96 protein-coding genes, 1 pseudogene and 1 riboswitch (2 of these 98 cut by a window edge) are annotated in these 115,343 nt (G+C 71.3%); of the genes and pseudogenes, 57 read left to right on the plus strand and 40 right to left on the minus strand.

Annotation, left to right across the window (positions count from 1 at the left end):
- From lepB to ACIP6U_RS27255, 8 genes are all read left to right on the plus strand, one after another.
- Positions 1–91, plus strand: the 3' end of a protein-coding gene (gene lepB / locus ACIP6U_RS27220; RefSeq protein ID WP_401722809.1) for a signal peptidase I. It extends 689 nt beyond the left edge of the window; only the last 91 of its 780 coding nucleotides appear in the window; its start codon lies beyond the left edge, outside the window; the stop codon is at positions 89–91.
- A complete protein-coding gene (locus ACIP6U_RS27225) occupies positions 81–593 on the plus strand; it encodes an NUDIX hydrolase (RefSeq protein ID WP_401722812.1) in 513 nt (170 codons plus the stop codon). Before lepB ends, ACIP6U_RS27225 begins: the two co-directional genes overlap by 11 nt.
- Before the next feature lie 56 nt (positions 594–649).
- A complete protein-coding gene (locus ACIP6U_RS27230) occupies positions 650–958 on the plus strand; it encodes a DUF2469 domain-containing protein (protein ID WP_003965949.1) in 309 nt (102 codons plus the stop codon).
- A 107-nt stretch (positions 959–1,065) separates the two neighbouring features.
- Positions 1,066–1,428 carry a YraN family protein gene (locus ACIP6U_RS27235; protein ID WP_401722815.1) on the plus strand — a complete coding sequence of 121 codons (363 nt, stop codon included), beginning with the start codon at positions 1,066–1,068 and terminating at the stop codon, positions 1,426–1,428.
- Between the two features lies 1 nt (position 1,429).
- Complete coding sequence (locus ACIP6U_RS27240; protein WP_401722818.1) at positions 1,430–3,055, plus strand: YifB family Mg chelatase-like AAA ATPase; 1,626 nt, start codon at positions 1,430–1,432, stop codon at positions 3,053–3,055.
- Between the two features lie 83 nt (positions 3,056–3,138).
- On the plus strand, positions 3,139–4,347 hold the full coding sequence (gene dprA, locus ACIP6U_RS27245; RefSeq protein ID WP_401722821.1) for a DNA-processing protein DprA: 1,209 nt from the start codon (positions 3,139–3,141) through the stop codon (positions 4,345–4,347).
- 270 nt (positions 4,348–4,617) lie between these two features.
- On the plus strand, positions 4,618–5,460 hold the full coding sequence (whiG, locus tag ACIP6U_RS27250; RefSeq protein WP_401722824.1) for an RNA polymerase sigma factor WhiG: 843 nt from the start codon (positions 4,618–4,620) through the stop codon (positions 5,458–5,460).
- A 143-nt stretch (positions 5,461–5,603) separates the two neighbouring features.
- Positions 5,604–6,161, plus strand: coding sequence for a TetR/AcrR family transcriptional regulator (locus ACIP6U_RS27255; RefSeq protein ID WP_401723111.1), 558 nt, complete (start codon positions 5,604–5,606; stop codon positions 6,159–6,161).
- A 28-nt stretch (positions 6,162–6,189) separates the two neighbouring features.
- Here the strand turns inward: ACIP6U_RS27255 and ACIP6U_RS27260 are convergent, their stop codons facing one another.
- The gene (locus ACIP6U_RS27260; RefSeq protein WP_401722826.1) at positions 6,190–6,816 is read right to left on the minus strand and encodes a peptidoglycan DD-metalloendopeptidase family protein; all 627 of its coding nucleotides are present in this window, start codon (positions 6,814–6,816) and stop codon (positions 6,190–6,192) included.
- A 269-nt stretch (positions 6,817–7,085) separates the two neighbouring features.
- Between ACIP6U_RS27260 and rpsB the strand changes: the two genes are divergently transcribed.
- The 5 genes from rpsB (at position 7,086) to ACIP6U_RS27285 (ending at position 11,800) form a co-directional block, all read left to right on the plus strand.
- Positions 7,086–8,051, plus strand: coding sequence for a 30S ribosomal protein S2 (gene rpsB / locus ACIP6U_RS27265; protein WP_401722829.1), 966 nt, complete (start codon positions 7,086–7,088; stop codon positions 8,049–8,051).
- 138 nt (positions 8,052–8,189) lie between these two features.
- Positions 8,190–9,026 carry a translation elongation factor Ts gene (gene tsf / locus ACIP6U_RS27270; protein ID WP_401722832.1) on the plus strand — a complete coding sequence of 279 codons (837 nt, stop codon included), beginning with the start codon at positions 8,190–8,192 and terminating at the stop codon, positions 9,024–9,026.
- A 189-nt stretch (positions 9,027–9,215) separates the two neighbouring features.
- Positions 9,216–9,974: a UMP kinase gene (gene pyrH, locus ACIP6U_RS27275; protein WP_280880123.1), complete on the plus strand. Its 759-nt coding sequence runs from the start codon at positions 9,216–9,218 to the stop codon at positions 9,972–9,974.
- A 147-nt stretch (positions 9,975–10,121) separates the two neighbouring features.
- Entirely contained in the window at positions 10,122–10,679 is a 558-nt protein-coding gene (gene frr, locus ACIP6U_RS27280; protein ID WP_280880122.1) for a ribosome recycling factor, read from the plus strand.
- Entirely contained in the window at positions 10,679–11,800 is a 1,122-nt protein-coding gene (locus ACIP6U_RS27285; protein ID WP_401722835.1) for a phosphatidate cytidylyltransferase, read from the plus strand. Before frr ends, ACIP6U_RS27285 begins: the two co-directional genes overlap by 1 nt.
- Positions 11,801–11,878: 78 nt before the next feature.
- On the opposite strand, the gene ACIP6U_RS27290 is transcribed toward ACIP6U_RS27285, so the two are convergent.
- Positions 11,879–12,244, minus strand: a complete 366-nt coding sequence (locus tag ACIP6U_RS27290) for a hypothetical protein (protein WP_401722838.1) — start codon at positions 12,242–12,244, stop codon at positions 11,879–11,881.
- A 140-nt stretch (positions 12,245–12,384) separates the two neighbouring features.
- On the opposite strand from ACIP6U_RS27290, the gene rlmN reads away from it, so the two are divergent.
- From rlmN to ACIP6U_RS27315, 5 genes are all read left to right on the plus strand, one after another.
- Positions 12,385–13,491: a 23S rRNA (adenine(2503)-C(2))-methyltransferase RlmN gene (rlmN, locus tag ACIP6U_RS27295; protein WP_401722841.1), complete on the plus strand. Its 1,107-nt coding sequence runs from the start codon at positions 12,385–12,387 to the stop codon at positions 13,489–13,491.
- A 23-nt stretch (positions 13,492–13,514) separates the two neighbouring features.
- Positions 13,515–13,622: riboswitch (TPP riboswitch) on the plus strand.
- Positions 13,619–14,698, plus strand: coding sequence for a thiamine ABC transporter substrate binding subunit (locus tag ACIP6U_RS27300; RefSeq protein WP_401722843.1), 1,080 nt, complete (start codon positions 13,619–13,621; stop codon positions 14,696–14,698). (Overlaps the previous riboswitch by 4 nt.)
- Before the next feature lie 62 nt (positions 14,699–14,760).
- Positions 14,761–16,362: an ABC transporter permease gene (locus ACIP6U_RS27305; RefSeq protein WP_401722845.1), complete on the plus strand. Its 1,602-nt coding sequence runs from the start codon at positions 14,761–14,763 to the stop codon at positions 16,360–16,362.
- A 36-nt stretch (positions 16,363–16,398) separates the two neighbouring features.
- Positions 16,399–17,418, plus strand: coding sequence for an ABC transporter ATP-binding protein (locus ACIP6U_RS27310; RefSeq protein ID WP_401723114.1), 1,020 nt, complete (start codon positions 16,399–16,401; stop codon positions 17,416–17,418).
- Between the two features lie 126 nt (positions 17,419–17,544).
- Positions 17,545–18,342, plus strand: coding sequence for a maleylpyruvate isomerase family mycothiol-dependent enzyme (locus ACIP6U_RS27315; protein WP_401722847.1), 798 nt, complete (start codon positions 17,545–17,547; stop codon positions 18,340–18,342).
- Between the two features lie 115 nt (positions 18,343–18,457).
- On the opposite strand, the gene ACIP6U_RS27320 is transcribed toward ACIP6U_RS27315, so the two are convergent.
- From ACIP6U_RS27320 to ACIP6U_RS27350, 7 genes are all read right to left on the minus strand, one after another.
- Entirely contained in the window at positions 18,458–19,159 is a 702-nt protein-coding gene (locus ACIP6U_RS27320; protein WP_401722849.1) for an LAETG motif-containing sortase-dependent surface protein, read from the minus strand.
- A 160-nt stretch (positions 19,160–19,319) separates the two neighbouring features.
- On the minus strand, positions 19,320–20,441 hold the full coding sequence (locus tag ACIP6U_RS27325) for an LOG family protein (RefSeq protein ID WP_401722851.1): 1,122 nt from the start codon (positions 20,439–20,441) through the stop codon (positions 19,320–19,322).
- Between the two features lie 25 nt (positions 20,442–20,466).
- Positions 20,467–20,874, minus strand: coding sequence for a VOC family protein (locus ACIP6U_RS27330; RefSeq protein ID WP_401722853.1), 408 nt, complete (start codon positions 20,872–20,874; stop codon positions 20,467–20,469).
- Positions 20,875–20,983: 109 nt separating this feature from the next.
- Entirely contained in the window at positions 20,984–22,402 is a 1,419-nt protein-coding gene (locus ACIP6U_RS27335; RefSeq protein ID WP_401722855.1) for a hypothetical protein, read from the minus strand.
- A complete protein-coding gene (locus tag ACIP6U_RS27340; protein WP_401722857.1) occupies positions 22,384–23,124 on the minus strand; it encodes an ABC transporter ATP-binding protein in 741 nt (246 codons plus the stop codon). The genes ACIP6U_RS27335 and ACIP6U_RS27340 overlap by 19 nt, the downstream gene beginning before the upstream one ends.
- 200 nt (positions 23,125–23,324) lie before the next feature.
- On the minus strand, positions 23,325–24,707 hold the full coding sequence (locus ACIP6U_RS27345) for an aspartate aminotransferase family protein (RefSeq protein ID WP_401722859.1): 1,383 nt from the start codon (positions 24,705–24,707) through the stop codon (positions 23,325–23,327).
- Positions 24,692–25,210, minus strand: a complete 519-nt coding sequence (locus ACIP6U_RS27350; protein ID WP_401722862.1) for an Lrp/AsnC family transcriptional regulator — start codon at positions 25,208–25,210, stop codon at positions 24,692–24,694. The genes ACIP6U_RS27345 and ACIP6U_RS27350 overlap by 16 nt, the downstream gene beginning before the upstream one ends.
- Positions 25,211–25,379: 169 nt before the next feature.
- On the opposite strand from ACIP6U_RS27350, the gene ACIP6U_RS27355 reads away from it, so the two are divergent.
- On the plus strand, positions 25,380–26,819 hold the full coding sequence (locus ACIP6U_RS27355; protein WP_401722865.1) for a gamma-aminobutyraldehyde dehydrogenase: 1,440 nt from the start codon (positions 25,380–25,382) through the stop codon (positions 26,817–26,819).
- A 120-nt stretch (positions 26,820–26,939) separates the two neighbouring features.
- Here the strand turns inward: ACIP6U_RS27355 and ACIP6U_RS27360 are convergent, their stop codons facing one another.
- On the minus strand, positions 26,940–27,491 hold the full coding sequence (locus ACIP6U_RS27360; protein ID WP_401722868.1) for a hypothetical protein: 552 nt from the start codon (positions 27,489–27,491) through the stop codon (positions 26,940–26,942).
- A 121-nt stretch (positions 27,492–27,612) separates the two neighbouring features.
- On the opposite strand from ACIP6U_RS27360, the gene ACIP6U_RS27365 reads away from it, so the two are divergent.
- The 4 genes from ACIP6U_RS27365 to ACIP6U_RS27380 all read left to right on the plus strand — a co-directional run bounded on the left by ACIP6U_RS27365 (position 27,613) and on the right by ACIP6U_RS27380 (position 31,982).
- Positions 27,613–28,269 carry a response regulator transcription factor gene (locus ACIP6U_RS27365; protein WP_401722869.1) on the plus strand — a complete coding sequence of 219 codons (657 nt, stop codon included), beginning with the start codon at positions 27,613–27,615 and terminating at the stop codon, positions 28,267–28,269.
- On the plus strand, positions 28,266–29,654 hold the full coding sequence (locus ACIP6U_RS27370; protein ID WP_401722871.1) for a sensor histidine kinase: 1,389 nt from the start codon (positions 28,266–28,268) through the stop codon (positions 29,652–29,654). Before ACIP6U_RS27365 ends, ACIP6U_RS27370 begins: the two co-directional genes overlap by 4 nt.
- Positions 29,655–29,745: 91 nt before the next feature.
- Positions 29,746–30,936 (plus strand): spermidine/putrescine ABC transporter substrate-binding protein, encoded by a 1,191-nt coding sequence (locus ACIP6U_RS27375; protein ID WP_401722874.1) that lies wholly within the window; start codon positions 29,746–29,748, stop codon positions 30,934–30,936.
- Between the two features lie 122 nt (positions 30,937–31,058).
- On the plus strand, positions 31,059–31,982 hold the full coding sequence (locus ACIP6U_RS27380) for an endo-beta-N-acetylglucosaminidase H (RefSeq protein WP_401722877.1): 924 nt from the start codon (positions 31,059–31,061) through the stop codon (positions 31,980–31,982).
- Positions 31,983–32,158: 176 nt separating this feature from the next.
- Here the strand turns inward: ACIP6U_RS27380 and ACIP6U_RS27385 are convergent, their stop codons facing one another.
- Positions 32,159–33,073: a helix-turn-helix transcriptional regulator gene (locus ACIP6U_RS27385; protein WP_401722880.1), complete on the minus strand. Its 915-nt coding sequence runs from the start codon at positions 33,071–33,073 to the stop codon at positions 32,159–32,161.
- A gap of 177 nt (positions 33,074–33,250) precedes the next feature.
- On the opposite strand from ACIP6U_RS27385, the gene ACIP6U_RS27390 reads away from it, so the two are divergent.
- From ACIP6U_RS27390 to ACIP6U_RS27400, 3 genes are read left to right on the plus strand one after another with little or no spacing between them, the layout of a single operon-like run.
- The gene (locus ACIP6U_RS27390) at positions 33,251–33,658 is read left to right on the plus strand and encodes a cupin domain-containing protein (RefSeq protein ID WP_401722883.1); all 408 of its coding nucleotides are present in this window, start codon (positions 33,251–33,253) and stop codon (positions 33,656–33,658) included.
- A 33-nt stretch (positions 33,659–33,691) separates the two neighbouring features.
- Positions 33,692–34,663, plus strand: coding sequence for an aldo/keto reductase (locus ACIP6U_RS27395; RefSeq protein ID WP_401722886.1), 972 nt, complete (start codon positions 33,692–33,694; stop codon positions 34,661–34,663).
- 47 nt (positions 34,664–34,710) lie between these two features.
- A complete protein-coding gene (locus ACIP6U_RS27400; protein WP_401722889.1) occupies positions 34,711–35,481 on the plus strand; it encodes a VOC family protein in 771 nt (256 codons plus the stop codon).
- Here ACIP6U_RS27400 and ACIP6U_RS27405 read toward each other — a convergent pair.
- The 5 genes from ACIP6U_RS27405 to ACIP6U_RS27425 form a co-directional block, all read right to left on the minus strand.
- Positions 35,478–36,011, minus strand: coding sequence for an FMN-binding protein (locus ACIP6U_RS27405; RefSeq protein ID WP_401722892.1), 534 nt, complete (start codon positions 36,009–36,011; stop codon positions 35,478–35,480). The genes ACIP6U_RS27400 and ACIP6U_RS27405 overlap by 4 nt on opposite strands.
- Positions 36,012–36,042: 31 nt before the next feature.
- On the minus strand, positions 36,043–37,482 hold the full coding sequence (locus tag ACIP6U_RS27410; RefSeq protein WP_401722894.1) for a ferric reductase-like transmembrane domain-containing protein: 1,440 nt from the start codon (positions 37,480–37,482) through the stop codon (positions 36,043–36,045).
- Complete coding sequence (locus ACIP6U_RS27415; protein ID WP_401722897.1) at positions 37,479–38,360, minus strand: FAD:protein FMN transferase; 882 nt, start codon at positions 38,358–38,360, stop codon at positions 37,479–37,481. The genes ACIP6U_RS27410 and ACIP6U_RS27415 overlap by 4 nt, the downstream gene beginning before the upstream one ends.
- A 125-nt stretch (positions 38,361–38,485) precedes the next feature.
- A complete protein-coding gene (locus ACIP6U_RS27420) occupies positions 38,486–40,039 on the minus strand; it encodes a sensor histidine kinase (RefSeq protein WP_401722898.1) in 1,554 nt (517 codons plus the stop codon).
- Positions 40,036–40,788, minus strand: coding sequence for a response regulator transcription factor (locus ACIP6U_RS27425; RefSeq protein WP_401722901.1), 753 nt, complete (start codon positions 40,786–40,788; stop codon positions 40,036–40,038). Before ACIP6U_RS27425 ends, ACIP6U_RS27420 begins: the two co-directional genes overlap by 4 nt.
- A 308-nt stretch (positions 40,789–41,096) precedes the next feature.
- On the opposite strand from ACIP6U_RS27425, the gene ACIP6U_RS27430 reads away from it, so the two are divergent.
- Positions 41,097–43,085 (plus strand): ArnT family glycosyltransferase, encoded by a 1,989-nt coding sequence (locus tag ACIP6U_RS27430; RefSeq protein ID WP_401722903.1) that lies wholly within the window; start codon positions 41,097–41,099, stop codon positions 43,083–43,085.
- Between the two features lie 47 nt (positions 43,086–43,132).
- On the opposite strand, the gene ACIP6U_RS27435 is transcribed toward ACIP6U_RS27430, so the two are convergent.
- The 9 genes from ACIP6U_RS27435 to ACIP6U_RS27475 form a co-directional block, all read right to left on the minus strand.
- Positions 43,133–43,795 (minus strand): YceI family protein, encoded by a 663-nt coding sequence (locus tag ACIP6U_RS27435; protein ID WP_401722906.1) that lies wholly within the window; start codon positions 43,793–43,795, stop codon positions 43,133–43,135.
- A gap of 144 nt (positions 43,796–43,939) precedes the next feature.
- The gene (locus tag ACIP6U_RS27440; protein ID WP_401722908.1) at positions 43,940–45,601 is read right to left on the minus strand and encodes an NADase-type glycan-binding domain-containing protein; all 1,662 of its coding nucleotides are present in this window, start codon (positions 45,599–45,601) and stop codon (positions 43,940–43,942) included.
- Positions 45,598–46,164 (minus strand): phage tail protein, encoded by a 567-nt coding sequence (locus ACIP6U_RS27445; RefSeq protein WP_401722909.1) that lies wholly within the window; start codon positions 46,162–46,164, stop codon positions 45,598–45,600. Before ACIP6U_RS27445 ends, ACIP6U_RS27440 begins: the two co-directional genes overlap by 4 nt.
- Positions 46,164–48,125 carry a putative baseplate assembly protein gene (locus ACIP6U_RS27450; protein ID WP_401722912.1) on the minus strand — a complete coding sequence of 654 codons (1,962 nt, stop codon included), beginning with the start codon at positions 48,123–48,125 and terminating at the stop codon, positions 46,164–46,166. Before ACIP6U_RS27450 ends, ACIP6U_RS27445 begins: the two co-directional genes overlap by 1 nt.
- A complete protein-coding gene (locus ACIP6U_RS27455) occupies positions 48,125–48,568 on the minus strand; it encodes a GPW/gp25 family protein (protein ID WP_123997418.1) in 444 nt (147 codons plus the stop codon). The genes ACIP6U_RS27450 and ACIP6U_RS27455 overlap by 1 nt, the downstream gene beginning before the upstream one ends.
- A 31-nt stretch (positions 48,569–48,599) precedes the next feature.
- Positions 48,600–50,504 (minus strand): VgrG-related protein, encoded by a 1,905-nt coding sequence (locus ACIP6U_RS27460; protein WP_401722914.1) that lies wholly within the window; start codon positions 50,502–50,504, stop codon positions 48,600–48,602.
- Positions 50,504–51,226: a peptidase M23 gene (locus ACIP6U_RS27465; RefSeq protein ID WP_401722917.1), complete on the minus strand. Its 723-nt coding sequence runs from the start codon at positions 51,224–51,226 to the stop codon at positions 50,504–50,506. The genes ACIP6U_RS27460 and ACIP6U_RS27465 overlap by 1 nt, the downstream gene beginning before the upstream one ends.
- A gap of 15 nt (positions 51,227–51,241) precedes the next feature.
- Positions 51,242–51,664 (minus strand): phage tail protein, encoded by a 423-nt coding sequence (locus tag ACIP6U_RS27470; RefSeq protein WP_123999236.1) that lies wholly within the window; start codon positions 51,662–51,664, stop codon positions 51,242–51,244.
- A 55-nt stretch (positions 51,665–51,719) separates the two neighbouring features.
- Positions 51,720–52,562 carry a hypothetical protein gene (locus ACIP6U_RS27475; RefSeq protein ID WP_401722920.1) on the minus strand — a complete coding sequence of 281 codons (843 nt, stop codon included), beginning with the start codon at positions 52,560–52,562 and terminating at the stop codon, positions 51,720–51,722.
- A 289-nt stretch (positions 52,563–52,851) separates the two neighbouring features.
- On the opposite strand from ACIP6U_RS27475, the gene ACIP6U_RS27480 reads away from it, so the two are divergent.
- Positions 52,852–54,231, plus strand: a complete 1,380-nt coding sequence (locus tag ACIP6U_RS27480) for a hypothetical protein (protein ID WP_401722923.1) — start codon at positions 52,852–52,854, stop codon at positions 54,229–54,231.
- 788 nt (positions 54,232–55,019) lie between these two features.
- Here the strand turns inward: ACIP6U_RS27480 and ACIP6U_RS27485 are convergent.
- The 4 genes from ACIP6U_RS27485 to ACIP6U_RS27500 form a co-directional block, all read right to left on the minus strand.
- On the minus strand, positions 55,020–55,178 hold the full coding sequence (locus tag ACIP6U_RS27485; protein WP_185146030.1) for a DUF6760 family protein: 159 nt from the start codon (positions 55,176–55,178) through the stop codon (positions 55,020–55,022).
- Complete coding sequence (locus ACIP6U_RS27490; protein WP_401722925.1) at positions 55,175–55,693, minus strand: hypothetical protein; 519 nt, start codon at positions 55,691–55,693, stop codon at positions 55,175–55,177. The genes ACIP6U_RS27485 and ACIP6U_RS27490 overlap by 4 nt, the downstream gene beginning before the upstream one ends.
- Complete coding sequence (locus ACIP6U_RS27495) at positions 55,693–56,136, minus strand: phage tail protein (RefSeq protein ID WP_133047373.1); 444 nt, start codon at positions 56,134–56,136, stop codon at positions 55,693–55,695. Before ACIP6U_RS27495 ends, ACIP6U_RS27490 begins: the two co-directional genes overlap by 1 nt.
- A 68-nt stretch (positions 56,137–56,204) precedes the next feature.
- Complete coding sequence (locus ACIP6U_RS27500; protein WP_401722928.1) at positions 56,205–57,803, minus strand: phage tail sheath subtilisin-like domain-containing protein; 1,599 nt, start codon at positions 57,801–57,803, stop codon at positions 56,205–56,207.
- Between the two features lie 230 nt (positions 57,804–58,033).
- On the opposite strand from ACIP6U_RS27500, the gene ACIP6U_RS27505 reads away from it, so the two are divergent.
- The 4 genes from ACIP6U_RS27505 to ACIP6U_RS27520 all read left to right on the plus strand — a co-directional run bounded on the left by ACIP6U_RS27505 (position 58,034) and on the right by ACIP6U_RS27520 (position 63,841).
- On the plus strand, positions 58,034–59,515 hold the full coding sequence (locus ACIP6U_RS27505) for a DUF4157 domain-containing protein (RefSeq protein ID WP_401722929.1): 1,482 nt from the start codon (positions 58,034–58,036) through the stop codon (positions 59,513–59,515).
- Between the two features lie 82 nt (positions 59,516–59,597).
- Entirely contained in the window at positions 59,598–61,022 is a 1,425-nt protein-coding gene (locus ACIP6U_RS27510; RefSeq protein ID WP_401722931.1) for a hydrolase, read from the plus strand.
- 4 nt (positions 61,023–61,026) lie between these two features.
- Entirely contained in the window at positions 61,027–62,451 is a 1,425-nt protein-coding gene (locus ACIP6U_RS27515; protein WP_401722934.1) for an RICIN domain-containing protein, read from the plus strand.
- A gap of 10 nt (positions 62,452–62,461) precedes the next feature.
- Positions 62,462–63,841, plus strand: a complete 1,380-nt coding sequence (locus ACIP6U_RS27520; RefSeq protein WP_401723117.1) for a ricin-type beta-trefoil lectin domain protein — start codon at positions 62,462–62,464, stop codon at positions 63,839–63,841.
- A 57-nt stretch (positions 63,842–63,898) separates the two neighbouring features.
- On the opposite strand, the gene ACIP6U_RS27525 is transcribed toward ACIP6U_RS27520, so the two are convergent.
- The 3 genes from ACIP6U_RS27525 to ACIP6U_RS27535 form a co-directional block, all read right to left on the minus strand.
- Positions 63,899–65,977, minus strand: a complete 2,079-nt coding sequence (locus tag ACIP6U_RS27525) for an ATP-binding protein (protein WP_401723119.1) — start codon at positions 65,975–65,977, stop codon at positions 63,899–63,901.
- Between the two features lie 50 nt (positions 65,978–66,027).
- Positions 66,028–66,714, minus strand: a complete 687-nt coding sequence (locus ACIP6U_RS27530) for a DUF4255 domain-containing protein (RefSeq protein WP_401722935.1) — start codon at positions 66,712–66,714, stop codon at positions 66,028–66,030.
- Positions 66,715–66,865: 151 nt separating this feature from the next.
- Positions 66,866–67,528, minus strand: a complete 663-nt coding sequence (locus tag ACIP6U_RS27535) for a response regulator transcription factor (protein ID WP_280880068.1) — start codon at positions 67,526–67,528, stop codon at positions 66,866–66,868.
- Between the two features lie 269 nt (positions 67,529–67,797).
- Here ACIP6U_RS27535 and ACIP6U_RS27540 point away from each other — a divergent pair, with 269 nt between their 5' ends.
- The gene (locus tag ACIP6U_RS27540) at positions 67,798–70,572 is read left to right on the plus strand and encodes an AAA family ATPase (RefSeq protein WP_401722937.1); all 2,775 of its coding nucleotides are present in this window, start codon (positions 67,798–67,800) and stop codon (positions 70,570–70,572) included.
- A gap of 24 nt (positions 70,573–70,596) precedes the next feature.
- On the opposite strand, the gene ACIP6U_RS27545 is transcribed toward ACIP6U_RS27540, so the two are convergent.
- Positions 70,597–75,753, minus strand: coding sequence for a hypothetical protein (locus tag ACIP6U_RS27545; RefSeq protein ID WP_401722940.1), 5,157 nt, complete (start codon positions 75,751–75,753; stop codon positions 70,597–70,599).
- Positions 75,754–75,993: 240 nt separating this feature from the next.
- Between ACIP6U_RS27545 and ACIP6U_RS27550 the strand changes: the two genes are divergently transcribed.
- The 5 genes from ACIP6U_RS27550 to ACIP6U_RS27570 all read left to right on the plus strand — a co-directional run bounded on the left by ACIP6U_RS27550 (position 75,994) and on the right by ACIP6U_RS27570 (position 78,628).
- Complete coding sequence (locus ACIP6U_RS27550) at positions 75,994–76,347, plus strand: sortase-dependent protein (RefSeq protein ID WP_401722942.1); 354 nt, start codon at positions 75,994–75,996, stop codon at positions 76,345–76,347.
- Complete coding sequence (locus ACIP6U_RS27555) at positions 76,344–76,958, plus strand: class F sortase (protein ID WP_401722945.1); 615 nt, start codon at positions 76,344–76,346, stop codon at positions 76,956–76,958. The genes ACIP6U_RS27550 and ACIP6U_RS27555 overlap by 4 nt, the downstream gene beginning before the upstream one ends.
- A gap of 122 nt (positions 76,959–77,080) precedes the next feature.
- Positions 77,081–77,572: an RNA polymerase sigma factor gene (locus ACIP6U_RS27560; protein ID WP_123997401.1), complete on the plus strand. Its 492-nt coding sequence runs from the start codon at positions 77,081–77,083 to the stop codon at positions 77,570–77,572.
- Positions 77,556–78,053 (plus strand): hypothetical protein, encoded by a 498-nt coding sequence (locus tag ACIP6U_RS27565; protein ID WP_401722948.1) that lies wholly within the window; start codon positions 77,556–77,558, stop codon positions 78,051–78,053. Before ACIP6U_RS27560 ends, ACIP6U_RS27565 begins: the two co-directional genes overlap by 17 nt.
- Before the next feature lie 53 nt (positions 78,054–78,106).
- Complete coding sequence (locus tag ACIP6U_RS27570; protein WP_401722950.1) at positions 78,107–78,628, plus strand: hypothetical protein; 522 nt, start codon at positions 78,107–78,109, stop codon at positions 78,626–78,628.
- On the opposite strand, the pseudogene ACIP6U_RS27575 reads toward ACIP6U_RS27570, so the two are convergent.
- A pseudogene (locus ACIP6U_RS27575) lies at positions 78,621–79,786 on the minus strand (serine hydrolase domain-containing protein). The gene ACIP6U_RS27570 and the pseudogene ACIP6U_RS27575 overlap by 8 nt on opposite strands.
- A gap of 339 nt (positions 79,787–80,125) precedes the next feature.
- Here ACIP6U_RS27575 and ACIP6U_RS27580 point away from each other — a divergent pair.
- Positions 80,126–81,799 (plus strand): RNA polymerase sigma factor, encoded by a 1,674-nt coding sequence (locus ACIP6U_RS27580; protein ID WP_401722952.1) that lies wholly within the window; start codon positions 80,126–80,128, stop codon positions 81,797–81,799.
- An 18-nt stretch (positions 81,800–81,817) separates the two neighbouring features.
- Here the strand turns inward: ACIP6U_RS27580 and ACIP6U_RS27585 are convergent, their stop codons facing one another.
- Complete coding sequence (locus ACIP6U_RS27585) at positions 81,818–82,528, minus strand: glycerophosphodiester phosphodiesterase (protein WP_401722954.1); 711 nt, start codon at positions 82,526–82,528, stop codon at positions 81,818–81,820.
- Positions 82,529–82,554: 26 nt separating this feature from the next.
- Positions 82,555–83,616 carry an adenosine deaminase gene (locus ACIP6U_RS27590; protein WP_401722957.1) on the minus strand — a complete coding sequence of 354 codons (1,062 nt, stop codon included), beginning with the start codon at positions 83,614–83,616 and terminating at the stop codon, positions 82,555–82,557.
- A gap of 188 nt (positions 83,617–83,804) precedes the next feature.
- On the opposite strand from ACIP6U_RS27590, the gene ACIP6U_RS27595 reads away from it, so the two are divergent.
- Positions 83,805–84,611: a DUF4190 domain-containing protein gene (locus ACIP6U_RS27595; RefSeq protein ID WP_401722959.1), complete on the plus strand. Its 807-nt coding sequence runs from the start codon at positions 83,805–83,807 to the stop codon at positions 84,609–84,611.
- 31 nt (positions 84,612–84,642) lie between these two features.
- On the opposite strand, the gene ACIP6U_RS27600 is transcribed toward ACIP6U_RS27595, so the two are convergent.
- Positions 84,643–85,239 (minus strand): NADAR family protein, encoded by a 597-nt coding sequence (locus ACIP6U_RS27600; RefSeq protein ID WP_401722961.1) that lies wholly within the window; start codon positions 85,237–85,239, stop codon positions 84,643–84,645.
- Between the two features lie 210 nt (positions 85,240–85,449).
- On the opposite strand from ACIP6U_RS27600, the gene ACIP6U_RS27605 reads away from it, so the two are divergent.
- From ACIP6U_RS27605 to ACIP6U_RS27640, 8 genes are all read left to right on the plus strand, one after another.
- Positions 85,450–86,988, plus strand: coding sequence for a gamma-aminobutyraldehyde dehydrogenase (locus ACIP6U_RS27605; RefSeq protein ID WP_401722962.1), 1,539 nt, complete (start codon positions 85,450–85,452; stop codon positions 86,986–86,988).
- A gap of 83 nt (positions 86,989–87,071) precedes the next feature.
- Positions 87,072–88,319: a spermidine/putrescine ABC transporter substrate-binding protein gene (locus ACIP6U_RS27610; protein WP_401722963.1), complete on the plus strand. Its 1,248-nt coding sequence runs from the start codon at positions 87,072–87,074 to the stop codon at positions 88,317–88,319.
- A complete protein-coding gene (locus ACIP6U_RS27615) occupies positions 88,316–89,476 on the plus strand; it encodes an ABC transporter ATP-binding protein (RefSeq protein WP_401722965.1) in 1,161 nt (386 codons plus the stop codon). Before ACIP6U_RS27610 ends, ACIP6U_RS27615 begins: the two co-directional genes overlap by 4 nt.
- A complete protein-coding gene (locus ACIP6U_RS27620) occupies positions 89,476–90,399 on the plus strand; it encodes an ABC transporter permease (RefSeq protein ID WP_401722967.1) in 924 nt (307 codons plus the stop codon). The genes ACIP6U_RS27615 and ACIP6U_RS27620 overlap by 1 nt, the downstream gene beginning before the upstream one ends.
- Entirely contained in the window at positions 90,399–91,199 is an 801-nt protein-coding gene (locus ACIP6U_RS27625) for an ABC transporter permease (RefSeq protein WP_401722970.1), read from the plus strand. The genes ACIP6U_RS27620 and ACIP6U_RS27625 overlap by 1 nt, the downstream gene beginning before the upstream one ends.
- 29 nt (positions 91,200–91,228) lie before the next feature.
- The gene (locus ACIP6U_RS27630) at positions 91,229–92,647 is read left to right on the plus strand and encodes an NAD(P)/FAD-dependent oxidoreductase (RefSeq protein WP_401722972.1); all 1,419 of its coding nucleotides are present in this window, start codon (positions 91,229–91,231) and stop codon (positions 92,645–92,647) included.
- Positions 92,648–92,775: 128 nt separating this feature from the next.
- Positions 92,776–93,231 (plus strand): hypothetical protein, encoded by a 456-nt coding sequence (locus ACIP6U_RS27635; protein ID WP_401722975.1) that lies wholly within the window; start codon positions 92,776–92,778, stop codon positions 93,229–93,231.
- Between the two features lie 121 nt (positions 93,232–93,352).
- The gene (locus ACIP6U_RS27640; RefSeq protein WP_401722977.1) at positions 93,353–95,146 is read left to right on the plus strand and encodes a chitinase; all 1,794 of its coding nucleotides are present in this window, start codon (positions 93,353–93,355) and stop codon (positions 95,144–95,146) included.
- Here the strand turns inward: ACIP6U_RS27640 and ACIP6U_RS27645 are convergent.
- Both ACIP6U_RS27645 and gabT read right to left on the minus strand, forming a co-directional pair.
- Positions 95,085–95,714, minus strand: coding sequence for a phosphatase PAP2 family protein (locus ACIP6U_RS27645; RefSeq protein ID WP_401723122.1), 630 nt, complete (start codon positions 95,712–95,714; stop codon positions 95,085–95,087). The genes ACIP6U_RS27640 and ACIP6U_RS27645 overlap by 62 nt on opposite strands.
- Before the next feature lie 382 nt (positions 95,715–96,096).
- On the minus strand, positions 96,097–97,431 hold the full coding sequence (gene gabT, locus ACIP6U_RS27650; RefSeq protein ID WP_401722979.1) for a 4-aminobutyrate--2-oxoglutarate transaminase: 1,335 nt from the start codon (positions 97,429–97,431) through the stop codon (positions 96,097–96,099).
- A gap of 272 nt (positions 97,432–97,703) precedes the next feature.
- On the opposite strand from gabT, the gene ACIP6U_RS27655 reads away from it, so the two are divergent.
- The 3 genes from ACIP6U_RS27655 to ACIP6U_RS27665 all read left to right on the plus strand — a co-directional run bounded on the left by ACIP6U_RS27655 (position 97,704) and on the right by ACIP6U_RS27665 (position 103,238).
- Positions 97,704–99,821 carry an ATP-binding protein gene (locus ACIP6U_RS27655; RefSeq protein ID WP_401722982.1) on the plus strand — a complete coding sequence of 706 codons (2,118 nt, stop codon included), beginning with the start codon at positions 97,704–97,706 and terminating at the stop codon, positions 99,819–99,821.
- A 153-nt stretch (positions 99,822–99,974) separates the two neighbouring features.
- The gene (locus ACIP6U_RS27660; protein WP_401722985.1) at positions 99,975–101,537 is read left to right on the plus strand and encodes a PucR family transcriptional regulator; all 1,563 of its coding nucleotides are present in this window, start codon (positions 99,975–99,977) and stop codon (positions 101,535–101,537) included.
- A 255-nt stretch (positions 101,538–101,792) separates the two neighbouring features.
- On the plus strand, positions 101,793–103,238 hold the full coding sequence (locus tag ACIP6U_RS27665) for an aldehyde dehydrogenase family protein (RefSeq protein ID WP_401722988.1): 1,446 nt from the start codon (positions 101,793–101,795) through the stop codon (positions 103,236–103,238).
- Between the two features lie 111 nt (positions 103,239–103,349).
- Here the strand turns inward: ACIP6U_RS27665 and ACIP6U_RS27670 are convergent, their stop codons facing one another.
- Positions 103,350–106,184 (minus strand): glycoside hydrolase family 3 C-terminal domain-containing protein, encoded by a 2,835-nt coding sequence (locus tag ACIP6U_RS27670; RefSeq protein ID WP_401722991.1) that lies wholly within the window; start codon positions 106,182–106,184, stop codon positions 103,350–103,352.
- A gap of 299 nt (positions 106,185–106,483) precedes the next feature.
- Between ACIP6U_RS27670 and ACIP6U_RS27675 the strand changes: the two genes are divergently transcribed.
- From ACIP6U_RS27675 to ACIP6U_RS27700, 6 genes are all read left to right on the plus strand, one after another.
- Positions 106,484–108,166 (plus strand): extracellular solute-binding protein, encoded by a 1,683-nt coding sequence (locus ACIP6U_RS27675; RefSeq protein ID WP_401722994.1) that lies wholly within the window; start codon positions 106,484–106,486, stop codon positions 108,164–108,166.
- 26 nt (positions 108,167–108,192) lie between these two features.
- A complete protein-coding gene (locus ACIP6U_RS27680; protein WP_401722997.1) occupies positions 108,193–109,227 on the plus strand; it encodes an ABC transporter permease in 1,035 nt (344 codons plus the stop codon).
- Positions 109,224–110,177 carry a carbohydrate ABC transporter permease gene (locus ACIP6U_RS27685; RefSeq protein ID WP_401722999.1) on the plus strand — a complete coding sequence of 318 codons (954 nt, stop codon included), beginning with the start codon at positions 109,224–109,226 and terminating at the stop codon, positions 110,175–110,177. The genes ACIP6U_RS27680 and ACIP6U_RS27685 overlap by 4 nt, the downstream gene beginning before the upstream one ends.
- 128 nt (positions 110,178–110,305) lie before the next feature.
- Positions 110,306–112,516 carry a 1,4-beta-glucanase gene (locus tag ACIP6U_RS27690; protein WP_401723002.1) on the plus strand — a complete coding sequence of 737 codons (2,211 nt, stop codon included), beginning with the start codon at positions 110,306–110,308 and terminating at the stop codon, positions 112,514–112,516.
- Complete coding sequence (locus ACIP6U_RS27695) at positions 112,516–114,483, plus strand: beta-galactosidase (RefSeq protein ID WP_401723004.1); 1,968 nt, start codon at positions 112,516–112,518, stop codon at positions 114,481–114,483. Before ACIP6U_RS27690 ends, ACIP6U_RS27695 begins: the two co-directional genes overlap by 1 nt.
- Positions 114,480–115,343, plus strand: partial view of a glycosyl hydrolase family 95 catalytic domain-containing protein gene (locus ACIP6U_RS27700; RefSeq protein ID WP_401723007.1) — the start only. It continues 1,416 nt past the right edge of the window; the window shows 864 of its 2,280 coding nt (coding positions 1–864); the start codon lies at positions 114,480–114,482; its stop codon lies beyond the right edge, outside the window. The genes ACIP6U_RS27695 and ACIP6U_RS27700 overlap by 4 nt, the downstream gene beginning before the upstream one ends.

Genomic DNA, 115,343 nt, shown 5'->3' on the forward strand with positions numbered 1-115,343 from the left:
CGTCCTCGGCGGCGGCGCGTACGGCCCGATCGCCAAGCGGCTGGGCGGCCGCCGCGCCCGGACCCGGACGGAGCCCGTGGGTGCCCCCTGAGGCCACGGACACCTACGAGGGCGGATTGCGCAAGGTCGCCCGGGTCGTGCTCCTGGACCCCGACGACCGCATCCTGCTCCTGCACGGCCACGAACCGGACGACCCCTCCGACGACTGGTGGTTCACCCCGGGCGGCGGTGTCGAGGGCGAGGAGACCCGCGAGCAGGCCGCCGTGCGGGAACTCGCCGAGGAGACCGGCATCACCGAGGTCGAACTGGGCCCGGTGCTGTGGCGGCGGATGTGCTCCTTTCCGTTCGCCGGTCGTCGCTGGGACCAGGACGAGTGGTACTACCTGGCCCGTACGACACAGACGGCGACGCAGGCCCTGGGGCTGACCGAGCTGGAGCGGCGCAGCGTCGCCGGAGCGCGTTGGTGGACCTGTCAGGAACTGACCCGGGCACATGAGACGGTGTATCCGACCAGACTCGCCGAGCTGCTGCGCAGGCTGCTCGACGAAGGTCCCCCGCCCGGCCCGGTGACCCTTGACCCAGAAATCGTCTAGGGGCATACGGGACTGGCGCACAATGGTGGGATCGCACGGCTGAAGGGGAACATGCCATGAGCGCCGAGGACCTCGAGAAGTACGAGACCGAGATGGAGCTGAAGCTCTACCGGGAGTACCGCGATGTCGTCGGTCTGTTCAAATACGTGATCGAGACCGAGCGCCGTTTCTACCTGACCAACGACTACGAGATGCAGGTGCACTCGGTCCAGGGTGAGGTGTTCTTCGAGGTGTCGATGGCGGACGCGTGGGTCTGGGACATGTACCGCCCGGCCCGCTTCGTGAAGCAGGTCCGCGTCCTCACGTTCAAGGACGTGAATATCGAGGAGCTGAACAAGAGCGATCTGGAGCTGCCGGGCGGGTGAGATTCCCTCGTGTGGGTGGCGGGGTTTTCCACAACCGGTGAGTAGCGCACCAAGATCAACTTGATCCACCCCGGTGCGTGAGCGTTGGCGCCGGAGGTGGTGCCGACATGAACGCACGAAGCGCACTCGGCAAGTACGGAGAAGACCTCGCCGCACGGCGACTGAGCGAGTCCGGCCTGACCGTCCTGGAGCGCAACTGGCGCTGCGGACGGACGGGCGAGATCGACATCGTGGCCCGGGACGGGGATGTCCTGGTGGTCTGCGAGGTGAAGACCCGCAGGGCGGGCCCCTTCGAACATCCCATGGCCGCGGTCACGCCGACCAAGGCGGACCGGCTGCGCACCCTGGCGGAGCGCTGGGCCCAGGAACACGGGGGCGCACCGCCGGGAGGCGTCCGCATCGACCTGGTCGGCGTCCTGCTCCCCGACCGCGGCGCACCCGTGGTCGAGCACGCGCGGGGGGTGGCCTGAGATGGCGTTCGCACGCACGTGCTCGGTGGCCCTGGTGGGCGTCGAGGGAGTGGTCGTCGAGGTCCAGGCCGACCTCGAACCGGGGGTCGCGGCGTTCACGCTGGTCGGCCTGCCGGACAAGAGCCTGACGGAGAGCCGGGACCGGGTACGGGCGGCGGTGGTGAACTCCGGGGGCGAGTGGCCGCAGAAGAAACTTACGGTCGGACTCAGCCCGGCGTCGGTGCCCAAGGCGGGCAGCGGGTTCGACCTCGCTGTCGCGTGCGCGGTGCTCGGCGCCAGTGAGCGGATCGATCCGCGGGTGCTCGCCGACATCGTGATGATCGGAGAGCTGGGCCTGGACGGGCGGGTACGGCCCGTCCGGGGCATCCTGCCCGCGGTGCTGGCTGCGGCGGACGCCGGCTACGAGCAGGTGGTGGTGCCGGAGTGCGCCGCCGCCGAGGCCACGCTGGTGCCCGGGGTCTCGGTGCTGGGTGTCCGCAGCCTGCGCCAGCTCATCGCGGTACTGACGGACGAGCCGGTGCCCGAGGAGGCGCCCGACGAACTGGGCCGCCCCGATCCGCTCCTCGCGGGGCTGCGCGTACCGGGCACCGGAGCGGCCACGGGCATGCACAGCATGGGCGCCGCGCAACACGACCACGGCCATGACCTGGCCGACGTCGTGGGCCAGATGTCGGCGCGCACCGCCGTGGAGGTGTCGGCGGCGGGCGGCCACCATCTTTTCCTCGAAGGGCCGCCGGGCGCGGGCAAGACGATGCTGGCGGAACGCCTGCCGGCCGTACTGCCCCCGCTGGGCAGGGAGGAGTCCCTGGAGGTCACGGCGGTGCACTCGGTGGCAGGGCTGCTGCCCCCGGGCAAGCCTCTCGTCGACACGGCCCCCTACTGCGCCCCGCACCACTCGGCCACGATGCAGTCGCTGGTGGGCGGGGGCCCGGGCATCCCACGTCCTGGCGCGGTCTCGCTGGCTCACCGAGGCGTCCTCTTTCTCGACGAAGCGCCGGAATTCCACAGCCAGACCCTGGACGCCCTGCGGCAACCGCTGGAGGCGGGGCATGTGGTGATCGCGCGCAGCGCCGGGGTGGTGCGGTTCCCGGCCCGCTTCCTGATGGTGCTCGCGGCCAACCCATGCCCCTGCGGACGCTTCTCGCAGCTCAACTCCCTCTGCGACTGCCCGCCCTCGGCGATCCGCCGCTACCAGGCCCGGCTGTCCGGGCCCCTGCTCGACCGGGTCGACCTGCGGGTCGAGGTCGACCCGGTGACCCGCGCCCAACTGACCGCGCCGGGCGCCCGGGGCGAGTCCACCGCGACGGTCGCCGACCGGGTCAGGGCGGCGCGGGAGCGCGCGACGGAACGCTTCACGGGCACCCCGTGGCGCAGCAACAGCGAGGTGCCCGGACGCGAACTCCGCAGCCGCTGGCACGCGACGCCGGGAGCCATGGACGACGCCGAGCGCAGCCTGGAGCGGGGAGTGCTCACCGCTCGCGGTATCGACCGGGTGCTACGGGTGGCCTGGACCGTGGCGGACCTGGTCGGCCACGACCGACCCGACGCGACGGATGTGGCCCTGGCACTACAACTCCGCACGGGAGTGCCACGAGGGGTGCCGATGGCTATCGGGGCGCTGGCGTGAGGATGGGAGAGGAAGCGGGGGCTGGGCCGGCAGGTGGTGTCCCTGGGGTCGAGTCGGCGGTCGGCGGCCTTCAAGTCGAGCCGATGGGTGGTGGTTCCGAGGCCGGGTCGGCAGACGGGTGCCCCGAGGCCCAGCCCCCGGACGGCAGTCCCTCGCCTGAGTTGCTTGCCCTCGTTCACCTCACCCGGGTCATCGAGCCGGGGGACGAGACCTGTGGGCGGTGGGTTCGGGAGTTGGGGGCCGAGGAGGTGGTGGAGCGGTTGCGTGGGCGTGGGGCGCAGCTTGCCGGGGTGACCCATAAGCGGTGGGCCGGGTTGATGGCGCGGGCCGAGCGGGGCGAGCCCGAACGGGATCTTGCCGTGGCGCGGGCCGCCGGGATGCGGTTCGTGCGGCCCGGGGACGCCGAGTGGCCCGCGCAGCTCGACGACCTTGGGGACGGGCGTCCGCTCGGGCTGTGGGTGCGCGGTCCTGCGAGCCTGCGGATGTGGGCGCTCAGATCCGTCGCCGTCGTGGGCGCGCGGGCCTGCACCGAGTACGGGGCCCACATGGCCGCCACCCTCGCCGCCGGCCTTGCCGAGCGCGGCTGGGTGGTCGTGTCCGGCGGTGCCTACGGGGTCGACGCCGCCGCACACCGGGGCGCGCTCGGCGCCGGTGGTGCCACTGTCGCGGTGCTGGCCTGCGGGGTGGACCGGCCCTATCCGCGCGGACACACCGAGTTGATCGGCAGGATCGCGGAACAGGGTCTTGTCGTGGGCGAGTTGGGGCCCGGAGAGCATCCGACGGCGAGCAGATTCATCGTCCGCAACCGCGTGATCGCCGCGTTGACCCGGGGCACGGTGGTCGTCGAGGCCGCATACCGCAGCGGTTCGCTGGTCACCGCACGGGCCGCGCGGCGTTTGGGGCGCCACACGATAGGGGTGCCGGGGCCCGCGACCAGCGCGCTCTCGGCCGGTGTGCACGAACTGCTGCGCGCCGACGCCGTGCTGGTCACCGACGCCGCGGAAGTCGTCGAACTCGTCGGCGACATGGGGGAGCTGGCCCCGGAGCGGCGCGGCCCGGTGCTGCCGAGGGATCTGCTGGACCCGGCGGCCCGGCACGTCCTCGCCGCGCTGCCCGCCCGCGGCGCGGCGCCGGCCGACGGGATCGCCCGCGATGCGCGGACCACGAGGGACGACGCGATCGCGAGACTGTACGAACTCCGATCGCTCGGTTACGTCGAACGACACGGCGACGGCTGGAAGTTGACACGCCAGGCGATGTCGTCCGTCGGAGCGGATCGGGGCCGATGCTGACCGAGCGTGTTCGGCCGTCCGGGGGAGGCCGGACACCTTTGGAAATCCGGGCAGTTGGCGCTCCGTGATGATCACTTAGAGCGACTGTCGTGATGCGGTGAGTCGTCGACGGGATGCCTTCGGGCGCACCCCGGCCACTCGTCCTCGCTCACCGCGACACTCCAGTCACGCTACGCTCACCTGAATTCCGACGCAGACAGGCAACTCGACATCAGACCGACAGCTCACCCACGCAGCCCCGATTCACGGCAGAACGGCACAAGGCGACGAATGCCCCAGCACACTTCCGGGTCCGACCGGGCGGCGATCCCGCCAGCCGCCCGCGACGGTGGCAGCGTGCGACCGCCCGCTCCCTCGACGCTCGACGAGCTGTGGCGGTCGTACAAGTCAACGGGGGACGAGCGGCTGCGGGAGCAGCTGATCCTGCACTACTCGCCCTTGGTGAAGTACGTGGCGGGACGGGTCAGCGTCGGGCTGCCGCCCAACGTGGAGCAGGCCGACTTCGTCTCCTCGGGGGTGTTCGGGCTCATCGACGCGATCGAGAAGTTCGACGTCGACCGGGAGATCAAGTTCGAGACGTACGCGATCACGCGGATCCGGGGCGCGATGATCGACGAACTCCGGGCGCTGGACTGGATCCCGCGGTCCGTGCGGCAGAAGGCGCGGAACGTGGAGCGCGCGTACGCGACCCTGGAGGCGCGGCTGCGGCGGACCCCGTCGGAGGGGGAGGTCGCCTCCGAGCTGGGCATCCAGGTGGACGAACTCCACGCCGTGTTCAGCCAGTTGTCGCTGGCGAACGTGGTGGCGCTGGAGGAGCTGCTGCACGTCGGCGGTGAGGGCGGCGACCGGCTCAGCCTGATGGACACGCTGGAGGACACCACCGCGGACAACCCCGTGGAGGTGGCCGAGGACCGGGAGCTGAGACGGTTCCTGGCGCGGGCGATCAACACCCTGCCCGACCGCGAGAAGACCGTCGTCACGCTCTACTACTACGAGGGCCTCACCCTCGCCGAGATCGGGAACGTGCTCGGCGTCACCGAGAGCCGGGTCAGCCAGATCCACACCAAGTCGGTGCTGCAGCTGCGCGCGAAGCTGGCGAGTTTCGGCCGCTGAGCGGTGGGGTGCCGCCCGCTGGAGCGAGCGCGAGTGACGTCCGTCGGAAGGCGCGCGAGTGAGGTCCGTCCCGGCGGAGAGACTCCCGCCCGGGGAGGCGCGTCCGTAGAGTGGTTGACGTGCCAAGGATTCGAGCGGCCTCCGTGGCCGAGCACCGGTCGATGCAGCGAGCCGCCCTGCTGGACGCGGCGCGGTCCCTGTTGTCCGAGGGCGGGACGGAGGCGCTGACCTTCCCCGCACTCGCCGAGCGGACGGGGCTCGCGCGCTCGTCCGTGTACGAGTACTTCCGGTCGCGGGCCGCCGTGGTCGAGGAGCTGTGCGAGGTCGACTTCCCGGTCTGGGCCGCCGAGGTCGAGGCCGCCATGGAGCGCGCGGACTCACCCGAGGGCAAGGTCGAGGCGTACGTCCGCCGGCAGCTGGCCCTCGTCGGGGACCGACGCCACCGGGCCGTCGTGGCCATCTCCGCGAGCGAACTGGACGCGGGCGCCCGGGAGAAGATCCGTGCCGCGCACGGCGGCCTCGTCGCGATGATCGTCGAGGCACTGGCCGAACTGGGCCACGCCCAGCCCCGCCTCGCGGCGATGATGCTCCAGGGCGTCGTGGACGCGGCCGTCCGTCGCATCGAACTCGGCGCCGCCGAGGAGCCCTCGGTGATCACGGACGCGGCCGTCGGCATGGCCCTTCGGGGTGTGCGGGGCTGACCGGCCTTCCTGCCGACCAGGGGTGGCGTCACCCCGCGTACGAAACCGACTCCGGCGGCAGTGGTACGCCCAGGACCGGCAGCAGGCGGGACGGGCCCGTGCGCAGGAGCCATGGTGGGAGCAGGGTGAGCGGGTCCAGGTAGGCGTCCCCTCGGAGCAGGCCCCAGTGCACGCAGGTGAGAGGGCAGTGTGTGGTCGTCGGTTCCACCGTGCCCACCGTCTCGCCCGCCGCCACCTCGTCGCCCTTCTTCACCGACGCCCTTACCGGCTCGTACGTCGTCCGCAGATCCGTGCCGGTCAGTTCCACGGAGATCACGCCCCGTCCGGCCACCCGGCCCGCGAAGGAGACGTGTCCGGCGGCGACCGCGCGGACCGGGGTGCCCGGGGCCGCGGCCAGGTCCACGCCCCGGTGGCCGGGGCCGTACACCGTCGCCGGTGGCTGCCAGCCTCGTAGGACAGAGGGGCGGGTGCCCACCGGCCAGGCGCGGGCGATCGCCGGGGCCCGTTCGCCCGGGTCGGGTGGGGGCGGTGGTGGGGTGTCCGCTCGGGCCCAGGGGGCCAGGGCGGTCGACGCCGAGATCAGCAGAACCGCTCCCAGCAGGCCCGCGTAGCGCTTCCACAGCCGTACATGCCGTACAAATCGGTTGCCTCGCATGCGAGAACGGTCCCGTGATCCGGCGATCATGGCCGGGATCTGTGGACTACTCACCGGTTGTGGACAGCGGCGTCACCCGGTACCTCCAGGGTCCCGTACACTTCTTCTGGCGATCCGGGTCACCGGGTCGACTTCGCACGCCCCGACACGCGGCCGGCAACGGTCCCTGTCAGCGCCCCTCGGTCCCTCGTGGCACGGCGCATGTGGGCGTCAGGCGCGGAAGCCGTCCGGCATCCGCGGCACAACCGAGAACACCAAGGAGTACGGCCATGGCCGTCGTCACGATGCGGGAGCTGCTGGAAAGCGGCGTCCACTTCGGTCACCAGACCCGTCGTTGGAACCCGAAGATGAAGCGCTTCATCTTCACGGAGCGCAACGGCATCTACATCATCGACCTGCTCCAGTCGCTGTCGTACATCGACCGCGCCTACGAGTTCGTCAAGGAGACCGTCGCCCACGGCGGCACGGTCATGTTCGTCGGCACGAAGAAGCAGGCGCAGGAGGCGATCGCCGAGCAGGCGACCCGCGTCGGCATGCCCTACGTCAACCAGCGCTGGCTGGGCGGCATGCTCACCAACTTCTCCACCGTCTACAAGCGTCTGCAGCGCCTCAAGGAGCTCGAGCAGATCGACTTCGAGGACGTCGCCGCGTCCGGTCTCACCAAGAAGGAGCTTCTCGTGCTCTCGCGCGAGAAGGCCAAGCTGGAGAAGACCCTCGGTGGTATCCGCGAGATGTCCAAGGTTCCCAGCGCCGTCTGGATCGTGGACACCAAGAAGGAGCACATCGCGGTCGGTGAGGCCCGGAAGCTCAACATCCCGGTCGTCGCCATCCTCGACACCAACTGCGACCCCGACGAGGTCGACTACAAGATCCCGGGCAACGACGACGCGATCCGCTCCGTCACCCTGCTCACCCGTGTGATCGCGGACGCGGTCGCCGAGGGCCTCATCTCCCGCTCCGGTGTCGCCACCGAGGGCAAGGGCGACAAGGCCGCGGGCGAGCCGCTGGCCGCGTGGGAGCGCGACCTGCTCGAGGGTGAGAAGAAGGCGGACGAGGCCGAGGTGCAGACCTCTGCCGAGACCGAGAAGGTCGCCGACGCCGAGCGGGCCGAGGCTCCGGCTGCCGCCGAGGCCGCTGTCGAGGCCCCCGAGGCGCCGGCCGCCGAAGCCGCTGAGGCCCCCGCGGCCGAGGCCCCGGCTGCCGAGGCTCCGGCCGCGGACGCCGAGCAGGCCTGACCCGCCAGGGTTGATGGACGGCGGGGGACGAGGTCATTCGTGACGCCCCCGCCGTTCACCCATAGGTTCGCGATCTACATCTGCGTGTAGATCGTGGATCGGGCAGATCTTCCGACTTCGAGAAAGACTTAACGACTCATGGCGAACTACACCGCCGCCGACGTCAAGAAGCTTCGTGAGCTCACCGGCGCCGGCATGATGGACTGCAAGAAGGCCCTGGACGAGGCCGACGGCAACGTCGAGAAGGCCGTCGAGGCGCTCCGTATCAAGGGCCAGAAGGGCGTCGCCAAGCGCGAGGGCCGCTCCGCCGAGAACGGCGCCGTGGTCTCCGTCATCGCCGACGACAACTCCTCCGGCGTGCTGGTCGAGCTGAAGTGCGAGACGGACTTCGTCGCCAAGAGCGAGAAGTTCCAGGTCGTCGCCAACCAGATCGCCGAGCACGTCGCCAAGACCGCGCCGGCCGACCTGGCCGGCCTGCTCGCCTCCGAGATCGAGGCCGGCAAGACCGTCCAGGCGTTCGTGGACGAGGCCAACGCCAACCTCGGCGAGAAGATCGTCCTGGACCGCTTCGCGGCGTTCGCCGACGGCTTCGTGACCGCGTACATGCACCGCACGATGCCCGACCTGCCCCCGCAGATCGGTGTCCTCGTCGAGCTCGACAAGCCCAACGCCGAGGTCGCCCGGGGCGTCGCCCAGCACATCGCCGCCTTCGCGCCGAAGTACCTCTCCAAGGAGGACGTGCCGGCGGAGGTCGTCGAGTCCGAGCGCCGCGTCGCCGAGGAGACCACCCGCGCCGAGGGCAAGCCCGAGGCCGCGATCTCGAAGATCGTCGAGGGTCGCGTCAACGGCTTCTTCAAGGACGCGACGCTGCTCGGTCAGCCCTACGCGCTCGACCCCAAGAAGTCCGTCCAGAAGGTCCTGGACGAGGCCGGTGTCACCCTGAAGCGCTTCACGCGCATCAAGGTCGGCATCTGAGTCCGTGCCGCGATCGGCGCCCGGCCCCGATAGGGTCGGACGCAGTCGTCCGGTACGCCGTCACGCACGCGCGTGACGGACGACAGCAGATCTGACGAGGAGGCCATTGCCGAGCATGGGATGCGATCGACACCCCACCGGCAGTGGCCTTCTTTGTATGCGCACGACGTGAAAGAGGCGGGATCTCCCATGACCACCAAGCCCCAGAAGAGCGACGACGGCAAAGTACGCGGCCGGTTCATGTTGAAGCTGTCCGGAGAAGCCTTCTCCGGCGGCGGGGGCCTGGGCGTCGACCCCGACGTCGTGCACAAGATCGCGCGCGAGATCGCGGCCGTCGTGCGGGACGGCGCCCAGGTCGCCGTCGTCATCGGCGGCGGCAACTTCTTCCGCGGCGCCGAACTCCAGCAGCGCGGCATGGACCGGGCCCGCTCGGACTACATGGGCATGCTCGGCACGGTGATGAACTGCCTCGCCCTCCAGGACTTCCTGGAGAAGGAGGGCATCGACAGCCGGGTGCAGACCGCCATCACCATGGGCCAGGTCGCCGAGCCGTACATCCCGCTGCGCGCCGTGCGCCACCTGGAGAAGGGCCGCGTGGTCATCTTCGGTGCCGGTATGGGCATGCCGTACTTCTCCACCGACACCACCGCGGCCCAGCGCGCCCTGGAGATCGACGCCGAGGCGCTGCTGATGGGCAAGAACGGCGTGGACGGGGTCTACGACTCCGACCCGAAGGCCAACCCCGAGGCCGTCCGGTTCGACTCCCTCAGCTACGGCGAGGTCATCACCCGCGACCTCAAGGTCGCCGACATGACCGCCATCACGCTGTGCCGCGACAACAAGCTTCCGATCCTGGTCTTCGAGCTTCTGGCCGAGGGCAATATCGCCCGCGCCGTCAAGGGTGAGAAGATCGGCACCCTGGTGGGTGAACAGGGCGGCCGGGACTGACGGGCAACACCACCCACGGACCCTGACCGGGGGATGGACAATGTCCTGCCGGTCGGGAACCGTGCAGAAAGAAGACGCGACGCAGCCGGCCGCCGCCCCATCAAGGAACCGCAGCCGGGCCTCACTCAAGACACGCAGGAGCAAGTGGTGATCGAAGAGACCCTCCTCGAGGCCGAGGAGAAGATGGAGAAGGCCGTCGTGGTCGCCAAGGAGGACTTCGCCGCGATCCGTACCGGTCGAGCGCACCCGGCGATGTTCAACAAGATCGTGGCCGACTACTACGGTGCGCCGACGCCGATCAACCAGCTGGCTTCGTTCTCCGTGCCGGAGCCGCGCATGGCCGTGGTGACCCCGTTCGACAAGACCGCCATGCGCAACATCGAGCAGGCGATCCGCGACTCGGACCTGGGCGTCAACCCGAGCAACGACGGCAATATCATCCGGGTGGTGTTCCCCGAGCTGACCGAGGAGCGCCGCAAGGACTACATCAAGGTCGCCCGGACCAAGGCCGAGGACTCCAAGATCTCGATCCGCTCGGTCCGCCGCAAGGCCAAGGACACCATCGACAAGCTGATCAAGGACGGCGAGATCGGTGAGGACGAGGGCCGCCGTGCGGAGAAGGAGCTCGACGACACCACGCACAAGTACGTCGCCCAGGTGGACGAGCTCCTGAAGCACAAGGAAGCGGAGCTGCTCGAGGTCTGATGAACGACTCTTCCTGGGGGGCGCCGCCACAGACCGGGTACTGGGGGCCGTCCGACCAGGGGCCTGTCCAGGGGGCTGCCCCGGCGGGTCCCGCCTACGATGCGCCTGAGGCGCAGCAGACTCGCCCCATGCCCATCGTGCCCGACGGACCCGCGTACGGCGGAGACCAGGATGACGACCGGGGGGCCGCTCGCACGGGCGGTCCCTTGTTCCGCGACGAATCGCCGCAGGCGCAGCCCTACGCCGCGCCGCAGAATCCGGAGCCCATGTCCGACGCCCCGCAGCCGGCGCCCCGCCCGCAGAAGAAGAGCGCGGGACGCGACCTGGGTGCGGCCATAGGGGTCGGCGTCGGGCTCGGTGTCGTGATCGTCGCGTCCCTGTTCGTCGTCAAGGCCGCCTTCGTCGGGGTGATAGCGGTCGCCGTCGTCGTCGGCCTCTGGGAGCTGACCAGTCGGCTCCAGGAGCGCAAGGGCATCAAGGCACCCTTGGTCCCGCTGGCGCTCGGCGGCGCGGCGATGGTCGTCGCCGGGTACGTCCGGGGCGCCGAGGGCGCCTGGGTCGCCATGGCGCTCACGGCGCTCGCCGTCCTCGTATGGCGGATGACGGAACCGCCGGAGGGCTACCTCAAGGACGTCACGGCGGGCGTCTTCGCCGCCTTCTACGTGCCGTTCCTGGCCACGTTCGTCGCGATGATGCTGATGGCCGACGACGGGGCCTGGCGGGTCCTGACGTTCCTGTTGCTGACCGTGGTGAGCGACACGGGCGCGTACGCCGTCGGCTGGCGCTTCGGCCGGCACAAGCTCGCGCCGCGCATCAGTCCCGGCAAGACCCGCGAGGGGCTGTTCGGCGCGGTGAGCTTCGCCATGGTGGCGGGCGCGCTGCTCATGCAGTTCCTGATCGACGACGGCACCTGGTGGCAGGGTCTGCTGCTGGGTCTCGCGGTCGCGGCCAGCGCCACGCTGGGCGACCTCGGCGAGTCGATGATCAAGCGGGACCTCGGCATCAAGGACATGGGCACGCTGCTGCCCGGCCACGGCGGCATCATGGACCGCCTGGACTCCCTCCTGCCGACGGCTCCGGTGGTGTGGCTGCTGCTGGTGCTGTTCGTGGGGTCCGGCTGACCGGACGAAGCGCTGGAGCCCCTGCCCTGCTTGTCGGGCGGGGGCTCCAGCGCGTCCCAGGAGCAGACGTACGTCGTTCTATGAGCAGACGTTCTTGAACTTGTCGGCCGCCTTGTCGATCGCGTCGGAGTCGGGGTGCTCGCCGTCGAGAACGGCCTTGTTGTAGTCGGCGATCGCCTTGTTCAGGTCCCGCACGGCCTTCCCGACCTTGCTGTCATCGGTCCTGACCTCGATCTCGTCGAGCTTCTCGGAGTCGGGCGCCTCATGGATCGCCCTGAGGCTGTCGACGAAGTCGTCGTAGCCGCGCGCACAGTCCAGCGAGTCGTCGATGGAGTCGGGGTCGTCGGGGTCGCACCCGGTGGCGAGCCCGGCGGTCAGGGCGACGGCTGCCACGGCGGTGGCGATGGTGGTGAAACGGCGTCGGCGTCGGAGGTCGGCGGCCATGACGGTCCCCTCGTGGATGGCGTGGGTGCTGCTCTGTGGGGTCCACGATTCCGGGGCGAGGGGTGCCGGGACGATGGCGTACGTACCCGTATCCACAGTGGAGTGGGCTACACCGGGGGATCTGCGACACTGGACGGGTTATGCCTGCACCCGGAGAACTCACTTTCGTAGCCCCGCGCGGAGCCAAGAAGCCGCCGCGGCATCTCGCCGATCTCACTCCCGCCGAGCGCAAGGACGCCGTGGCCGAGGTCGGGGAGAAGCCGTTTCGTGCCAAGCAGCTCTCGCAGCACTACTTCGCGCGGTACGCGCACGACCCGGCCGAGTGGACCGACATCCCGGCCGGCTCGCGGGAGAAGCTGCGCGACGCGCTGCTGCCCGAGCTGATGACCGTCGTACGGCATCTGTCGACCGACGAGGGCACCACCCGTAAGACGCTGTGGCGGCTGTTCGACGGGACGCTCGTCGAGTCGGTGCTGATGCGGTACCCGGACCGGGTGACCATGTGCATCAGCTCGCAGGCCGGGTGCGGGATGAACTGTCCGTTCTGCGCCACCGGGCAGGCGGGGCTCGACCGGAATCTGTCCAGCGCCGAGATCGTCCACCAGATCGTGGACGGGATGCGGGCGCTGCGGGACGGGGACGTGCCGGGCGGGCCCGCGCGGCTGTCCAACATCGTCTTCATGGGGATGGGCGAGCCGCTCGCCAACTACAAGCGGGTCGTGCAGTCCATTCGCGCGCTCACCGACCCCGCCCCCGACGGGCTCGGGCTGTCGCAGCGCGGGATCACCGTGTCGACGGTCGGCCTGGTGCCCGCCATCCACCGGTTCGCCGACGAGGGCTTCAAGTGCCGGCTCGCGATCTCGCTGCACGCGCCCGACGACGAGTTGCGCGACACCCTCGTCCCCGTGAACACGCGGTGGAAGGTGCGCGAGGTCCTCGACGCCGGGTTCGAGTACGTGCAGAGGAGCGGGCGCCGGCTGTCGATCGAGTACGCGCTCATCCGGGACATCAACGACCAGGCGTGGCGCGGGGACCGGCTGGGCCGACTGCTCCGGGGCAAGCCCGTGCACGTCAACCTGATTCCGCTGAACCCGACCCCGGGCTCGAAGTGGACCGCGTCCCGGCCCGAGGACGAGAAGGCGTTCGTCGAGGCCATCGCGGCGCACGGGGTGCCGGTCACCGTCCGGGACACCCGTGGTCAGGAGATCGACGGGGCCTGTGGCCAGCTCGCGGCCACCGAGCGGTAATCTTTACTCCGTACGTACATCTTCATATCCGACAGGGGAGCGCGACAGCGCTGAGAGTGCGGCAACCGGGCCGCAGACCCTCTGAACCTCGCCCAGGTCATTCTGGGTAGGAAGTTCGGTCATCACTGTGAACACCAAGAAGTATTGGGCTGCCGTCGTCTGCCTCGGTCTCGGCACGCTCTGCGCGTGCGGGTCGTCCGACGGCGGCAGCGGCTCGTCCGCCGACTCCAAGACCGTCACGCTCGTCAGCCACGACTCGTGGGCCGTCTCCAAGAGCGTGCTCCAGGACTTCGAGAAGAAGTCCGGGTACAAGGTGCGGGTCCTCAAGGACGGCGACGCCGGGCAGGCCGTCAACAAGGCCATCCTCACCAAGGACAACCCGCAGGGCGATGTCTTCTTCGGCGTCGACAACACCCTGCTGTCCCGGGCGCTCGACAACGGGCTGTTCCAGCCGTACGAGGCCGAGGGGCTCGGCCAGGTCGACACCGCGTACCAGCTCGACGCCGGCAAGCACCGGGTCACGCCCGTCGACTACGGCGACATCTGCGTCAACTACGACAAGAAGTACTTCGCCGACCACAAGCTGGCCCCGCCCGCCTCCTTCGACGATCTGATCAAGCCCGCCTACAAGAACCTCCTCGTCACCGAGAACGCGGCGACCTCCTCGCCCGGCCTCGGCTTCCTGCTCGGGACCGCCGCGAAGTACGGCGACGACGGGTGGGAGGGCTACTGGAAGAAGCTCAAGGCCAACGGCGTGAAGGTCGTCGACGGCTGGGAGCAGGCCTACAACGAGGAGTTCTCCGGGTCCGCCGGCGGCAAGAAGGCCAAGGCCGACCGGCCGCTCGTCGTGTCGTACGCCTCCTCGCCGCCCGCCGAGGTGATCTACGCCGACCCGAAGCCGACGACCGCGCCGACCGGCGTCGCGACGGGCACCTGCTTCCGGCAGATCGAGTTCGCGGGCCTGCTCAGCAACGCGAAGAACACCGCGGGCGGCAAGGCGCTCATCGACTTCCTGGTCTCCAAGGAGTTCCAGGAGGACATGCCGCTGAACATGTTCGTCTACCCGGTGCTCAAGGGGGCGACCGTGCCCGCCGAGTTCACGAAGTACGGGCCCGCAGCCGAGGATCCCGAGACCGTGGCCCCCGACAAGATCGCCGCCGACCGCGACCAGTGGGTCAAGTCGTGGACCTCACTCGTACTGAAGTAACCGATGTAGCCGGCCCGGCGGTTCGCACGAGCCGTACAGGGAACGCGGCGCGGCTCGGGCTCATGGCCCTGCCCGTCGCGTTCTTCGGCGTCTTCTTCGCCTGGCCGGTCGCCGCGATCGTCGCGCGCGGCCTCAAGGTCGACGGGGTGTGGCACTTCGGGCGGATCGTGGACGTCCTCGGGCAGTCCGACATCCGGCACGTGCTGTGGTTCACCACCTGGCAGGCGCTCGCCTCCACCGCGCTCACGCTGGCGATCGCCCTGCCCGGCGCCTATGTCTTCGCCCGCTACGACTTCCCCGGCAGACACGTCCTGCGCGCGGTCGTCACCGTCCCCTTCGTGCTGCCGACGGTCGTCGTCGGCACGGCGTTCCTGGCGCTGGTCGGGCGCGGGGGACTCCTCGACGAGCTGTGGGGCGTACGCCTGGACACCACCGTCTGGGCCATCCTGCTCGCGCACGTCTTCTTCAACTACGCGGTCGTCGTACGGACCGTGGGCGGCCTGTGGGCGCAGCTGGACCCGCGGCAGGAGGAAGCCGCCCGGATGCTCGGCGCCTCGCCGCTGCGGGCCTGGCGCAAGGTGGTCCTGCCCGCGCTGGCGCCCGCCGTGGCCGCCGCCGCGCTGATGGTCTTCCTGTTCACCTTCACCTCCTTCGGGGTGGTGCAGATCCTCGGCGGGCCGACCTTCTCCACCCTGGAGGTGGAGATCTACCGGCAGACCTCCGAGATCTTCGACCTCTCCACGGCCGCCGTCCTCACGATCGTCCAGTTCGCCGCGGTCGGCGCGATCCTCGCCGTGCACGCCTGGACCGTACGGCGCAGGGAGGCCGCGCTGCGGCTGGTGGACGCGTCGACCACGGCGCACCGGCCGCGCGGGGCCCGGCAGTGGGCGTTGCTGGCCGGGGTCCTCGCCACCGTCCTCGTCCTCCTCGTGCTGCCGCTGGCCGTGCTGGTGCAACGGTCCCTGGACGCCCCGGACTTCGGCTACTACCGGGCCCTCACCTCCGAGGACGGCGGGACCTTCCTCGTCCCGCCGATCGAGGCGGTCGGCAACTCCCTCGAATACGCCCTCGCCGCGACCGGGATCGCCGTGCTGATCGGAGGGCTGGCCGCCGCGGCCCTCGCCCGCCGGGACGCCGGCCGGCTGGTGCGGGGCTTCGACGCGCTGCTGATGCTGCCGCTCGGGGTGTCCGCGGTGACCGTCGGGTTCGGCTTCCTGATCGCCCTGGACGAGCCGCCGCTGGACCTCAGGAGCAGTTGGATCCTGGTGCCGCTGGCGCAGGCGCTGGTGGGCGTCCCGTTCGTCGTACGGACCATGCTGCCCGTGCTGCGGGCCGTGGACGGTCGGCTCAGGGAAGCGGCGGCGGTGCTCGGGGCCTCGCCCTGGCGGGTGTGGCGCGAGGTCGATCTGCCGCTGGTGCGGCGGGCGTTGCTGGTCGCGGCCGGGTTCGCGTTCGCGGTGTCGCTGGGGGAGTTCGGGGCGACGGTGTTCATCGCGCGGCCCGACAACCCGACCCTGCCGGTCGCGGTGGCACGGCTTCTCGGGCGGCCCGGCGACCTCAACTACGGCCAGGCGATGGCCCTTTCGACGATTCTGATGGTGGTGTGCGCGGTGGCGCTGCTGGTCCTTGAGCGGCTCCGCACCGACCGGACGGGGGAGTTCTAGATGGCGCCCGACATGCCGGCCGACGTGCCGCCGAACATGCTGCTGAGCCTTGAGGACGCGACCGTGCGGTTCGGTGGGCGGGCCGTGCTCGACGCCGTCGGGCTCGATGTCGCCGAGCACGAGATCGTGTGCGTGCTCGGCCCGAGCGGCAGCGGCAAGTCGACGTTGCTGCGGGCGGTGGCCGGACTGCAACCCCTCACCGGCGGGCGGGCTCTGCTCGACGGACACGACCAGGCGGGGGTGCCGGCGCACCGGCGGGGCGTGGGCCTGATGTTCCAGGACCACCAGCTGTTCCCGCAGCGGGACGTGGGCGGCAACGTGGCCTTCGGGCTGCGCATGCACGGCGCGGCGAAGAGCGAACAGGCCGAGCGTGTAAGGGAGTTGCTCGACCTCGTCGGGCTGCCGGGTGCGGGACGCCGGGCCGTTGGCTCGCTCTCCGGCGGTGAGCAGCAGCGCGTGGCGCTCGCCCGTGCGCTGGCGCCCCGGCCGCGGCTGCTGATGCTGGACGAGCCGCTCGGGCAGCTCGACCGGTCGCTGCGGGAGCGGCTGGTCGTCGAACTCCGCGAGCTGTTCGGCCGGTTGGGCACCACCGTGCTCGCCGTGACCCACGACCAGGGCGAGGCCTTCGCGCTCGCCGACCGGGTCGTGGTGATGCGGGACGGGCGGATCGCCCAGTCCGGTACGCCCCTTGAGGTGTGGCAGCGGCCGGTGGACGAGTTCGTGGCCCGGTTCCTCGGCTTCGACAACGTGGTCGAGGGCACGGTGGCCGGGCAGGTCGCGGTCACGCCCTGGGGCAAGCTCCCCGTGCCCGAGAGCGCCCTCCAGGGGCCGCGCACGCTCCTCGTACGGCCCGCCGGCGTACGCCTGCTGCCCGCCGACGAGGGGCTGCGCTGCACGGTGACCGCGCGCACCTTCAAGGGCACCCACGTCGCCGTGCACCTCCAGCCCCAGGACGCGCCGCGCCTGGAGGCGGCCTGCGCGCTCCGGGAGGCGCCGGAGGTGGGGGACGCGGTCGGGGTGGAGTTCGACGGGGCCGAGATCGTCGTGCTCGGCTGATTCTCGTACCCGGTCGAATGCCGTGCTCGGCTGGTCCTTGTACTCGGTCAAATGCTGTCCTCGGCTGGTCCTCGTACCCGGCCAAATGTCGTGCTCGGCCGGTCGGCGTCTCCGTAGGGTGCGGGCATGACGCTGCTCGCACATGACCGCTACTGCGCCGAGATCGCCCACCAGGCCGCCGAGTTGAGAGCCGTGGTGACGTCCGGCGCCGACCTCTCCGCGACCGTACCGACCTGCCCGGACTGGTCGCTGGAACAGCTCGTACGGCATACGGGCGTAGCCCTGCGCTGGACGGAGTACCTGGTGCGCACGCGGGCCCAGGAGGCCGTACCCGGCGAACAGGTGCCCGGGATCGGCGGCCCCGAGGCTCGGGGTGACGCCGCCGCGCTGGACGCGTGGCTCGCCGAGACCGCTGAGGCGGTCGTGGAGACGCTGCGGGAGGCCGGGCCGGACACGAAGGTCTGGGGGTGGGCCGGAGTGCACGACGCGGGCTTCTGGGCCCGTCGTATGACGCACGAGATCACCGTCCACCGCGCCGACGCCACGCTCGCCGCCGGACTGCCCTACGAGGTCGCGCCGGAGGTGGCCGCGGACGCGCTCGACGAGTGGCTGGAGATCGTGACGTACATCCAGCGGACGCGACCGCACCCGGCGGCCGAGGAGTTGCGCGGACCCGGCCGCCGCAGCATCCATCTGCACGCCACCGACACCGGTCCCGGACTCGACGCCGAGTGGCTCGTCGAGCTCACCGAGGACGGGGTCACCTGGCGCCGCGGCCACGAGCGCGCGACCGTGGCCCTGCGCGGGCCGCTCACCTCCGTGCTGCTCGGCTTCTACCGCCGGCTGCCGCTGGACAGCCCGGAGTTGGAGGTGCTCGGCGAGCGCGAGCTGCTGGAGTTCTGGCTGGAGCGGGCGACGTTCTGAGGCCGCGGCCCGCTCCTGGCCTGGCATCGGGACATGCCGCGGGCACGGTGACATGCCTGTGGCCCGCCCCCTCGGTGTTCCGGGGACGGGCCACACGCGTGACCTACGGGAGGCGTCAGCGACCGCTGTTGGCTCCACGACGGCGCATGCCGAAGAAGACGGCTCCGCCACCGACGACGACGAGGGCACCGGCGACACCGGCGATCATCGGGGTGTTGGAGTTGGCACCGGTCTCGGCCAGGTTGGAGTCACCGACCGCGGGGGACGGCGCGTTGCTCGGGGTGTCGGCCGGAGCGGTGGTGCTCTCCGACGGCGACGGGGTCGGGCTCTCGGACTCCTCGGCCGGGGGAGTGGTCTCCTCCGACGGCGGCGGCGTGGTGGCCGGCGGAGTCGTCTCGTCCTTCGAGCAACCGGCGGACGGGGTCTTCAGGTTGTCCGCGATGTCCTTGTCGACGATCGGGTGTTCCTTGTCCTTCCCGGCCGTGACGTGGATGCGGTACTCCGCGTTCGGCGACCAGTCCTCGTTGAAGGTGATGGTGACACCTTCACGGGAACCGACGACGTCCTGCTCCCCGACCTGCTTGGAGTCGGCGCCGTTGCTCTCGAGGAACACGGTGATGGTCGCGGGGGTACCGGAGGCGTCCTTGTCGGTGACGGTGATGACGCCCTTGTTGCCGTCGCACTTGGCTTCGGCGGAGAACTCGTTGATGTTGCAGGCGAGCGCGTTACCGGCGACTCCCAGCGCGAGAGCGGTGGTGGCGGCGGCAACGCCCAGGACGCGCGCTGAACGGCGTGCGGTGCGGCGAGATATGGACACGTTTGCCCTTCACGGATGAGCAACTGCGGGGGGCTTGAAGGGGAAGCGAGGCGAAGTTGTGTTGAGGCTTCACGTTCCCCAGGAGGCTCACAGGTCTATAAGCGTTCCATAAGGAGTGTCAATGCATATGCACACTTGGAGCGTTGGCTTTGCCGTCTTATTAACCTCCGAGACGTTTCAAGGCCTCCGGAGCCTCCTCGATCCGGTCAACGAGGGCGATACGGGACTCCATCGACCGTTCCCGGGCGAGCGCCCGCAAGAGGGGCCACGCCGGCAGCCGCTCCGTCCAGTGCGCGCGATCGACCAGCACCATGGGCGTCGGTTCGCCGCGTGACTCGTAGTAGTTGGGCGTCGCGTTGTCGAAGATCTCCTGTACGGTCCCGGCGGCGCCCGGCAGGAAGACCACGCCCGCGTTGGAGCGGGCCAGCAGGCCGTCCTCGCGGGTGGCGTTGGCGAAGTACTTGGCGATGTGCGAGGCGAAGGGGTTCGGCGGCTCGTGGCCGTAGAACCACGTCGGGATGCCGATCGAGTGGTTGCCCTTGGGCCAGCGGGCGCGGACCTCGAAGGCGCGCCGGGCCCAGTCGGTGATCGAGGGGCTGAACGACGGGGAGGCGGCCAGCAGTTCGCACGCCTCGTCCAGCACGGCGTCCTCGTAGGGCGCCACGTACGCGCCCAGGTTCGCCGCCTCCATCGCGCCGGGGCCGCCGCCGGTCGCCACGGTGAGGCCCGCGCGGCTCAGTTCGCGCCCGAGGCGCGCGGCACCGGCGTACGCGTCCGTCCCGCGCGCCATCGCGTGGCCGCCCATCACGCCCACCACCCGCGCGCCGCGCAGGAGTTCGTCGAGGGCGTCGGAGACCGAGTCGTCGTGGACGGCGCGCAGCATCGACGCGTATATGTCGCCGTCGGCCTTGGTCCGCTGGAACCAGGTGTAGGCGAGGGCGTCCGGGGTCTGCTCGTAGCCCTTGTCGAGCGAGGCGAACAACTCGTCGGGCGTGTAGAGATGGCCGCGGTAGGGGTTGAACGGCAGGTTCGGGACCGGCGGGAAGACCATGGCGCCGTCGGCACGGACCTTCGCCGCGGCCTCCTCGCGCATCGGGCAGCCGAGGAAGACGGCGCCGGCGGTGTCGGTGGCGAGCAACTCCCGCGTACGGTCCGTCAGATCGACGGCCTGGACGCGGTGTCCGGCGAGGGTGCCGCGGGCCGAGACGGTCGCGTCGAAGTCCTCGACCGTCTCGATCTCGCGTTCGTCGTGGGGGGCCGCATGGGCCGGGCTCGTCTGCACGGGCCCATGCTAGGGACCTCGGGGGTCAGCCCTCGACCACCGCCGGATCCATCCACATGACCTCCCAGCCGTGGCCGTCGAGGTCGTTGAAGGAACGGCCGTACATGAAGCCCTGGTCCTGGACGTCGTCGTTGGCGGTGCCGCCCGCCGCGACCGCCTTGTCCACCAGTTCGTCGACCTTCTCGCGGCTCTCGGCGCTCAAACACAGCAGCACCTGGCTGGCCTTCGTCGCGTCCACGATCTCCTTGTCGGTGAAGGTGGCGTAGAACGGCTTGGTGAGCAGCATCGCGAAGATGGTGTCGCTGATCACGACGGAGGCCGCCTTCTCATCGCTGAACTGCGCGTTGAGCGTGTAGCCGAGCTCCGTGTAGAACTTCTTCGACGCGTCGAGGTCGTTCACGGGCAGGTTCACGAAGATCATCTGCTGGTACATGGCTGGAAGGCTCCCGTCGAGTGTGTGTCGTTCGGTGGGGTAGACCGGGGGTCGGCGCACAACTCATCGGTGCCCGAAGATTTTTTTGACGGGTCGGTGAGTCAGCGGATCAGCGGGTCAGCGGCAGGGCCGCCAGTTCGGCCACGACCAGAGTCAGCGGGACGAACAGTGCCAGCAGGGCGCCGGCCCGGATCGCGGCGGCGCTGCGCAGCATCGTGGCCGGGGCGCCGAGACGGACGAGCGCGGCGGTGGTCTCGGCGCGGGCGTGCTTCGCCTCGACGGCCGCGGTCAGCAGGGTGGCCACGGTGCAGCCGGTGACCAGGAGGGTGCCGAGGGTGGTCAGGGGGCCGAAGTCGGGGCCGCCGGTGTCGTAGAGCGCGGTCATGGCGTACGCGCCGGCGGCCACGGCGCAGACGATGCCGAGGGGGCGGCCGATGCGGGTGGACTCCTCCATGAGGACGCGGCCGGCGAGCAGGCGCAGGGCGCCGGGGCGGGCGGACTGGAGGAGGCGTCCGCAGAGGTGGGTGAGGCCGGGGGCGGCGAGGGCGAGGCCGAGGGCGGCGAGCGCGAAGCCGGTGAGGATGGCGGGGGTGCCGGTGGTGACTCCGCCGGGGAGGGCGAGGCGGGGGGTGGGGGTGGTGCGGCTCGCGTATGCCTCTACTGCCAGGCCGGCTGCGAGGATGGCGATGCCCCAGGGGAGGCCGGCGGTTGCGCTGCGCGGTGGGGTGGTGGGTTGGGAGGGCGTTGGGGTGTCCGGCGTTTCTGTGGTGCTGTCCGATGACGCTGTGGGGGTGGGTTCGCTCGCCCGCGCTTGCGGGGGGCCGCCTCTCTGTGGGACGGGCGCCGCCCCAGCGGCACGACTGCCCGCAGGCTCGGTTGGAGTGGGGTCAGGCTCTGTGCGCCGAAGACGGGCGCCGAAGCGGCCGTAGGCGCCGAAGGTTTCTCGGTCGTTCGGGCGGGTGTACGCCCCGAAGCGGCCGTATGCCCGGCCCAGGGCGCGGGGTTGGGGTCGGTGGAGGTCTCGGGGGCGGAGGACCAGTGCCACCGTCGCCGACGCGATCGCCGGGACCAGGGACAGCAGGGTCAGGGCCGCCGGGAGGGGCAACGGGCTGTCCGCCGCGAGGAATTGGGAGGCCGCGCCGTCGAACGGCATGCCCGTGAGGTCGCCGCGGAGGTGGAGGAAGAAGAGGAGGGCGAGCATCGAGCCGAGGACGCAGGACAGGGCCGTGGTGAGGGCCGATACGGCCATCAGGCGGGCCGGGCCCAGGCCGATCGCCGCGAGACCGGGGCGCGGCCGGGTGCCGGGGTCCGTGCGGGCCACCGCGACGGCGAAGTGGACGGTGGCCGCGAGCGGGGTCAGACACCAGGCCAGGCGCAGCAGCGAGCCACCGGCGTTGTCCGGGTGGCTCATCGCGTAGCCGAGGGTGCACAGGAGCAGGAACCCGGTGCCCGCCGAGGCCACCGCGACCAGCAGACGGCGCAGTTGTACGGCCGGGTGGGCGCCGCGGCTCAGACGGAGAGCGAGCACTCGGGCCGGCCTTCCGACTCGGTGACCGGGGGCAGGTGGACGGTGTTCACGCGCCGTCCGTCCAGCAGCGTGACCGTGCGGTCCGCCAGGGCCGCCGTGTCCGCGTCGTGGGTCGCCAGGACGACCGTGATGCCGTGCGAGCGGGCCGCCGTGGTGAGGGTGCGCAGGACCTGGGCGCGGTCGGCGCGGTGCAGCGGGGCCGTCGGCTCGTCCGCGAACAGGACCGTGGGCGCCGGGGCGAGCGCGCGGGCGATGGCCACGCGCTGGCGTTCCGACTGGCGGAGCTCGTGCGGGCGCTTGCGGGCCCGGTCGCCGATGTCGAGGCGCTCCAGCCACTCCAAGGCGGCGACCTTGGCGCGCCGGCGGCTGGTGCCGCGCAGCATCAGGGGGAGGGCGGCGTTCTCCCACACGTTCAGTTCGGGCACCAGCAGGGGCGCCGGGTCGATCCAGCCGAAGCGGTCGCGGCGCAGCCGTTCGCGGGTCATCGGGCCCATGGTGTGCACCGGCACGCTGTTGAACCACACCTCGCCGCGCTGGGCGGGCACCAGCCCCGACAGACAGCGCAGCAGTGTCGTCTTGCCGCTGCCCCGGGGGCCGCTGACGGCGAGGATCTCGCCCTGCTGGACGCCGAGCGAGACACCGCTGAGCGCGGGCGAGCCGTCCTTGTGCTGGAAGTGCAGGGCGCGTGCCCAGAGCACGTCGTTGTCCGGCGGGGCCACCATCCGCGTACACCTCGTTCAGATCCGTATTTCCCGTGCCAATCCCCCGTGCGGGGGAACGAGAAGAGGGCCGATCGGTTACCAGGCACGCTAGGGAGCCGGGGGTACGACCCCGGACAGCACACGGCCCGGGGTGCGCCCATCTCACTCGCATGGGCGCACCCCGGGCCGTATTAACGGCTGAACGGCTGAATCGCCGGAGGCTAGAGCTTCGTCCACGCCTCCGTCAGGACCTGGCGGACGATTCCCTCGATCTCGTCGAAGGTCGACTGGTCGGAGATCAGCGGCGGCGACAGCTGGATGACCGGGTCACCGCGGTCGTCGGCGCGGCAGTAGAGGCCGTACTCGAAGAGCTTCTTGGAGACGAAGCCGTAGAGCACGCGCTCCGACTCCTCGTCCGTGAAGGTCTCCTTGGTGGCCTTGTCCTTGACCAGCTCGATGCCGTAGAAGAAGCCGTTGCCGCGGACGTCGCCGACGATCGGGAGGTCGTGCAGCTTCTGCAGGGTCTGCAGGAAGTTGGCCTCGTTGTCGAGCACGTGCTGGTTGAGGCCCTCGCGCTCGAAGATGTCGAGGTTGGCGAGGCCGACCGCCGCGGAGACCGGGTGGCCGCCGAAGGTGTAGCCGTGCAGGAAGGTGTTGTCGCCCTTGTAGAACGGCTCGGCCAGGCGGTCGGAGATGATGCAGGCGCCGATCGGGGAGTAGCCCGAGGTCATGCCCTTGGCGCAGGTGATCATGTCCGGTACGTAGTCGAACTTGTCGCAGGCGAACATCGTGCCGAGGCGGCCGAAGGCGCAGATGACCTCGTCCGACACCAGCAGCACGTCGTACTGGTCGCAGATCTCGCGCACCCGCTGGAAGTAGCCGGGCGGCGGCGGGAAGCAGCCACCCGCGTTCTGCACCGGCTCCAGGAAGACCGCGGCGACCGTCTCCGGGCCCTCGAACAGGATCTGCTGCTCGATCTGGTCGGCGGCCCAGCGGCCGAAGGCCTCGGGGTCGTCGCCGAAGAGCGGGGCGCGGTAGATGTTGGTGTTCGGTACCTTGTGCGCGCCCGGGACCAGCGGCTCGAACGGGGCCTTCAGGGCCGGGAGTCCGGTGATGGACAGGGCGCCCTGAGGAGTGCCGTGGTAGGCGACCGCGCGGGAGATGACCTTGTACTTGGTCGGCTTGCCCTGGAGCTTGAAGTACTGCTTCGCCAGCTTCCAGGCGGTCTCCACGGCCTCGCCGCCACCGGTGGTGAAGAAGACCTTGTTCAGGTCGCCGGGCGCGTGGTGGGCCAGGCGCTCCGCCAGCTCGATCGCCTTCGGGTGGGCGTACGACCAGATGGGGAAGAACGCGAGCTCCTGCGCCTGCTTGGCCGCGGTCTCGGCCAGCTCGGCGCGGCCGTGGCCGGCCTGGACCACGAACAGGCCCGCGAGACCGTCGAGGTAGCGCTTGCCCTTGTCGTCGTAGATGTAGGTGCCCTCGCCGCGGACGATCGTCGGCACCGGGGCGTTCTCGTACGAGGACATGCGGGTGAAGTGCATCCACAGGTGGTCGTACGCGGTCTTGCTGAGGTCCTTCTGGCTCACGGTTATCGGGTTCCCCACATGTAGGTCTGCTTCTTCAGCTTCAGATAGACGAAGCTTTCGGTGGAGCGCACGCCGGGCAGTGACCGGATGCGTTTGTTGATGACGTCCAGCAGGTGGTCGTCGTCCTCGCAGACGATCTCGGCGAGGATGTCGAACGAGCCCGCGGTCATCACCACGTACTCGACCTCCGGCATGTCGGTCAGCGCTTCCGCTATGGACTCGACGTCGCCCGCCACGTTGACGCCCACCATCGCCTGCCGGCGGAAGCCCACGGTGAGCGGGTCCGTGACGGCGACGATCTGCATCACGCCCTGGTCGAGCAGCTTCTGGACGCGCTGGCGCACCGCCGCCTCGGACAGGCCGACGGCCTTGCCGATCGCGGCGTACGGCCGCCGGCCGTCCTCCTGGAGCTGCTCGATGATGGCGAGGGAGACGGCGTCCAGGTGCGGGCTGCTGCCGTTCCTGGACTCGCGGGAGTCCCTGTGCTCTGCGCTTCGACTGGCCACGCCCTCACTGTGCACGAGGCCTCAGCGGTTCCGCAAGGGCGGACCGATGAAATTCGTTGTTTACGTGACGGAGACCTACGGATTTCGCAGTAATGCGCGGACCAGGGGTGTTGAAAACGTGGGGCGGCGGATTAGGGTGGGTGTCTCAGTCAATGGACGGTTCGACCCTGACAGGAGGCCGGCAGTGAGCACGGAGCTGCGTCGTCTGCGCAATTACATCGACGGTGAGTTCAAGGACGCCGCCGACGGACGGACCACCGAGGTGGTCAACCCCGCGACGGGCGAGGCGTACGCGACCGCGCCGCTGTCCGGACCGGCGGACGTGGACGCGGCGATGGCCGCCGCTGCCGCCGCCTTCCCCGCCTGGCGCGACGCCACCCCGGCCGAGCGGCAGCGGGCCCTGCTGAAGATCGCGGACGCCTTCGAGGAGCGCGCCGAGGAACTGATCGCGGCCGAGGTGGAGAACACCGGCAAGCCGATCGGCCTCACGCGGTCCGAGGAGATCCCGCCGATGGTCGACCAGATCCGCTTCTTCGCGGGCGCGGCCCGGATGCTGGAGGGGCGCTCGGCCGGCGAGTACATGGACGGGATGACGTCGATCATCCGCCGCGAGCCGGTCGGCGTCTGCGCGCAGGTCGCGCCCTGGAACTACCCGATGATGATGGCCGTGTGGAAGTTCGCGCCGGCGCTCGCGGCGGGCAACACCGTCGTGCTGAAGCCGTCGGACACGACCCCGGCGTCGACGGTCCTGATCGCGGAGATCATCGGCTCGATCGTGCCCAAGGGCGTCTTCAACGTCGTCACCGGCGACCGCGACACCGGCCGCCTGATGGTCGAGCACCCCACGCCGGCGATGGCCTCCATCACCGGGTCCGTGCGGGCCGGCATCTCGGTCGCCGAGTCCGCGGCCAAGGACGTCAAGCGGGTCCACCTGGAACTGGGCGGCAAGGCGCCGGTCGTCGTCTTCGAGGACACCGACATCGCCAAGGCCGTCGAGGACATCTCCGTGGCGGGCTTCTTCAACGCCGGCCAGGACTGCACGGCGGCCACGCGGGTGCTCGTACAGGAGGGCATCCACGAGGAGTTCGTGGCGGCGCTGGCCAAGGCCGCGGCCGAGACGAAGACCGGGCAGCCGGACGACGAGGACGTGCTGTTCGGCCCGCTCAACAACCCCAACCAGCTCAAGCAGGTCTCCGGGTTCATCGAGCGGCTGCCCGCGCACGCGAAGGTGGAGGCGGGCGGTCACCGGGTCGGTGACGTCGGCTACTTCTACGCGCCGACCGTCGTCTCCGGCCTGAAGCAGGACGACGAGATCATCCAGAACGAGGTCTTCGGACCGGTCATCACCGTCCAGTCCTTCACGGACGAGGACCAGGCGGTGGAGTGGGCCAACGGCGTCGACTACGCGCTCGCCTCCTCGGTGTGGACGAAGGACCACGGGCGGGCCATGCGGATGTCCAAGCGACTGGACTTCGGGTGCGTGTGGATCAACACGCACATTCCGCTGGTCGCGGAGATGCCGCACGGCGGGTTCAAGAAGTCCGGCTACGGCAAGGACCTGTCGGGGTACGGGTTCGAGGACTACACGCGGATCAAGCACGTGATGACGTCGCTCGACGCGTAGGCCTCCGGCGGTTGTACGGGTGCGAGGCGCGGCCCCGGACGGTGAACTCCCGTCCGGGGCCGCGCCGTTCCCCCTCCGTGATGGCTGTGATGGCTGTGATGGTCGTGATGGCTGTGACGGTCAGGCGGTCCTGAAGCCGCTCTCGGTCAGCGACGGGAGTCCGTCATTCGACTTGCCCGACGTGCCGGGCTTGCCCGGGGTCGGCGGGGACGGCAGGTCGGCCGGGTCCGGGAAGGTGAGGCCGGCCTTCGCCAGGATCGGGCCGCAGGCCTTGAGCGCCTTGCGGTAGCTCTTGGACGTCGGGTCGAAGTCCCGGCTCGTGATCCCCACCTTCAGCAGGATGCCTCCGTCCTTGCCCTTGGACGCCTCGAAGTCCGGGAAGACCGACTGGCCCTGCTCCTTCATGCAGGCGGCGAAGTCGTCGTTGGCGGCGTTGACGTCGTCCGGGGCGTCGGCTGTGGGGTCGTACTTCACCGCGAGGCGGGCGCCTCGGGGCGGTTCGGTGGGCCGTTCACCGTTGCCCTTCTCCTTGCTTACGCGCACGCCCGGGGCCTTGGCCGTCGATGTGCCGGACGCCTGGGCGGCCGTTGCGCCGACCGTACCTAGTGCGGCGGCCGTCAGCACGACGATGCCGAGGGCTAGGCTCTGCGATCGGGTCGCCAGAGCGCGCATGTGGTTCCTCCTGTGATCAGGCGTTGTCGCTTGCGGAACTCAGGCAACTCCCCGGGCGGTTACAGCAGCGGAACGGCCTCCCTTATCCGTGTGTAACCCCCCGCCCGCCACACTGACGGCCATGCGTGTGCTGCTGGTCGAGGACCACGAAGAGCTAGCCGAGACGGTGGCCGCGGGGCTGCGCCGCGAGGGCATGGCGGTCGACCTCGCCTTCGACGGACCGACCGCCCTGGAGCGTGCCGAGATCAACGGGTACGACGTCGTCGTGCTCGACCGTGATCTGCCCGGTCTGCACGGCGATCAGGTGTGCCGGCGGCTGGCCGGGGGCGGCAGCCGGGCCCGGGTGCTGATGCTCACCGCGTCCGGGACGGTGGCCGACCGGGTCGCGGGCCTTGGCCTCGGCGCCGACGACTATCTCTCCAAGCCGTTCGCCTTCTCCGAACTCGTCGCGCGGATACGGGCGTTGGCGCGTCGTGCGCAGCCCGCGTTGCCGCCGGTGCTGGTCCGGGGCGAGCTCCGGCTGGACCCGGCGCGGCGGGAGGCCAGCCGTGCCGGGGGCCAACTCCCGCTCAGTCCGAAGGAGTTCGCCGTGCTCGAACTGCTCCTCGGGGCGCAGGGGGCGGTGGTGTCCACGGAGGAGTTGCTGGAGCGGGGGTGGGACGAGGCGGCGGATCCCTTCAGCCAGACCGTGAAGGTGACGGTGAGCAGACTGCGCCGGAAGCTGGGGGAGCCGCCGTTGATCGAGACGGTGGACCGGGCCGGGTACCGGATCCGGTGAACGGCCTTGTGAAGGTGCCCGGGTGGAACGGCCTGACGAGGGTGTCCGCGTGGAACGGCCTCACCAAGGTGCCCGCGTGGCGCCCGCGCAGCATCCGGTGGCGGCTGACCCTGCTCTACAGCGCCCTGTTCGTGGCGGCGGGCGCGCTGCTGCTGGGCTTCGTCTACTTCCTCGCCGCGAACAACGTGGGGGTCCACAGGACCGTCTCGTCGGTCGAGGGGCCCGGTCTGCCGGGCCGGGGCGCCGCACCCACCGCCCCGGCCACCATCAACGCCTTCGCCGAGGTCGTCCGCCAGGACCAGTTGCACGACCTGCTCGTCTACGCGGCCCTCGCCCTCGCCGCGATGGCGCTGGCCTCCGTCGCCCTGGGGTGGGTGATGGCCGGACGGGTGCTGGCACCGTTGCGGACGATGACCGCGACCGCCCGGCGGATCTCGGCCGACAATCTGCACGAACGGCTGGCCGTGGCGGGGCCGGACGACGAGTTGAAGGCGATGGCGGACACCTTCGATGACGTACTGGCCCGGTTGGCGGGGGCGTTCGAGGCGCAGCGGCAGTTCGTCGCCAATGCCTCGCACGAGCTGCGTACTCCGCTCACGCTCCAACAGGCCGTCGTGGACGTGACCTTGGCCGATCCGGATGCGTCCGAGGAGGAGTTGCGGGGCGCGCTGCGGCGGGTGCGGGCGGTGGGGCAGGAGCAGGAGCGGCTGATCGACGCGCTGTTGACGCTGGCGCGTAGTCAACGGGGGCTTGAGCGGCGGGAGTTGGTGGATCTGACGGCCATCGTGCGGGAACGGCTGCCGGTGGTGGGCGGTTGTCGGGTCGAGGCCCGGCTGGAGCCGGCGCCCGTGCTCGGGGACCCGCAGCTGATCGAGCGGCTGGTGGTCAACCTCACCGAGAACGCCGTGCGGCACAACCTCCCGGCGGGGGAGGAGGGTTGGGTGAGCGTGTGGACGGGGGTGGACGCGCAGGGCCGGCCCGGGCTGCGGATCGAGAACAGCGGGCCGGTGATTCCGGCGGACCAGGCGGCGGGGCTGTTCGAGCCGTTCCGGCGGGTGGGGCCGGAGCGTGTCGCTCCGCAGGCCTGGGCTCGCTCACGGGGTGCGCAGGGGTCCGCGATGTCGCAGGGTGCGGAGGGTTCGCGGGGGAGGGGGCGAGAGCGGGACGGGGTGGGGCTCGGTCTGTCGATCGTCGCCGCCGTCGTCGCGGCGCACGGGGGACGCGTATGGGCTCGGACCCGGCCTCGGGGCGGGCTGACGGTGGAGGTCAGTCTGCCGTGCTGGGGAACGGGAACGGGAACGGGAACGGGGGCGGGGATGGGAACGGGGGCGGAGGTGGGGGCGGCTGGGGTCGCGCCGGTGGGCCCGGCCTTGCCGCGGGCTTGACCTGTCGTATCGACAAGGTGTCGGACCTGCGCGGTGCCGCTCGACGCTGCGTCGATTGTCCGGGCACAGGCAGGGGCTGCATCCTTCGGTCATGGCGCTCTCACCGAAGACTTCCCCGCCCTCCCGTCGGACCCTGCTGCGCGCGCTCGGCGGGGCCGCGGTGCTGGGCGGTCTGGCCGGCTGCGGGGTGCCTGCCGCGTACGTGAGTCCCGGGGAGCGGGCCGGGACCGATCTCTCCGCCTCGGACCACCGGCTGACCTGGTCGAACTGGCCGCTGTACATCGACACCGATGACGACGACTCGACCAAGCGGCCCACGCTGGACGCCTTCGAGAAGCGCACCGGGATCTCCGTCGACTACATCGAGGAGATCAACGACAACGACGAGTTCTTCGGCAAGATCAGCCCCGCCCTCATGAACCACCAGCAGACCTGCCGGGACCTGATCGTCATCAGCGACTGGATGTGCGCGCGGTTCGTGCGGCTGGGCTGGGTCCAGGAGATGGACCGGGCCCGCCAGCCCAACGTGGCCGAGTACCTCGACCCCCTGCTGCGCTCGCCCGCCTTCGACCCGGGCCGCAAGTACACGGTGCCGTGGCAGTCCGGCATCACCGGCATCGCGTACGACCGCCGCAGGGTGGGCCGCGAGATCCGGCACGTGAAGGACCTCTGGGCGAGCGACCTCAAGGGGCGGGTGACCCTGCTCTCCGGCCTCGACGAGGCGTTCGCGCTGCTCATGCAGGGCAACGGCGTCGACGTCACCAAGTGGACGGCCGACGACTTCTACGCCGTCTGCGACGAGGTCGAGAAGTACGTCAAGAACGGCCAGATCCGGCGCTTCACCGGCAACGACTACACCAAGGACCTGGTCAGCGGCGACGTACTGGCCTGCCAGGCGTACTCGGGCGACGTGATCCAGCTGCAGGCCGACAACCCCGACATCCGCTTCGTCGTCCCCGAGGAGGGCGCCGAGCTGTGGTCGGACTCCCTGATGATCCCCGACCTGGCCCGCCACAAGACCAACGCCGAGCGGCTGATCGACTACTACTACGAGCCGAAGGTCGCCGCCGAACTGGCCGCCTGGGTGAACTACGTCTGTCCCGTCCCGGCCGCCCAGGACGTCCTGGCCTCTTCCAAGGACAAGGACACCGCCGCCCTCGCCGAGAACCCCCTGATCTTCCCGGACGCCACGATGCGCAAGCACCTGGCCATCGCGCGGGACATCACCTCGAAGGAACGGGTGGACTTCGCGAAGGAGTGGAACCGGATCGTGGGGTTGTGAGGGCGCGAGCGGTCCCGCATGGTTCTGGGGTTTCTGTCATGGGCACTGAAAGTTCCGGGGAGCTTTCCCGGCGCCCGTAGACAGGTCGGGCGCCGCTCCAAGCGATGGGAGACCGATCAACGATGTTCACTCCGGTGCGGAGCAGAGTACGGACCGCCGCCCTCGCGCTCTCGGCCGTCATGGCCCTCGCCTTCGGCGCGACCGCCACGACCGGCGCGGCAGCGGCACCCGCTGCCGTTCTCGCCAAACAAGGACCGACCTCGGTGGCGTACATCGAGGTGAACAACAACAGCATGCTGAACGTCGGCAAGTACACCCTCTCCAACGGCGGCGCCAACGTCTTCGACATCGCCGTGATCTTCGCGGCGAACATCAACTACAACGCAAGCACGAAGGCGGGGACCCTGTACTTCAACCCGAATGTGCAGCGCGTCCTCGACAACGCCGCCACGCAGATACGGCCGTTGCAGCAGAAGGGCATCAAGGTCGTCCTCTCGGTGCTCGGCAACCACGAGGGCTCGGGCTTCGCCAACTTCCCGTCGCAGCAGACGGCTTCGACGTTCGCGAAGCAGCTGTCGGACACCGTGACCAAGTACGGCCTCGACGGCATCGACTTCGACGACGAGTACGCCGACTACGGCAACAACGGCACCGGCCAGCCCAACGCCAGCTCGTTCGTGTACCTGGTGTCGGCACTGCGCGCCAACATGCCCGGCAAGATCATCAGCCTCTACAACATCGGACCGTCCGCGTCGCGCCTGTCCTACGGCGGCGTCGACATCTCGTCCAAGTTCGACTACGCCTGGAACCCGTACTACGGCTCCTGGCAGGTTCCCGGCATCGCACTGCCCAAGTCGAAGCTCTCGCCGGCGGCCGTCCAGATCGGCGGGACCTCGCAGAGCACCGCCGCCAGCCTCGCCCGACGCACGGTCAGTGAGGGCTACGGCGTCTTTCTGACCTACAACCTCGACGGCGCCAATCGCACCGCCGATGTCTCCGCGTTCACCAGGGAGTTGTACGGCAGTGACGCCCGCTACACGCCGTAGGCCGACTGTGCTCCCCGGCGTCCGGTGCCCCATCGGGGCGTTCCGCATCCCGTAGGTCCACGCCCCGGGCAGGCCGCGTTTTCGACAACGATGTCGGAGACGCGGCCGCCAGCCGGAGACCGACGCGGCGCGCCGGGCCCTCGACGAACAGGACGACTAGTAGGCGGCTGTCCGCTCTATCCGCTCTGTCCGCCGTCGGCGGCCGCGGTGTTCGGCTCGTCGTCCTTGTCGTCCTGATCATCCTGGTCGAGGGTGGCGGCCCAACTGGCCAGCAGTTTGAGGCTGTCGTGGGACGGGGTGCCGGGTTCGGCGCTGAGGGCGGTGAGGGTGAGGCCGGGCTCGGTGGGGATGGGCATCGCCTCGAAGGGGAGGGCGAGTTCACCGACCGCGGGGTGGTGGAAGTACTTGACTCCGGTCTGGTGCAGTCGTACGTCGTGGGCGGCCCACAGTGCGCGGAACTTCTCGCTGCGGGTGGAGAGTTCACCGACCAGATCGGTCAGGTCCCGGTTGTACGGGTCGCGGCCCGCCTCGGTGCGCAGCAGCGCCACCGCTCCGGCCGCCTGGCGTTCCAGCTGGGGCAGGAAGTCGGCGGCGCCCGGGTTGAGGAACTCGTAGCGGGCGAGGTTCACCGGCCGGGCCGGGTCGGCGAAGACCGGGTCGTACAGGGCGCGGCCCAGCCGGTTGGTGGCCAGGATGTCCAGGCGGCCGTTGCGGATGAAGGCCGGGGCCTCGGTCATCGCGTCGAGCAGGTGCTGGAGGCTGGGCCGGATCGGCTGCGGGGCCCGTCGGCGCGCCGGCCGACGGGTGGTGTTCGCCGTACGCGCGAGGTCGTCGAGGTGGGCGCGCTCGGCCTCGTCGAGCTGGAGGGCGCGGGCGAGGGAGTCGATGACGGTCTCCGAGACGCCGGAGAGGTTGCCGCGCTCCAGACGGGCGTAGTACTCGGCGCTGACGCCGGCGAGCAGCGCGACCTCTTCCCTGCGCAGCCCCTTCACCCGCCGGTTGCCGCTGTGGGCGGGCAGCCCCGCCTGCTGGGGCGTGATCCTGGCGCGACGGCTGGTCAGGAACTCGCGTACCTCGCTCCGGTTGTCCATGGTTTCGAGGCTACGTCGGCTGTCGGGTGGTGTCTCCGTGCGAAGGGTGTACTGGCAGTACACGTATCAACGAGTCCTTCTCCATGCGCGTGACCTGCGGTTTCATCGGTGGTGACGCAGGACGATCCCCCCGTTCCGGCCGCTCTGAGACGGCCGACGCAAGGAGTACGCACCACCATGGAGATCCTCAAGAAGTCCGCGACCGTGAAGCTGCCGCCCCACCTGTTCACCGGCGACGTCTGGGCGGACGTGATCCAACGGGGCGAGGAGCCCTCCCGGGTACGGGTCAACCTGGTCCGCTTCGCCCCCGGCGCCCGTACCGCCTGGCACAGCCACGGTCTGGGCCAGACCCTGCACGTCGTGTCCGGAGTCGCCCTGGTCGGCACCCGGGACGGCGTGATCATCGAGGCCCACCCGGGCGACACCATCGGCTGCCCGCCCGGCGAGGAGCACTGGCACGGCGCGAGTCCGGACCGGTTCATGGAGCACATCGCGCTGTGGGAGGGCGACGAGGTCGAGTGGCTGGAGCACGTCACCGACGCGGAGTACGGGGGCCCGCGCACCGGCACACGTGCACCCCGCTGACCACGCCCGGACCCGATGCGAAGGAGCGTCACCATGGAGTACACCCGTCTCGGCACCACCGGTCTGAAGGTGAGCCGGCTCGCTCTCGGCTGCATGAGTTACGGCGATCCGACCGTTCCCCGTGCGCACCCCTGGGCGTTGACCGAGGAGAAGGCCGCGCCGTTCTTCCGCCAGGCCGTCGAGCTCGGCATCACCTTCTGGGACACCGCCAACGTCTACCAGGCGGGCACCTCCGAGGAGTTCGTCGGCCGGGCGATCCGCGAATACTCCCGGCGCGAGGACATCGTCCTGGCCACCAAGGTGCGCGGTCCGATGCACGCGGGTCCGGGCGGCGAAGGCCTCTCCCGCAAGGCGATCCTGGAACAGGTCGACGCCTCGCTGACCCGGCTCGGCACGGACTACATCGACCTCTACCAGATCCACCGCTTCGACGACGAAGTCCCGGTCGAGGAGACGATGGAGGCGCTGCACGACATCGTCAGGGCCGGCAAGGTCCGCTACCTCGGCGCCTCGTCGATGTACGCCTGGCAGTTCGCCAAGCTCCAGCACGCGGCCGAACTCGGCGGCTGGACCCGCTTCGTGTCCATGCAGAACCAGTACAACCTCCTGCGCCGCCAGGACGAGCCCGAACTCATGGCCATGTGCGGCGACATGGGCGTGGGGCTCGTGCCCTACTCCCCGAACGGCAAGGGCCGTCTCGCCCGTCCCGTCGGTGCGCAGAGCACCCGCTCCGCCACCGACCACGTCGTGCAGGCCTTCGACAGCGTGTACGACGAGCCGGTCATCGACGCCGTGCGGCGCCTCGCCGAAGCCCGCGGCGTCCCCATGGCCCAGATCGCGCTGGCCTGGGTGCTGCGCAACCCGCTGGTGTCGGCGCCCATCGTCGGTGCCACCGAGCCCCATCACCTCCAGCAGGCCGTGGCCGCGCTCGCCCTCCACCTCTCGGACGAGGAGGCGGCGGCGCTGGAGGAGCCGTACACCAACGCCGGGCCCTCCTGGTACTGATGCCGGTCGACGGCCCCCACCGTGGGCCGGCGCATAGGATCGCCGGCATGCCACTGCGACCTGTTCAGGTGAACATCAAGGCCGTCGACAGTGCGGCGGTCGGTCGGTTCTGGGCGGAGGCGCTCGGGTGGAGTGCCTACAGCCCCGGTGTGACCACATACGTCGGACCCGGCGGCGGTCTCGTCTGGCCGGACCCGGTCGTCGTCGGGGTCGACGTCGTTCCCGTCCCGGAGCGCAAGTCGGCGACGAAGAACCGTACGCACCTCGATCTCGCCACCGACTCCCTCGCTCATCAGGCGGAGTTGGTCGCGCGGCTGACGGCTCTCGGTGCGACGCCCGTCGACGTGGGGCAGGGCGCTGTGCCGTGGACGGTACTCGCCGACCCCGAGGGCAACGAGTTCTGCGTGCTGGAGCCTCGGGAGGAGTACCGGGACACCGGGCCGATCGCCGCGGTGGTGGTCGACTGTGCGGATCCGCGGGTCGTGGGCCGGTTCTGGGGCGAGGCGTTGGACTGGACTCTGCGTGAAGTGACCGACGAGCACGCGGTGTTGCGGTCGGCCCGCGGCGGTGGACTGTATCTTGAGCTCCTCCGCGTGCCCGGTGGGAAGACCGTGCCCGATCGCGTCCATCTCGATCTGCTGCCGTATCCCGGTGACGACCAGGCGGCCGAGGTCGACCGGCTGCGAGCCCTCGGCGCGACCGACCTCGACCTCGGCCAGGGTGACGTTCCCTGGACCTGTCTGTCCGACCCGGAGGGGCATGAGTTCTGCGTTCTCGCCCCCGTAGGAGAAGCGGGAGACGGGCACCCGGTGGCCTAGCCGAAGGCCCCGTGGTCCCCGAAGCCGCCTCCGTGTCCGCGCTCCTCCGATTCCGTCGGGGCCGTGGTCGGCGCCGTCGAACCGTCTTCCGCCTTGAAGCCCGCCTTGTCCAGGGCCGATTGGAGGGACGCGGCGTAGCTCTGGCTGGTGATGGTCGCGCCGCTGACCGAGTCGATCGCGGCGCTCTGCTTGGACAGGGCGCTCTCCCGCAGGGTCGGTACGGCTCCGTTGCTGATCTGGACGGACTGCGGTTCGTTGGCGGGGAGTTGGAGCGTCTTCACGTCGGTGATCCTGCCGGCCTTGATGGTCACCTGGACCTGGGTGTTGCCGAACTGCGTGCTGATCGCGGCGCCGGTGGCGGTCGTGGTGGAGCCGCTCTTCGAGACGGTCGCGTCCTGGCTCGACGACGAGGAGGACGAGGACGAGGAGGACGACGACGCGATGGTCGGGGTGATCTCGTGGGGCTTGAACATCAGCACGCCGGTGGTGCCGATGACGGTCGTGACCAGGACGATCGGGGCTCGTCGCATGGGGTTCTCCAGGGGTGTCGGGAACGCGAGGTCAGAACGCGAAGTCCTCGTGGTGGATATGGGCGGCCGGCACCCCGGCGTCCCGGGCCGCGGTGACGATCCGGCGGGTGAACTCGTCGGGGCCGCAGACGAAGACGTCCCGGCCGGCGATGTCGGGGACCAGGGCGTGCAGGGAGGGCGCGTCCAGGCGGAGCGTGCCCCGTGGGCCGGTGAGGGTGTGCAACAGGCCCCGGCGTTTGGCCAGCAGGCGCTCGAACTCGTCGAGGTGGGCGATGTCCTCGCGGTGCCTGCCGCGCAGCAGGACGACCACGTGGGTGTCCCGGGGCAGGTCGTCGAGGAGGGCGCGGATCGGGGTCGTGCCCACACCGGCGCCGACGAGCAGGACGTTCCGGGACCGCTGTGCGTCGGCGGTGAAGACGCCGTACGGGCCCTCGAACGCCACCCTGGTGCCGGGGGTCAGACAGGACAGGGCCGTGCTGTGGTCGCCCAACTCCTTGACGGTGATGCGGAGATGACCTGCCTGGGGCGTGGCCGAGAGGGAGTAGGGATGGGCCTGCCACCACAACTCCCGGCGCAGGAACCGCCACATCATGAACTGGCCGCCGGCCGTGGGCAGTTTCTCCAGGTGCCGCCCGCTGAGGACGATCGACCAGGTGCGGGGTCCCACCGGCGCGATCTGGGCCACGCGCAGGTCGTGCCGGACGGACCGGTACAGGGGGAGACCGATCCGGAAGGTGAGTACGACGACCAGGGCACCGACCCACAGCGACGTCCACCAGGCCGTGGCCAGGGGGTGCCCCACGAACGGGGCGCCCGTGTCGATCTGGTGGATGAAGGAGAGGCCCAGGCCCAGGTAGGTGTAGAGGTGGACGGCCCACCAGGTCTCGTACCTCATCCGGCGTCGCGCCCGCCGGTAGGAGGTGACCCCGGCGACCAGCAGCAGGACGCTGCCGACGGTGGCCGACAGGATTCCGGCGTAGCTCCACAGGAGTTGGCCGATCTCCGCGAGGAGACCTGTCTTCGCGGCGCGTGCGTATCCGACGGTGATCAGTACCGCGTGGGCCAGGAGCAAGTACAGGCCCCAGGGGGCGAGTCGGCGGTGCCAGAGGATCAACCGGTCCTGGCCCAGGGCGCGTTCGAGGGGCGGGATGCGGGCCGAGAGCAGGACGATGACGACCATGGCGTAACCGCTCAGCATCCCGGTGACGCGGCCGAGCGCGGTGGCGACGCCGCCCGGCGCCTGCAACGCGCTGACGGTCTGGGAACCGATGCCCAGGGCCAGGGAGATGCCCAGGCCGAGACCCGCGGCAGCGGCCAGGGCGTCGACGACGAGCGGGCGGCGGCGGGCCGGGAACCTGCGGGGCACCCGTACGGCGCGCCGCGACGACGGAGGGACGGACGGCGGGGGCCAGTTGCGCGGGCGGACGGGCGGCTTCGGCGGGGGCTGCCGGGAGAGGTGGGGTGCGGTCATCGTGACTCCTCCACGGGGTCGGCCAGGGGGAAGCCCGGGGTGAGATGGACGCGTTCGTCGTCCGTGACCGTCATCGCCTCGTATCCGTCGAGGGCCAGCGTCCAGTCGGCGGCCCGGCGCCCCATGGCGAAGGCCGCTGTCGCGTACGCGTCCGCGGTGCCCAGGTCGGGACCGCAGACGGTGACGGACAGCAGCCCGGTGGGGGCGGCGGCCGTGTGGGGGTCGATGATGTGCTCGCCGCGTTCGTACGCCCCCGAGGTCGCCACCGCGAGGTCGCCTGCGTGCACCACGGCCGCCAACGCGCCGCGGTCCGTGGGGTGTTGGATGCCGATCCGCCAGGGCAGACCGTCCTGGCGAATCTTTTGGGCGCCCTCGCTGTCCCGACTTCCGCGACCGCCCTCGCCGCCTCGGCCGCCCCGGACTCCCCGGCTTCCCCGGCTCACGACATCGCCACCGGCCGTCAGGCAGAAGTCCGTCAGGCCCCGGGCCACCAACGCGTCCGCCGCCCGCTGCACCGACCAGCCCTTCACCAGCGCGGACGGGTCCAGCCTGCCTGCCGCCCACGCGTCGAAGTACCCGTCCGTGGCACGGCGAAGCTCCGCGCACCTGTTGAGCACCCAGGTCACCTCGGCGCCCGCGTTCTCCGGCGGCAACTCCCCGCGGTCGATACGGGAAACGGCGCTGTCCGGCTTGTACGTGCTGAACAGGGCGTCGACCTCGTGCAGCCAGCGCACCACACTGGCGACGCCGGCGGCGGCCTCCTTCGGGTCGCAGTCGCGCAGGTCGAGGGAGACCACGGTGCCCATGACGTGTTCCACGTGGACGTACCGAGCAGGCAGGTCGGTCGCAAAGGCGGCATGGCTGTCAACTCTGCTCACTGCATGGCTGTGAACGCTGCTCATGAGGCTCCTCGGGAGCGGAAGCGGTGGTCTGCCCTCACCTTCCTCAGCGGACCTCTCAGTTCCCTCTCAGACCAGGCCGGATACGGGCCCCGCGGCCTCTTTTAAAGAGGAATCTCAGGCAGCAGCACTGTGAACACCGTCGAACCCGGGACGCTCTCGAAGGTCAGCGTGCCCTCGTGGGCCGCGACGACGGCCGCCGCGATGGACAGACCGAGCCCGGCGCCCGCTCCCCGCGTCCCCGTGCCGGGGTGCCGGCGGTCGGCGCGGGTGAAGCGCTCGAAGAGCGTCTGCCGGAGCTCGGACGGAATCCCGGGCCCGTCGTCCGCGACGGACACGCGGCACCACCCCGGCCCGCCATGCCCCGGCCCGCTTCGACCCGGCTCGCCGCGTTCCGGCCCGCTCCGCGCCACGCGCACGGTCACCAGCGTGCCGGCCGGGGTGTGCAGCCGGGCGTTGGCCAGGAGGTTGGTCAGCACCTGCGCCAGCCGGTGGGCGTCGCCGGTGACGATCACCGGCGTCTCGGGCAGGTCCAGGACCCAGTCGTGGTCGGGGCTCGCCGCCCGGGCGTCGTCCGCGCAGTCGATGACCAGGCGGGTCACGTCGACCCGGTCGCGCTGGAGGGGCCGGCCCGCGTCGAGGCGGGCGAGGAGCAGCAGGTCGTCGACCATGGCACTCATCCGTGCCGCCTCGGCGGCCACCCGGTCCAGGGCCCGCTCGACCTTGGCGGGGACCGGTCCGGGGTGGCGCAGGGCGAGTTCGGCATGGCCACGGATCGAGGCGACAGGGGTACGCAGTTCATGGCTCGCGTCGGCCGCGAAGCTCCGTAGCCGCTCCTCGCTGGTGTGCCGTTTGGCCAGCGCCTCCTGGACGTGGCCGAGCATGCGGTCGAGCGCGACGGCCACCTGACCGGCCTCGCTGTGCGGGTCGCCCGCCGCTGTCGGGCCCGGCAGGGTGACCTCGCCGCTGTCCAGCTTCAACGCGGCGACGGCCGCCGCGGTGTCCGTCACTCGGCGCAGCGGGTGCAGTGAGTGTCGTACCCACAGGGCACCGGCGACCCCGGTGATCACCAGAGCCCCGCCGAAGACCAGGGAACAGACCAGGGCGAGGCGCCGGACCGTCTCCTGGAGCGGCGCCAGCGGCAGGCCGCTGACCAGGACGTCGTCGTCCTTTCCCGCGCAGGCGTACACGCGGTAGGCGCCCAGGGACGAGAACGTGACGCTGTGGGCCTTCCCGTCGCTGGAAAGGGCGTTGAGCGTCGCCGTGTCGGCCGCGTCGAGGGTGACGGCGGTGCCCCGGTTGGCCCGGACGACGGCGGCATCGGTGATCCGGCCGTCGTTGAGACGTGCGCCGAACGTGCCGATGCTCTGCCCTCGGGTGTCGGCACGCCAGCGGGCCGCGAGGTCGCCGTAGTCGACGTCCCCGTCCGACTGCTGCCGGGCGTCCGCGGACTGCCGCAGCGAGGAGGGGAACAGGCAGCCGGAGTCGGCCAGTTGGTGATCGAGCTGGTCGGTGAGGTAACTGCGCAGGGCGACGACGCTCGCCACCCCGACGGTCGCGCAGCTCAGCGCGAGCAGGACGACGAGGCCCCAGGTGAGCTTGGCCCGCAGGGTGCGGGGGCGCAGCCGGTCGAGGCGGGCCCGCGTCGCCGCGTTCATGAGGTGGGGGGCTTCAGGACATAGCCGACTCCGCGCACGGTATGGATCATGGGTGGCCGGCCGGCGTCCACCTTCTTGCGCAGATACGAGATGTACAGCTCGACCACGTGCGCGTGGTGGCCGTAGTCGTAGGACCAGATCCGCTCCAGGATCAGCGTCTTGCTGAGCACCTGGCGCGGGTGGTTCATCAGCAGCCGCAGCAGCGCGTACTCCGTGGGGGACAGGGCGATGACCTCCCCGGCCCGGGTGACCTCGTGGGCCTCCTCGTCGAGCACGAGGTCGCCGACGGTCAGCGCCGTCCCGCCCGCGCTGCGGCGCGCCATGCCGGCCCGGCGCAGCAGGCCGTGCAGCCGGGCGGTCACCTCGTCCAGGCTGAACGGCTTGGTGACGTAGTCGTCGCCGCCCGCCCGGATCCCGGCGACCCGGTCCTCGACCGCGTCCCGTGCGGTGAGGAACAGCACGCACACGGTGGGGAGTTCGGCGCGGATCTCGCGCAGCACGGTGAGCCCGTCGGCGTCGGGCAGCATCACGTCGAGGATCACCGCGTCCGGCCGGAACTCGGCCGTGGCCCGCACCGCCGTCGCCCGGTCCGCGGCGGGGCGCGCGTGGTAGCCCTCGTAGGCGAGCGCGCCGCACAGCACCTCGGTGAGATCGGGCTCGTCGTCGACCACGAGCACCCGGACACGCGAGCCGTCGGGGCGGACCAGGGGATGTGCCGGGGCGGCGGGGTCCGTAGGGCGTGAAGTCACCGTGCCATCAGACCGCCCGAATCTGAGATTCGCCTGAGATGTACGGGGCCGGGGTGCGGGTGGGGAGCCGGGCGTCCGGGTGTCGGTCCCGTGGGAGGCCCGCTGTCGTCCCTGGTCAGCGCCGCTGCACGGCTTCACGGAAGCCACGCTGAGGCACCTCGCCCCGGCCCGGAGCTGAGAGCGTGCTGAGAAGTCCGGCGTGCAGGGTGACGGCCGCGCCAAGGAGGAACTCCCACGTCCCGACGACCCCCCACAAAGGCCGCGACAAGGCCCCGCAAGGCCGCGACAAGGTCCCCGCAAGGAGAGACATGACCACGCTCAACCCCTCGGTCCTTGAGGGCCCGTTGCCACCACGAACGGCCGCGGCCACCGACCGCACCGCCACTCCGTCATGGGAACGGCCCGCCTTCTGGGCCCTGTTGGTCGTCGCGGCGATCGCCTTCCTCTGGGACCTGGGCGCGTCCGGCTACGGGAACGAGTTCTACTCGGCGGCCGTGCAGGCGGGCGGCGAGAGCTGGAAGGCCGCGTTCTTCGGGGCCTCGGACGCCGGGAACTCGATCACCGTCGACAAGCCGCCGGTCGCGCTGTGGCCCATGGACCTCTCCGTACGGCTCTTCGGAGTCGGGTCCTGGCAGATCCTCGCCCCCGAGGCGCTGATGGGCGTCGCCACCGTCGGCGTGCTGTACGCGGCGGTACGGCGACTGTACGGACCGGCCGCCGGGCTGCTGGCCGGCGCGCTGCTCGCGCTGACCCCGGTCGCGGCACTGATGTTCCGCTTCAACAACCCCGACGCGCTGCTCGCCCTGTTCGTGGTGTGCGCGCTGTACTGCTTCCAACGCGCCCTGGAAGGCCACCGGGCGGCCCGCTGGATGGTGCTCACCGGGGTCTGCTTCGGTCTCGCCTTCCTGGTCAAGACCCTCCAGGCGTGGCTGATCCTGCCGGCGCTGACCGTGGTCTACCTGGTCTGCGCGGCGCAGCCCGTCACCAGGCGGATCGGCCATGTCCTGCTGGCCGGGGCCGCGATCGTGGTCAGCGCCGGCTGGTGGGTGGCCCTGGTCGAGCTCTGGCCGGCCGACTCCCGCCCGTACGTGGGCGGTTCCACGAACAACAGCTTCCTGGACCTGACCCTCGGCTACAACGGGCTCGGGCGCATCACCGGCGACGAGGCCAAAGGGGGTGCGGGCGGGGGCGGTTCGGCGGCGAGCAGCCTGCCCGCAGGCGGCAGCGTGCCCGCCGGGGGTACAGAGGGAGGTGGCGCCGGTGGCCATGGCGGCGAGGGTGGCATCACGCGCATGTTCGACAGCGCGCTGGGCGGCCAGATCTCCTGGCTGCTGCCCGCCGCCCTGATCCTCCTGGTCGCCGCGCTGGTGGTCACCCGCCGGGCCGCCCGAACCGACGTCCACCGCGCGGGATTTCTGGCCTGGGGCGGTGCGTTGCTGTGCACCGCGGTGACGTTCAGCTTCATGTCCGGGATCTTCCACGAGTACTACACCGTCGCGCTCGCACCGTACGTCGCCGCCCTCGTCGCCATGGGTACGGTCCTGCTCCGGCGCCTGCGAGGCCACGCCATGGCGGCCGTTGTCCTGGCGGTGACGGTCGCGGCGACGGCGGCATGGGCGTTCGCGCTGCTCGGCCGCGCGGACGGCTGGACCTCCCAACTCCGCTGGCCGGTACTGGTGGTCGGGCTCCTCGCGGCAGTCGGCCTGGCGCTCACCCGTCTCCTCCCGCGCCGCCTGGCCCTCGGGGCGACGGGCCTCGCGCTGGTCGCCGTACTCGCCGGACCGGCTTCCTACACCTGGGCCACCGTCACCACGGCCCACACCGGACAGACCCCGCTCGCGGGCCCCGCCTCGGCGGCCGACGCACAGGGACACGGCGGGCCGACCGGGGGAGGCACGGGACGCGCGGCCGGCACGGGGAAGAGCGGTGCCGGCCGGCTGGGCGGGATCGACGCCGTCACGCCCCAACTGCGCGCCACGCTGGTCGAGAACGCCCAGGACTACACCTGGGTCGCCGCGACCGTCGCCTCCGACAACCAGACCTGGCTCCAACTCGCCACCGGCCGACCGGTCATGCCCAGCGGCGGGGACCCGGCACCGACACTGGCCCGGTTCAAGCAGTACGTCGCCGACGGGGAGATCCACTACTTCGTGGCCCAGGGCGGCGAAGAGGGCGGCTTCGCCCGCGAGGGCGAGGACAGCACCGGCTCGCAGATCTCGGCCTGGGTGACGGCGTCCTTCACCCCGCGGACGGTGGGCTCGACGGTGGTCTACGACCTGACCGCGCCCAGGAGTTGACGCCCAGGAGTCGACGCCCGCGCGTTGGTGTTCCGGAGTCGAGCGGTTCAGTCGTTGGGCACGGTCCGGATCGCGGCGATGTCGAACTGGAGCCGGACCTTCTCGCTCACCATCGCGCCGCCCTCCGCGAGCCGGGCGTTGTAGGCGAGGCCCCATTCGGAACGGTTGATGGTGGTCGTGCCGTCGAATCCCACCCGGTCGTATCCGAAGGGGTCGGTGACGTGTCCTATGTAGGTGAGTTCCAGGTCCACGGGACGGGTGCGGTTCTTGATGGTGAGGTCGCCGGTCATGCGGTAGACGTCGTCGCCCGCGAGCCGAACGGCCGTACTGACGAAGCGCATGCGCGGGTAGTTCCTGGCGTCCAGGAAGTCACGGCCGATCAGATGGGCGTCGCGCTGTTCCACGCCGGTGTCCACGGACGCGGTCGACAGGACGATCTCGGCGCGTGAGCGGGAGGGGTCGCGGCCGTCGAAGTGGAGCCGGCTGTGGTACTCCGTGAAGGCCCCGCGCACGGTCGTCACCAGGGCGTGGCGCACGGAGAAGCCGATACGGCTGTGCGCGGGGTCGATCAGCCAGTCCCCGGTGAGTCCCGCCAGGCCGGGGTCGGGCCGGGCGGCGGAGGCGAAGGCCGGGGGTTCGGTGGGGGATTGGGGAAATTCGGTGGGGGGTGCCGGGCGGCGCAGGGACGCAGCACGGTTGAACAGGTTCATGATCCAACTTGTTACGTCACGGCAGTGAACGCCGCAAGGGTTCCGTGGGCCCCGCGGTGGCGTGTGAACCTATCCACACGCCACCGCCACGAATCGCCCCGCAATTCGGCCGCTTGTGTCAGCCGCCCGTATGGGCCGCCCGTATCAGCCGGAGTTCGCGTTCGACGGGCCGAAGAACTCTATTTCGGCGATGGCCACCTGCTTGGTCGAGGAGATCAGGTACGCCGACTCGATGGTGAAGCGGACCTTGGTGACCTCGCCGACCCGGAAGGCCCGTCGCTGGGCGCCCGCGCCCTGGTCGAGGGTGAGTTCACGCTTGGTCGTCTTGCCGCTGGCCAGCGTGATGGTGGCCTCGATGCGGTGCGGCAGGGCCGACTGGGAGAGCTGGTCGGCGCGGGCGGAGACGCCGGGCGTGATGAGCAGGTCGAGCAGGCGGGTCGGTTCCTCGAACTTCGCCTCGATCCACTCGCCGCGGCCGGACGCCGAGACGCCCGGACCCCACCAGGTGTCGTTGAGCTTGTCGAAGGCCAGCGCCGGCTTGTGGCCCGGGTAGGACCGGGACGCGCTGACGCTGTCCGGGGCGACCTGCGCGCGCTTGGCGAAGTGGTCGCGGGTGGCCTGGACGCCCTTGGGGATGCTGAACGCCAGCCAGATCAGCAGGGCCAGTGCGACCGCGGCGGTCAGCCAGGTCAGGACGCGGTCGAAGGCACGGCGCAGTCGCGGCCGGTCGCCGGCCCACGGCGTCTCCCGGTTCCGGAAGCCCAACAGCCGCCGCCACCACGGCAGTCGACCGGGCACGGGTCCCTCGCCGGCCATCGGCATCGCGCACCGCGCGCAGTAGTGCCGCTCGGGCCGATTCCGTGTGGCGCACCAGGGACAGGGCGTCCCCCCGTCCGCCCCGAGCTCCTCACCCGGCGCCCGCACGGTCTGCGGCCGCTGCGGCGCGGGGCGCCCGGGCAGCACCGGCGCGACGGCTGGCTCGGCCGTGGGACGGGGCTGCGGGTCGTTGACCGGCACGAGCAACTGCCGGGCGCGGTGGGCCATTTCGTCGTGGTACGCGGGGTCCTCGGGGGGCGGGGCCGCCGGGAAGACGGTGGGGTTCGGAATCGCCCCCGCCGCGGCGGACACGGGTTCGTTGGGGAGGGTGTCGTCGTCCCTGGGCGGGGCGGTGGGGTAGGGGTCGGCGGGGGACTGGGTGGCGGCTTGAGAGGGGGAAGGGGACGGGGTGGGGTGAGAGGGGGAGGCTGACGGGGCGAGGGGCTGAGCGGTGGAGGGCGACGGACCCGTGGAGGCGTTCGTGGCCACCGGCGCGCCACCGGCATCGGCCGCGGTGGCCGTCGTACCGGAGGCGAGCAGTTCCTCCCGCGCACTACGGACCAGCCCCGCACTCCCGTCTGACCGGGCGAAGGCATCCCAACCGGGGTCACCGGACCCGCCGGACCCGCCGGATTCACCGGTCGAGGAACCGCCCGCCCCGGCGGAGGACGCGGACCCGGCGGAGGACGCGGCGAAGGCAGCCTCGTCCGATCCACGGCCCGAGGCGTCCCCACCCTGAACGGAGCCGTTCCCGTTACGGCCGGCCGCACCTGAACTTCCGTTGGCGGCGCCGGTGTTCCTGTCGACGGCGTCCGCATCGCCACCGAAGTCGTCCGTGCCGGCGCCGGAGCCCTCCGCACGTCCGCCGGAGGCACTCGCACCCGCCGCCACCCGGTCCGTCCAGCTCAGTACCGCCCCGCAGGCGTCGCAGAACGACTGGCCCGGTTCCGCGCGGGTGCCGCATTCGGCGCAGTTCTGGGTGGTCGTCATCTCTGCTGGGTCCTTTCGGCGGGGTCGCCTGCGGTCACCTGGACCGTGTACGGCATGTGGGCGGGGCGGGCGGCCGCCACGAGGGCGTCCAGGCGGTGGTGGTCCGCCGAGGTGGGTGAGGGCAGGCGCAGGTGGACGTGGAGACGCGGGCGCGCCTCGCCGGGGACCGGGCCCAGGGGATGCGCGCTCCAGGCCGCCGCCCCGCTCTCCGTGATCTCCGGCGTCACGCCGAAGGCGAGGCGTACGGCTTCGGTGAGGCCGCGTACCGTGCCGCGCACCCGGTGCAGATACGCGGCGGCGGCCACGGCGGTCCGCAGCAGGTCCTCCGGTTCGCTGCCGTCGGTCTCGGCGCCGACCCAACTCCCCAGCCACTGGGTGAAGTCGAGCGGCGCGAGGGACGGACGGAAGTACGTGTCGAGGCAGTCCAGCGTGTTGTGGATCGGCGCCACCACCTCGTCCAGGCCGCCGACGAAGCGCTGTGCGAGGTCGTCGTCGGCGAACACGGCGGGCAGCATCATGCCGATCGGCGCGGACGACTCCAGGCCGTCGATGGAACCTCTCATCAGTTGCCGTCCCCGATCACCCGTACGCGATGGTCGAACGAGAACACCAGTGAGGGCGCGGACAGATCGATCCGGTCCGTCGCCTCGCCGCGCTTGCCCGTCAGCGGGTCGGCCGGGTGCAGGGTCACCTCGTCCACCAGCTCGACACCCGGCACGCGCTGGAGCACCGCGAACACCTCGCCGGACTGCACGGGCCGCCCGAACGGCCAACCCGTGCCGTTCGCCCCGCCGGTGAGCGGATCGAGGTGCCGGTACAGGGCGTCGTGGGCCTCGCGCCGGACCTTGTCCGTGTCTACGCCCCGGAAGGTGTGCACGGTGGCGACCACGGTCACGCCCTGGTAGTACGGCGGCCCGACCGCCAACCTCGTGCCGATCAGGCGCCGTTCGTCGAGGTGCCGGGTGATGCGGTCCAACAGGGCGTCCCCGGGCACCAGTTGCTCGAAGCGCAGTCGGCCGCCGGGGTCCGCCACCGCCTGCGGTACCACCAACACCCGTACCGCGTACGCCCCGTGCTCGCCCTCCGCGCCCTCCAGACAGGTGATGCGTGCCGTCTCGGGGGCCGCCCGGCGGGCCAGCTCCTCGTAGTCCCGCAGCGTCACCGCCCGTTCCTGCGCGCGCAGCGTGATCGGTGCCCGGACCTTGGCCTCCTGGACCGTCTCGCCGTCCACCCCGCCCCGCGCGGCCTCGCGGTTGACGACCTCGGAGACGTACGGGATGGAGGTCCGCAGGATCTGTACGGCGCCGCGCGCCACGTTGCCCGACCGGCCGCCGCCGGTGCGGTAGCGGCGGGCCCGGATCGGCGAGCCCTTGGGCGCGACCGTCCCGTACTGGCGCAGGGAACCGTCGGGTTCGCGCACGGCGGGCCCGAAGGCGATCTCGCCGCTGGTCGCGTCGACGACGATGTGCCGGTCGTCCGGGCCCGAGTCCGCGAAGTGCGGCACGACCCGCCAGTCCGTCCAGCCGTCGTGCTCGGCGGTCTGGAGGAGCACCGGCGGATCGTCGCCGACCACGGGCGCGTGCGCCAACCGCAGCCGCTGCCCCGGCAGCCCGGTCGACTCGCCGAGCGCCTCGTCGTACACCGCTTCGGCATGCACGGCCGCGGTGGTGCCGCCGATGGTGAAGGCCTCGGCCGCGCGGATGGTCGGGGAGGTGGTGTAGAAGGGCTGGCCGGGGCCGGGCTCGGTGACCCGGCAGCGCAGCCAGCCGGCCTCCTGGCCGGCGTTGCGGGACAGGACGTGCCCGCTGGGGATGTGCAGCACGACCTCGCCCGGCCGGTTGAGGCCACCCGTGCCGTCCCGGTCGACCTCGCACAGCTGCCAGCCGTCCGCGGTCCACGCCTCCCACACCAGCGGCGGCTGCCGCGGGTCCACGCCCACACCGTCCACCCGGCTGTCCAGATCCAGCGCCACCGCGCAGTGCGGCACCGCGTTGGTCAGGCCGAGCAGCATGCAGTCGCCCGGGTCCGGGGACTCGGAGAAGCACAGCAGGTCCCGGTCCTCGACGGCCAGGTCCGGCGTCCGGTCCACCGCCGGCTCACCCCGGTGCTGCACCAGCAGATGGCTCAACTCGCACCGCACGACCGTCAGTTGGCGCTCGGTGGCGAAGACGACCGCCTCCTCGCTCTCGGTCCGCATGGTGGCCACCTCGGTGCCCACCGGCACCGGGATCGCCTCCTCCTGCGGTGCCGACAGCCAGAACGTCACGTCCGTACGCGCGGCCGACGGCGGGAACAGCGTGATCCCCACCAGGTCCAGGAACGCCAGATGGTTCTTCTCGGGCACCCGGTTGAGCCGGTAGACGATCTGGTCGGCCATGTGGGCGACCGTCTCGACGAGGGTGACGCCCGGGTCGGAGACGTTGTGGTCGGTCCACTCCGGGGCGCGCTGCTGGATGTAGCGCTTGGCGTCGTCGACGAACTGCTGGAAGCGGCGGTCGTCGAGATTGGGTGAGGGCAGGGCCATCAGCGGTCGCTTTCGAGGGAGGTGCCCGCGCCGGGGCCGGCGTCGGGCTCCTCGTGGGACGGAATGACGTAGAACGGGAAGACCAGGCTGCGCGGGTTGTTGGTGCCGCGGATCGAGTAGCGGACGTCGATGTAGAGCACGCTCTGGTCGCCGCCGGCGGTGACCTCGACGTCCTCGACCTCGATCCGCGGCTCCCAGCGGTCCAGGCTGATGTGCACCTCGTGCTGGATACGGCCCGCGGTCTGCTCGTTGACCGGCGCGAACACCAGGTCGTGGATCGCGCAGCCGAAGTCGGGCCGCATCGGCCGCTCGCCCGGCGCGGTCGACAGGACCAGCCGGATCGCCTCCTCGACCTCCCGCTCGCCGCTGACCAGCGCGATCCCGCCGGTCGGCCCGATCCGCAGCGGGAACGACCAGCCGGACCCGACGAACTGCTCCGCCATCACCAACGCACCTGCCTTCCTGGGAAACGGCTCACGGAACCATCGGGACGGGGATGGTGGTGACCCCGAACACCGGGGACATGACCATGGTGGTCGGCGCCTTGATCGTCGTGTTGACGGCCGAGGTGACCTGCACGGTGCCCACGCCGGTGAGGCTCGCGGCACCCAGCGCGTTGAGGTTCAGGGCGCCCGCCGCGTTCAGCCCGATCACCCCCGCGGACCGCATATTGACCACGCCGCCGCCCTGGATGTTGAGCGGGCCGCCGCTCTTGATGGTCAGCGCCCGCCGCGCGCTCAACGTGAGGTCGGTGCCGGCCTCCACCGACACCGAGCGGCTGCCCTTGATGGTGACCGAGCCCTTGCTGTCCACGGTGATCTCGGTCTTCGTCCGGTCCAGGAAGACGGTCAGCATCTTGTCGCCGGAGATCAGCCGCACGCCCTGCTTGCGCATGCCGGTCTTCTGGCTGAGCAGGTCGAGCCGGTTGCCGTCCCGGTCGGAGACGGTGTGCCGGCTCGCCTTCTTGCGCACGGTGTCGTGCAGCGGCACATCGCTCACGACGGTCGGCTTGTCCCGCCCGTTGTAGAGCCCGCCGATCACGAACGGATGGTCAAGTGCCCCTCGGTCGAAGGCGACCAGCACCTCGTCGTTGACGTCCAGCGGAAAGATGCCACCCCCGCCCAGGCCGCCCATCTGCACGGTCCGCGTCCAGTCGCTGACGTAGGTGTCGTCCAGCCACGGGAACTGCAACCGCACCCGGCCCTGTTTGAGCGGGTCGTTGACGTCGGTCACCAGCGCGTTGGCCACACTCGGCAGCCGCGGCGAGGTGTCCGCGCCGCCCGAGGCGAGGCCGTACAGCGAGCGCCACTGCCGCCCGCTGACCGTCACCCACGCCTCGTAGTGCTTGCCGTCGCCGAACACGTGTCGCACCGAGGTGACCGTGTACTTGCCCTCGAAGGGCACGCCGACGTCCGCGAGCGCGACCGGAACTCCCGGGCGCAGCTTGGGATTTCCGCGCGCGACGACCTCCAGCTCGGCGAACGACCCGGTGACGTCGTCGGCGAGGGCGTCGGCGGCGAACTTCACCTCGTTCTGCTTGTCGTAGGGCGTGCCCGTCTCGACCAGCTTGGCCGTCTTGAACTTCCCGGCCGCGGCCCCCGGAGTGGTGCCGATGGTGATGCCCGGGTTGGAGGTCGCGGGCGAGGTGGCGGTGAGCTTCTTCTTCGTCGTCACGTCCCAGCCGCGCGCCTCGACCTTGCCGACCTGGTCGGCGGCGGTGGCGGCGGCCCGCAGCCGCAGGATGTCGTGCCCGGCCTGGAGCACGAACGGGCTCTTGTCGCCGTCGGTGTTCGGGGAGGGCGCGCCCGAGGCCGACTTGGGCTTCACGAACTGGAACTTCCCGTCCGCGTCGACGGACATGACCATCTCGTTCTCGTCGGCGAGGCGCGACAGGAAGTCCCAGTCGGTGACGTTGGACTGGCTGATGAACTCGTAGACCGTCTTCGTCGACTCGATCTTCCCGATCGGCACACCGTCCTGGCCGGCCAGCTTGCGGGCGATGTCCGAGGCGCTCTGGTTGCGGTACGCGGCCACCCGGCGCTGGCGCAGCATGCGGTGCCCGAGGTCGTACCCCCGCACCACGGTGTAGCTGCCGGTCCCGTCGTAGTCGGCCTCGAGTCCGGTGACCTCGCCGGTCAGCAGCGGATCGCCGGCGCCCTCGCCGTCGGCCACCGGCGCGAACACCACCTTGGTGCCGAAGGTGATGTTCAGCTTGCCCAGCAGCAGCCGGTAGGGGTCGCGGAAGGTGAGCCGGAACGCGGCCGGGACGCCGACGCCCTGGTCGACGTAACTCTCCACCAGGTCGGGGGCGAACTCGGGGGGCAGCTTGGCGCCGCCGATCTTCACGTCGACGACGTTGGAGTACGCGGACTGCACCATCAGGTACGCACCTCCTCGGCGGCCGGCAGCACGAGTTCGATACCGGTGGGCAAGTGGCCAGGGTTGTCGATGCCGTTGATCTCGGCGATGGACCGCCACGCGGCCGCGTTCCCGTACTCCCGCCAGGCCAGCGACTGAAGGGAGTCCCCTGCCACAACTCGGTGCACACGCTGGGCCGTCAGCGCACCCGACGTCGGGTTCTGCCCCTTGGTCTTGCTGGGGATCTCGTGCAGTTGCAGCCGGCAGGTGGCACGGATGGGCACGCCGGTCGTCGAGAACAGCGTGTAGTTGGCCTCCGCCGAGCTGACGTACGCCGTGAAGCGGGCCGTCGCGAACGACCCCCACTGGAAGACGACCCACGGCGGCGAAGGCTGCTTGGCGGCAATGGACTTGGTCGTCACCTCGCAGCACGACAGCAGCGACTCGACCTTCTTCATGACGGTGTTGCTGGTCGGCTCGTCGGAGGAGTCGAGGAAGATCTCGACGCTCATCTCGCGCGGCTCGGAACCCATGAACTCCGGGAGCGGGCCGTCCCGTTCGATCTGAGCCGGGGTCACCTTCCACTGCGCGCGACGGGTCAGCGACAGCTGCGCCGGGTTGAAGTCGAAGCCGAACGTCTTGATGATCCCGCCGGGCGCCCTGCTCTTGCCCTTCGGCGGTTCGTGGATCGCGAGCGTGGCGTGTACGAGGCTCTTGCCCGCGCCCTTGCTGCCCTTCGCCATGTCTCCCGCTCCCCGCTAGTCCGTGAACCCGTGGTGGGCGATCTCGAGCACCTCGGTCGCCACGGACGGGCTCGCCGGGTCGAGGGTGGGCCCGGTCCAGCTCACCGGCAGCACGTCGATAAGACCCCAGCGCGCCACCTCCGAACCGTCCGCGCGCAGCGCCGCGATCTGCGCGGTGGGCCGCTTGATGCCCGTCTGCACGGACGAGATCCACTTGGCGACCTTCGTGGTGTCCGGGGTGAGCGGACGCGTCAGCCGGATCGTGGAGAACGTGACCCGCGTCGGCAACTGCCAGACGAAGCCGTTGTTCCCGCCCTCCTGGCGGTGCTCCACCTCCACCTGGGACGACAGGCCCTCGCATCCGTTGAAGTAGCCGAGGCTCTCCCCGTCGATGCTGAGGGTGAACCAGATGGTGGAGCCCGGGTCCTGGCGGGACATCACGGGGCCTTTCTGTCGTTCAGTGGCGGTTGGATGCTGGTCGGTCGGGCGCTTGTCAGTGGCGAGGATCGCGGAGCTTGCCGATCCGCTCACGGTCCATACGGAGTTCGGTGCGGATCAGCCGGGTGATCCGGCCGATGATCCGGTGCACGAGTTCGTCGAGCTGGAAGTCGGTGAGATCCCGCGGGTCGAATCCCCCGGCGGCCACGGCCGTGTACTCGGGCGGCGGCGCGGCGGCCGAGGCGGACGCGGACACGGAGTAGGGCGGCGGTGGGTCGTTCGGGGGCGGGCCGGAGGCGGTGGGGGTGTACGGCGGTGGCGGTTCGCTCCGGCGAGCGGGGCCCGGCAGAGCGGCGGGCGTGTGCCGGCCGAGCGTGCTCGCGACCGTCGCCGCGGCGGCCGAAGCGAGGGCGCCCGTGGCGCTGTGCCTGGTGGTCTGGTGCTTGGCCGGTGAGGGCGACTTGGACCTGCTCCAGGGGGCGCGTTGGACGGCCAAAGGGGAAGCGGCGGCGCTCTGTTGACTGCCGGGAGCGGCGGACGCAGGGCCCTGGACACCCGAGGACGGAGGCAACGGAGGAGGAGTGAGCGTGGCCACGGGCAGCGGGGCGCTGCCGGTGCCGGGTGGCGCCGGGCGGCGCAGCGGGGTGGCCTTGAGGGGGGTCGCCTTGCGCTGAACCTGCGGTACGGAGTGAGCAGTTGACGGCGATGGCGTCGGGCCTGGGCCCAACGGGTCGGCCGTGGTGGGGAAATGCGTCGGCGGCTGATGCGAGATGGCGATGGGCGGCGCCGCCGGGAGGCCGAGGGGGGTGCCCGTGACGGGTGCCGGGGGGAAACCGGGCGGGGCGAAGGTGGTCGAAGGGGCCGTGGCCGAAGGGGAGTTGCCGGGAGGCGTGCTCACCAGAGGTGCCGTCGGGAAACCGGGCGGGATCGGCGTCGGCGCTGCCGGAGCGCCGGCGATCCGTTGCACGAGCGGCTGGTCCGGTACGGCTGCGGGGACGGCCGGGGGCGCCTGGACGGGCGCGCCGAGGAGGGGCGTGGCGTCGGCCGGCGGGGTGGTCAGAGGGGCGCCTAGGGGAGAGCGGCGGGGAGTGGGTGTGGGCGCGGGGGAGGTGGCCGGGGTGCGCTGGACAGGGGGTGTGGCGGAGTCGGCGGGGGTGGGGCGCGCAGGGGCTACGGGGGACGTGGGGGTGGCAGGGCCCGTAGCGCCGGTACTTACGGTGGAGGCAGCCGGGCCAGGGGAGGCGACCGGCGTGGTGATGGTCGCGGGGGTCGGCCGCGCGGCGGGCACGGGGGTGCTGGGCGCCGGAGGCGTGGGGGCGACCGAACTGGGCTGTGGAGACGCCGGGTTCGGCGCGGCCGGGGGCGCCTGCGGAGCCGTGGACGGGGCGGGCCGTGCGGACAACGGGGCGCCGAGGCCGGGGCGCGGGCGAGGCGGGGTGCGCGCGGTGCTTCGCTGGACCGACGGGAGGGGGGCGGTCGGCGAGGTCAGTGTGGTGGCCGACTTGGGGTCGGGCGGAGCAGGGGCGGTGGAGGCGGGGGTCGGCGGGGTGGCCGGCCGGGGGCTCGACGGAGTGGCCGGGCCGGTGTGGTCGGCGTGGGTCGAGGCGGACGCGGCAGACGAGGGGGACGCGGGCGACCCGGGAGCGGGCTTGGCGATTCGCTGGATCGGGAGGCCTGGGGGCGGCGCGGGTGAGGAGGTGGCAGGTGTGACACCGGGCGTAGGCGGCGGGGCCGGAGCGGCGGTGCCGGCGGGGCCTGCCGGCGTCTGCGGTACGGGCGTCGGGCCGCCGCCGGGAGCCTTTGCGCTGCGCTGCACGGGAGTTGGCGTGGTGCTCGGAGCCGCCGGTTTCTGCCGTACGGGTGTCGCGGAACCGTCGGCGGTGGGCGCAGGTTCAGGAGACGTCGACCGCTGCACCGAGGGCGGTGAAGTGCTGGGCGGGACCGGCGAGTTGGTGTCCGCGATGCGCGAGGCCGAGATCGGGGGCGTGGTCGGGCCAGGGCTCGGAGTCGTCGTACGGCTGACGTCGGTCGGCGAGACCGACCCGCTGGCCACGCGCCGCTGGACGACCGGGAGCGCGGCCGTCGAGTCAGGGACCGAGGGGACAGCCGGCGGCGCGGGCTCGACGCGCGGGGCGTCGACCGGCGTGATGTTGCTGTCGCCCGGAGCGCGCTGCACGACGGCGTCGGTGACGGGGCCGACGGAAGGGATAGTTGTCGCCGGACCCGCGGAGCGAACCGCTCGGTCGCTCTCGGCCGAGGTCGCCGCCGATCCGCCCGGATCTGCCGTACGGCCACCACCCGTACTGCTCGACGTCCTCGCACCGGACGCCGTAGGCCCCGCGGAGGCCCGCGGAGCGACCGGCAACGTGCGGCGCTGTACCGCCGTAGAACTGGTCCGGGCCCTCGTGAAGGACTGCGGAGTTCGGGACGGCGATGTGGCCGTCGGGACATTCCGCACCCGGAGGCCGGATGCCGGCGGCGACACCACGGGGGCGGCGCTCGGTCCGGCGGGTACAGCGCGTGTCGGTGCGGCGGCAGCCGAGGGGCCCGCCGCGGCGACCCGCTGAACCGGGGTCCTGTCTCCACCCGTACTGCTTGCGGCGACGGAGGGCGCATTCGTACGAGCGGCACCGCCGGTAGGAGCCGGTGTCGGCGCACGTCCGGACGGACCCGACGGCGATGCACCTCCGAAAGGAGCCGGCGCCGACGTGCCAACAGAGGGAACCGACCCCGACGCACCTCCGCCCCCAACGGGATCGCCGCCCGGGCGGGTTGCGCCGGTCGGACCGGCCGCACCGACCCGGGCCACCCGCTGAACGGCCTGTCCGACCACGGGCGTTCGCGCCCCGGCCGTAGGGCCGCCGGTCGCGGCCGGACGGCCACCCGCACCCGGCACCGACGGCGGAAGCACCCGCAGAGGCACCGCCGGTGCGCGCCGCACCGGTGTCGCCGTCGGCTCGGGACCGGCCAACGGCAAGGAGCCCGTGGGCCGTTCGAGACCTGACACCGGACGGGCCGCCACCTGCGCTGCCCGGCCAAGGAGCGCGCTGGAGCGGCCGTCCAGCACGGCGTGGGACGCCGTCGCCATGAACGACGGGTTCTGCCAGGTCGGCAGGCGGCCGCCGAAGGCCGCGTCGGCCACCCCGGCCCGCCCCGGCGCCAGCGTCCGCTGGATCGGCGGCAACCCCGGCCAGGAGGCGAGCACAGGTGCCGTACCGCCCGATGGCACGGGTACGGGGGTGACGGCTGCCTCGCCGTCACCCTTGCTCCCGTCGGCGTCGATGCCCACGCCACTGTCACCCCGCCCACCGACGGAGTCACCCCGGCTGCGCAATCGGTCCAGGAAACCCACCGCTCAGCCCTCCGCCCCGGCCCGTGTCACCAGGGACGCGATCTCGTCCGTGAAACGGCGGCGGTCGGCGTGCTCCAGGTCGAGGATCTCGTCCATGCTCCAGTGGAAGTGGTAGGCGACGTACGCGATCTCCTCGTGCAGTCGGTCGGTCGCGTACGTCACGATTCCCCCAGGCGGCTCCCGCCGAGTTCCACCTCGAACGGCTCCGAGCAGTGCGGGCACTGCACGGCGGCGCGGGTGTGGCCCTCCGCGTTGATCTGGCGGTAGAAGTCCTGAAGGAAGGCCAGGTCGGAGGCGAACATGTTCTCCACGATGCCGTCGTGGACGATCGGCAGCGTGCCGAGGCGGGTGATGACCCGGCCCAGCAGCACCACCGACAGGAACGCCGGGTTCTCCTGCACCCGCACGTCCCGCAGCGGGACCAGTTCGTCCCGTGCCGTCGACAGACGCATCACCCCGTCCCGGTGGACGGTGCCCGCCTCGTCGACGTACCCGCGCGGCAGCTGGAAGGCGAACTCCGTGCGCAGCGGCTCGGGTTGTGGCGCGGGGGCGGGCGGCGCGGGGGCCACGGCCGGCTGACCGCCCGTGAACTCCCCGTCCGCCTCCGGCGCGGGCGCCGCCGCGTCCGCGCCGGAGTACGAGACGGCGCCGCCGGCCCTGGCAGCCGAACGACGCATTACTCGATGACCAGTTCTTCGAACGCGATGGTCACGGTCTCGGTGAGCGCGGCGGCCTCGCCGGCCTTGACCGTGCTCGCGTCGATCTTGTTGCACCAGGCGTTGCGCAGGTGGTAGCGCTTCACCGGGTTGTTCTGGAAGTCCATCATGATGATCGACGCGTTCTTGCGGGCCGTCGTCATCTGACCGGAGATGGACTCGTTGATCCACTGGGTGAACGAGGCCGACTGGGTCATACCGCGGACCACCGTGCAGGTGCCGTTCTTCTTCACACCCGGCAGGTTCTTGACCACGTTCTGGCCGTTGGGGGTGTTCTGCTGGTACGTGATGACGTCCTGCTCGATGCTCAGGCCGCTGACCTCGGCGAGGTACTCGACCATCACGCCGTCGATCTGGAGGCCGAAGTTGTGTGAGGTGAGGGCGTCACCCGGCTGGAGACTCATGAATTCGCTGTCCTTCTAGGGGCTGAGGGTGGTGAAGGCAGAAGACCTGGAGAAGCGGAGGCCCTGCCCTACTCCTCCAACTCCCCGTTGCCGCTGGAGAACTGAGCCAGCCGGAAGATCACGAACTCGGCGGGCTTGACCGGCGCGATGCCGATCTCGCAGACGACCCGGCCGACGTCGACCGACTCCGGCGGGTTGGTCTCCTCGTCGCACTTGACGTAGTACGCCTCCTCGGGCCGCTGCCCGAACAGGGCGCCGCTGCGCCACTCGTTGACCAGGAACGCCGAGATGTTGCGCCGGATCCGCGCCCACAGGGCGTGGTCGTTCGGCTCGAACACCACCCACTGGGTGCCGATCAGGATCGACTCCTCCAGGTAGTTGAAGTACCGGCGGATGTTCAGGTAGCGCCAGGCCGGGTCCGAGGAGAGGGTGCGGGCGCCCCAGACGCGGATGCCGCGGCCCGGGAAGGAGCGGATGCAGTTGACGCCGATCGGGTTGAGCAGGTCCTGCTCACCGCGGGTGATCTGCATCTCCAGGTCCACCGCGCCGCGTACGACCTCGTTGGCGGGCGCCTTGTGCACACCGCGCTCGGAGTCGTTGCGCGCCCAGATGCCGGCCACGTGACCGCTCGGCGGGATCAGCCGGGACTGACCGCTGGAGGGGTCGAAGGACTTGATCCACGGGTAGTACAGGGCCGCGTACTTGGAGTCGTAGCCGGCCGTCTCCTGCCGCCACACCCGGATCTGACGAGCGTTCAGGCTCGGCGGCGGGTCGATGATCGCGACCCGGTCGCCCATCAGCTCGCAGTGCGCGATCAGGCCCAACTGGACGGCCTTGACGGCCTCCAGGTCGATCGCGCCGCGCTGGTAGGCGGCCATCAGGTCGGGCACCGCGACCATGGAGATCTCGTCCACGGCCTCCAGGCCGCCGAAACCGGTGCGGTCGGCGGAGTCGCCGAGGTAGGTGGCCGGGCCGGGGTGCGAGGTCTCGACGGCGCCGTCGGCGCCACCGGGGCCGGCGGGCGCGGCGGCCGGGGAGACCAGGGCCAGCGTCTGGTTGTCCGGACGGGCCAGCTGCGCGGCGGGCGCGGCCTCGGTCACGGTGATGAGCTTGGAGCGCTCCTTCACCTGCGTGACCACGTAGTTGCGGCCGCCCTTCTTGGCGGTCACGTCGAAGTTCTCGACGGCCTTGTCGCCGTCCTTGACGATCAGCTTGAACCGCTCGGCCGGGCCCTCGCCCTCCGCGTCCGCGACCTCGACGCTCAGCGGGCCACCGCTGCCGGCGGCCAGCGCCGTCACGGAGAACGTGCCCAACTGACGGGGCTCGCCCGCGGGGAGAGCGGCCGGGGCGGCGGCACCGGTGACCGCCGCGGGTCCGGCGCCGTTTCCGGCGGACGCGCCGGGAGCACCGCCCACCCGCACGACGTACGCGGCGCTGCCGCCGTTCTGGAAGAAGCCGTAGACGGAGTGCGCGAGGTAGTACCCGTCGGTGAACTCACCGAAGGCCGCCACGTACTGGGTCCAGTTGGTCACCAGGGTCGGCTCGTTCAGCGGGCCGCTCGGGGCCAGGCCCACGAAGGCCGCGACCGATGTGCCCACTCCCTCGATGGGGCGCGAGCCGCTGGCCACCTCCTCGACGTAGACGCCGGGCGACAGGTAGGACGGCATGCTCTGCTCTCCTCGGGGTACGAGACAGGAACGCCTCCCACCCTCACGCGCGCGCAACTCTCCGCGAAACGGCCCCCAGTGCCTGATCGGGGGCAACTCGATTGCCCGGAAGGGCAGTCCGGTCGGTGATGCCCGGTCCTTGTGCCCTCGCCGTTGCCCTTACGGTCCTTCCCCGTCCCCCGACGGCCCGGTAACGCTGGGGAGTCGACGTCCAGCTTCGAGGGAGTGCCGTGCGCGCACAGGGGACACCGGTCCGCAAGGACAGCGACCAGCAGGGGGCACGCCCCGCCCCGGCACCGGGTCCGCCCGCGCAGCGCCTGCTGGACCTGCAACGCCTCGCGGGCAACGCCGCCGTGACCCAGGCGATCGCGGAGGAGCGCCACGAGCACGACGCGGGCTGCGGGCACACACCCTCCGTGCAGCGCCGGGCCCTCGTGCACGACGTGGTGCGCTCTCCCGGGCAGTCCATGGACCCGGTGCTGCGCGGCGAGATGGAAGCCCGGTTCGGCGGGGCCGACTTCAGCGGGGTACGCGTGCACACGGGCGCCACGGCCCGCGCCTCGGCCGTACAGCTCCAGGCCAAGGCCTATACCTCCGGTCCGAACGTGGTCGTCGGCGACACCATGACCAAGGAGGACTGGGCGCACGAACTGACCCACTACCAGGACCAGTTGGCGGGCCCGGTCCCCGGGACGGACAACGGGACCGGGGTGCGGGTCTCCGACGTCAACGACTCGGGCGAACGCCGGGCGGTGGACAACGCCCGCAAGGTGATGAGCGGTTCGGTGCCGCAGGTGCAGCGCATGCCGGCGACGACGACGGCGTCCGCCGCGCCCGCGCCCACCGGCGCCGTGCAGCGGGTCACCAAGCTGGCCGTGCAACAGGGGCCGTCTTGCTGGCTCTACGTGCTGGAGGCCATCGCCGAGCACCACGGGCTGCCCATCCAGGCGCTGTCCGTCGCGATGCGGGCCTACCCCACCACGGCCGACCGCGACGACCGCCAGCGGGAGGAGAAGCAGCGGGGGAACAGCATCGAGGGCCGCCGGCTCGCGGTCATGATGACGGCCGAGGCGCTGGCCGTCATGGTGAACAAGCTCGACAACTGGCGCGCGCACCAGGACCCGTCCGTCACGGACATCACCCGCGACGAGGTCGCCCTGTTCGCTCGCCGGTCCATGGGCGCGGAGACCTCGCTCGACAAGCTGGACTTCCAGAACGGCAGCGCACAGTTCGCCTCGATCCGTGACGTCTACGCCAAGGCCCAGGACCGTGCCACGAAGCTGGTGCAGAAGGTGGGCGCGCAGGGTGACGAGGTGAACAAGCTCCTCGACACCGCCCCCGCCCAGATCGACGCGAGCCAGAGCCTCAACGACGTCCACCTCGCGATGACGCACCAGAGCCTGCCTTGCTACGCCGGCATCAAGCGGCGGTTCAAGCTGAAGGCGGGCGACGACACGTCCGCGCCGGAACTGGACCTGACCTCGCGGTTGGCGAGCACGATGGAGAGCACGGTGCACGCCGTTCTCATCGACTCCTACGACACGGGGAGCCGGGAGGTCCGCTACAAGGACCCCAACTACGGCAACATCACCCTGAAGGTGAGCCTCTCCCAGTTCCAGCGGATGGCCGGCAACAGCTCGCAGCACATGACCCTGCGGCCCTACTCGACCGGACCGCGCGCGAAGCCGGGGCTCGACGAACTGAAGGACTGACCGCACCACTCTGCCCCGCCGGTCACCCGATGTGCCCCAAAGCCTCCTGACCGGCCCCGTCGACCCCACCTAACGTGTCGCTGTGAGCCTGTGGACTTCTCTGGAACCTGCTTCCGCGACGGTTGATCCGGGCGGCAGCACGCGCGTGCGGCTTCGGTTGCGCAACACCGGTGACGTGGTGGACGAATACCGCTTCGAGGCGGTGGGGCCGGTGTCCCCGTGGACGAGGGTGGAGCCGCAGACGCTCCGCCTGTACCCGGGGACGACGGGATCGGTGGACCTGACCTTCTCCCCGCCGCGCACCCCGGACGCCACCGCGGGCCCGAATCCGTACGCGGTGCGGATCACGCCGACCGAGCACCCCGAGGCGACGACCGTCCCCGAGGGGAATCTGACGATCACTCCGTTCACGGAAGTGCGGGCGGAGTTGGTGCCGCCGACCGTGAAGGGGCGTTTTCGTGGGCGGCCGAAGCTGGCGATCGACAACATCGGCAATACGAAGCTGACGGCGTCGATCAGCGGCAGTGACCAGGGCGATCACCTCGCCTACGACATCCACCCGGGCAACGTACAGATCGAACCGGGCCGAGCCGCGTTCGTGAAGACGACGTTGAAGCCGCGCCGGATCATCTGGTTCGGCCCGAAGGAACAACGCCCGTACACGCTGTCGGTACTGCGCTCGGGCACCAACCCCCACCCGGTGGAGGGCACTTACCTCCAGCGCGGCTTCCTCCCTCGCTGGCTGGCGACGTTCTTCGGCATCTTCTTCGCCCTCGCGATCACCTTCGCCATGCTGTGGATCGCGTACAAGCCCCAGGTCGGTACGGGCGCCAGGCCCAAGCCCGTCGAAGCCGGCAACGCCCTCACGCCCACTCCCTCGGCGAGCGCCGCTCCGGTGATACCGGCGGCCCCCGCGACGACCAGCGCACCGCCGGCCGCCGACTCCGGTGCGGCGGCCGGGGGAAGCGGGTCCGGGGGCGGCGGCGGGGCCAAGGCCACGGTGACCGCCAAGCCCAAGGCGGACACGGCGGCGACCGCCGTGAAGCGGCTGGCCAAGAGCGACCCCGGCGGACGGCACGTCTGCTACCGCGCGTTCGTGTTCGGCGCGGGCTGGCAGAAGCCGGTCTGCGACGGCACCCTCGGCGGCACGGTCGGACAGGGCAGGCAGGTCACGGCGTTGAACATCGCGGTGTACGGCGTGGACGGTTCAGCCGGCACGGCCATGGTGCACAACCCCGGGTCGACCAACGGCCAGGGCAGTTGGCTGCCCAAGTGGACGGCCATCGTCGAGGACGGCAAGGACAACTACGTGGGCAGCACGGCGAAGGACGCCCCGTACATGGTGACCTTCGTCTGGAACGTCGGCTCCGGTCAGCTCTGCAACACCGTCAAGCAGGTCGAACAGGACTGGAGCCAGCAGGTCTGCAACGACGCCCGCCCCGGCCTCAACACCGCCGGCAACTTCGACAACAACCACTGGATCGAAGCCATCAAGCTGACGGTGTGACGCCATGACTCTGTGGACCTCACTCGAACCCGCTTCGGCGACGGTTGATCCGGGTGGCAGCACGCGCGTGCGGCTTCGGCTGCGCAACACCGGTGACGTGGTGGACGAATACCGCTTCGAGGCGGTGGGCCCGATCGCGCCCTGGACCGTCGTGGAGCCGCCGACCCTCCGGCTCTACCCGGGAACCACAGGATCGGTGGACCTGACCTTCTCCCCGCCGCGCACACCCGATGCGACGGCGGGCCCGAATCCGTACGCGGTGCGGATCACGCCGACCGAGCACCCCGAGGCGACGACCGTCCCCGAGGGGAATCTGACGATCACTCCGTTCACGGAGGTGCGGGCGGAGTTGGTGCCGCCGACCGTGAAGGGCAGGTTCAGGGGCCGCCCCAAGCTGGCGATCGACAACATCGGCAATACGAAGCTGACGGCGTCGATCAGCGGCAGTGACCAGGGCGATCACCTCGCCTACGACATCCATCCGGGCAACGTGCAGATCGAACCGGGCCGAGCCGCGTTCGTGAAGACGACGTTGAAGCCGCGCCGGATCATCTGGTTCGGCCCGAAGGAACAACGCCCGTACGAACTCTCGGTACTGCGCTCAGGGGCCAACCCCGTTGCCGTGGAGGGGACTTACCTCCAGCGCGGCTTCCTGCCCCGCTGGCTGGCGACGTTCTTCGGCATCTTCTTCGCCCTGGCGATCACCTTCGCCATGCTGTGGATCGCGTACAAGCCCCAGGTCGGTACGGGCGCCAGGCCCAAGCCCGTCGAAGCCGGCAACGCCCTCACGCCCACCCCGACCCCCAGCCCGGTCCTCACACCTCCCGCTCCGCAGCCGTCCGCTCCGGCGGCGCAGACCGGCGGCGGGCAGACCGAGCAGGCCGGAGGCGGTGGCGGGGGCGGCAGTTCACAGGCGCCGCCCAAGAAGAAGAAACCGAAGCCCGTGGTGCCCGCGACGAACGTCCTGCTGCGCAACGCCACGACCACCAAGTGCGCGGACATCCCGAACTACGACAAGGGCACGATCAACGGCCCGGTGCGCCAGTACATCTGCGACGGCACCAGCCACGACAACCAGCTCTGGAACCTTGAGGTGAAGTACCCGAAGGGCGGCCCCGGCAGCACCGCGCTCTTCCAGATCCGGAACGTGAAGGACGGGCTCTGTATGGACCTGCCCTACTACGGGGCGCAGCCGATCCGCACGAAGATCACCGAGTTCACCTGCGACGGCACGACCGCGGACAACCAACTGTGGTGGATCGACAAGCAGGAGAGCGGCGACTACTGGATCCGCAACTTCGCGAGCAACAACAAGTGCCTGGACGTGGACGGCAACAGCTCGTCCGCCAACGACCTCAACCTCACTCTCTTCGACTGCTCCACCACCGACGACCAGGAGTGGCGGATCGTCCACCCGACGGAGGCATGACGTGACCGGCCTGTGGACTTCTCTGGAACCTGCTTCGGCGACGGTTGATCCGGGTGGCAGCACGCGCGTGCGGCTTCGGTTGCGCAACACCGGTGACGTGGTGGACGAGTACCGTTTCGAGGCGGTGGGGCCCATCGCACCCTGGACGACGGTGGAGCCGCCGACCCTCCGGCTGTACCCGGGGACGACGGGGTCGGTGGACCTGACGTTCTCTCCGCCGCGCACACCCGATGCGACGGCGGGCCCGAACCCGTACGCGGTGCGGATCACGCCGACCGAGCACCCCGAGGCGACGACCGTCCCCGAGGGGAATCTGACGATCACCCCGTTCACCGAGGTGCGGGCCGAGTTGGTGCCGCCGACGGTGAAGGGGCGGTTCCGGGGGCGGCCGCGCCTCGCCGTGGACAACCTGGGCAACACCGGGCTCACGGCGTCGATCAGCGGGAGTGACCACGGCGATCACCTGGCGTACGACATCCATCCCAGCAGCGTGCAGATCGAGCCGGGGCGGGCCGCCTTCGTCAAGGCGACGCTGAAGCCGCGCCGGATCATCTGGTTCGGGTCGAAGGAACAGCGGCCGTACGCGCTGTCGGTCCTGCGGTCGGGCGCCAACCCCCTTCCGGTGGAGGGGACTTACCTCCAGGGCGGACTCCTGCCCCGCTGGCTGGCGACCTTCTTCGGCGTCTTCGTCGCCCTCGCTCTCGCCTTCACGATGTTCTGGATCGCCTACAAGCCCCAGGTCGGTACCGGTGCCAGGCCGAAGCCCGTCGTGGCCGGCAACCCGCTCGCCCCGTCGTCGCAGGCCAGCCCCGACCTCGCCCAGGCGGCCCCGGAGCCGCCCGTCCCGTTGGCGACCGAGGAGGAGTCGGACAAGGGGTCGGGCGGCTCGGGGGACACCGACGCGTCCGGTTCCTCGGGGTCCACGGGCTCGACGGGCGGCGGCGAGAAGCAGTCGACCGAGTCGAAGCCCACGCCGAAGAAGACCGTCAAGGTGGTGGGCCAGCTCATCATCGGGCAGGGCTCGGACCGCTGCATCGACGTCACCGACGCCCAGAACGGCAAGGGCAAGGACGGCACCCAGCTCCAGCTCTGGGACTGTGCCGGCAGCGCCAACCAGAAGTGGGACTTCCGCGGCGACGGCACCGTGCGCTCGCTCGGCATGTGCATGGACGTGGCGTGGGGCTCCAAGGACGACGGGGCGCACATCCAGCTCGCCCGGTGCAGCGGCAACCCGGCCCAGCAGTTCGTGCTGAGCCAGGCCGGCGACCTGGTGAACCCGCAGGCCGACAAGTGCGTCGACGCCAAGGACAACGGCACCGCCAAGGGCACCAAGCTCCAGCTGTGGACCTGCTCCGGCACGCCCAACCAGAAGTGGCGCGTGCAGGACTGACCGGGACCGGTGGCGGCCGAGTGGGAGCCCGGCCGCCACCGTCGCCAAGTGCCGCCGCTACCAGGCCCCTTCGCCCGGCACCAGCCGGCCCGCCTTGCGGTACTCGCGGCGGGCGCCCTCCAGGAGGTCCGTCCCGGTGACGAGGTCGTCGCGGGCCGCGGCGAGATACGCGGCGGTCACCACCGCGCTGCGGATGGAGCCGCCGGCCAGCTCGAAGTCGGCGGCCACGGGCCCGATTTCGACCTCGCCGGCACACGGCACGTGGGACAGGCTCTGCCGCCACAGGGCGAGCCGCTGGTGGCGGTCCGGGAACGGGAAGTCGACCACCAGGTCAAGGCGTCGGGTGAACGCCTCGTCGATGTTGGCCCGCAGGTTGGTGGTGAGCAGGGCGATGCCGTGGAAGGACTCGAGCCGCTGGAGCAGATAGGCGCTCTCCATGTTGGCGTACCGGTCGTGCGAGTCCTTCACCTCGGAGCGCTTGCCGAACACGGCGTCGGCCTCGTCGAAGAGGAGCACGGCGTCGGTGCGGTCGGCCTCGGAGAAGATGCGCTCCAGGTTCTTCTCGGTCTCGCCGACGTATTTGTCGACCACGGACGAGAGTTGGACGACATAGAGGTCGAGGCCGAGTTCGGCGGCGACCACCTCCGCCGACAGCGTCTTGCCGGTGCCGGACTCGCCCGCGAACAGCCCGAGCACGCCCCGGCCTCTGCCGCCGCCCGCGCTGAGCCGCCAGTCGCCGAGGACCCGGTCGCGATGCCGGGCGCGCAGGGCGAGTTCGCGCAGCTGGGTGAGCGGACGGTCGGGCAGCACGAGGTCCTGCCAGTCGACCGCGGGGTGGATACGGCGGGCGTGCTGTTCCAGTCCTGACGCGGACTGCTGCCGGGCGCCCAGGCGCAGATGGGCGGGGGAGAGCGGGGTGCCGTCGAAGCGGGCGAGCTGACGGGCGGCCTGTGCGGCACGTGCGATGCGGTCGCCGGAGAGGTGGTACGGGGCGACGACGGCGGCCAGATCGAAGCCGGGCTCCTCGCCGAGGGCGGCCGACCAGGTGCGTACCGCCTCCGCCTGCTGCGCGGGCACGTCCAGCACGAGCGGGTCGTGCGCGCACCACTGGGGGTCGTACGGGCGGGCCCCGGTGACCAGCACGGGTACGTCGGTGACGGCCGTCAACTCCCGCATCAGGCCCGCCGGTTGGTCCGGCAGCCCGGAGACGACGATCGCCCGCCCGCTCAGCCGGGCCTCCCGCACCAGGTCGGGTACGCGGTCCTCGGGACCCGAGAAGCGCAGCGCCGGCACGCCCGCGGTGTGCAGGGCGGCGGCGACACAGGCGAGCCCCTCGCCCTCACGCCGCTCACGCAGGTAGACGGCGAGCGGGGGACCGGCGGCGAGATGAACGGCCAGCCGGTGCGCGAAGGGGGCGAACTCACTGTCCTGGAACGGGTCCTGACCCTCGTACGCGTCGTCCGTGTCGTACGACGGAGGCGGCGCCGGCAGCGGGTGCAGGTGGCCGGTGAGTGTCGCGTCCGGGGTGTCGTCGCCGAGCAGGTGCGCCACGAGCCGGTCGGGCACCCGCAGCGACCGGCTGAGGAAAGGACGCTCGGGCTCCTCCACGGTGAGCAACCCGAGCGTCGACAAGGGGGCATCGGCGTGGAACCGCGCCCGGGCGCCGGCCGAGTGCACGGGCACGCCGAGCAGGTCGAGCGCCAGCGCGACCGTGGCCCGACGCCGGCTGACGTCGTCGTTCAGATAGCCGTACAGCGGCTCGAAAGTGCGGTCCAGGTCGGGCGCGAGCGCGATGAGCAGCAGCGCCGCGTCCAGTTCGGTCAGGGCCAGGCGCCGGGCGAGGGCGACGAGACGGTCCTGCGGGGCGGCGGACTCGGCCCGGAGGTGGGCGTCGGCGAAGGTCTCCCGGACCGGTTCCACCGGCTCCAGCAGGTGCCGTACCGCCTCCTCCGACAGGTACAGGCCGCGCAGCGGGTCGCCGGCGGTGGGGTCGTCGGCGGAGCGGATCTCGACCAGCACGGCCACACGGTCGCGCAGGACGTCGAGCCGGGCGACGAGCGCGGCGGCGCTGCCGGAGACGGACTGAGCCGCCGGTTCGTGCGGCCCTTCCGCGTACGGCTCCGGGGCGTGCGGCACTTCCGCGTACGTCTCGGTGTCGGGCGCCGCACCGCGCGGGGTCTGCGTCGTCAACTGCGGTCCGTCTCCTGGTCCTTGTCGAACCGTGCCGTCGTGCGGGCGTCGCGGGCGGCGGCCACCTGGACCGGGCGGTGGGCGCGTTCCTCGGTGACCGGGTGCTCCTCGTCCATGGTGCGGACGCGGACCGCGGCGCCCTCCGTGACGGGCGGGCCCGCGTCGTACTCGGGGTAGGCCGGGAAGGGGGCGGTGACCACCAGGTCGAGGGACGGCTTGAGTTCGCCGCCCAGCGCGGACCAGATCTCGGCCAGCGAGCGCGCCTCGGTCTGGATGCCGGCCACCGACAGGCCGACCGTGAGGCCCAACGCGCCGAGCGAGCCGGGGAGTTCCTCGGGGGCGATCAGCTCGCGCGGGATCAGCGTGGCCAACACGGCGGACAGCAGCCGGTGTTCGTCCTGCGGCTGCTTCGTCCACGCCGTGACCAGGTACGACAGCCGGAACCAGCGCGGCGGTTGACGCCGTTTCACGATCACGTCGCGCTCGTCGCGCACCGGCGTGTGCCCGCGCTGACGGCGATTGACGTCCTCACGGATGTCGTACAAGTAGGCGTTGATCGTGGGCGCGTTGCGGCGGGCGGCCCAGTCGCGGGTCGGCGCGTCGAGGGCGACGTCGATCCCGGAACCCGCCAGCGCGCCGCCGCCGAGCAGCTCCTTGAGGACCTCGTCCACTTCGTGGATCACCGTCGTGCTCCCGCCCTGCCGTGCCCAACCGCGTGCCTGACCTGCCGCTCTCCGATCCTGCCCCCGGCCGGCCCCGCCCCCGCAGGCACGCAGGGGACGGCGGCGGGGCAGAACGTCCTGTCCGAGGGGGCGGCCCCGGCTGCCCTTGCGGTCAGATGTAACCTTCCCGAAGGGCATGGGCCACGGCGTGCGCCCGATTGCGCAGATGCAGTCGGGTCGTCAGCCCGTGCATCACATTCTTGACGGTGCGTTCGGAGTAGGACAGCTTGGCGGCGATCTCTCCGGTGTCCAGTCCCTCGGCGACCAACCGCAGCACATCCACCTCACGCGGCGTCAGCCCCGAGGAGGGTGCGCCGGTCCGGCCCGCCGCACTGCGGTGCAGTGTCCCGACCTGGTTGATGAGCCGGCCCAGCAGATCCGCCGGCAGGTCCCCGTCGCCGCGCGCGGCCGCGATCACGGCCTGTACGAGGCGGGTCGCCGTCGCCTCGTGCCGCCACACGATGGCGCCGACCCCGCACTCGATCACGTCGAGCAGCTCGGTCTCCCGCAGCGAACTCACCACGAGCACCGCCCGCGCGCCCTCGCTGCGCACCAGACGGCGCAATCGGGTCAGCGTGGCCTCGTCCAGCACGTCGCCCACGAGCAGGGCCACCGTGCCGGGGCCCGACTCCTCGCGCAGTTCGATCTCCGGGTACCGGCGCAGCTGGCCGGTCGCCCCTTCGCGCAGGATCGGGTCGGGCGCGTGCACCGCCACGGGTATCCGCTCGGGCACGTCCGCCGTACCGGAGCGTGTGGTCCGCGATGAGCTGAGCAAGCGTTTCCCCCATGTCCACGTACATGTCATCTCTGTGCGGGCGGTGACAGGTGTGTGCTCCTCACACTCGTGTGGCGGGTGGGGCGGCGGCAATCGTGGAGCACCACGAGCAGCACCACGAGATCGGCGGTACGGGTACCACGACGGAGGTGGACCGCCCGGTTCCCCGAGGACGGGTTCCGGCCACCGTGGGACTTGTCACGTCACCCATCGGCCTCCGCGGTCGTCCTCGACAGCGGAACACGGCACGTCCGAGCAAGGAGGCAGGGATGTCCCAGGCGCACCATGAGCGACCGCGCGAACATCGGGAAGCCGCCGCGCTGTTGGCGGACGCGGCGGCCCGCGCCCGGGCCGGCACCGGGAGCCTGGTGCTGCTGCGCGGCGCCACCGGCACCGGCCGCACCACCGTCCTGGAGGCCGCCGCCGCGGACGCCACCGCCCACGGCATGCGCGTGCTGCGCGCCCGCTGCTCCCCGGGCGACACCACCGCACCCTTCGCCACCGTGCTCCAACTGCTGGGCCCCGTACCCGAATTCGACGAGATCGGCCCCGCGGCGAGCGAACGCGACCGGGCCGCGCTGCTGAGCCGCGCCCTGCGTTCCTACGTCGACGAGTCCCCCCTGCTGCTCGCGGTGGACGACATCCACCTCGCCGACGCCCCCTCCCACCGCTGGCTGGTGGAGATCGCCCGGCACGTGGGCCGATTAAGGCAGCCCGTCCTGCTGGCCGTCACCGAACGCAGCCAGTACGACATCGACGTGCCCACACCTGGCCTGACCCACACCCTCTCGCCGGCCCTCGTGCACACCCACACCCTCGCCCCGCTCACCCCGGACCGGGCGGCCTTCGTGGTGCGCGCGGAGTTCCCCTCGGCCCGCCCCTCCTGGGTGGCCGACTGCGTGCGGGCCGGCGCCGGCAGCCCGCTGCTGCTGCGTGCCCTGCTCGACGACCTGGGCGCCCCCGGCGGCCCCTCGACCGTGCCCGAGACGACCGCCGCCCTCTACCCCGGCGAGTACTCGGCGGCCGTGTCGTGGTGGCTGGACAGCGCCGGGCCGGGCACCGCCGAGGTGGCGCGGGCCCTCGCCGCCCTCGACGAGGGCTGGGACCACGCGCCGGCCGGCGCCTGGGACCTCGAGCCTGCCGGTCGACTCGGCGGACTGCTGGCCGAGTTGGCGGGCGCCGACCCCGCGCGGGTGGCGGGCTGGCTGACCGCGATGACCGGGCTCGGTCTGCTGCGCCCGGACGCCGACGGACGCCCCCGCTACGCCCATCCGCTGCTGCGGGACGCGGTGCTCACCGGCGTGCACATGACCCGGAGGCGTGCCGCGCACCGGGCCGCCGCCGAGGCGATGCTGCACCGGGGCGCCCCTACCGAGGCGGTCGCCCGCCAACTGCTGGTCTCCGACCGGGTGGGCACCTCCTGGGCGCCGGGTGTGCTCCAGGACGCCGGCGCGCTCGCCGTGCGGGACGGCCGCCCCGACGACGCCGTGGAGTACCTGCGCCGGGCCCTGGACGAGACGCTGCCCGACGAACGCCGGCAGCGGCTGCTGACCGAACTGGGCTCCCTGGAGTGCGCGGGCCGCGGTTCCTCGGCCGGGATATCCCGGCTCACCGAGGCGCTCGGACTGCCGGGTCAGCCGCAGGACAGGGTGCGTGCCGCCATGGCCCTGGGCACCGCGCTCGCCGGGCGCGGCCGGGCCCGGGCCGCGGTGGAGGTGCTGCACGGACTGGACGAGCAACTCGTCGGCCGCCCCGACCTGGCGGGCATCCTGCAGAGCGCCTCCGCCCTCCTCTCCGAACAGGACCAGACCGTCCGCCGCGAGGTGTACCGGGGACTGTGCGAACGCGCCCGGCGCGCACCGGAGTTGGTCGGCCCGGCCACCCGCGCCCTGCTCGTCCGGTACGCGGCCACCGCCGGACTCACCTCCGCAGCCGACGCCATGCGCCAGGTACGGGACCTGCTCGCCGAGCCGGCCGACCCGCTGACCGAGCCCTTCCTGCTGGGCACGGCGGCCGCCGTCGCCCAGTGGGCCGACGAACTCGACGAGGCGGAGCGGCTCGTGGAGCGCGGCCTCGCCGGTCAGCGGCCCGGGATGCTGCACCCCATGCACCAGGCGCTGCTCAACACCCGCGCGGACATCGCGGCGGTGCGCGGCGAGTGGGCGGACCTCCCGGTCGAGCCGCCCGTCCGGCTGCACGACGGCCCCGCCAACGTGCACGCGCACACCCTGATCGCGCTCGTGGAGACCGGCCGCACGGTCGAGGCACGGCGGCTCGCGGACGGCTTCGACCTGCGGGAGGCGCCGGACTCCTGGGAGTTGAACCGGTTCCTCTACGCGCGCGGACTCCAGCGGGCCGCCGCGGGCGATCCGGCGGCGGCGCTGCACGACTTCCTGGAGTGCGGGCGCCGGCAGTCGGCACGCGACGTGGTCAGCCCGGTGGTCACGCCGTGGCGCTCGGCCGCCGCCGAGTGCCGGCACGCGCTCGGCGACCCCCGCGAGGCGCTCGCGCTGGCCGAGGAGGAGCTGCGGCTGGCCCGCGAGTGGGGCACACCCCGCACGGTGGGCCGCGCCCTGCGCACCCTCGGCACGGTCACCGGCGGCCGCCGCGGCCTCGAACTGGCCGAGGAGTCCGTACGGTTGCTGCGCACGGCGCCGGCCACGGCCGAGCCGGAGCTGGTCGCGGCCCTCCTCGCCCAGGGCCGGCAACTGACCGCCGCCGAGGGCGCCCGGGCCCGCGAGTGTCTGCGCGAGGCGGCCGAACGCGCCGAACGCCTGGGCGCGTTGCGGCTGCGCGCCCTCGCCGAGGAGGCCCTGCGCGAGGGCGGCGCCCGCCGCCCGTCCCTGGTCCGCACCGGCTCCCGCTCCCTCACGGGCAGCGAACGCCGCATCGCCCAACTCGCCGCCCAGGGCCGCACGAACACGGAGATAGCCGACCTCCTCCACCTGGCCCGCCGCACCGTGGAGACCCATCTCACCAGCACGTACAAGAAGTTGGGGATACGGAGACGGGGAGAGCTGCCGCAGGCGCTGGGGGCCGACTAGGGCTCGCGTACGGTGCTCGGAGCCCTAGCTGCCGGACGGCGGAGGCGGTGGGGCCACCGTCGCGCCGAGCCCCAGATGGTCGTCCGGGTCCTGGAGCTTGGCGCCCTCCGCCCGCAGCATCCGGCGGACCAGCGGTTCCGGCATGCGGATCACCACCGGGCGGGCGAGGGTCGTCTCGCTTTCCACCGTCTCGGTGCGGCCGGTGCGGACGCGGTTGGTCAGGTGGGCCACCACCCGGACGTCCAGGGTGAACTGGACCAGGACCGACCTCATCTTCGGCTTGTGCAGCGGCATCGAGCCCGCCTGGTTCGCCGTGGCGTCCGCCGCGCCGCCCGAACCGCCCGTGTTGCCCATCAGCTGGTTGAGCCGGAACTCGTCCGCGTTGAGCAGCCCCGCACCCCCCATCGGCCGGGCCGCCCGGCTCCGGTCGGTGGAGCTCTGGCCGTCCGACTGGGTCGGGCGCGGCGCGTCCAGGTGGCTCTGGCCCACCGTCTCGAAGGTCATCTTGTCGCCGACGCCCAGCACCCGCCCCTGCCGCAACCGCGCGTGCAGTGAGGCCCGCAGATCCTGCCCCTCCACGCCGGACGCGTGCACCGGCGGCAACTCGGCCCCCGCGGAGGTGAGCAGCGGCAGCGCGGCGATCATCCACTCGGTGGAGACCGCCTCGTTCAGCGCGTATGCGGCGGCCTGCCCCTTGTCCCGGAACCGGCCCCCACCGCCCGCCTGCCGCACCGCAGAGTCCAGCAACTGCCGTACCTGCGTGACCCCTTGGAACCCGTTGACCTGCGCCTCCATCGGCAACCGCACCCCGCCCGCACGCCAGGCACCGAGCCCGCCCGGGGCCCGCCCGGCCGTCGCCCCGGCGGCTCGCCCGGCGGCCGGCCGTGCGTCGGCCACGGGGGCGACCACCCGGCTCAGCGCCGCCAGGTCGTTCTTCAGGACGCGATGGGTCAGCGACAGATTCCTCCCGGCCAGCTGGGCGAGCCCCAACCGCCGGTCGCCCTTGTACAGTTCGAGGCTCGCCCGGATCGGCACGCGCATCTTCGCCGACGGCGCCGCGCCCGCCTCCGCGACCGTCTTCATGCCGAGTTGCCCCCGGCCCGCACCGCCGGTGCGGCGCGCGTCGCTCGACGCGTGGCCGAGCCCCACCGAGCCACCCGTGCTCTTCAACTGGCCCACCCCGCCCTCGGGTTTGCCGGATCCCGCGACGATGCCCTCGACGCCGGTCGTCGCGCCCTCGTCGTGGGAGGCGGCGCTCTGGGAGACGGCCGAGGTGATGTACTCCATGTCCCGGCCGTCGTCCACGTCACCCTCGTACGTGCCGGGCCCGCTGCGGCTGATCTTGAACACCGCCCAGTACGGCGTCCTGCGGCCGTCGAGCAGTTCGACGGTGACCCCGCCGTCCATGGCGCTCGACAGCAGCCCGGCCGAGCCGTCCCGGTCCAGCACGCGCAGCAGCCGCTGCACGTTGTCGTTGCGGTCCTTGGTCTGCTGCCGGGGCAACACGGCGTCGGCGACGGCCTGTTGACCGGAGGTCGCGAGGTTCGCCCGCAGCCGGGTCAACAGCGGTACGAAGTCCGGCAGATCCTCGATCGTGCCGAAGCCGAGCGCAGCGTCGGCGCCGAGGGTCGGACCGGTGGCCCGCGCGGAACGGGACGCCCCGGATGCCCCTGCCGAGCCGGACGCGTCCGTGACCGCCTGTTCCCGGCCGGCCCGCTCCTGCGCCATCCGCGAACTCTCCGCCGGACTCTCGCCCTGTACCCGGGATGAAGCGGTGGTGGCGGTCTTCGCGGCCGGCGTCTCCGCGTCCAGCCCCAACTCCCGCCGTATCCGCGGCGGCAACTGCGCCTCCGTCAGCCACACGCCCGCCGCCCCCGGCAGCGTCCGCGCGCCCTTGGCCACGTACGGGCCACCGCCGGTCACCTTGACCTCCGCGACCATGTTCAGCAGCACATCGCACTGGACCAGGTACAGCGGAGCCTTCTTCGGCGTGTGGGTGTTGCGCTCGACCGTGCCGGACACGGCGGTGGCCCGGGTGTCGCCCTCGCCCGAGGTGCGGAACGACGACAGGCCCTGGCCGGTGCGCCACTCGGGGCCGTTCTCCGAGACGGTCGCGCCGATCTGCACCGTGCTGCTGGTGCCCTGGCCGACCTGCCCGGCCGACTGGTGCCCGCCCAGCACGAAGGTCTCCGTGCCCGGTCCCGAACCCGTGTGCAGGAACTTCGGGTTGGCGAGGGCGATCCGGGTGCCGACCGCGCCGTTGAGGGCCGCGAGCCGGCGCGGATAGCGGAGGTTCTTCACCACCCAGCCCGAGGACGCGGCCTGGCGCAGCGCCCCTTGGATCGACCGCTCACCGAACCGCTCCTCCAGCGCCTGCCGGGGCGCGAGCCCCTCCGCCTCCAGCGCGGTGTCCCTGCGCAGTCCCTTGTCGCGGGCGGCGGCCCGGGCCAACAGCTCGTAGGCCAGGGCCCGCACGGGCTCCCCGTCGAGGGTCTCGACCAGCTGCCAGTCCCGCAGCGCCCGTCCGGCGGACGGCCTCGGGGTCACCGCGGCCAGATCTCCGATGCCCTCGGCGGCGAAGTCGTGGTCGGGCCCGGACGGCTGAGCCCTGCGCGCCTCGACCACGGCGTCGAGCCGCTCCTTGCCCTCCTCGTCCAGCGTGAACTCGGTCGGCGTGAGCAGCCGTACGTCTTGCTCCGGCAGATGCAGCCCGCCCAACTGCCTGGATTCCGGACCGTTCTGGCCCGGAGAGCCGGGGGTGACGGTCCGGGCCAGCTTGCGCGGCCGGGACGTCATGGTGACGTCCACGTCCAGGCGCAGCGGCGCCGCGAAGGCACTGGCCGACTCGGAGCCGTTGGCCACGATGTCCGAACGACCGGTGGGACCGGCTTGGTTGCGCCGGCTGCCGGTGCTGTGCCGCTCGTAGCGGGCCGCGCCGGTCAGCACGCCGGGTATCAACCGGGCCTGGCCGAGCACCAGACCGCCGATCGAGCGCGAACTGCTGCGCCCGCTCTGTGAGGTGCTGGTGACCCCGGAGTGCGCCCGCACCAGCCAGTCCTTGACGTCGCCCTGGTAGGTGGTGTCGCCCAGATCGCCCTTGACCCGCAGCTGGACGTCGTGGGCGTGCATGGTCGTCTTCCGGCGCAGCCGGACCGTGAGGCCGGTGGACAGCAACTGGTCCTTGTTGACACGGAGGTTGGTCTCCGAGAGGGCGGTCATCAGCTCGCGGTAGTTGCGCCGCTGGACCTCCGCCTCCTCGTTGCTGGTGTGCACGCCGGGCGGGTTGGTGCCGAACGCGGGGAGATAGCCCGCCAGCCGGGGATCGGTGGCGAACATCTCGCGCACCGCCCGCACCATGGGCCCGGTGTCGATCCGGCTGAGCGCGACGTTGGATCCCTGGCCGCCGTAGGGGAGATGGCGTTCGACGTCCACCTCGTCGCCGTGCTCGTCGGTCCGCTTCGGCTTCTCGACGAACTCACCGGCCGCCATCCCCGGGGGCAGCGGCAGCCCGAGCGCCTGCGCCTCGTCGGCCCGCAGGCTCATCCACACCTTCATCGAGTGCGTGGCGACCCGGCGTTCGGGGTGCAGGATCATCTCGGCCGACCGCGGACCCGTACCCTCCGCGCTGAGGGTCACCGTCCCGACGTAGAGCGCCTTCTCGCCCCGGACCTCCGCGCCCTGCCGACTGGAGACGGTCTGCTCGGTCGCCGTGAAGCGCGCCTTGCGGGCACCCGCGACCGGCATGGCCGTGGCCCGCACGACCGCCGCGCTGCCGGACAGACCGACGCCGATCGCCGGGCCCACACCGCCCGAGATCGCCCGCCCCTTGCCCGCGCTCTCCGCGACCGTGTCCTGGCCCTGCTGGTGGGTGCGCAGTTGCGTCTTGCCGGTGCCCCACGCGGGCGAGAGGCCGCTGGGCACGGCCCGCAGGTGGTAACTGCCCGCCGTCTTCCCGTCCTTGGACTGGAGGTCCTCGCCGACCACCCCGTCCCGCAGCAGTCGGGGCAGGTCCTCCAGGACGGTCGCCGTCGCGGTCGCCTCCTGCAGCCGGGCCCGGCCGGGCGCGCCGGACGCGGTGATCGAGGGGTGCAGCACGGAGGCGACCGCGTCGAAGAGCCCGCCCCCGCCGCGCTGCGGGGCACCGGTCTCGACGACGGCAACGGGCGCCAGCGAGTCGGCCCGCGAGACCGAGCCGGCGAGCGCGGCGGCCCGTACGGGATCCGCGTGCAAGGGCGCGGGGGTGCCGGGATCGCTCGTGCCGACCGGCACCAGATGCTCGGTGGGCACGCGCTGGGTGAGCGTGCCCGCGCCCTGGAAGGACCGCGCGTCCTCGCTGCCGTGCTGCTGGATCCGTACGTCGTAGAGGACCTTGCGGGTCACCTCGACCGAGCCCTTGTCGCTGCGCAGGACGCGCGGCTCGGCCACGTTCTTCTGCCGGCGGGACTCCCGGGAGGACTGCCAGGGCTGCACGTTGCCGGTGGCGGCGCCGCCGAGGAAGAGACCGGGTACGACCGGCGCGAGCCCGAAGCCCATGCCGCCGACGCCCTTGCTCGACGAACTCCCGGCCGTACTGCTCACCGTGGCACCGCTGTTGTGCTGGACGTCGACCTTGGTGTCCCTGCCCTCGGCGTCCTCCAGCTCCGCCTCGCCCGTCTCCAGGCCCGCGTCGGCCACGCGTTCGGGGGGCTGGAAGGCGGGCGGCCGGTCGTCGGGAGCGCGGCGGACGGCGACCGTCACGTCGTACCACTCCTTGCCGGTGCGGCCCTGGACGGCGAAGGCCCGGCCCTGCCCGAAGAAGCTCTCCGGCCGCCCGGCCAGTTCGGCGGCGAGGTCACCGACGGCGCCGTCACCGCGTCCGACGACCGCGGCCACCGCGTGCCGCACGAACTCGTGCCCGGTCGGGCCGTAGGCCGTGGAGAGGCCGGCCGCCTGCAAGTGCAGTAGGTAGGAGGGCAGTTCGAGCCCGGTCTCCGGGCGTTCGTCCACGCCCGGCAGCGCGGGACGGGGAGCTCCGGCGCGGTTGCGGCGCACGGCCCGGGTGGCGGCCCTGTTCCCCGCGGAGTTCTGGACGCCGAGCAGGGGGTGCGCGGGGGACGCGGGCGGCCGGGTGGTGCGGGGTGCCGGGGGCGTCTGCTGGGAGTCGCCGGTCCTGCCGTTCCCTGACTGCTGAGGTGTCCGCACGGCCTCAACGTAACCAGCGCCGTGGCGGCCGGAGATCGCTCCGCCCACTTCCCGCCCAGTCGCCGCTCACGCTCAACCGGCCTGCCAACTCCCGTACACCGCAAGGTCATCTACGGCTTTGCCAGCCCTTTACAACCCGCCCGCCGGCTGCCTCGTCTCTCCGCTCGATCCGTCAGCCGACCGCTCATGGGCCTTCGCCCGACGGTCGACCGACCGCCCACCGATGAAAGAGAGCGATTCATGCGTCGAACCGGCCTCAGTGCCATGGCACTCGCCTGCGCCGCCGTCCTGGCGGGTGCGGTGCCCGCGTTCGCCGACGACACGTCCCCGTCGCCCGTCCCGAGCCAGGCGACGTCCGCCGAGCCGACCCGGGCGCCGTCCGCCGCCCCGAGCCCCGCCACCAGCGCCGAGCCGACCCGCGCGCCGTCCGACGCCCAGGTCTCCGTCCGGCCCAGCGGGGCGCCGAACACCGGTGAGGTCACGCCCTCCTCCGGTTCCGGCACAGGCACGCTGGTCGGCGGGGGCGCCGCCGCGGCGGTCGTCCTGGGCGGCGGGGTCCTCCTCGTCCGCCGCCGCCGGGCGAACGGGGTATGAGCCCCCTCTCCAGGCGCGCCCTCGCCGGGGCGGCGCTGGCCTCGCTGCTCGTCGCCTGCGGCGGCCCCGGCACCACGACCGGAAGCTCCGCGAGCCCACCACCGGCATCGGTGTCGTCCGGGACCTCCGTCCCGCCGCCCGCCAAGTCAGCGGCGGCGATGGCGCGTTCGGTCCCGGTCGGCCTGAAGATCCCGGCCATCGGGGTCGACACGTCGGTCATGCGGCTGGGGCTGGCGGCCGACGGCACCGTCGAGGTGCCGCCGATCGCCGCGCACGACCGGGCGGGCTGGTACCGGCACTCACCGACGCCGGGCCAGACCGGCCCCTCGGTGATCCTCGGCCATGTCACGGTCGGCTCCTACGGGGACGGGGTCTTCCGTCATCTGGGGGAGCTGAACCGGGGCGACAAGGTCGTGGCGCGCCTGGAGAACGGCAGGTCCGCGGTGTTCGCCGTCACGGCCGTGCGGACGGTCGCCAAGGCCGACTTCCCGACGGACGAGGTGTACGGAGACGTGGACCGGCCGGAGCTGCGGCTCATCACGTGCGGCGGACCCCGTACCGGTGACGGCTACCAGGACAACGTCATCGTCTTCGCGACGCTGACCGGGTAGCCGACCGCCGCTCGCTCCACACCGTCCCGGATCCCGGACCGTCGGAACCCGAGCCGACGGTCCGGGCTCTTCCCCTGCGAACGCGAACGCCACCACCCCCCACATGGAGAACACAGAGAACGTTGAAACGGTCCAGTGAGAAGGCCGCGTCCGAGCTGTTCGCCGCCCTCTATCCGCGCCTCGCCGGCTGGTGCCGCCGGCTCGTCGACGACGACGAGACGGCCCACGAGATCGCCTCGGAGGCGTTCACCAGGCTGTGGGCGCGCTGGACGACCGTGTCGGAGCCGCGCGGATTCCTCTACGTCACCGCGGCCAACCTGGTCCGGGACCACTGGCGCAAACTGGAGCGCGAGCGCCGGGCCGTGCGCCGCGCCACCGACGAGGCGGCCGTGCGCCCCCAGCCGGAACAGGAGGACCCGTCGGTACGGCTCCTGGTCCAGTCCCTGCCCGAACGGCTGCGCGTGCCGATCCTGCTGCACTACTACGCTGACATGCCGATCCGGGAGGTGTCCGTGCTGACCGGACGCAAGGAAGGAACCGTCAAGGCCGACCTCCACGCGGCCCGCGAACTGCTCCGCGCGCATCTGAGGAGAAGCCTTGATCACACACTCTGACGACGGCCCGGACTTCGACCCCGAGGACGAACTCACCGTCCTGCTGCGCCCGTCCACCGAATACCTCGGGCCGCCCACCGGCCGTTACGAGGCGATCCGCCGCGGCGCGGCCCGCCGCAAGCTGTACAAGGCGGCCGTCGGCGCCGCCCTGACCTGCGGTGTCGCCGCCCTCGTCGTGCTGCCCCTGCGGCTGACCGCCACGGACTCCCCGTCCGCCCCGGTCCTGCCGCAGGCCCCGCCCCCGGCGAGCAGCCCGTCGCACGGCCCGCCGGCAGATCCGACGACCGGCCCCGACCGGACGCAGGCCCCCACGTCCGCGACGCCCACGCCCGTGCCCAGCCGGATGCCGTCCAGCACCACGCCCAGCCAGCGCGCCACGACGTCCGCCACCTCGGTGCCGTCGACGGCGCCGACGGACGCACGGGACACGGCCTCCGTGGCACCGTCGTCGCGCCGCACCGCCGCCGCACCACGTGGCTGACACCACTCGCCAACAGTTTTGAACATGTTCAACTACGGGCGTACGCTGCCGTCATGAGCGACAGAGCCGCCCTGCTCAAGGGCATCCGCGCCTGGTTGGTCCTCTTCGTCGTCTGTCTGGTGCTCAGCGGCGCCACGGCCTTCCCGCTGGTCCACGAACTGCGCTGGACCGAGGACGTCCTGCGCTCCCTGTCCGTGCCGCAGCACCTGCCCGCGCTCATGGAGTGGATCGAGCACGTCCGCCGCGGCCTCGACACCGCCGACGCCGAGTACCCCTTCGTCCTCTACGGCACGGACTGGCTGGCGTTCGCCCATCTCGTCATCGCGGTCGCCTTCTACGGCCCCTACCGAGACCCCGTCCGCAACATCTGGGTCGTCGAGTTCGCGATGATCGCCTGCGCCGGAATCATCCCGCTGGCCCTGATCTGCGGGCCGATCCGCGGGATCCCCTTCTGGTGGACGGTGATCGACATGTCCTTCGGCGTCATCGGGATCGTCCCGCTGTACGTCGTACGCCAGAAGATCAAGCGGCTTGAGGCCCTCACCCCGAACCACGCCCCGGCACTGGCTACTTGAGCGCGGCCAGCGCGATCCGCTGCGCCACGGCGTTCATCTCCTCGCCCTTCGCGTCCGTCGCGTTGACGGAGTAGACGAGGGTCCGGCTCAGATCGCGGGTCGCGGCGATCACCGCGCTGTAGCCGTACCGGGAGCCCGACTTGACCCAGTACACCCGCCCGTCGAGCACGAACCGCTGGAGCCCGGCGCTGTAACTGGCGTCCTTGATCCCCGCCGGGACGGTGAACATCTCCCGCAGCTGCGGCCCGGACACGATCCGCCCCCGGAAGAGCGCGGTGACCAGCCGTTCCAGATCCGCCGTCGTGGAGATCATGTCCCCGGCCGCGAACCGGTCCGCCTGGTTCCAGTCGGTGACGTCGACGAACTCCGTCGTCCCGTCGTCCCGTTGGACCGCCTGGTAGCCGTGGTTGTGCGGGCCGCGGATCCGGGGATCGGTCCCGGGGAAGTACGTGTCCCGCATCCCGGCGGGCCGCAGCACGAGCCGGGTCGCCTCGTCGGCGTACGAGCGTCCCGTCACCTTCTCGATCAGCAGCCCGAGGACCGTGTAGTTGATGTTGAGGTACTGCTGCTTCCGGCCGGCCGGAACGCCGGACCCTTCGCCACCGCCGACGCCACCACCTGCCGCGGGGTGAGCGTGTCGAAGCGGTGCGCGTACTGGGACTCGAAGTCGCCCCACCCGTCACCGGGCTGGATGCCGCTGGTGTGGTTCAGCAACTGCCGTACGGTGATCGGCTTGAAGCGCGAGGTCAGCAGCCCGGGGAGGTAGTGCTGCACGGGCGTGCCCAGGTCGATCCGGCCCTGTGCGGCCAGCTTCAGCACGGCGGCCGCGGTGACCACCTTCGTCGTCGAACCGGCCCGGAAGCGGGCGTCCGGGTCCGCCGCCCGTCCGCTCGCCAGATCGTGCACGCCCGCGCTGCCCCGCCACTTCCCGTCGCTGCCCCCGACACGCACCAGGGCCGCCGTCGCGTCCGCGTCCGGCAACCCGGCGATCGCGGCGCGCAGGGCTTCGGCGTCCGGGGCGGTGGTGGTGCTAGTGACGGTGGCCAGGCTGCCGGACGCGGTCGAGGCCGGCACGGCCGAGGCGGGCGCCGCCAACGGGCCCGCCGCTGCCAGGGCGAGGACGACAGAGACGGCGAGAACGGGGGTACGGGCACGCATCGGCTGCTCCAGAGGGCTGCGGTGGCGGTCGCTGTCGTCGATCAGCCTCTGTCGCGGGCGCCGCCGCGCGGATCGTCGGCGAGGAGGGTGCCGGACCCTGACCGAACCCCGAGCAACTCCCTTACGTATCAAGGGCGTTGTGAGGGATGTCCCCTACGGGCGATGACCCCGGCGGGCGACTCCGGCGGGCGACTCGGGTGGGCGACTCGGGTGGGCGACTCCGGTGGGCAAAAAGTGTTATCCCGCCCGCCCCCACCGCGTCTCCTCTCGCACCTGCCGGCCCCACACCCCGGGAGTCACCACCAAGGGCGCGGCTGAGAAGGTGCGGTCGGAGGGCGGATGACCTTGGAGAGGACGGACGTGGACGGGCGGCAGTGGCGTTCCACCATCGCGGCGGCGCAGGACGGCGACCGGCAGGCGCTGGACGAACTGGTGGCGGGCTGGCTGCCGTTGGTCTACAACGTCGTCGGCCGCGCCCTGAACGGCCACGCGGACGTCGACGACGTCGTCCAGGAGACCATGCTGCGCGCCGTCGACAACCTCGGCTCCCTGCGCGACCCGGACAGCTTCCGGTCCTGGCTGATGGCCATCGCCATGCGGCAGATACGGGACCGGGCCCGGCGCAGGTCCACGGAGAAGCTGGACGAGTCGGCCGCCCGTGAGGCCACCGACTTCGCCGAACTCACCGTGCTGCGGCTCCAGTTGGAGGGCCAGCGGCGCGAGGTCGCCGAGGCGGTGCGCTGGCTGGACGACGAGGACCGGCAGTTGCTGTCGCTGTGGTGGCTGGAGGTCGCGGGGGAGGTGACCCGGCGCGAGCTGGCGGCGGCCGTCGGCATCAGCCGGCAGCACGCGGCCGTGCGCGTCCAGCGGATGAAGGAGCGCCTGGAGACCGCGCGCGGCATCGTGCGGGCGCTGGACGGCGCCTGCCCGGAGCTGCGGGAGCTGACCGGCCGCTGGACCGGCCGGCCCGACTCGGTCTGGCGCAAGCGCCTGGCCCGGCACATCAGGGGCTGCGCCTACTGCTCGGACACGCGCGAGTCCGTCGTACCCGCCGAACGCCTGCTCGTCGGCATCGCGCTCGTCCCGCTCCCCGTCGGCTTCACCGTGTTCCTGGCCCTCGGCGGCAAGACGGCGGCGGCCGCCGGGTCGGCCGGCTGGTCCGCCAAGCTGCTCGGCGCGCTCACCAAGCCCGCCGTCGCCGTGACGGCGAGCGCGACCTTCGTCGCGGGCGGCGCGTACGTGGTGACGCGACCGGCCGACACCCCGCCCCCGCGCGCGGCGACCACCCCCACGGCCCAGACCTCCCGCTCCCCGTCGCCCACCGCCTCGCCCTCGTCGTCACCGTCCCTCTCCCCGTCCGCGACACCCACGAAGAAGGCGACCGCGGTGTACGGCAGTGTCGTGGACGCCGTCGACCGGGCCCCGGACCCCGACACCGCGCCCGCCGCCCTCCCGCACCGCCCCGGATCCGGCGTCACCAGCACCGGCGGAGCGCACGCCACCATGAACCACCGCGGGGACGCGGTGACCCTCACAGGCCGGGGCTATGTCCTGGTCCGCTGGCAGATCTCGCCGCAGTACCGGGCCGGCAGCGTGGTCATGCCGAGCTGGACCGGCCTGACGGGCAAGCTCTTCCACGTCGCCTCGGGCGGCGGCAGGCGCATGGACGACCGGGCCAGTACCACCGACAACTCCGCCACCGGCATGGGCAGTTCGGCCACCGGCTTCGCGGTCCTGCCCACCGGCACGCAGCAGATGTGGCAGAACGAGTACTTCTACGTCGACGGCGCCGTCACCCTCACCGTGAACGAACGCGGCGCCGACTACGGCCTGAACGTCTTCCCGACCACCTGGGACGCGGTCGAGAAGGACGTCACCACCGGCCCCGCCCAGGGCGCGACCCGCTACGGACTGGTCCGCGACACCGGCAAGGACGACACCCCCGTACCGCAGTACGCCACCCGCGCGACCCCGGCGGACCCGGCGACGGTGGCGCAGCGCTCGCGCCTCTAGCCGTCAACCGCGGGTGTCTCAGCCGCCGTTGACGTCACTGTCGCTGTCGCCGTCACGCAGGGCGTGCAGGACGTCGACGCGGTTGGTGGTGATGGAGTCGACGCCGAGGTCGAGCAGGCGGCGCATGGAGCGGCGGGTGTCGGGGGTCCAGACGGAGAGCAGGTAGCCGGAGCGGTGGACGTAGGTCGCGAGGTCCCGGTCGACCAGCGCGAAGCGGTAGTTGAGCCAGCGCGGACGCACCGCGTCCAGCAGCGCGGGCCGCGGGGGCGCCAGCGACTTCCAGGTCAGCGCGATCTCGGCGGCCGGGTCGGCGGCCCGGACGGCGAGCATCGCGGGGGCGTCCGCGGTGTAGTACGCGCGGTCCGCCGCGCCGCTGTCGCGCACGACGTCCATGATGCGCCGCACGGCGGGCAGCCCCGGATCGCCGGGCAGGTCGACCATGACCCGGCGGCCCTCGGTCGCGGCCAGCGCCTCCGCGAGGGTCGGCACCCCGCCGTCCGTGAGCCCGCGCACCTCGTCGGCCGAGAGCGACCGGAGGGGCCGGTCGTGCTCCCACAGCCTCTTCAATGTGTCGTCGTGCAGCAGCACGGGGACGTCGTCCCTCGTCAGCCGTACGTCGAACTCGACCGCGTCCGCGCCCTGTCGGAACGCGGAACGCAGTGAGTCGGTGGTGTTCTCACGGACGCGGTAGGGGTCGCCGCGATGGGCGACTGCGGTCACCTTCTGCATGGACCCCATTGTGGTGACTCCGTGACTCAGGGGGCGAGCCACGCCGTGGTGAAGGTGTCGATCTCCGCACGGATCCGTGCCTGGCCGGCCGGGTCGAGGAAGGAGACGTCGACCGCGTTCTTGGCCAGCTCCGCGAGGCCCCGCTCGTCGAGGTCGAGCAGCCGGGCGGCGACCGCGTACTCGTTGTTGAGGTCCGTGCCGAACATCGGCGGGTCGTCGGAGTTGATCGTGACGACGACTCCAGCCCGCACGAACTCCTTGATCGGGTGCTCGTCGAGGGTGCGGACCGCGCGCGTGGCGATGTTGGAGGTCGGGCACACCTCCAGCGCGATCCGCTCCTGGGCCAGGTGCTCCAGCAGCTTCGGGTCCTGGGCCGAACTCGTCCCGTGCCCGATGCGCTCCGCGCGCAGATACGTCAGCGCGTCCCACACCGTCTCCGGTCCGGTCGTCTCGCCGGCGTGCGGCACCGACCGCAGCCCGGCGGCGATCGCCCGGTCGAAGTAGGGCTTGAACTGCGGCCGCGGTACGCCGATCTCGGGCCCGCCGAGCCCGAACGACACCAGGCCCTCCGGGCGCAGCCGGTCGTCGGTGGCCAGCCGCACGGTCTCCTCCGCGGCCTCCAGGCCGGCCTCGCCGGGAATGTCGAAGCACCACCGCAGTACGGTCCCGAACTCGGCCTCGGCCGCCTTGCGCGCGTCCTCGATCGCGTCCATGAAGGCGCGTGCGTCGATCCCGCGGCGGGTCGAGGAGTACGGGGTGATGGTCAGCTCGGCGTACCGCACCTGCTGCCGGGCCAGCTCGCGCGCCACCTCGTAGGTCAGCAGCCGCACGTCCTCCGGGGTCCGGATCAGATCCACGACGGACAGGTACACGTCGATGAAGTGCGCGAAGTCCGTGAAGGTGAAGTAGTCGACGAGCGCCTCGGCGTCGGTGGGCACCTGGGAGTCGGGGTGCCGTGCGGCCAGTTCCGAGACGATGCGCGGGGAGGCGGAGCCGACGTGATGCACGTGCAGTTCGGCCTTGGGCAGCCCGGCGATGAAGGCGTGCAGCTCACGCGGGGCGGCGGAAGCGTCGAGGTGGTCGGTCAAGGGGTTCCTCCCCGGAACGGCGCCCCTGGGCGGCTCGGCCTCGCGGGACGCGGGTGATCGGCTGATCGGTGGTTCAGGGATCATCGTAGGCCGGGGCGGGGTGCTGGGTGCGGTGGGTGGGGGCGGGGGAGACAGCGGCCGGCCGGGCGGCGAACCGGGCGGTCAGCCGTTCAGGCTGAGGCTTTACCATGGCGTGGCGATCGATCGAGGGGGACGGGAACGTGGTGGACGGGACACAGTCCGGCGGGGGAGCGGGCGCGGAACGCGACCCGTGGGCGCCGCCGCCCGAGGAGAAGACGTCGCTGGACAAGGGCGCTCGGCCCGGACCCGGCGAGCCGCCCCAGGCGGCCCCGCCGTCCGCGTATCCGCCGCCCCCGGCGTACCCGCAGCCGCCGTCCGTGCACGACCAGGCCACGATGGCGGCCCTGCCGTCCGACGGCTTCGCCCCGCCCGGCCAGGGCACCGGCACACCCGGTCAGACGACCCCCGGTTTCGGCGCCCCCACCTACGGCGCTCCCGGCACGCCCCCGCCCGGCTGGTCCGACTCCGCCGTGCCGCCCCCGCCGTTCGCCCCGAGCGGGCCGCAGGGCCCCGGCGGCTACGGCTATCCCGCCTACCCGCAGGGCTACGGCTGGCCCGGTATGCAGCCGCCCCCGCAGAACGGCATGGGCACCGCCGCCATGGTGCTGGGCATCCTGTCCTGCTGCCTGTTCTGCGTGTACGGCATCCTCTCCGTCATCCTCGGCGTCCTCGCCGTGGTCTTCGCCGTCAAGGGCAAGCGGCGAGCCGAACGCGGCGAGGCCACCAACCGCGGCCAGGCGCAGTCCGGCCTCATCACCGGCATCATCGGGATCGTCCTCGGTCTCGCCACGATCGCCCTGGTGATCGTCGGAATCGTGATCGCCGTGAACGACGACGACAGCGGCAGCACCGACGACGGCTCCTACTACGACTCGGCCCCGGGCATCTCGGCCCCCCTGCTGGCCCAGGGCTGAGCCGCCCCCGTCCCGCTACTCCCGGTCCGCGTCACTCACCGTCCCCGTCACCCTCGCCACCCGCACCCCGCAGCCGCTCCCGCGCCTCCATCAGGGCGAACCCCAGCAGGTTCGGCCCCCGCCACCGCTGCGGATCCTCCGCGGCCGGGTCGTCCGCCGCGAGGCCGATGCCCCACACCCGGTCCACGGGGCTCGCCTCGACCAGTACGCGCGTGCCCGTCGTCAGCAGGTACTCCCGCAGATCCGCGTGCGCCGCGAACTTGTGGACGCTGCCCTCGACCACGATCCCGAAGCGCTCCCGCTCCCATATCGCCTGGTCGAAGCCGCGCACCAGCCGCCCCGCCTTCTTGGCGAGCGAGGGATGCCCCGCGTCCAGGACGCGCCGCTCCGCCTCCGCGTCCCCGAACAGCTGCGCTTTCCGCGCCATCATCCAGTGCTCGGCGGTGCCGTACTCCACCCCGTCCACCGTGAACGGCGCCGGCCACCACTGGCTCAGACAGCTCGAACCGACCTGACCGTCCGCCCGCGGCCGGTGCCCCCAGAAATGCAGGTACTTGATCTTCGCGCCCGCGCGGACCGCCTTGACCAGCGTTTCCTGTGAATCGATCGTCCCCGTGATCCGTCCCATGCACGCGAGTCTGGCAGCCACCACTGACATTCCGTCCGTCCTTTCCCGTGGTCACTCGACACCTGGTCGACAGATTCCGTCGCGTAACCAAAAGGCAACAACGGAATCACTTGTTGGACGCCCTTTGCTCTGTCAGGATCGGCACTCAAATCGAGCTGGAGCTACGCCACCCGCCCCCGCGACCGAGGGGCTCCGGCGGAGGAGAGCGACATGCACAAGCCGGGCAATGCCACCCCGGACCGATTCCCGGCGCAGGACCGCTTCGCGGACGGCGCCCAGTACATCGCCGGCCGCCTGACCAAGGGCACCTCCGGCCGTACGCACACGGTCGTCGACCCGTCGACCGGCGAGGAGGTCCTCACCTACGAGCTGGCCGGACCCGAGGACGTGGACGCGGCCGTCGCCGCCGCCCGCGAGGCGTTCCCCGCCTGGTCCGCCGCCACCCCCGGCGACCGCTCCGACGCCCTGCACCGGCTGTCCTCCGTGCTCGCCGACCGTGCCGAGGACTTCGCCCGCGCCGAGTCCCTCCAGTGCGGCAAGCCGCTGAAGCTGACCCGCGAGTTCGACGTGCCGGGGACGATCGACAACACCTCCTTCTTCGCCGGCGCCGCACGGCACCTCCAGGGGCAGTCCGCCGGCGAGTACTCCGGCGACCACACCTCGTACGTCCGCCGTGAGCCCATCGGTGTCGTCGGCTCCATCGCGCCCTGGAACTACCCCCTCCAGATGGCCGCCTGGAAGATCCTCCCGGCGATCGCCGCGGGCAACACGATCGTCCTCAAGCCGGCCGAGCTGACCCCGCTGACCTCACTGCTGTTCGCGCAGGCCGTCACCGACGCCGGCATCCCGGACGGAGTCGTCAACATCATCACCGGCACGGGCAGGGAGGCGGGCGAGCACCTGGTCGGCCACCCCGACGTGGTGATGACGTCCTTCACCGGCTCCACCGCCGTCGGCAAGCGCGTCGCCGAGATCGCCACCGCCACCGTCAAGCGCCTCCACCTGGAGCTCGGCGGCAAGGCGCCCTTCGTCGTGTTCGACGACGCCGACCTGGAGGCCGCCGCCAACGGCGCGGTCGCGGGCGCGCTCATCAACACCGGCCAGGACTGCACCGCCGCCACGCGCGCGTACGTGCAGCGCCCGCTCTACGAGGCGTTCGTCGAGCGGACGGCCGCCTTGATGGAGACCGTCCGGCTCGGCGACCCCTTCGCCGGAGGCACCGACCTCGGCCCGCTCATCTCGCACGTCCAGCGCGACCGCGTCGCCGGTTTCGTCGACCGGGCGCGTGCCTACGCGCGCGTGGTGACCGGCGGCGAGGCCCCCGGCGGAGAACTGGAGAAGGGCGCCTACTACCGGCCCACCCTGATCGCCGACGCGGCCCAGGACAGCGAGGTCGTCCAGTCCGAGATCTTCGGCCCGGTCCTGGTGGTCCTGCCCTTCGACACCGACGACGAGGGCATCGCGCTCGCCAACGACACCCCGTACGGACTCGCCGCCTCCGCGTGGAGCCGCGACGTCTACCGCACCAACCGCGCCACCCGCGACATCAAGGCGGGCTGCGTGTGGATCAACGATCACATCCCGATCATCAGCGAGATGCCGCACGGCGGATACAAGGCATCCGGCTTCGGCAAGGACATGTCGGCGTACTCCTTCGAGGAGTACACCCAGATCAAGCACGTGATGTTCGACAACACGGCGGTGGCCAGGAAGGACTGGCACCGCACCATCTTCGGGGACCGGCTGTAGTTCGATTCCGGCTACCGCCGGGCGGGAAGACCGGCCGCCGACCACGGCCCCAACCTCGTCCCTCCTGAAAGGGCAGCAAGCGCATGGAGCAGTACGAGCCCGAACGCCTCTCCCCGGCCCAGGTGGCCGCCATGCGGCGCAGCTTCCGCAACGGGAGGGCCGCCCTCACCCGCCGTTCGCTGCTGCGCGCCTCCGCGGGCGGCGCGCTCGCGCTCGGCGGCGTCGGGGCACTGAGCGGCTGCGGGATCCCCGCGGCCGGCAAGACCCAGGGCGGCGTGTCCGCCGACGACCACTCGGCCACGGAGAAGACCGTCAACTTCTCCAACTGGACCGAGTACATCGACGTGGACGACAGCGGCAAGCACCACCCGACGCTGGACGCGTTCCGCAAACGGACCGGCATCACGGTCAAGTACACCGAGGACATCAACGACAACAACGAGTTCTTCGGCAAGATCAAGCCGCAGCTCGCCGCGGGCCAGGACACCGGCCGCGACATCATCGTCCTCACCGACTGGCTGGCCGCCCGGCTGATCCGCCTGGGGTGGGTCCAGAAACTGGACCCGTCCCATCTCCCGCACGCCTACGCCAACCTGTCGGCCCAGTTCCGCAACCCGGACTGGGATCCGGGACGCGCCTACTCCTACGTATGGCAGGGCATCTCGACCGTCATCGCCTACAACAAGAAGGCGCTCGACGGCGTCGAGGTGAAGTCGGTCTCCGACCTGCTCGACAACCCCAAGCTCAAGGGCCGGGTCGGCTTCCTGTCCGAGATGCGCGACAGCATCGGCATGACGCTGCTCGACATGGGCAAGGACCCGGCGAAGTTCACCGACGACGACTTCGACGCGGTCGTGGCCCGCATCCAGAAGGCCGTCGACAAGGGCCAGATCCGCCGCTTCACCGGCAACGACTACACGTCCGACCTCACCAAGGGCGACTTCGCGGCCTGTATCGCCTGGGCCGGTGACGTGGTCCAGCTCAAGGCGGACAGCCCCGACGTCGACTTCGTCATCCCGGACAGCGGCTACATGACGTCGACCGACAACATGCTGATCCCCAACAAGGCGCGCCACAAGACGAACGCCGAGCGGCTCATCGACTTCTACTACGAGCCCCAGCAGGCCGCCGACCTCGCCGCCTACATCAACTACGTGACGCCCGTCGACGGCGTGAAGCCCTATCTGGCGAAGATCGACAAGTCGGCGGCCGAGAACCCGCTGATCATTCCCGACCAGGCCATGGCCGCCAAGTCCCATGCCTTCCGCTCCCTGAGCGCGAAGGAAGAGACGGCCTACGAAGAGAAGTTCGCGAAGCTCACAGGGGCGTGACGACCATGAACACCACGGACAACAGCGGCGACGTCCGCCTCTCCGGAATCAGCAAGACCTACGGCGCCTTCACCGCCGTGCACCCGTTGGACCTGACCGTGCCGCAGGGCTCCTTCTTCGCCCTGCTCGGTGCCTCCGGCTGCGGCAAGACCACCACCCTCCGGATGATCGCGGGCCTGGAGGAGCCGAGCAGCGGGACCGTGTTCCTGGGCGACCAGGAGGTGACCCATCTGCCGCCCTACAAGCGGCCGGTGAACACCGTCTTCCAGTCCTACGCCCTCTTCCCGCACCTCGACATCTTCGAGAACGTCGCCTTCGGCCTGCGCCGGCGCGGCATCAAGTCGGTGAAGAAGCAGGTCGAGGACATGCTCGACCTGGTCCAACTCGGCGAGCAGGCACGCAAGAAGCCGCACCAGCTCTCCGGCGGCCAGCAGCAGCGCGTCGCCGTGGCCCGCGCCCTGATCAACACCCCGAAGGTGCTCCTGCTCGACGAGCCCCTCGGCGCCCTCGACCTCAAGCTGCGCCGCCAGATGCAGTTGGAGCTCAAGCGCATCCAGACCGAGGTCGGCATCACCTTCGTGCACGTCACGCACGACCAGGAGGAGGCCATGACCATGGCCGACACGGTCGCCGTGATGAACGCGGGCCGCGTCGAGCAACTCGGCTCGCCCACCGACCTCTACGAGAACCCCAACACCACGTTCGTCGCCAACTTCCTCGGCACCTCCAACCTGATCGAGGCCGAGGTCGACACCAAGAGCGGCGACGACATCGTCCTCAAGGCGGGCGGCGGCAAGCTCGTGCTGCCCGAGGCGCGCTGTTCGGCGCCGACCACCACCGGCGGCAAGGTACTGGTCGGCGTACGCCCCGAGAAGATCTCCCTCACCCACGCCGACGAGGCCGGCGAGATCCCCGAGGGCCGCAACCGCATCACGGGCAAGATCGTCGACTCCAGTTTCATCGGCGTCTCCACGCAGTACGTCATCGACAGCCCGGTCTGCCCCGAGTTCGAGGTCTACGCCCAGAACATCGACCGCGACGCCCGGCTGCGGCCCGGTGCCGAGGTCGTCCTGCACTGGAACCCGGCTCACACCTTCGGCCTCGACGCGGCCCAGGACATCGACGCCGGCGTCGACATCGAGGAGGAGGCCGCCTGATGGCCGCAGCCACCGAGGCGCCCCCTCTGGCGCCGGCCCCCGACAAGAAGCCGCCGCGCAAGCGGGGCCGCTGGACGCCGTACTGGCTCCTGCTGCCCGGTCTGCTCTGGCTGGTGGTCTTCTTCGCGCTGCCGATGATCTACCAGGCCTCCACCTCCGTGCAGACGGGCTCCCTGGAGGACGGCTACAAGGTCACCTGGCACTTCGCGACCTACTGGGACGCGCTGAGCGAGTACTGGCCGCAGTTCCTGCGCTCGGTCCTCTACGCCGCCGCCGCGACCGTGCTGTGTCTGCTGCTGGGCTATCCGCTGGCGTACCTCATCGCGTTCCGCGCGGGCCGCTGGCGGAACCTGATCATGATCCTGGTGATCGCGCCCTTCTTCACCAGCTTCCTGATCCGCACGCTCGCCTGGAAGACGATCCTCGCGGACAGCGGCCCGGTCGTCGGCGCCCTCAACACGCTGCACGTCCTGGACGTCACCAGCTGGCTCGGCTGGACCTCCGGCGACCGCGTGCTGGCCACCCCGCTCGCCGTCGTCTGCGGACTGACGTACAACTTCCTGCCGTTCATGGTGCTGCCGCTCTACACCTCGCTGGAACGCATCGACGGGCGGCTGCACGAGGCGGCCGGCGATCTGTACGCCAAGCCCTTCACGACCTTCCGCAAGGTGACCTTCCCGCTGTCGATGCCGGGCGTGGTCTCCGGAACGCTGCTGACGTTCATCCCGGCGGCCGGCGACTACGTGAACGCCGAACTCCTCGGCTCCACCGACACCCGCATGATCGGAAACGTCATCCAGACGCAGTTCCTGCGGATCCTGGACTATCCGACGGCCGCGGCCCTCTCCTTCATCCTCATGGCGGCGATTCTCCTCATGGTCACCATTTACATCCGCAGGTCCGGGACGGAGGATCTGGTCTGATGCCCGTCGTCACCTGGTTCAAGCGCCATCTCGTCGTCATCGCGGGACTTCTGACCCTCGGTTATCTGCTGCTGCCGAACGTCGTCGTCACGGTGTTCTCCTTCAACAAACCGAAGGGGCGCTTCAATTACGAATGGCAGCAGTTCTCCTTCGACGCCTGGAAAGACCCGTGCGGGGTCGCCGACATGTGCGGCTCGCTCTCGCTCAGCCTCCAGATCGCCTTCTGGGCGACCGTCGGCGCGACCGCGCTCGGCACGATGATCGCCTTCGCGCTGGTCCGCTACCGCTTCCGCGCGCGCGGCTCGGTGAACTCGCTGATCTTCCTGCCGATGGCGATGCCCGAGGTCGTCATGGCCGCCTCGCTGCTCACCCTGTTCCTCAACCTCGGTGCGCCGCTGGGCTTCTGGACGATCCTGATCGCGCACATCATGTTCTGCCTCAGCTTCGTCGTCGTCGCCGTCAAGGCACGTGTGATGTCGATGGACCCGCGCCTGGAACAGGCCGCCCAGGACCTCTACGCCGGCCCGGCGCAGACCTTCCTGCGCGTCACCCTGCCCATCGCGGCACCCGGAATCGCCGCGGGTGCGCTGCTTTCCTTCGCGCTCTCCTTCGACGATTTCATCATCACCAATTTCAACGCGGGCTCGACCGTCACCTTCCCCATGTTCGTCTGGGGTTCGGCACAGCGCGGAACACCCGTACAGATCAATGTCATCGGCACGGCCATGTTCCTGGTCGCCGTACTGTTGGTGCTGTTCTCCATGGTTCTCGGAAATCGCCGCAACAGGCAGAAGGCGTAAGCACAAAGCCCTTGTAGGGAGTTGAAATCATGGCCCCAAGCGCCATGAGCAAGTGGACGAAGTCGCTCTCCGACGCACAGCCGGTCCCGTACTGGCTCGAAGATCCCGGCAAGCCCCACCCCGAGCCCGCGCTCACCGGCGCCGAGACCTGCGATCTGCTGGTCGTCGGCGGCGGATACAGCGGACTGTGGACCGCGCTGATCGCCAAGGAGCGCGACCCGCGACGGGATGTCGTCCTGCTGGAAGGCCGCGAGGTGGGCTGGGCCGCCTCGGGCCGCAACGGCGGCTTCTGCGCCGCCTCCCTCACCCACGGCCTGCCCAACGGCCTCGCCCGCTGGCCCGAGGAGATCCACCGGCTGGAGAAGCTGGGCGCCCGCAACCTCGACGAGATCGAGAGCGCGGTCGTCCGGCACGGCATCGACTGCGACTTCGAGCGCACCGGCGAGATCGACGTGGCGACCGAGCCCTACCAGGCGGCCGAACTGCGCGACTGGTACGAGGAGATGGAGCGCGCGGGCCTCGCCGAGGGCGTCGAGTTCCTGGACGCCGAAGCGGTACGGCAACAAGTCGACTCACCGACCTTCCAGGCCGGCCTGTGGGATCGCGGGGGAGTGGCGATGCTCCACCCCGCCAAGCTGGCCTGGGGGTTGAAGCAGGCCTGCGTCCGGCTCGGGGTCCGCGTGTACGAGCACACCCCCGCCCTCGCCCTGAAGCCGTACGGCGCCGGCATGGCCGTACGCACCCCCTACGGCTCGGTCCGGGCCCGCAAGGTCGCGCTCGGCACCAACATCTTCCCGAACCTGGTCAAGCGCGTGCGGGCGTACACCGTCCCGGTCTACGACTACGCGCTGATGACCGAGCCGCTGAGCGACGAGCAGTTGGCGTCGATCGGCTGGAAGAACCGCCAGGGTCTCGGTGATTCGGCGAACCAGTTCCACTACTTCCGGCTCTCCGCCGACAACCGGATCCTGTGGGGCGGTTACGACGCGATCTACCCGTACGGCGGCCGGGTGCGCCGGGAGTACGACGACCGACCGGAGACGTACGCGAAGCTCGCGGGGCATTTCTTCACCTGCTTCCCGCAGTTGGAGGGCGTCCGCTTCTCGCACGCGTGGGGCGGCGCGATCGACACCTGCTCGCGCTTCTCGGCGTTCTTCGGCACCGCGCACCGGGGGAACGTGGCGTACGCGGCCGGGTACACGGGTCTCGGCGTCGGCGCCACCCGCTTCGGCGCCGACGTGATGCTCGACCTGCTGGACGGAGAGGACACCGAGCGGACCCGCCTGGAGATGGTCCGCAGGAAGCCGTTGCCGTTCCCGCCCGAGCCGTTCGCCTGGACGGGCATCGCCCTCACCAAGTGGTCGCTGGCCCGCGCGGACACCCGCGACGGCCGGCGCAACCTCTGGCTGCGCACCATGGACCGGCTTGGCCTGGGCTTCGACAGCTGAACGCCGCTTTCGCGAGGTGTGATCCGGTTCACTCCAACGGGGTGCCGGAACCCGCGTAATGGTCCCCGGAAGACCTCCCTCTCTCTCGTGACGCGACCAGCGTCCACGACACAGAGGGAGGTCGTCTCATGACTGGGGCGAAGACGGCGGTCGACTGGCTGGCATCGGTGGCACCCGACCCCGAGGCTTGCCGCTGGGAATGGGAACGCAATCCGCTGGGGGTGGCCCTGCTGCCCGCCGGCAAGGCGTGGGACGTACTGATCCTGCCGGGCGAACTCGGCTATCCCACGCTCGACGTGCTCACCCGGGTGCTGGACCAACCCGGTCCTGTGCTCGTCGACTTCGGCGACAACCGGATGGGCTTCTTCGTGCCGCCCGGGACGGCCGCCCGCTGGCTCGGCACCGGGATCCGCACGGCGGGCGCCGGCACCTGGATCGTCGTGCCCTACCCGGGCCGTGCCACCGGAGGAGTCCGCTGGCTGGTCCCGCCGGACGGCTCGGGCACGCTCACCGATCCGGCCCTGCTCGAACTCGCCATGCACGAGGCGGCGGCCGGGCTGGCCACCGACGACGGCAGCCCATGAGGACGGGCGATGACAGTGGGCGATGAACGCGGGTAGCGGCAGGAGGTCTTGACAACAGGATTGGTCTGGACCAAATTGAGCGCGCTCCACCCCTCCAATTCCCCCATGTCCGGAGGCCCTTGTGGACCGCTTCAGACCCTTCCTCGCCCTGCTCACGGCCACCCTGCTGGCCGTGCCCGGTATCACCGCGCTCTCGTCGGCCGCCCGTGCGGCCGACGCGGACCTGGCGAAGAACGGAGGCTTCGAGTCCGGCCTCGACAGCTGGACCTGTTCGGCCGCCACGACGGTGAAATCGCCCGTGCACAGCGGGAGTTCCGCGCTGCAGGCAACCCCGGCCGGCAGCGACTACGCCCAGTGTGCGCAGACGGTGACCGTCCAGCCGAACTCCCAGTACACGCTGAGCGGTTACGTCCGCGGCTCCTACGTCTATCTCGGTGCGAACGGCACCGGCACCACCGACGTCTCCACCTGGACCCAGTCCGCCCCCGACTGGCAGAAGCTCACCACGACCTTCACCACCGGCGCCGCCACCACCAAGGTCACTCTGTACACCCATGGTTGGTACGGCACCGGCGCCTACTACGCCGACGACATCTCCCTCATCGGCCCCGGCGGCAGCACCGGCCAGCCGCCCGCCACCCCGACCGGCCTGAAGACCGGCACGATCACCTCGTCCTCCGTCGGCCTGTCCTGGACGGCCGCCACCGGCGCCACCAGCTACGCGATCTATCGCAACGGCACCAAGGTCCAGACGGCGACCGGCACTTCGGCCACCGTGACCGGCCTGACCGCGGCCACCGCGTACAGCTTCCAGGTCACCGCGAGCAACGACGCCGGCGAGTCGGCGAAGTCGGCCGCGGTGACCGCGACGACCAGCACGGGCACAGGCGGCACCCCGGGCCTGCCCACCCACGCCCTCGTCGGCTATCTCCACGCCAGCTTCGCCAACGGCGCCGGCTACACGCGCCTGGCCGACGTGCCCGACAGCTGGGACGTCATCGACCTGGCCTTCGGCGAGCCGACCTCCACCACCTCGGGCGACATCCGCTTCAACCGCTGCCCGGTGACGGAGTGCGCGAACGTCGAGTCGGACGCCGACTTCAAGGCGGCGATCAAGGCCAAGCAGGCGGCGGGCAAGAAGGTGCTGATCTCGATAGGCGGCGCGAACGGCCAGGTCCAACTGACCACGACGGCAGCCCGAGACACCTTCGTCTCGTCCGTCTCGAACATCATCGACACCTACGGCCTGGACGGACTGGACATCGACTTCGAGGGCCACTCGCTCTCCCTGAACGCGAGCGACACGGACTTCAAGAACCCGACGACCCCCGTGATCGTCAACCTGATCTCGGCCCTGAAGACCCTGAAGGCCAAGTACGGAACCAAGTTCGTGCTCTCGATGGCCCCGGAGACCTTCTTCGTGCAGATGGGCTACCAGTTCTACGGCACCGGCAAGTTCGGCGGCCAGGACCCGCGCTGCGGCGCGTACCTCCCGGTCATCTACGCCCTGCGCGACGACCTCACCCTGCTCCACGTCCAGGACTACAACTCGGGCCCGATCATGGGCCTCGACAACCAGTACCACTCCATGGGCGGCGCCGACTTCCACATCGCCATGACCGACATGCTGCTCACGGGCTTCCCGGTGGCCGGTGACGCGAACAACGTCTTCCCGGCCCTGCGCCCCGACCAGATAGCCATCGGCATGCCGGCGTCGACGAACGCGGGCAACGGCTACGTCTCCCCGTCCGAGGTCAACAAGTCCCTGGACTGCCTGACGAAGAAGACCAACTGCGGCTCGTACACCACCCACGGCACCTGGCCCGCCCTGCGCGGCCTGATGACCTGGTCGGTCAACTGGGACCGGTACTCGAACTGGGAGTTCCAGCGGAACTTCGACGCGTACTTCCCCTGAGCGAACCGAGCGGACTGGGCCGGCCGAGCACCAGGGTCAGCGCGGTCAGCAGAACCGTTCCGAGGCACCAACTGGCCACCACGTCCAGTGGCCAGTGGTAGCCCCGGCGGACCAGGCCGAAGGCGACGGCGAGGTTGAGGACGGCGGCTGCGACGACCACCGCCCGGCGGGCGTTCGCCGAGCGGAGCCAGGGGAGGAGGAGCAGGGTCGCGGTGCCGTACGCGACCATCGCCGTCGCGGTGTGGCCGGAGGGGTAGTAGCCGGTGGCGGGCGGTACGGCCGGGGTCCCGGGGCGGTCGATCAGTTCCTTGAGGGGTACGACCAGCACCGGGACCAGCATCATCAGGACGGCTCCGGCGAGCGGCGGCAGCCACCAGCGGTCCGTACCTGTGGCACGACCTCGCCAGGCGACGTAGGCCAGGGCGACGGCGAGCACGGGGACCGCGATCTGGAAGTTGCCGAGGTCGGCGAGGAGTTCGGAGGCGCGGTCCGGATGGACGAGGGCCCGGCTGATCCGTTCGTCCGCGCGCAGCAGGGGGCCGTTGGCCACGACCTGCCAGGTGATCAGCGCGAAGAGGAGGGCGGGAAGCCCGAGGAGAAGTACGAAGGAGAGAGAGGAGGTCGGCCACCCCGGAACAGGGGGGGTGGTTCCGGGGTGGCCGTCCGGATCGGATCGACGCCCACCCCGGGGGGTTTGGGGCGGGCGACTGTCCGATCGGTGAGGAGATCCGGAGCCGGAGGCTCCGGGTGTGTGCGCGAGGGCACGACCAGGTCGAAGCTGGGGAGGCCCCGTCCTGAAATCGCCCACAGTCCCCTGTGGGCGGGGTGTATCTCTCATCTGGAATGAACCTACGGCAGTGGAGTGAGCGAAGACAGGCGGAATCGAGTCCCGCCATGCACCTCGCACACCTTCTTCACACGCTCTGCCGGTGGGCATCCCCGGTGCGTCCCTAGATGCGGGTGAAGGCCTGCTCGATGATGTCGAGGCCCTCGTTCAGGAGGTCCTCGCCGATGACCAGCGGGGGCAGGAAACGGAGGACGTTGCCGTAGGTGCCACAGGTCAGGACCACCAGACCTTCCTGGTGGCAGGCCTTGGCCAGCGCCGCGGTCGCCTCCGGGTTCGGCTCCTTGGTCGTCCGGTCCTTGACGAGTTCGACGGCGATCATCGCGCCGCGCCCGCGCACGTCACCGATGATGTCGAACTTCTCCGCCATCGCGGCCAGACGGGGCTTCATGACCGCCTCGATGTGCTTGGCCCGGGCGTTGAGGTCCAGCTCCCTCATCGTCTCGATGGCACCGAGCGCACCGGCGCAGGCCACCGGGTTGCCGCCGTAGGTGCCGCCGAGGCCGCCGGCGTGCGCGGCGTCCATGATCTCGGCGCGGCCGGTCACCGCGGCCAGCGGGAGCCCGCCCGCGATGCCCTTCGCCGTGGTGATCAGGTCGGGCACGATGCCCTCGTCCTCACAGGCGAACCACTGACCGGTACGGCAGAAGCCGGACTGGATCTCGTCGGCCACGAAGACGATGCCGTTGTCCTTGGCGAACTTGCTCAGCGCCGGCAGGAAGCCCTTGGCCGGCTCGATGAAGCCGCCCTCGCCGAGCACCGGCTCGATGATGATCGCGGCGACGTTGTCCGCGCCCACCTGCTTGCTGATCTGGTCGACGGCCTGCGCGGCCGCCTCCGCACCGGCGTTCTCGGCCCCGGTCGGCCAGCGGTAGCCGTACGCCACCGGCACCCGGTAGACCTCGGGCGCGAACGGCCCGAAACCGTTCTTGTACGGCATGTTCTTCGAGGTCAGCGCCATCGTCAGGTTCGTACGCCCGTGGTACCCGTGGTCGAACACCACCACGGCCTGCCGCTTGGTGTACGCCCGCGCGATCTTGACGGCGTTCTCGACGGCCTCGGCGCCCGAGTTGAACAGCGCCGACTTCTTGGCGTGGTCGCCCGGGGTCAGCTCGGCCAGCGCCTCCGCGACCTCCACGTACCCCTCGTAGGGCGTGACCATGAAACAGGTGTGGGTGAAGTCGGCGAGCTGCGCGCTCGCGCGCCGTACGACGGCCTCGGCGGAGGCGCCGACGGAGGTCACCGCGATGCCGGAACCGAAGTCGATCAGCCGGTTCCCGTCGACGTCCTCGATGATCCCGCCGCCGGCCCGCACGGTGAAGACGGGCAGCACCGAGCCCACGCCCTGCGCGACCGCGGCGAGCCGGCGGGCCTGCAGTTCCTGCGACTTCGGGCCGGGGATGGCGGTGACTACGCGGCGCTCCTGCGGAAGTGCGGTCATGAGGGGCTCCTGGGGGTGTTGCGGCCAAACGGACTGTTGGCTTCGGCTGTGGCGTCGGCTGTGACTTTTCCTTTTCTCGCAGGCTAGGACGGGGCATGGGGGGTGGGCATGCTCCATGTGGGCGTTTTCGGTGCCGCCGGTTGTCCACCGTGGACATGGCCCACTCCGGGAGTGCTGGGACGGCCCGGCCGCGCAATCGGTGAACTCCCCTTGCGGGCGCGTTAGATTGACCGCTGAAGGTGGACGGAACGGCTGGTCGGGAAGCGAGAGCGATGGACAGCGACGGGACGCAGGACACGCGGGGTACGCAGGCGAATCCCGTGCCGCGCCCGGCGGGGCCGCCCCGGATCCCGCCGCGGCCCGCCGACGCCCCCGGCGCGCCGCCACGCCCGGACGGCTCGGCCTTCCTGACCTGGCTGCGGACGGCGCGCCCGGAGACGTTGCCCGGGGTCTGGCGGTTCGGACACCGGCCGCGGCCCGAGGAGGAGCCCGAGCGGATCCCGGGCCGCCAGCTGATCAGCGGCGCACTGATCGCCTTCCTGGTCGGCTGGCTGATCTGGTCGCTGCTGTGGAACGGCTACGTCGGCGGCTGGTGGCTGCTCCCGCTCTACGCGATGATCCCGGACTCCTGGGCCTCGCCGCACAGCTTCGCCTCCGTCGTGGTCGTCTACGCCTACTACGTGCTGATCGCCCTGATCATCATGATCGGCGTGGGCCGGCTCGGCCGCTGGGCGGAGATCTGGCGCCGCTACGGCCCGCCCGCCTGGAACCGCTCCGCGACCCCCCGCACCGAACGCCCCCCGGCCCCCGAGCAGGACCTCGCCGAATGGCCCCAGCTGCGGGCCGCCGGGGCCGTGGACGCCGCCGAGCGGCTGACGACCGAGGCGCGGTCCGGGCTGATGCGGGACGTCGACCACGCCCGGATCACCCGGGCCTGGCAGGGCGTGCGCAGCGGCCGGCACACCCTCGCCGCCTTCACGGGTGCCGTCCTGAAGGACGGCTCCGCCGCCTGTCTGCACCCCTCCGGCGAACGTGACCTGCCGACCCGGCTGGCCCGCCACGACCTGCTGACCGGACAGGTACGGCTCGGCACCACCGCCGACGACCCCCGCAACCCCTACGCCTACCGCGGCGCGGGCCTCGGCCTCGACCCCGACCTCCTGGGCACCTCCCTCCTCGCCGTCGGACCGGCCGGCTCCGGCAAGACCGGGACCCTGGTCCGCCCGCTCGCCGAGTCGCTGTGCCTGCACGCGTTGGCCGGCCGCGCCGCGGTGGTCGTGGTCGGCGCGGCGGGCGCGGGGCTCGGACCGGTCGACGCGTACGACGTCGTCGTACGGATCGGGAATCCGGAATCCGTCTACGACCTGGACCTGTACGGCGGCACCGCGGACCCGGACGAGGCTGCGGCCGTGCTCGCCGAGGCGCTGGTCGGGGACCTCGCCGATCCGCACCCGGGCAACGACAGCCGGCGCTCCACGACCGTCCTGGCCCAACTCCTCGGCCCCTTCCGGGCCGTGCACGGCCGCTTCCCGTCCGTGCCGGAACTGCGGCAGCTGCTGGACGGCGCGCCCGGCCCGCTGGACACCCTGCGCAAGGCGTTGCAGGGCTCGGGACAGGAGTCGCTGATCCGCGAACTGGACGCGCGGGAGCGACAGTTGGCGCATCCCGGCGATGTGGCGCCGGTGCTCGCGGACCGGGTGGCGCTGCTGGACCGGCCCGCCTTCGCCGGGTTCTTCGACACGTCCGGGCAGACACGGCCGTTCTCGCTCAAGGCGCTCGACCACCCCGTACGGGTCCGCATCGACCTGCCCGAGCGCGGGCACGCGGACGCCTCGCGGATGCTGGCGCGGCTGGTGCTCGCGCAGTTCACGGCGAGTGTGTCGGCGCGGGAGGACCGGTCGCTGTTCGCCTGTCTGGTGCTGGACGACGCGTCGGGCGTGGTGACCCCGGAGGCCATCCGCGGCATCCAGCGGCTGCGGTCGGCGAACGCCGGTGTCGTCCTCACCCTGCGCACCCTGGACGACGTACCCAGGCCCCTGCGCAACCCCCTGCTCGGCGCCGTCGGCTGCCGGATGGCACTCGCCGGGCTCACCCCCTGGGACGGGCAGGACTTCGCCGAGGTCTGGGGCAAGGAGTGGACCGAGGCACGGGACGTCACCGACCGGCAGATCATCGCCGAGACCCCCGCGGGCAAGGCCCTGCACATGGTCCGCCGCGTGATCACCGGCAAGGCCCCGACTCAGCGCGCGGTCACCGTCCGCCAGGTCGAGCGGGAGCGCTGGTCGGCGTCCGAGCTGGCCCACGGCGTACCGGCGGGCCACGCGGTCCTCTCCCTGACGAACGTGAAGGGCGAACACGCGCCACCGCTCCTGGTGGACCTCCGGAGCTGAGGCACGCGGCGGGACCGTACGGTGAGGCAGAATCGGTAGAGGTCGTTCATACGAAGCGGCCAAGTGATCAGCTCGGGTCATCCGATCTCTCCATCCGATTCACCTCACCGCACGTCACCGCACCTCGCTCCCGCCCGCCGACCTGAAGGCCCCATGCGCCCCACCCTCGCCTCGCTCGTCCATCACTCCGCGCTCAAGCTGACCGTGCGCGCGGGCGAGGACCGCCTGGACGTGCCCGTCCGCTGGGTGCACGCCAGCGAGCTGGCCGACCCGGTGCCCTACATGGAGGGCGGCGAGCTCCTCCTGATCACCGCGCTGAAGCTGGACGCGGAGGACCCGGAGGCGATGCGCCGGTACGTGAAGCGGCTGGCCGAGGCGGGCGTGGCCGGACTCGGCTTCGCCGTGGGCGTCCACTACGAGGACATCCCCGCGGCCCTGGTCGACGCGGCGGAGCAGGAGGGCCTGCCCCTCCTGGAGGTCCCGCGCCGCACCCCCTTCCTCGCCATCAGCAAGGCGGTCTCCGCGGCCATCGCCGCCGACCAGTACCGCGCGGTGACGGCGGGCTTCGCCGCCCAGCGCGAACTGACCAGACAGACCCTGGCCAACGGCCCCGAGGGACTCCTTGCCGCGCTCGCCACTCAGGTGGACGGCTGGGCGGCGCTCTACGACGCCTCGGGCGCCGTGGTCGCCGCGGCACCGGAGTGGGCGGGCCGCCGAGCCGCGCGCCTCACGCCCGACGTGGAGCGACTGCGGGAACGACCGGCCCCCGCGTCCTCGGTGGTGGGCGGCCCGGAGAACGAGGACCGCGTCGAGCTGCACTCGCTCGGCACGGGCCGCAGACCGCGAGCGGCTCTGGCGGTCGGCACGGCAGCCGCCCTGGGCACGGCGGAACGCTACGCGGTCCACTCGGCCATCGCCCTCCTCACCCTCACCACGGAACGCTCCCGCTCCCTCCAGGACGCCGAACAGCGCATCGACGCGGCGGTCCTGCGCCTGCTCCTGGCCGGCGAACCGGACCACGCCCGCACGGTCGCCGGCGACCTCTACGGCACCCTCCTCGACGCCCCCTTCCGCATCGTCGTGGCCGAATCATCCTCGGCGTCGGCCGCACTCGCCGAGGCCGTGGAGTCCGCCGCCGCCCGCGCGGGGGAGTCGGTGCTGGTGGTGCCCGAGGGCGGGCGCCTGGTCGTCCTGGCCGCGGACGAGGGTGCCGCGGTCGCCGCGTGCCGGGAGTACACGTCGGCGCTGGAGGCGGCCCGGACGGGCGCGGTGGGCGACCAGCCCGTCGGCGACGAGACCGAACCGGTCGTCGGCCTGTCCGCCCCGGTGGGCCCGATCGCGGCGGCCGCGGCGTACAAACAGGCCGAACAGGCGCTGTCGGTGGCGAGACGCCGGGGCCGGATCTCGGTGGAACACGAACAACTGGCGGCGGGATCCGTCCTCCCGCTCCTGGCCGACGACGCGGTGAAGGCCTTCGCCGACGGCCTCCTCCGCCCCCTCCAGGAACATGACGCGACAGGCCGAGGCGACCTGGTCGCCTCCTTGCGGGCCTGGCTCTCCCGCCACGGCCAATGGGACGCGGCAGCGGCCGACCTGGGCGTCCACCGCCATACGCTGCGCTATCGCATGCGCAGGGTGGAGGAGATCCTGGGCCGCTCCTTGGACGACCCGGACGTGCGGATGGAGCTGTGGCTGGCCTTGAAGGCAGGCAATTAAGCCCCTCCGGCGTTTGAGGAGCGGGGTCCGGGGCGGAGCCCCAGCGGGGTCGAAGGGGCAGAGCCCCTGGAGGATGGGACGGGTAGGGGCGGCGGGGGCGAAAAAATCATCCGCACCCCCACTAGGCCAATCCGGCGCACAGCCGCCCCCCACCCCTACACCCCGGACAAACGCCGCCCCACCCCCACCGCCCTACGGTGGACCCGAATGACGCGAATACCCCATGCACCCCCGACGGAAGGGCCGGACCCCGCAATGACTTCCCCCACCGCCTTCTGGCTCGCCGGCCGCCAGGTCACCGGCGATGACACCTTCGACGTGACCTCCCCCTGGGACGGCCGCCTGGTGGCAAAGGTCGCCGTCCCGACGGACGCCCAGGTGGAAGAGGCCGTCTCCGCCGCGCACGCGATCCGCGAGGACTTCGCGGCGACCCCGGCCCACCTCCGAGCCACCGCCCTGGACCACGTGAGCCGCCGCCTGGCAGAACGCACGGAAGAGATCGCCCAGTTGATCTCCGCCGAGAACGGCAAGCCCATCAAGTGGGCCCGAGGCGAAGTCGGCCGCGCGGTCTCGGTCTTCCGTTTCGCCGCGGAAGAGGCCCGCCGCTTCAACGCCGGCGAGGCGCAACGCCTCGACACCGACCTCGGCGGCCAGGGCCGTCTCGCCCTCACCCGCCGCTTCCCCAAGGGCGTCGTCCTCGGCATCGCGCCCTTCAACTTCCCCCTGAACCTGTGCGCCCACAAGATCGCCCCGGCGATCGCGGCCGGCGTGCCGATCATCCTCAAGCCGGCCCCCGCCACCCCGCTCTCGGGTCTGATCATCGGCGACCTGCTCGCCGAGACCGACCTGCCCGCCGGCTCCTGGTCGATCCTCCCGGTCGCCAACGACAGGATGCCCGCGCTGGTCCAGGACGAGCGCCTGCCGGTCATCTCGTTCACCGGTTCCGAGAAGGTCGGCTACGCGATCATGGACTCGGTGCCGCGCAAGCACTGCACTCTGGAGCTGGGCGGCAACGGCGCGGCCGTCGTCCTCGCCGACTACGCGAGCGACGCCGACCTCGACTGGGCCGCGACCCGCATCGCGACCTTCTCCAACTACCAGGGCGGCCAGTCCTGCATCTCGGTGCAGCGGGTCATCGCGGACGCCTCGGTCTACGACCGGCTGCTGCCGCGCATCGTCGCCGCCGTCGAGGCCCAGGTCACCGGCGACCCCGCCGACGACAAGACCGACGTCGGCCCGCTGGTCAGCGAGGATGCCGCGAAGCGGGTCGAGTCCTGGGTCGACGAGGCCGTCTCGGCCGGCGCCACCCTGCTCGCCGGCGGCAAGCGCGACGGCGCCTCCTACGCGCCGACGGTCCTCACCGACGTACCGGCCGACACGACGATCTCCTGCGAGGAGGTCTTCGGACCGGTGCTGACCGTGACGAAGGTGGACGGCGAGGCCGCCGCCTTCGCCGCCGCCAACGACTCCAAGTACGGCCTCCAGGCAGGGGTGTTCACCCACGACGTGCAGGTCGCCTTCCGCGCCCACCGCGCGCTGGAGGTCGGCGGCGTGATCATCGGCGACGTCCCGTCCTACCGCGCCGACCAGATGCCGTACGGCGGCGCCAAGCAGTCGGGCGTCGGCCGCGAGGGCGTGAAGTTCGCGATGGACGACTACACGTACGAGCGGGTGCTGGTGCTGACGGGCCTCGCGCTCTGACCGCACCTCTCTAGCTAATGGGAACCATTTTCATATAGTCTCCTCGAAGGGGCCCGGCACCGATGCCTTCCGGTGCCGGGCCCCTTCTCCGCGTCGGCCCGCCCCGGACCCTCAACCGGAGAAGCCGACGTGCGCGAGCCGCAAGGGCCCACGCAGTCTGAGGTGTACGTCGTGCACGCCCTCGGCGACGATGCCGGCACCGAGGACGGTGTAGTCGTACGGCCCCGACGTGGCCGTGGGCAGGGCGAGTTCGGCGAGTGCCGGACCGCCGTCGAGGGACAGTTCGACCGCCCCCTCGCCCGCCACCCGCACAGTCACCTCCGTGACGCCGGCTCCGAAGTCGCAGTCCCGGTAGACCAGTTCACCGCCGCCGCCGTCCGCCGGCGTCACCGCGTCCCCCGACACCTTCGTACGGTCGACGATCGCGATCCCGCTCTGCTCGTCGAAGTCGGCGGCGGAGAGCCCCCGTTGGAGCACGCGGCGCGGACCGCCGGGGTCGCCGTCCGGCACAACCGTCGTCCGGAGGCGGACGTCCTCGCTGGAGGCGCCGGCCAACACCTCGTACGGGCCCGGCTCCAGACGCCACCCGCTGCCCTTCACGTCCCAGAACTCGAAGGCGGAGAGCGGGACTTCGAAGGACAGGTCCGCCCGGGCGCCCGGCGCCAGCGTGACCCGGCGGTGCGCGAGCAGCTCACGGCGCGGACGCGGCACCGACGGTTCCACGGCCCGCGTGTACAGCTGCGCGACCTCGTCGGCGGTGACGTCACCGGTGTTGGTGACCGTGAAGGAGACGTGCGCCGACCCGTCCTCGACCCGCACGGCGAGGTCGGCGTAGGCGAAGGACGCGTACGACAGTCCGTGGCCGAAGGGGAACAGGGGCGTCCCCTCGAAGTAGAGGTACGTCTGCCGGCCGCCGATCACGTCGTAGTCGAGCAGGTCGGGCAGGTCGCCGTCGCTCGCGTACCAGGTCTGCGGCAGGCGCCCGGCGGGGGAGACCTCGCCGGACAGGACGCGGGCCAGCGCGGTGCCGGCCGCCTGGCCGCCGTGGGCCGTCCACAGCACGGCCGGCAGGGTCGCGGCCCGGACGGTGTACGGGTACGCGGAGACCAGCGCCAGCACCGTGCGCGGATTGGTGGCGCGGGCCGCGCGCAGCAGGCGTTCCTGCTGGGCGGGGAGGCGGAGGGTCGTACGGTCCTCGGTCTCGCGGCCGTTGATGTGCGGGTCGTTGCCCGCCACGACCACGACGACGTCGGCCTGTGCCGCGACCCGCCGCACCGCCTCCTCGCCGCGCTCGACGAAGACCGGCTCGAACACCTCCGCCCCCGACTCGGCAACCTTCACGCCGTCGGCGGCGACACAGACATGGCGACCTGTACCGATGTGCAGCAGGAGGTGACCGTTCTCGTGGGGTTCAAGGCGGAACGTCTCCTGGACCACCCAGCCGCCGGGCTGGTCGGTGGAGGCGCGGAGGTAGCCGTCCTCGGCCACCGAGAGGTAGCGGCCGTCGGGGGCGCGGAGCGTGAGGACGCCCTCTCCCCAGTCGACGAGCGCGAGTTCGGTGCCGGCGGGGTCGGTGGTGAGCGGGGGCAGGTCGGTGCGGCCGGCCAGCAGCGCCGGGTCCAACGCGCCCTCGGCGCCGCGCACTTCGTCGGCCACCTCCACCAACGGCACCTGGAGGAAGTCGCCCTGGGAGGTCCGCAGCCGCACCCGGTCCACGCCCTCCGCGAACTCCACACGCTCGGCGCCGAACTGCTCGTACAGCCCCTCCAGCGGAGTGGAACGGTGGATGAGGGTGCCGCTGTACCAGTCGAGCTTGCACTCGTCGGCGAGCAGGCCGACGACCGCGATCCGGGTGTCGGCGGCGAGCGGCAGCAGGCCGTCGTTCCTGAGCAGCACGACGGCCTGCTCGGCGGCCTCCTGGGCGAGGGCGCGGTGCGCGGGGGTGTCGAAGTCGGCGGCCCCGGCGTACGGGTCGTAGCGCGGGTCGAACTCGCCCAGCCGGAAGCGTACGGAGAGCTGGCGGCGGACGGCCGTATCGATGTCCGCGTCCGTCAACAGCCCTTGCTCGTACGCCCTCTTGATCCGCGAGGTGATCCGCGAGGCGTCCGTGCCATGGTCGGTGAAGCTGTCGACGCCGGCGCTCAGCGCGGCGGCCGTCGCCTCCTCGTGGGTGTCGAAGTAGTGCTCGGAATCGACCAGGTTGGAGGGCGCCCCCGCGTCCGAACAGACCAGCAGCTCCTCGTCGGTCCAGGCGCGCAGGTGCTCGCGCAGGTACGGGGAGACGTGGTTGGGGCGGCCGTTGACCAGGTTGTACGCCGGCATCACCCCGGCGACCGCGCCCGCCTCGACCGTCTCGCGGAAGGCCCGCAGGTCGTACTCGTGCAGGACGCGCGGGCGGACCGAGGAGGACGTGACGTCGCGGCCCGTCTCGTTGTTGTGCGCGAGCCAGTGCTTGAGGACCGGTGCCGTGCGCCAGTACGTCGGGTGGTCGCCGCGCAGGCCGCGCGTGTACGCGGTGGCGATGGCCGAGGTGAGCTTCGGGTCCTCCGAGTAGCCCTCCTCGTTACGGCCCCACAGCGGATGGCGCAGCAGGTTCACCGTCGGCGCCCAGACGTTGAGGCCGACGCGGTCGTCGCGGGCGCGCATGGCCCGCGCCTCCTGGGCGACGGCCTCGCCGACGCGGCGCACCAGCTCCGGGTTCCAGGTCGCGCCGAGGCCTACGGCCTGCGGGAACACCGTCGCCGGGCCCATCCACGCGACTCCGTGCAGGGCCTCCTGGCCGGTGCGGAAGGCGGCGATGCCCAGGCGCTCGACGGCGGGCGCGAACTGGTGCAGGAAGGAGATCCGCTCGTCGAGCGTCAGCCGCTCCAACAGATCGTCGATGCGCTTCGCGAACGGCAGCTGCGGATCGCGGAACGGCGGCGTGGACGGCGTCTGTTCGGTCACGTGGGGTTCCCCTTGCGATGGAGCGGCGGAACGCTTTCGAAGCGCTTCGATGCTCATTCGACGGACCGGTGGGTGTCAAGGGATGCTCACCGCCATTTCAAGCAGCGCATACCAAGAGGTCGCCCCTGATAGCTCGGAGGAATCTTGGGGGCGACCCTTGTGCACCCCAGGGTGTTCACTTAACCTCGCAGCAACATCGAAGCGCTTCGACAAGTTCGCCAAGTGCTCTGTTCCACTCAAGACACCGCAGCCGACGGCCCACCGCCGGGTGTCCTGGTGCGCCATGAAGGGTTGACGCAATGACGCCGAACGCCTCCGCCCCCAGCCGGAGAAGTTTCCTCGCCTCCACGGCGGTCGCCGCCGCAGCGGTGGCGGGAGGAATGCCGCTGCTCGCCGCGTGCGGTGGTTCGGACAGCGGGTCGAACGGGGGTTCGTCGTCGGGCAAGGGCGTCAAGAAGCTGCTCCCGGCGTACGTGGCCGGCAACGTGGTGACCCCCGACATCCCCGCGAAGAACGGCTCCGCGCTCGGTTTCACCGCGAAGCTCGACCTCGCGGGCCTGAAGACCTCGGTCCCCAAGAAGCTCGGCAAGGGCGGCAAGGTCTCCATCATGTCGCCGTTCTGGGGCTCGCCGCCGAAGTCGGACAACGCCTACTACAAGGCGATGAACGCCCTGATCGGCGTCGACGTCGAGTGGCAGAACCAGGACGGCAACACCTACGACCAGAAGCTCGGCGCGGTCCTCGCCTCCAGCGACATCCCCGACGTCGTGGTCATCCCCGGCTGGAACATGGGCGGCAAGATACCCAGCGCGATCGTCGGCAAGTTCGCCGATCTGGGCCCCTATCTCTCCGGGGACAAGATCAAGGAGTACCCGAACCTCGCGGCGATCCCGACGGACGCCTGGCAGCGCTCGGTCTTCGGCGGCAAACTCCGCGGCCTGCCGCAGCCGTCCCCGTACGTCACCGGCATCGTGCCCCTGTACCGCAAGGACATCTTCGACAAGGAGGGGTACCAAGTCCCCACCTCCGCCGACGAGTTCATGGCCCTGGCCAAGGAGATCACCAACGCCAAGGCCAAGCGGTGGGCCTGCCTCGACATGAAGTGGACCGCCTTCCAGGCCTTCGGTGTCCTCTCGGGCAGCGAGAAGCCGCTCGGCTGGAACCTCGTCGACGGCAAGCTGGTCTACCGCGTCGAGACCCCCGAGTACCTCGAAGCGCTGGAGTGGACCCGCAAGCTCTTCGCCGCCGGATACGTCCACCCGGACGCCAAGTTGGGCAAGAGCGCGGCCACCGACCCGGGACCCAAGTTCGCGGCCGGCGAGTTCCTCATCTACGCCAACAACATCTCGCAGTGGTGGAGCCGCACCGCCGAACAGGCCACCCAGAACCCCGAGTACAAGATCTGGGGCATGGACATCTTCGGCCACGACGGCGGCGACCCGACCCTCTGGGCCGAACAGCCCGCCGGGATCTTCGCCTTCATCAGCAAGAAGGCCTCCGAGTCCGTGATCCGTGACGTGCTGGCCGTCGCCAACGTCACCGCCGCGCCGTACGGCACCAAGGAGTACATGCTCACCAACTACGGCGTGGAGGGCACCCACTACACCGTCAAGGACGGCGTGCCCACCAAGACCGACCAGGGCAACAACGAGGTCCTGAACGCCTACGTGATGGTCGCCAGCCCCGCCGCCACGATCGCCCACCCCGACTTCCCCGACGTCGCCAAGGCGCAGGTCGAGTGGCAGCAGCGGATGGGCGCCTTCACCAAGAAGTCCACCTTCTACGGCCAGCAGATCACCGAGCCCAGCCGGTACACCAACCTCTCCAACGACTTCGAGCAGTTGGAGGACGACATCACCCGCGGCCGCAAGAAGATCAGCGACATGCAGCAGGCCGTCTCCGACTGGAAGAGCAAGGGCGGCGACAGACTGCGCGACTGGTACCAGAAGTTGCTCGACGACAACGGCACCGCGGCGAGCTGACCGGCACCGAGGCAAGGAGAACGGCCGTGTCCCACAGCACGGTGCCTCGGAGCAGGACCGAGGCCGACACGACGGGGAAGACCCCGGTGGCGTCCGGCGGCGCCACCGGCACCCGGCAGAAACGTCCCGGCGGAAAGCTGAGCCTGCGGCTCAGGTTCCGACGCGACCGCGTCCTGCTCCTGATGACACTGCCGGCGCTGCTGCTGATCCTGGTCTTCAACTACCTGCCGATCCTCGGCAACATCGTCGCCTTCCAGGACTACGACCCCTACGTCAGCGACAACGGCATCGTCTCGATGCTGCACAGCCCCTGGGTCGGCTTCGACAACTTCCAGCTGATCTTCCAGGACTCGGCCTTCTGGAGCGCCGTACGGAACACACTGGTCCTCTTCTTCCTCCAGCTGATCCTCTTCTTCCCCATCCCGATCCTGCTCGCGCTGCTCATCAACAGCGTGGTCAGGCCCCGGGTCCGGGCGCTCTCGCAGGCGATCCTCTACCTGCCGCACTTCTTCTCCTGGGTGCTGGTCATCGCCGTCTTCCAGCAACTGCTCGGCGGGGCGGGCCTGTTCTCGCAACTCCTGCGCCAGCACGGCTACGACGGCCTCGACGTCATGACCGACCCCAACACGTTCAAGTTCCTGATCACCGCGCAGAGCGTGTGGAAGGACGCCGGCTGGGGGATCATCGTCTTCCTCGCCGCGCTGTCCTCCGTCAGCCCGGACCTGTACGAGGCCGCCGCGATGGACGGCGCCGGGCGCTGGCGCCGCATGTGGCACGTCACGCTGCCCGCGCTGCGGCCGGTGATCGCGCTGCTGCTGGTGCTGCGGGTGGGCGACGCGCTGACGGTCGGCTTCGAACAGATACTCCTCCAACGCGACGCCGTGGGCCCTGGAGCGGCGGAGGTCCTCGACACCTTCGTCTGGTGGAACGGCGTCCGCAACCAGGACTTCGGCTACGCGGCCGCCGCCGGACTCGTCAAGGGTGTGATCAGCCTCGGCCTGGTCCTCGCCGCGAACAAAGTGGCCCATCTCATGGGCGAGCAGGGGGTGTACAAGAAGTGACCGCCGTCATCGACAAGGCCGTGCAGCCGGTCAAGTCCGCACGACAGCCCGGTCGTTGGGCCGCGCCGCCCCGGCCGACCTGGGAGGAGGAACCCAGCAGGGCCGGCCTCGCGGGCAAGGGACTCGTCCTCACCCTCGCCTGCCTCGGCATCCTCTTCCCGCTCTGGATCGTCCTCGTCACCAGCCTCTCCTCGCGCAGGACCATCGACGAGGCCGGCGGCCTGGTCATGGTGCCCAAGGGCATCACCTTCGTCGCGTACAGGGAACTCCTCAGCGGCGGCCAGGTCACCCGTGCGGCGATCATCAGCATCCTCGTCACGCTCGTCGGCACGGTGTTCTCGATGACGGTGTCGGTGCTGTGCGCGTACGGGCTCTCGCGGATCGGGTCGCTCGGGCACCGGTGGCTGCTGATGATCCTCCTCGCCACGATGTTCTTCAGCGCCGGGATGATTCCCACGTACCTGCTGGTGCAGTCGCTCGGTCTCACCGACAGCTATCTCGCGCTGATCCTGCCGAGTGCGCTCAGCGTGTTCAACATCCTTGTGCTGCGCGGGTTCTTCATGGGGATCTCGCAGGAACTCACCGACAGCGCGCGGATCGACGGGGCCGGGGATTTCCGGATCCTGTGGCAGATCGTGATGCCGTTGTCCCGGGCGGTGCTGGCGGTCATCACGCTCTTCTACGCCGTCGGGTACTGGAGTGCCTGGTTCAACGCGTCCCTGTATCTCAACGACCAGAACATGATGCCGCTGCAGAACGTCATGATCCAGCTGGTGCAGAAGCAGGAGGCGCCGGTGGGGTTGGGGCAGGCGATCAAGACCGGGGAACTGTCCGGGCTCGCTGTTCAGATGGCGGTGATGGTGATGGCTCTGCTGCCGGTGGCTGTGTTGTCGCCGTTCGTCCAGAAGCATTTCAAGAAGGGCATGTTGACCGGTGCGGTGAAGGGGTGACGGTCCGCCTACTGGGTGGGTTGGTTTCTGTTTGATGGCGGCCGCGGGTATTTCGTGGCTGGTCGCGCAGTTCCCCGCGCCCCTGGAGGTAGCTCCCCTGATCCTCATTTCCTAGAGCGAGGTATGTCATGCCTACGTCGAAACCGAGTCGGCGGACTGTTCTTGGTGGGGCCGCAGCCGCTGTTGCGCTCACCGCCGTACCGCTTCCTCCCCAATCCGCGCACGCCGCCGGAAGCTCGGCCGCCGCCCCCTCCTACCGCTGGCGCAACGCAGTGATCGGCGGTACCGGATTCGTCACCGGTGTGCTCTTCCACCCCTCCGTCCGCGGGCTCGCCTACGCCCGTACCGACATCGGCGGGGCCTACCGCTGGGACGAACGGGCCGCCCGCTGGACCCCGTTGACCGACCATCTCGGCTGGGACGACTGGAACCTCCTCGGCGTCGAGGCCCTCGCCATCGACCCCCTCCATCCGAACCGGCTCTACCTCGCCGTCGGCACCTACGCCCAGTCCTGGGCCGGCAACGGAGCCGTCCTGCGGTCCGACGACCGTGGCGCCACCTGGACCCGTAGCGACCTCACCGTGAAGCTCGGCGCCAACGAGGACGGACGTGGGGCGGGTGAGCGGCTGCTCGTCGACCCGCGCGACAGCGACACCCTGTGGCTCGGCACCCGGCACGACGGGCTGCTCAAGTCGACCGACCGGGGCGCCACTTGGGCAGCCGTCAGCGACTTTCCGGCAACCCCGAGCGGCTCCGGCCAGGGCATCACCTTCCTCGTCGCCGTCGGCCGTGCCGTCTACGCCGGCTGGGGCGACGGCACCGGCGGCACGAGCAACCTGTTTCGCACCGCCGCCAGCACCGCAGGCGGGACCACCTGGGAAGCCGTCCCCGCGCAGCCCACCGGCGCCTCCGCCAAGGTGCCGATCCGGGCCGCCTACGACGCGCACACCCGCGAGCTGTACGTGTCGTACGCCGACGCGCCCGGGCCGAACGGGCAGGCCGACGGCAGTGTGCACAGGTTCGCTCCCGCCACCGGCCGATGGACGGACGTCACCCCCGTCCGGCCCGGCGGCAGCGACACCTTCGGCTACGGCGGGGTCGCCGTCGACGCCCGTCGCCCCGGCACCGTCGTCGTCTCCACCAACAACCGCTGGGCGGCCGTCGACACCCTGTACCGGACCACCGACGGCGGTCGCACCTGGACGTCCCTCAAGGACGCCGCTGTCTTCGACGTGTCCGAGACTCCTTTCCTCAAGTGGGGTGCCGAGCAGCCCAAGTTCGGCTGGTGGATCCAGGCCGTCGCCGTCGACCCGTACGACTCCCGGCATGTGGTGTACGGGACCGGGGCCACGCTCTACGGCACGCGGGATCTGAAGCACTGGGCGCCGCAGATCCGTGGCCTGGAGGAGACGTCCGTGATCAAGCTGGTGTCGCCCCCGGTCGGGGAGGCGCACCTGCTGAGCGGCTCGGGGGACATCGGCGTGCTGTACCACGAGCGGCTCACGGCCTCGCCCTCCCGCGGCATGGCGACGAACCCCGTGTTCGGGTCGGCGACAGGACTCGCGCAGGCCGCGGGCAGGCCGGCGTACGTGGTGCGCACCGGCTGGGGCGACAACGGCAACGGTGCCCACTCGGGCGACGGCGGCCGGACCTGGGCGCCCTTCGCCGCCCAGCCCTCCCTCGCCCATGACGCACCGGGGCCGATCGCCACCAACGCCGACGGCAGCGTGCTGCTGTGGTCCTTCGTGCACTGGGACGGCACGAAGTACGCAGCCCACCGCTCGGCCGACAACGGCACGACCTGGACCGAGATCTCCTCCTTCCCGAAGGGCGCCACGCCGGTCGCCGACCCGGCCGACCCGACGCTCTTCTACGCGTACGACACCGATACAGGAACGCTACGTGCCAGCACTGACAGTGGCCTCTCGTTCACCGAGCGTGCGGGTGGACTGCCGGCCGGGGACAGCCAGTTCCAGCTGGTCGCGGCGCCGGGTCGGTCCGGTGACCTGTGGCTGAGCGTCAAGTGGAACGGGCTGTACCGGTCCGTCGACGGTGGCGCGAGCTTCACCAAGGTCGCCAGCTGCTGGGCCTCGTACACCCTCGGCTTCGGGAAGGCCGCCGACGGTGCGGACTATCCGGCGATCTATCAGGTCGGGTCGACCGAGACCATCACCGCCGTCTATCGGTCCGACGACGAGGCGAAGACCTGGGTGCGGATCAATGACGACCGGCACCAGTGGGGCTGGACCGGGCAGGCCATCACCGGTGACCCGCGCGTGTACGGCCGTGTCTACCTCGCCACCAACGGGCGCGGCATCCAGTACGGGGAGCGGATCTGATGCCCCGGCTCAGCGACACGACCCGTGGGCGCATCCTCTTCGGCGGGGACTACAACCCCGAGCAGTGGCCCGAGGAGACCTGGCACGAGGACGTCCGGCTGATGAAGGACGCCGGCGTCAATTCCGTGACCCTCGGCGTCTTTTCGTGGGCCAGGCTCGAACCCCGGCCGGGGGAGCGGGACTTCGGCTGGCTGGACCGGCTGATGGATCTGATGCACGGCAGCGGGATCGGGGTCGTGCTCGCCACTCCCACCTCCTCGCCACCGCCCTGGCTCGGCCGACTCCACCCCGAGTCCCTGCCTCGTGACGAGGACGGCCGGACCGAATGGTGGGGTGGCCGCCAGCACTTCTCGCACTCCAGCGCCGCATACCGCGGCCGGGCCGCCGCCATCACCGAGGACCTCGCGGCCCGTTACGCCGACCACCCCGCCCTCACCCTGTGGCACATCAACAACGAGTACTGCACCTACGACTGGGGCGACGAGGCCGCCGCCCGCTTCCGCGGCTGGCTGGGGGAGAGGTACGGCAGCCTCGACGCCCTCAACTCCGCCTGGGGAACGGCCTTCTGGAGCCAGGGCTACGGGGACTGGGCCGAGGTGCTGCCGCCCCGGCACGCGCACTACCTCAAGAACCCCACCCAGGTGCTGGACTTCAAGCGGTTCACGTCCGACATGCTCCTGGAGTGCTACGCCGCCGAGCGGGACATCGTGCGGCGCCACACCCCGCACATCCCCGTCACCACCAACTTCATGCCGCTGTGGACCGGGCAGGACGCGTGGCGGTGGGCGGGGGAGGAGGACGTCGTCTCCGTCGACCTCTATCCCGACCCGCGTGACCCGTTCGGCGCCCAACACGCGGCCCTGGTCCAGGACATGACCCGCTCCCAGGCGCGCGGCCCCTGGATGCTGATGGAGCAGGCGGCCGGCCCGGTCAACTGGCGGGGCGTCAACCACCCCAAACCGCGTGGCCTCAACCGCCTCTGGTCCCTCCAGGCCGTCGCCCGCGGCGCCGACGCCGTCTGCTACTTCCAGTGGCGCCAGTCCCGGCAGGGCGCGGAGAAGTTCCACTCGGGGATGGTCAGTCATGCGGGGGAGGAGGGCCGGACCTTCCAAGAGGTCAAGCGGCTCGGCGCCGAACTCGCGGCGATCGGCGCTCACGTGACGGACAGTCACCTCACCGCTGACATCGCCGTCCTGCACGACTGGCACTCCTGGTGGGCCGGCGCCCACGAGGGCCGCCTCTCCACCCGCGTCGACTACACCGACGTCCTCACCTCCTGGCACCGCGCCCTCTGGCAGTCCCACCTCACCACCGACTTCGCCCACCCCGAGCACGACCTGAGCCCGTACAAGCTGGTCGTCGTCCCCCAGCTCTACGCCCTCACGGACCCGGCGATCGACAACCTCCTCGCCTACGTCCGCGCCGGCGGCACCCTCGTCTCCGGCTTCCTGACCGGCGTCGCCGACCAGGACGACCGCGTACGCCCCGGCGGCATGGATCCCCGGTTCCGCGAACTCCTCGGCATCCGCACCCTGCACGAGTGGTGGCCTCTGGACGAAGGGGAGTTCGTGGAGACCGACCGCTTCCGCGGGATCCTGTGGTCGGAGGAGATCGAGGCCGCCGGGAGCGTCGAGGTCGAGGCCACGTACAAGGGCGGCGAACTCGACGGGCTTCCCGCGGTTCTGCGCAACGGCCGTGCCTGGTACGTCTCCACGCTCCCCGAGCCCGACGCGCTGCGCGCACTCCTCGCCCGGATCGCGGCCGACGCGGGCGCCCGCCCCGTCCTCGACGGACTGCCCGACCGGGTCGAGGCCGTGCGCCGTGGCGACCTGCTCTTCCTGCTCCACCACGGCCGCGAGTCCGTGTCCGTCGAGCTCCCGGGCACCCACCATGACCTGCTCACGGGCGCGTCGTTCACGGACGAAATCACCCTCGGCCGCTACGGCGTGATGGTGTTGCGCTCATGACCCTCACGCACGGAACCTGGGAGCCCCGGCCCGCCACCCGCTGGGAGGACGGCTTCCTCAGTGGCAACGGCCACCACGGCATCCTCCTGTTCGGCGAACCGAACGACGAGCGGGTAGTCGTCACCCATCACACCCTGGTCCGCCCCAACGGCGCCGAACACGCCCGCCCGCCCCACCTCGCCGACCGACTCCCCGCCCTCCAGGACAGCTTGCTGGCAGGCGACCTGCACGCGGCCGAGTCCTTCACCGACGGGCGCGAGTTGCAGTGGGTGCAGCCTTTCCATCCGGCCTTCCAGATTCGGCTGCGCACCACGCCCGACGCGTTCAACAGGCCGGGTGCGCCCGGCTACCGCCGCTCCGTCGACTTCACCACCGGCGTCACCGAGACCGCATACGAGGGCCACCGCAGCCGCGTCTTCGTGTCCCGCGCCGACGACGTGATCGTCCAGCACGTCGTCGGGCGCGACCTGGACATCACCCTCGACCACCGCCTCCCGGGCGCACCCGCCGGGCTCGCCGTCGGAAACGGCGCGGTGCTCGTGCCTGAGGGCGCCCTGCTCACCCTGCGCGTCCGCTACCCGGGGAGCGAGACGGCGTACACCGGAGCGACCCTGATCGTGGCCACGGGCGGCCGAACCCAGCTCACCCCGCCGGGTGTTCGGGTCTCCGGCGCGGACTCGGTACTGCTGCTGACCCGCGTGGCGCGGCACACCGGCGAGCCGGACACCGAGCCCCTCACCCGCGCCCTGCGCGACCTGTTCCTGGACGCCAAGGACCTGGACACCGGGAATTCGGACGCCAACGACCTGCATGCCAACGACCCACACGCCAACGACCCGCACGCCGACGACCCCTACACC

This window comes from Streptomyces sp. NPDC088794 (genome assembly GCF_044750545.1).
In the GTDB taxonomy this organism is placed as follows: domain Bacteria; phylum Actinomycetota; class Actinomycetes; order Streptomycetales; family Streptomycetaceae; genus Streptomyces.

Coding starts and splice junctions, on each gene's coding strand:
- ACIP6U_RS27555 (WP_401722945.1), top strand. CDS start 76,344: ATGAGCCCCCTCTCCAGGCGCGCCCTCGCCGGGGCGGCGCTGGCCTCG.
- ACIP6U_RS27445 (WP_401722909.1), bottom strand. CDS start 46,164: ATGAGAGGTTCCATCGACGGCCTGGAGTCGTCCGCGCCGATCGGCATG.
- pyrH (WP_280880123.1), top strand. CDS start 9,216: ATGACCACCAAGCCCCAGAAGAGCGACGACGGCAAAGTACGCGGCCGG.
- ACIP6U_RS27430 (WP_401722903.1), top strand. CDS start 41,097: ATGACCACGCTCAACCCCTCGGTCCTTGAGGGCCCGTTGCCACCACGA.
- ACIP6U_RS27360 (WP_401722868.1), bottom strand. CDS start 27,491: ATGCGCGCTCTGGCGACCCGATCGCAGAGCCTAGCCCTCGGCATCGTC.
- ACIP6U_RS27340 (WP_401722857.1), bottom strand. CDS start 23,124: ATGGTGGCCCCGCCGGACAACGACGTGCTCTGGGCACGCGCCCTGCAC.
- ACIP6U_RS27490 (WP_401722925.1), bottom strand. CDS start 55,693: ATGCGTCGTTCGGCTGCCAGGGCCGGCGGCGCCGTCTCGTACTCCGGC.
- ACIP6U_RS27405 (WP_401722892.1), bottom strand. CDS start 36,011: ATGCGACGAGCCCCGATCGTCCTGGTCACGACCGTCATCGGCACCACC.
- ACIP6U_RS27695 (WP_401723004.1), top strand. CDS start 112,516: ATGCCCCGGCTCAGCGACACGACCCGTGGGCGCATCCTCTTCGGCGGG.
- ACIP6U_RS27655 (WP_401722982.1), top strand. CDS start 97,704: ATGGACAGCGACGGGACGCAGGACACGCGGGGTACGCAGGCGAATCCC.
- ACIP6U_RS27605 (WP_401722962.1), top strand. CDS start 85,450: ATGCACAAGCCGGGCAATGCCACCCCGGACCGATTCCCGGCGCAGGAC.
- ACIP6U_RS27570 (WP_401722950.1), top strand. CDS start 78,107: ATGAGCGACAGAGCCGCCCTGCTCAAGGGCATCCGCGCCTGGTTGGTC.
- ACIP6U_RS27400 (WP_401722889.1), top strand. CDS start 34,711: ATGCCACTGCGACCTGTTCAGGTGAACATCAAGGCCGTCGACAGTGCG.
- ACIP6U_RS27620 (WP_401722967.1), top strand. CDS start 89,476: ATGGCCGCAGCCACCGAGGCGCCCCCTCTGGCGCCGGCCCCCGACAAG.
- ACIP6U_RS27610 (WP_401722963.1), top strand. CDS start 87,072: ATGGAGCAGTACGAGCCCGAACGCCTCTCCCCGGCCCAGGTGGCCGCC.
- ACIP6U_RS27665 (WP_401722988.1), top strand. CDS start 101,793: ATGACTTCCCCCACCGCCTTCTGGCTCGCCGGCCGCCAGGTCACCGGC.
- ACIP6U_RS27500 (WP_401722928.1), bottom strand. CDS start 57,803: ATGCCGTCCTACCTGTCGCCCGGCGTCTACGTCGAGGAGGTGGCCAGC.
- ACIP6U_RS27660 (WP_401722985.1), top strand. CDS start 99,975: ATGCGCCCCACCCTCGCCTCGCTCGTCCATCACTCCGCGCTCAAGCTG.
- ACIP6U_RS27440 (WP_401722908.1), bottom strand. CDS start 45,601: ATGACGACCACCCAGAACTGCGCCGAATGCGGCACCCGCGCGGAACCG.
- ACIP6U_RS27470 (WP_123999236.1), bottom strand. CDS start 51,664: ATGTCCCGCCAGGACCCGGGCTCCACCATCTGGTTCACCCTCAGCATC.
- ACIP6U_RS27395 (WP_401722886.1), top strand. CDS start 33,692: ATGGAGTACACCCGTCTCGGCACCACCGGTCTGAAGGTGAGCCGGCTC.
- ACIP6U_RS27260 (WP_401722826.1), bottom strand. CDS start 6,816: ATGCGAGGCAACCGATTTGTACGGCATGTACGGCTGTGGAAGCGCTAC.
- ACIP6U_RS27375 (WP_401722874.1), top strand. CDS start 29,746: ATGGCGCTCTCACCGAAGACTTCCCCGCCCTCCCGTCGGACCCTGCTG.
- ACIP6U_RS27305 (WP_401722845.1), top strand. CDS start 14,761: ATGGCCCTGCCCGTCGCGTTCTTCGGCGTCTTCTTCGCCTGGCCGGTC.
- ACIP6U_RS27580 (WP_401722952.1), top strand. CDS start 80,126: ATGACCTTGGAGAGGACGGACGTGGACGGGCGGCAGTGGCGTTCCACC.
- dprA (WP_401722821.1), top strand. CDS start 3,139: ATGGGTGGTGGTTCCGAGGCCGGGTCGGCAGACGGGTGCCCCGAGGCC.
- ACIP6U_RS27230 (WP_003965949.1), top strand. CDS start 650: ATGAGCGCCGAGGACCTCGAGAAGTACGAGACCGAGATGGAGCTGAAG.
- ACIP6U_RS27515 (WP_401722934.1), top strand. CDS start 61,027: ATGACTCTGTGGACCTCACTCGAACCCGCTTCGGCGACGGTTGATCCG.
- ACIP6U_RS27285 (WP_401722835.1), top strand. CDS start 10,679: ATGAACGACTCTTCCTGGGGGGCGCCGCCACAGACCGGGTACTGGGGG.
- ACIP6U_RS27625 (WP_401722970.1), top strand. CDS start 90,399: ATGCCCGTCGTCACCTGGTTCAAGCGCCATCTCGTCGTCATCGCGGGA.
- ACIP6U_RS27330 (WP_401722853.1), bottom strand. CDS start 20,874: ATGTACCAGCAGATGATCTTCGTGAACCTGCCCGTGAACGACCTCGAC.
- ACIP6U_RS27390 (WP_401722883.1), top strand. CDS start 33,251: ATGGAGATCCTCAAGAAGTCCGCGACCGTGAAGCTGCCGCCCCACCTG.
- ACIP6U_RS27465 (WP_401722917.1), bottom strand. CDS start 51,226: ATGGCGAAGGGCAGCAAGGGCGCGGGCAAGAGCCTCGTACACGCCACG.
- ACIP6U_RS27460 (WP_401722914.1), bottom strand. CDS start 50,504: ATGGTGCAGTCCGCGTACTCCAACGTCGTCGACGTGAAGATCGGCGGC.
- ACIP6U_RS27635 (WP_401722975.1), top strand. CDS start 92,776: ATGACTGGGGCGAAGACGGCGGTCGACTGGCTGGCATCGGTGGCACCC.
- ACIP6U_RS27630 (WP_401722972.1), top strand. CDS start 91,229: ATGGCCCCAAGCGCCATGAGCAAGTGGACGAAGTCGCTCTCCGACGCA.
- ACIP6U_RS27235 (WP_401722815.1), top strand. CDS start 1,066: ATGAACGCACGAAGCGCACTCGGCAAGTACGGAGAAGACCTCGCCGCA.
- whiG (WP_401722824.1), top strand. CDS start 4,618: ATGCCCCAGCACACTTCCGGGTCCGACCGGGCGGCGATCCCGCCAGCC.
- ACIP6U_RS27600 (WP_401722961.1), bottom strand. CDS start 85,239: ATGGGACGGATCACGGGGACGATCGATTCACAGGAAACGCTGGTCAAG.
- ACIP6U_RS27585 (WP_401722954.1), bottom strand. CDS start 82,528: ATGCAGAAGGTGACCGCAGTCGCCCATCGCGGCGACCCCTACCGCGTC.
- ACIP6U_RS27365 (WP_401722869.1), top strand. CDS start 27,613: ATGCGTGTGCTGCTGGTCGAGGACCACGAAGAGCTAGCCGAGACGGTG.
- ACIP6U_RS27455 (WP_123997418.1), bottom strand. CDS start 48,568: ATGGCGGAGCAGTTCGTCGGGTCCGGCTGGTCGTTCCCGCTGCGGATC.
- ACIP6U_RS27435 (WP_401722906.1), bottom strand. CDS start 43,795: ATGAACCTGTTCAACCGTGCTGCGTCCCTGCGCCGCCCGGCACCCCCC.
- ACIP6U_RS27420 (WP_401722898.1), bottom strand. CDS start 40,039: ATGAACGCGGCGACGCGGGCCCGCCTCGACCGGCTGCGCCCCCGCACC.
- ACIP6U_RS27380 (WP_401722877.1), top strand. CDS start 31,059: ATGTTCACTCCGGTGCGGAGCAGAGTACGGACCGCCGCCCTCGCGCTC.
- ACIP6U_RS27495 (WP_133047373.1), bottom strand. CDS start 56,136: ATGAGTCTCCAGCCGGGTGACGCCCTCACCTCACACAACTTCGGCCTC.
- ACIP6U_RS27290 (WP_401722838.1), bottom strand. CDS start 12,244: ATGGCCGCCGACCTCCGACGCCGACGCCGTTTCACCACCATCGCCACC.
- ACIP6U_RS27385 (WP_401722880.1), bottom strand. CDS start 33,073: ATGGACAACCGGAGCGAGGTACGCGAGTTCCTGACCAGCCGTCGCGCC.
- ACIP6U_RS27675 (WP_401722994.1), top strand. CDS start 106,484: ATGACGCCGAACGCCTCCGCCCCCAGCCGGAGAAGTTTCCTCGCCTCC.
- ACIP6U_RS27410 (WP_401722894.1), bottom strand. CDS start 37,482: ATGACCGCACCCCACCTCTCCCGGCAGCCCCCGCCGAAGCCGCCCGTC.
- ACIP6U_RS27550 (WP_401722942.1), top strand. CDS start 75,994: ATGCGTCGAACCGGCCTCAGTGCCATGGCACTCGCCTGCGCCGCCGTC.
- rpsB (WP_401722829.1), top strand. CDS start 7,086: ATGGCCGTCGTCACGATGCGGGAGCTGCTGGAAAGCGGCGTCCACTTC.
- ACIP6U_RS27690 (WP_401723002.1), top strand. CDS start 110,306: ATGCCTACGTCGAAACCGAGTCGGCGGACTGTTCTTGGTGGGGCCGCA.
- gabT (WP_401722979.1), bottom strand. CDS start 97,431: ATGACCGCACTTCCGCAGGAGCGCCGCGTAGTCACCGCCATCCCCGGC.
- ACIP6U_RS27595 (WP_401722959.1), top strand. CDS start 83,805: ATGGCGTGGCGATCGATCGAGGGGGACGGGAACGTGGTGGACGGGACA.
- ACIP6U_RS27450 (WP_401722912.1), bottom strand. CDS start 48,125: ATGGCCCTGCCCTCACCCAATCTCGACGACCGCCGCTTCCAGCAGTTC.
- rlmN (WP_401722841.1), top strand. CDS start 12,385: ATGCCTGCACCCGGAGAACTCACTTTCGTAGCCCCGCGCGGAGCCAAG.
- ACIP6U_RS27315 (WP_401722847.1), top strand. CDS start 17,545: ATGACGCTGCTCGCACATGACCGCTACTGCGCCGAGATCGCCCACCAG.
- ACIP6U_RS27310 (WP_401723114.1), top strand. CDS start 16,399: ATGCTGCTGAGCCTTGAGGACGCGACCGTGCGGTTCGGTGGGCGGGCC.
- tsf (WP_401722832.1), top strand. CDS start 8,190: ATGGCGAACTACACCGCCGCCGACGTCAAGAAGCTTCGTGAGCTCACC.
- ACIP6U_RS27540 (WP_401722937.1), top strand. CDS start 67,798: ATGTCCCAGGCGCACCATGAGCGACCGCGCGAACATCGGGAAGCCGCC.
- ACIP6U_RS27240 (WP_401722818.1), top strand. CDS start 1,430: ATGGCGTTCGCACGCACGTGCTCGGTGGCCCTGGTGGGCGTCGAGGGA.